The following is a 113739-nucleotide window of genomic DNA, read 5'->3' on the forward strand; positions in this document are numbered from 1 at the left end:
CGGTCGCGGTCGGGCCACAGCGGGGCGGAGGCGTCATACTTCATGGCCATGGTGTACAGCGCCGTGGCGATATCCGCGCCGCCCATGGGGGTGCCGGGATGCCCGTCCTGGGCACGCACGATGGCGTCCATGGACAGGAACCGGATGGCGTTGGCCATGTCTCTCAAGGTGGTCATGGCAGTCACTCCTGATTAGGCACGCCCATCTCGTCCTCGACGAAAGCGCGGACGATGGCGGCGAACGATGCATCGGCTTGGAACCCGAGCGCGGCGGCCCGGTCTGTCTGGAAGCGGGCGGGCCAGCTCGCGACGATGGCGCGGATGCGGGCGTCGTCCTCAAATCGGATGCGGGCGACGGCCTCGGCGCCGGCTTCGGCGCGCAAGGCCTCGATCATCTCCGCAACCGTCACCGACAGCCCGGGCAGCATGACCGTGCGGCCGTGCCCAAAGCGGGCGGCGGGCACGCTCGCGGCATGCAGCAGGTTGGCGACAATGCATCGGGGCGAGGCGACGAACAGGCCGGTGTCCTCGGGCACCGGGCAGATCGCGCTCTCCCCGTTCAGCGGCTCGCGGATGATGGAACTGGCGAAGGTGCTGGCGGCCTTGTTGGGCGGCCCCGGGCGCACGACGATGGTGGGCAGGCGCACCGTTCGGCCGTCCACGAACCCGCGCCGGGCGTAGTCCTGGACCAGCAACTCGCTCATGGCCTTCTGTACGCCGTAGCTGCTCTGCGGCACCGGGGCGGTGTCGTCGCGGACCACATGGGGCAGATCACCGCCGAACACCGCAACGGAACTGGTGAAGACCAAACGCGCGGCCCCATCCGGCGCGGCCGTGCGGGTTGCGTCCAGGAGGGCGCGGGTGGCGTCGAAGTTGACCCGCATGCCCAATCCGAAATCCTCTTCGGCCTGGGCACTGACCACGGCGGCCAGATGAAACACGACGTCGGCGCCCCCCGTCATCAGGCGGTCCAGCGCCGCTGGATCCGAGAGGTCACCGGCGATGGACCGCACGGGAACCGTGCCGTTCGCCAGCGCCGCCGGCACCTCCGGCGCCACCACGTCGAACAGACGGACATCCGACAGGGGCACCGGCGTGCCGTCCGGCCCCGGCAGGGATCCGGCCTGCAACAGGGCGGCGACCAGCTTGCGCCCGATGAACCCGTTGGCTCCGGTCACGATGATACGCATGTGTCACTCTCCTTCGGGCTACCCCGATACCGTTGCCGTCGGGGTTTCAAACATGGGCCGGCTGCGTTTCCCTGCCGCACGACGCACGGTCGTGCCATACTGCGGACTCGCCCGGTTCGGCCGGGCGCTTCCCTGAGGACGTGTTGATGTCGCGAGATCCGACCCTGAACGGCATGCTGTATTTCGAAACCGTGGCCCGGCACGGCGGTGTGTCCAAGGCCGCCGATGAGCTGGGGGTCTCGGGGTCGGCGGTCAGCCAACAGATCAAGCTTCTGGAACAACAGCTCGGTGTCCGGCTGTTTTTCCGGGAAAAGCGCCAGTTTCGTCTCACGGCGGACGGTGAACGGCTGTTTCACTCCACATCCGTGGCATTCCGCATGATTCGGGACGCCCGCCATCTGGTGGCCCGCCAACGCGAGCGGCGCCAATTGATCCTGCGCGTCAGCCCCAGTTTCGGCATGTTCTGGTTGGGGCCGCGTCTGGCGCGGTTCATCCAACAGCACCCATCGTGGGATCTGCATGTGGACGCGACGCCGGACCCGTCCGACTTCGAGCGCGAGGTGGTGGACCTGGACGTCCGCTATGGCACGGGGGACTGGCCCGGCCTGTATGTCGAGGCCATCCTGTCGGACCACGTTCTGCCGCTGTGCAGCCCGGCGTATCGGACGCAGCTTCAGGAGGCCGTGGGCTCGGATGGCGAGGACCCGACCGCGCTGCTGTGTCACGCCCGCCTGATCGACAGCGTGAAAGCCCTGACGCGGTGGGACGGTTGGCTGAAACAGGTCGGCGCGCCGCCCGTCGGGGATAATGCACACTTGCGTTTCGACCGCTCGTGGATGGCGATGCAACTGGCGAAACGGGGTGTCGGCGTGACCCTGGAGTCCGTGACACTCGCCTACGACGATCTGATGAGCGGCGCCTTGGTGCCCCTCTCCACCGCCCTCCCCGTGCTGCGGTATCCCGCGTACTGGATCATGGGCCCCAGCCGGAACCAGAGCCGCCGCGTCGTGCAGGTCTTCTGCACCTGGCTGCGCGAGGAGTGCGCCCACCACGAGGCCGGAACCCGCGCGCTCATGGAGCAATTCGGGTTCCGGATCGTGGAGCGCCCGACGCCCGAGCGTCAGGGGGCGCCCGCTCTTGTGCGCCCTAGTGGATCGTGAACGCGGGCACATAACTGATCAGACCGAGGACGACGAGCGCCACGAGGTAGAACGGCGCCAGCTCCTTGACGACGGACCCAATACTGACGCGGGCGATGGTCGAGGAAATGAACAGCGTCGTGCCGACCGGCGGGGTGTACAGGCCAATGGCCAGATTCACGACCATCATCAGCCCAAGCTGGACGTGATCCAGACCGATGGCCGTAGCGATGCCCACGAACAGCGGCCCCAGCAGCAGAATGGCCGCCGGCAGGTCCAGGAACGTCCCGACCACCAGCATGATGACGTTCATCGCCAGGATGATCATCCACTCCTCGCTGAGGGATCCCATCATCCAGGTGGCGAGAGCCTGCGGCGCCTGCTCCAGCGTCAGCATCCACTGGATCACCGACGAGGCCATGATGATAAGCATCACGGCGCCGGTCATGACACCGGTCTCCATCATCGCGCGGAGCACCGCGGTCAGGGAGAGGTCGCGGTAGACCAGCGTGCCGACGAGCAGCGCGTAGGCCACCGCCAGGACGCTGACCTCGGTCGGGGTGGCGATGCCGAACCGAAGGGTGCCGACCACGAACACCGGCATGAACAGCGCGGGAAGAGCCTGGAACGCCTGCGAGCGGAAGCTACGCCAGCCGCCCTCCACGTGGGTGGCCGGGAACCCGCGCGCCTTGGCGGACAGCCAGCAGGCGGTCAGCATCCCCACGCCGAGCAGGACACCGGGCAGGATGCCGGCGATGAACAGGGCGATAATCGAGGTGCCGGAAACCAGACCGTAAATGATGAGGGGAATGGACGGCGGGATCAGCACCGCGATGGTGGAGGCACTGGAGTTGATCGCGGCCGCGAACGCCGCCGGAAACCCCTCGCGCTTCTGCACCGGGATCAGGGCGTTGCCGAGGGCCGAGGCGTCGGCGACGGCGGATCCGGACACACCGCCGAACATCACCGACCCGACGATGCTCACATGGCCCATGCCGCCCTTGAACCGGCCGACCAGAAGCTTGGCGAAGTTGACGAGGTTCTCGCCGAACCGTCCGGACATCATCAGGCTGCCGGCCAGGATGAAGAACGGAATGGCGAGCATGGGAAAGCTCTGGGTCGGCGTATACAGGCGCTGGGCCACCACCGCCATCGGGCGATGGTCGATGGCCAGAATCAGCGTCGCGGCCGCGATCAGGGCATGGGCCACCGGCACCGACAGGAACAGCAGCAACGGGAAAACCCAAATCAACATCATGACCATGGTGGGGTCTCCTCTCAGCTGAGCGCCGTGTGCCCGGGGTTTTTGTCCTGCGCGTGCTCGCCCAGGATCAGCCGGATGGCATCCAGAACGGAGACGAGCGCGACCAGCGCAAACCCGAAAATAAGGCTGGAGTAACCGTAGATCTGCGGAATGCGGGTCTCGGCCAGCACGCTGAAGCGCGACGCCATCACGATCGGCATCGACGTATCGATGACGGCAACGGCCATGATGACGATCACCACGTGCACGATGATGGCGACGATCCGCCGGCCCAGTTCGGGCAGCAGATTGACGGCCACCTCGACCGCGATGTTACGACCGCGCACCGCGGCCATGACCGCGCCACCGGCCACCAGCCACGGAAACAGGATGGAATGGATCTCGTAGGCCCAGGGAATGCCGGTCGAGAACAGATAGCGCAGGATCACGTTGACCAGCAGCGCCAGGAACATGCCGGTCAGGGTCGTGACCACAAGGGCGGCGGCCAGATAATCCAGAACCGTGGTGACGCCGACGAGCGCGCGTCGGACAGAGCGAAACCGTCCCCCCACCTTTTCCGGGCGGGCGGCGCGCTCCGATACATCGGAGGTTGTCATTGGGGTCGTTCCTCCCCTCATCCGGCCGGCGCCCGAACCGGGCCCCGGCCGTCAGTCCGTCGCGGCGGACGGCCGCGCATGGAGCCGGTGAGGGTCCCCGCCCCGGTCCCGCGAACGAGACCGGGGTCACAGGGCCACCGGCACGAGGATGAGGTTTATTTGGTTTCGAGGGCGTCCACTTCCTGGCGGAGAAGGGCAATGAAGTCGCCGTACTCGCCCTCATACTTCGTGTACACGGACTCGGTCGCCTTCTGGAACGGCTCGCGGTCGATGTCCATGAACTTGGCGCCTTCCTCGGTCATCGTGGCGCGCAGCTGGACGTTGTCCATCAGGCTGCGGCCCCGCTGGAACCAGCCGGCCTGATCCACGGAATCCTGCACGCACGTGCGCTCTTCCTCGGACAGACCGTTCCACCAGCCCAGACTGGCGAGCACCGGGGTGGTCTCGTACAGGTGGCCGGTCATGGTGATGTAGGGCGTGATCTCGTGCAGCCGCGCCGTGTAGATGTTGGTCAGCGGGTTTTCCTGGCCCTCGAACGCGCCGGAGCGCAGAGCGGTCGGCAGTTCGCTCCAGGCCAGCGGCGCGGGATTGGCGCCCATGGCCTCGAACACGGCGATGGTGACCGGACCGGGCGGCGTGCGGATCTTCATGCCCTCAATGTCGGCCGGGGTCGGCACGAACTTGCTGACATGGGTGACGTGACGGATACCGTTGTCCCAGAAGCCGACGATCTTCATGCCGCGTTCCTGGGTGATCCGGTCGAGTTCTTCACCGACCTTGCCGTCGAGCACGCGCCAGACGGTCGGCAGGTCCTTGAACAGGAACGGCAGGCCCAGCATGCCGAACTCCGGCACGACCTGCGACATGGCGCCCTGGGAGTTGGCGGTCATCTGAATGACGCCGGCGGTGACCGAGGTCAGCATCTCCGCGTCGTCGCCCATGGTCGCCGACGGCGCCACGTTGACGGTCATATCCCCGTGCGAGCAACCGGGCACCAGTTCCGCGAAGAGGTTGGCGGCATCGAAGCGCGGATTTCCCGCGTTGGCGCCGTGGGCGAAGATGATTTCCTCGGCCTGCGCACTGGCGGACAGGCCGATCACGGCCACGGCAGCCGTGGCGAGGGTGGTGGACAGAATACGCATGGGGTTCCTCCTGTGAAACTCGATCTTTAACGCGTGGCGGTGGGTAACCTGGACACACGGAACGCGACTCTTTGGTCGCTTGTGGGGACCGTGCGCGGCGGCTGAGGAGCCGCCATGTTGGGCGCACGGTCGAAAACCAGAGACTCGGAGTGTGAGTGGGGATGGTGACCCGGAGGTCAGTGTATGAGGGAGCCTCCGTTCACGTCCACCTCTGTGCCGGTGCAGTAGGCGGAGAGGTCGGACGCCAGGAACAGGCAACAGCCGGCGACATCGCTGGCGGCGCCCGCCCGGCCCATCGGAATCCCGGACAGGACGGTGGCCATCATCGCGTCGGTCAATTGACCGCCCGTGATGTCGGTATCGATGAAGCCCGGACAGACGGCGTTGGAGCGCACGTTGTCCGGCGCCAGTTCGCGCGCCATGGCCTTGGTGAGGCCGAGAACGCCCGCCTTGGCGGCCGAGTAGTGCGGCCCGCCGAAGATGCCGCCGCCGCGCTGGGCCGACACCGACGACAGGTTGATGATCGACCCGGCCTTGTTCTGACGCATGTGGGGAATAACGGCCTGGCTCATGTACAGGGTGCCGCGCAGGCTGACGTCCGTGACCGCCTCATAGTTATGCGGCTCGATGTCCATGATCTTGAGCGGCTGGGTGATGCCCGCATTGTTGACCAAAATGTCGATGCGGCTCCAGCGGGCCAGCACGGCCTCTACGGCCGCGGCGCAGGCCGCCTTGTCGGTCACGTTACAGGCAAGGCCGATGTGGTCCGGCCCCAGGTCGGCCGCAGCCGCCTCGGCGGCCGCCGCGTCCAGATCCAGAATCGCGATCTTGGCACCGTGCTCCGCGAACAGGCGGGCCGTCGCCTTGCCCAAACCGCGCGCCGATGCGGCACCGGTAATGATGGCGGTACGGCCATCCAGAAGACCCATGGAATTGTCCTCCGATAATCAAGTGAAGGGAATACGCCCGCGAGGCGGCGTTACAGCCAGCCTTTGATCTGCGTCACGATCGCCTCGACGGACAGGCCGTAGCGGTCGTGCAGCGTGGGCAGGGCGCCCGCATCCAGGAACGCATCCGGCAAGCCGATGCGACGGAACCCGGCGGGCACGACACCGCGTTCCAGCGCCGCGCCCGCCACGGCCTCGCCCAGTCCGCCGACAATGCTGTGATTCTCGGCCGTGACCACCAGACGCCCGGGACGGGCCAGGGCGGCAGTGATGGTCTCGGTATCGAGTGGCTTGATCGTGGGCACATGCAGAACGCCGGCGTCGGCGATGCCCTCGGCCTTCATCCGCTCGGCGGCGGCCAGCACGCGCATGGTCATCAGCCCGGACGACACGAACAGGATGTCGGCCCCATCGCGCAGCAGCGCAGCCTTGCCCAGTTCGAACCGATAGTCATAGCGGTGCAGCACGCGCGGCACATTCCCGCGCAGCAACCGCATGTAGACCGGCCCCTTGTGATCGGCGATCGCCGGCACGGCCTGCTCGATGTCCACCGCGTCGCACGGGTCCACGATGGTCAGGTTCGGCATGGCCCGGAAGATGGCCAGATCGTCCGTCGCCTGATGGCTCGGCCCGTAGCCGGTCGTCAGGCCCGGCAGGGCGCAGACGATCTTGACGTTCAGGGACTCCTCGGCGATGCCCAGGCAGATGAAGTCATAGGCCCGGCGCGAGGCGAACACGGCATAGGTGGTGGCGAACGGCTGGAAGCCCTCGCGCGCAAGCCCGGCCGCCGCGCCCATGAGCACCTGCTCCGCCATGCCCATCTGATAGAACCGGTCCGGCATGGCCTGCGCCAGGATGTGCAGGTCGGTGTACTTGCTCAGGTCGGCGCTGAGGCCGACGATCTCGGGTCGCTGCTGCGCCAGGGCGACCAGCGCATGGCCGAATGGGGCCGGCGTGGTTTCCTGCCCATCCTCGGCGATCGACGCGATCATGGCCGAGGTGGTCAGGCGTTTCTTTTGCGGCGCGCTCATTGGGGCCTCCCGGCGTCCAGTGCCTCCAAAGCCATATCCCATTCCTCGGGGGCGACGCGGACGAAGTGCGTGACCTCGCGCGTCTCCAGGAACGGGACTCCCTTGCACATCCGCGTATCGCAAATGATGACCCGGGGCTGATCGCCGGTATGGTTCCGGGCGGCATCGAACGCCGCCACCACCGCGGGAATGTCGTTGCCGTCGACGCGCTGCGCGTACCAGCCGAAGGCCGCCCATTTGTCCTGCACCGGTTCGGCGCTGAGCATCCGGGTCGACGGACCGTCGGCCTGCTGGTTGTTGAAGTCGACGATGGCGATGAGATTGTCGAGACGGTGGTGCGCGGCCTCCATCGCCGCTTCCCACGTCGAGCCCTCGCCCAGTTCGCCATCCGACAGCAGGTTGAAGACGCGGGCGTCGGACTGCTTGCGCTTCAGTCCGAGGGCCATGCCGACGCCGATGCCGAGGCCGTGGCCGAGCGAGCCGCCGGTGATTTCCATGCCCGGGGTGTACGCCGCCATACCCGACATAGGAAGTCGGCTACCGTCGCTGCCGTAGGTCTCCAGCTCATCCTCGGGCAGGATCCCGGCTTCGATCAACGCCGCGTACAGGGCAATGGCATAGTGGCCGATGGACAGCAGAAACCGGTCCCGGCCCTCCCATTGGGGATCGACCGGCTGATATCGCAGGGCATGAAAGTAAGACACGGCCAAGACGTCCGCGACGCCTAGGGCCTGGCCGATATACCCCTGACCTTGAACGGCGGCCATTCTGAGGGCATTCCGCCGAATATTGTACGCGCGTTTGGCCAAGGCAACATTGGACAAACGGGCGTCGTCAGTTCCATCCGACACGTTTCCACCCTATGGTTTTGCTTGCCGACTCGCGCACTTTTGCGGCCAGCGTCTTTTGTTCTGTTCGGAGGAAATGAGAAACCCATTGTCGCCGTGTGACAAGCCGAATCTCTTGATGTGTCGTTAAGCTGCGCTAAACGATCGTCGCGACCAAGCCCGACACACGGGGGCCCTTTTTCAGCCCCAAAACCGGTGGCATCATAGGAAACGTGGGGGGCTCGGCCGAGCACGGCGCGGGGACCACCACCGCCCCACCACCTCCGGAGGCGAGGCCATGACGTTCCAAGCCGACGACGACATCTATCCCGGGACCAGCGTCGTATACATTGAGGCCACATGGGGCCGCACAACCTATACCGGCTCCGGCGTTCTGGTTGGGCGCAACGACGTGCTCACCGCGTCGCACGTTTTGTACAGCCTTTCGGACGGAGGGACTCCCGATTCGGTTCGCGTCTATCCGTCCTTTAACCCGAATGACGGCAACAACGTCTATTTCGACAATCTTTCCTTCCAGTACTTTCCGCAGTTCGATCCTGACGGGGACGGTTTACTGCCGCCGGGCGATTTCAACGCCGCGACGTTCGCCGGGTCGGAATACGACATGGCGCTGATCTCGCTGGCCGACCCGATCGGCGATCAATACGGCTGGATGGGCGTGGACACCGATTTCGCGGGCGGAGCGGTCGGCGTTCTGGGGCACCCGGGCGTGTACGGGTCTCGGATGATGTACGACGACGGCACCGTGACGCGCAGTCCCGTGGACGGCGTTTTCTACGTTCAAGAGGACCTGGAGCTGAACCCGGGGAACTCGGGTGGGCCGATCTACTACGACTATGGCGACGGGCCGTACGTCATCGGCGTCGTCTCCACCGGGATCGCCGCCACGTCGGTGGGCGCGCACGCCTACTGGCTGCTCGACGCGATGGCGGCGAACGACCGCGATATCATCGGCGGTGGTGCGAACACGGCGCCCGTGGCCAACGACGACAGCCTCGCCACCGTCTGGCAGTCCGTGGTCGCGGTGGACGTCCTCGCCAACGACCAGGACGCCAATGGCGACACCCTGACCGTCAGCGCCATCAGCCAACCAAGCAGCGGCGGCGCGGTCCGGATCGGCGCCGATGGGGGCGTGTACCTATCCCTGACCGAGGGTTTCAGCGGCGCGCTGTCGTTCGACTACACGGTCTCGGATGGGCGCGGCGGCACGGATCAGGCCACCGTCGCCGTGACGGTCAGTCCCAACGACGCCCCGGCGGGCACGACCGAAATTTTCCGGTTCTTCAACGCGACGTCCGGCGGCCATTTCTTCACCGCGAACGCCGCCGAGCGGGACACCGTCATCGACAATCTGGCCACGTACCACTATGAGCGCGTCGGCTTCAGCGCCCACGACGCCAGCGAGGCCGGCCGCAACGGGCTCGATCCGATCTATCGGTTCTACAACCCCGCCAGCCAGGGCCATTTCTTCACCGCGGATGCCGGGGAACGGGATTATGTCCTCTCGTCCCTGCCATCGTACCGCTACGAAGAGGTCGGCTTCGCGGCCGACGCCGACGGATCGGAGGGCGGCGATCCCATCTACCGCTTCCACAACACCGCCAACGGCGGCCACTTCTTCACCGCCAGCGCGGACGAACGGGATGTGGTGATCGCCACCCTGGATCAGTACGAGTACGAAGGCATCGGGTTCTGGGCGGCATAGCCCGTCCGCGTCCCCGATAAAAAAGTCCCGCGCGGCGATCCGCGCAAAAAAACCTTGGCGCGGCACGCCTACCCTGGCATCGGAACAAACATAGAACGGGGACACCTGTGTCCAGAGCCGATCGGGATCGATTTGAGACACAAGGTGGTTCAAATCGATGCCGTGAATCGGCTCTGAATCAAAGAGTTCGGGCGGATTCACGCCTGGCATTTGGCCCGTCCTAAGCCCCGCCGGCCCACCGCCAGCGGGTTTTTTTCGTGCCTCCGTCCGCCGTTTTCCGTCGGTGCCCATTGCCGCATCCAAGGAAGGAGCCTGCCCATGGGAGGTTTGTTCTCGCCGCCCTCGATCCCGACGCCGCCGCCCCCTCCCCCACCACCGCCTCCGCCGCCACCGCCCCCGCCGGAGCCCGAACCCGAGCCGGTCCCGGACCCGCCGCCCCCTCCACCGCCACCAGAGCCGGACCCCACCGACACGGAGGATCCCCCCACCGCCGCCGGCGAAGCCGACCGCCAGCGCCGCGAGCGGGAGGCCCGATCCGCGCGCGGCTGGCGCTCCACGGTCAACACGTCCTACCGGGGCGTGCTGGCCCCGGCGTCCTTTACCGGCGGCTCCGGTCTGAAGACCCTGTTGGGAGACTGACAGCATGTCCCATCCCGCCCCCGCCGGCCTCCCGGCCGGTCCTCCCTCCGGACCCGACACCGCGCCGGACGACGCCCCGGTAACGGAACTGCTGCGCCGCTACCGCCGCGCCCGGACCCGCCGCCGATCCTGGGAGGGCGCGTGGCACGACTGCTACGATTACGCGCTGCCCAGCCGGGAGTCCGCCCTGGGCGGGTCCACCCCCGGCGCGGCGCGCGGGGACCGGCTGTTCGACGGCACCGCCCCGGACGCCGTGGACCAGCTCGCCGCCAGCATGCTGGCGCAACTCACGCCGCCGTGGTCGCGCTGGTTCGACCTCACGGCGGGCGCCGACCTGACGGAGGACGAGCGCGCCCGCATGGCACCGACGCTGGAGCACGCCGCCGAGGTGCTGCGGGGGCAGTTCGCCGCCTCCAACTTCGCGGTCGAGATCCATCAGGCGTATCTGGACCTCGTGACGCTGGGCACCGCCTGCCTTGCGTTCGAGGAAGCCCCACCCGGCGAGCCCAGCGCCTTCCGGTTCGCGGCCGTGTCCATGGGCGACGTGGCCCTGGACGAGGGGCCGACCGGCCGCCTGGACACCGTATTCCGCCGCATCCGGCTGCCCCTGACGGCGGTGCGGGCGCGGTGGCCGGGTGCCGTTCTGCCCCCGGAGCTGGAAAACCGGGCGGCGCGGGAACCGGACCTCGACGTGGCCGTGCTGGAATGCGTCGTGCCGGACGCGCGCGGCTATGGCTACACCGCGCTGCTGGCCGGCGCCGGGGACGCCTTGGGGACGTTGGCCGATGTGGGGGTCGACATCGGGGACGCGATCGCGGCGCCGCCCGTCGTGTTGGCCACGGGCCATTTCGCCGTCTCCCCGTTCCTGTGTTTCCGCTGGCTGAAGGCCCCGGGGGAAGTCTATGGCCGCTCCCCAGTCATGAAGGCGCTGCCGGACATCAAGACGGCCAACAAGGTGGTGGAACTGGTGTTGAAAAACGCCTCCATCGCCGTCACCGGCATCTGGCAGGCCGACGACGACGGCGTGCTGAACCCGGCGACGGTGCGGCTGGTGCCCGGCACCATCATCCCAAAAGCCGTGGGCTCGGCCGGATTGACGCCGCTGCGGGCGGCCGGGGACTTCGACGTCTCGCAGCTGGTGCTGGACGGCCTGCGCGCCCGCATCCGGCATGCCTTGCTGGCGGACAAGCTCGGCCAGCCCGACAGCCCCGGCATGACCGCGACGGAGGTCGTGCACCGCGCCGCGGACATGGCCCGGGTGCTCGGCGCCTCCTATGGGCGGCTGCAATCGGAGCTGCTGGCCCCCCTGATCCGGCGCGGGCTCGCGATCCTGCGGCGGCGGGGCGAGATCCCGCCGATCCGCCTCGACGGGCGGCTGGTGGACCTGACCCACGCCTCCCCGCTGGCGCAACAGCAGCGCATGGCCGACGCCCAGACCACCCTGACGTGGATCAACGCCGTGCAGGGGCTGGGTGAGGGCGGAGCCGGGGTCGTCGACACCGAGGGCGCCGCGCGCTGGCTGGCGCGGACGCTGGGGGTGCCGGACGCCGCCGTGCGCCCGGCCGCGCCCGACCCGCCGGCCTCAACCCCACCGGCTGCGCCACCGCCGACACCGTCCGCTGCTCCGCCGGATTGGACGGCGTTGGCGCAGCGGCTGGGCGCCGCGCTGGCGTCCCCGACGGGAGGGCCGCCGAATGTCGCCCGCTGACTCGTCCGCCGCTCAGACGTGGCCCTGGACAGAGACCACTCCGACCCCGGCGCCGACCTCGGAGGATCTTGCCGCCGAGGACCGCGCCGCCCTGGCCCGCGCCTGCGCGCGGCTGTTCGCGCACGACGACGGTCGCCGCCTGCGCGCGCATCTGCACGCCCTGACCCTCGCCCGTCACCTGGGACCGGACGCCTCCGACGCCGCCCTACGCCACCTGGAGGGCCAGCGCGCCCTGGTCGCGCACCTCGACCGGCTGATCGACGAAGGGCGCGGCAGCCCGGCCCTGTAACCGACCCCAGATCTTCAAGGAGTCACATCATGACCTTTCCGCTTCCGCCCGGCCCGGCCGGCGCGGCCCGCTCCCGCGCGCCCAATGCCCCGCATATGCCGGCGTCTCTGGCGCCCTTCCTGGATCCGCAGACCGGCCAAATCGACGTGGCCGCGCTGCTCGACGCCTACGAAGCGTTGGCGCGGAACGCCGAGACCCTGGTGCCCGTCCCGGGCCGCGACACCGACGACCAGACGCGCCTGCGCTTCCGCCGCGCCATCGGCGTGCCGGATACGCCGGACGGCTACACGATCACGGTGAACCACCCGCGCCTCGCCGTGTGCCCCGAGGTCAACCGGCGCCTGCACGATGCGGCCTTCACGCCGGCCCAGGCCCAGCTTGTCTACGATCTCGCCGTCGAGCGCGTCATGCCGGTGATCGAGGCCATGGGCCAGGACCAGCGCGCCGAAACTGACCTGGCCACCCTGGTGGAGCACTTCGGCGGCGAGGACCGCTGGGCGGAGATCAGCCGTCAGCTTTCGGCTTGGGGCAAGGCCCACCTGCCGCGCGACGTCTATATGGCCCTGGCCTCGACGCGGGAGGGCGTGCTCGCGCTGTCCCGCATGATGGCGGAGGGCGAACCGGGCCTCGTGCCCAGCGCGGGCGCCGGCGGGGCCGGCGGCGGCGGCACGGACGAAACCGACCTGAAGGCCCTGATGCGCGATCCCCGCTACTGGAAGCACCGCGACCCGACCGTGGTGCGCCGGGTCGCCGAAGGCTTCCGCCGCCTGTACCCGGGCGGCGCCTGAGCCGCCCCCCGCACGCCCGTTTCCTCCCCCTCCGGACAAGGACACCCGCCGATGTCGATCACCATCGACCAGTCGTTCATCAAGCATTTCCAGGCCGACGTGCACCTTGCCTTCCAGCAGATGGGTTCCAAACTGCGCAACACCGTGCGCGTGAAGGACAATGTGCAGGGCGCCACGACCGTGTTTCAGAAGGTCGGCAAGGGCACGGCGTCCACCAAGGCCCGCCACGGCATGGTGCCGGTCATGAACCTGGACCACACCCCGGTGGAATGCGACCTCCAGGACTTCTACGCCGGCGATTGGGTGGATCGCCTGGACGAGTTGAAGACCAACATCGACGAGCGCCAGGTGTTGGTGAACGCCGGTGCCTATGCGCTCGGCCGCAAGACCGACGAACTGATCCTGGCCCAGCTCGACACCTCCACCAATCACGCCCAGGACGGCACCACAGGCCTGACCCTGCGCAAGATCATGGAGGCGTTCGAGATGCTGGGCACCGCCGATGTGCCCGACGACGGTGAACGCTACGCCGTGGTCGGCTGGAAGCAGTGGTCGGAGCTGATGCAGATCGAAGAGTTCTCCAACGCCGACTACGTGGGCGCGGAGGACCTGCCGTGGCGCGGCACCCAGGCCAAGACGTGGCTGGGGACTCTGTGGATGCCCCATTCTGGGCTGTCCCTCGACGGCGGCGTGCGGCGCTGCTTCTGGTACCACAAGACCGCCATCGGCCACGCCATCGGCGCCGAGGTGCAGTCGGACATCACGTGGCACGGCGACCGGGCCGCACACTTCGTGAACAACGAACGGGCACCCCGCAAACGTTCTGGAAAACCGCGACCACGGAAAGGGATGTCAGGCACGTTATGGCCAGCCAAAAACAGTTTTTGGCCCAACCTCATCGAAAAATCCCTATCCAACATCTTGGGTGCTCGAAAAATCCAAGGCACTAGCCGCGCTGTCCAGATAATCCGGAGCGTGCTTGCCGTAGGTACGCTCTACCATGACCTCGGACATGCCGAGCATGCGCGCGACTTCTCGTGTCGGCGTGCCCGCCATGACCATCCACGTCGCCGCCGTGTGGCGGAAAACATGGGGCGTGATGCGAGCGACTCCCGCACGCACGCACGCGGCTTCCAGGCCGCGCCGGACGTCGTGAACCCGCGACCCGCCAAACTCAACCACCCACTGCGTTGTCGCGACGGCACGCGCCGCTTTCAGTTCACGTAGTAGGCTGTCGTGTATGGGAACGACGCCCCGACGCTTCCGCTCATTCCCTGGTCCGAAATCAATCCGTCTGCGCTCGAAATCAACGCCGTCCCACGTCAAGCCAAGGATAGCCTCGCGGCGATGCCCGGTCATGGCGGCGATAACGATAAACAGCCGGATGTGCGGCGCAATGGCGCCATCAACGAGGCGCCGAACCTCGTCCTTGGTGAGCCACCGCTCGCGCGGCGGGGATCGCCGAACAGGCATTTCAAACGTGAGTTTGGCGGACGGGGGCACCATCTTCTGCTTGATGGCCCAGTTCACGGACGCCCGCAGGAACAGCATATCGTTGTAGGCGGTGCTATGGCTCTTCCCAGCGGCCAGCCTCTGTTTTGCGAAGCGCGCGACAGCCTTTTGCGTGATGTGTTCCGGCTTCAGGTTCCCGAACTCACGCGCCAGCATACCGCATGTCGCCTTGATTGACCCATACGACGCCCGTTCCCGCCGGCTGTCGGAGTATGCGGCCAAGATCTGGCCCATCGTGGCAACGTCGGGCTGTGCCTCGGCCCCAGCCTTGAATTGATCTAGGAACCGGTCCGCTTCTGAGCGGTCCTTCGTGCCACTTGAAACCCGTCGCGTGCGACCGTCCTCGGTCCATGTGACGTAGTAGGTGCCGCGCTGATTTCGGATGAGCCTGTATTTTGGCTCCGTGAGGCGGGGGCGGCCCATTGTTCATAAAGCTCCTCAAACGTCGCCCGATCGATCCGATATGCCTTCAGGGGTGTACTTAGCACAGGGATCTCACCTCTGCGGATCATGTCGCGCACGGTCTTCGGATGGACCTTCAGGCGTTCCGCGACCTCTTTGACGTCCATGCACGGGGGCGTCATGACGGCCCACCGCTGTGCTCGAGGTCGTCCAGCAGCCGGCCGGCGGTGTGCTTGCCGACGCGGACCATGGGGCGCCCATTAACGATGTGGTCGGGTTGGAAGCAGTGGACAGACCCGTCGTGCGCCACGATGAAAGCTGGCGTCCGCTGCATGCGCCCCCGGCTGGTGTCGTAAGGCTCCCCATGCAGCGGCGGACGCCACTCCCCCCACTGCTTGAAGAAAAACGGCACACCCGCCGCCGCGCACTGATCGCGCAGCGAGCGCGGCCAATCCGGATGCATCGGCCGGGCATACGGGCCGGATTCCCCGCCGCAGATGACCCAATCAAGGTTCCCGAGCCACGGCGTCAGGCCCACCGGCCCCAACAAGGGCTCGACGGACAGGCCCCGCCGCGCGGCTGGCGTGTCGAGCAGGATCGGGATCCGCAGGTCCGCCATCTCGTGGTTCTCGACGCTGACCAGCAGGGTGACGTTGGGCAGCGGCCAATCCCTGGTGTCCGGCCAGGAGGGATCGTCCTGCGTCATGCCGATGTGCCAGAGAGGGGGCATGTGAACGCCGTTGCCCGCGTCACGACCGCGCGTCAGATAGTCCCGCGCGACCTTGGGCCGCTTGGTGACGACGATCCAATCCAGGTGCGGGGTGAGCGCCATCACGGCGAACACCTCGTCGCGCCATTCTGTCGGCACCTCCGTGTCGAACACGTCGGCCAGCGACGCACAGAACACGCGGTACCGTCGACCGTCCCGCGCAGCCCTGCGATCCCAGGCGAACGGCTGGCGCCATGTGGACTCGGCGGCCCGTCGGCGCGGCTGGCCGTGCCCCCAGGGCACACTCAGGCGGCGCCCGACGCCCTCGGCATAGCAGTGATCACAAGCCGGCGAGACCTTGGTGCAGCCGATCCACGGGTTCCAGGTGTGATCGGTCCACTCGATCTTGCTGTACTCGCCCATCACGCGGCCCTCCGCCGGTCTTGTTCGGCGTCCAACGCCTGCATGAGCGCGTCATAGGCGACCGGATCCGCCTGATCGAGGTCCGCCAAGTTGTCGGCGTTGTCGGACCGGAGCCGATCGAGGGCGTCCGCATTGGGGGCAGCAGCTGCCGCCGCTTTGAACCGGTCTGCCCAGTGCTCCAACCCTTTCGTGACCCCGATGGTCAGCGACGGACGCGCCCAGAAATCGGCCGGGTCGGCGGCGGAGCGGGGCTGCTGGGAGGGCTGGGTCTGCTGAGGGGCGGCCCCACCATTTGCCCAGCCGGCCAGCCGCTGGCCAAGCCCCTCGTCGATCTGCACTCCGGGTTCGATCAGGCGCTTCAGCTGGTCCGGCATCTTCTCCGCTTCGGCGCCAAGATGAGGGACGCCCCGGGCCCCGGGTGGCAGAACCAGCATGGTCGTCATTTCATACTCGAACCCGGTCGGCGCGATGGGCTGCCAGCCAATCGACACCGGCTCGTTCTTGCCCCGGTCATTCTTCTGCATCTTCATTTTCTCCTTCGCCCGGAAGCAGAAAATGACGTGTGCCCGCACTTGAAGCACATTGTTGACGAACCGGCTTTGTTCCTTCTTTGGTTCGATCCAGGCGGAGAACTTGCAGGCTTCCCGCTTCTGGTAGTTTTGCCCAGCCATGCGATCGAGCGCGGCTTCGTGCATCTCCAGGAGCCCACCGACACCCTCATGCAGGTGTGAGCAACTGTCGATGATGACACAGCCGGCGCCGGCCTCGACGGCGGCCTTGATGCCCTCGATGTACCGGGCCGGCGTGAACGGCGGCTCAAGCTGGGCGTATTGGTACCGGAACATGTCAGCGTAGTGCAGGCCGCGACCGTTCTCGGTGTCGAGAAACATGATCGGTTTTTCGCCAGCAATCCCCTGGGCGAGCCGTAGAGCAGAAAAGGTCTTGCCGGAGCCGGACGGCCCGGCGAGGCCGATCAAGAGCGGGGTCTGCTCTCGGACAGCGGGGCGGAAGTGGAATGTCATCGGGCCTCACTCCATGGGGTGGCGGCTTTCGCGTCACCGGCCTGGAAGCGATAGGCGACATCGAACTGGTCGCGAGTGGCCTCTGCGGGGTCGTCGCTCTCGTCGTATTGCTTGGCGACATAGCCGGGTGCCTCGACATGGCAGACGAGGCGCGGATAGCCCGGCCACCAGCCCCGCTTGAGGCACTGTTCCCATGCCTGGATCGCGCGCTCGGCGTCCTGGTCCGCGATGGCCTGCGCCTTCGGGTCCAGGGATACGACGGACACCGCGTGGGGCGGATCGCGCTCGACCACAATCCAGCGGAAGAGCACGGTGTCGGTGCCCAGCAGCGCGCGGGCGCCGCGCCGATACAGTCCCTCCTGGACCTGCATCCTGTCGCGCCACAGTGAGCGCGAGAACTCGGCAGGGGCCGCGGTCGTCTGGGTTTTGATGTCGTAGATGATCGGCATCCGGCCGGGCACGACCAGCCTGTCGGCGCGCATTCGACACCAAATCGGGGCATCGTCGGATCCGTCGCGCCAAAATCCGGACACCTCGCTCTGGCCCGTCACCGGGTCCAAGAAATTCGCGGCCTCGCTCTCGGCGATCTGACGGCGCACCCATTTGGCCATGGCCTGGGCCTGGTCCCACTCGGCGGCCAGTATCGGTGTCTTCCCAGCATCGCGCGCCGCGTCGCGGGCCTCTCTCGCGGCTTTCGTCGTGTAGCCGGACGCGTCGATCACCTCGACGTCGCTGCCCTCGCCCAGAATGAGCGCATGGACGACAGACCCAAGGTCCATGTTCCGGCTAGCGCGCTTCTCATCGGCGCCCCCAAGGCGCGGGTGGCCCCGCCACGCATGCCAGGGGCTTTTCCGCAGCAGCTCCTTCGCGGTGCCGCTGGAAAGAGACGGCGCATCGCACGGGTCGTCGTGGTACCGGTCCTCATCGAACCGATAAAACCCGGGCTCGCGGATCGGGCCGCCAGGGTCGGGACGGATGGTGAAGGTGTCAGCGGTCATCACAAGGGCCTCCGTTCAAACCGATCTGTCCGCCCGACATGCCAGCCGCCGCAGCACCGGCACCGGTAGGCGACCATGGGCAGCCGGGCCTTCTGAGCCGCACGCCATGCCGGCGCACCGCTCTCGTACCGAGGCTTGCCCGCGCACGCGGCCAACCCGTAGACGGGATCCCTGGCCCGGGCCCGCTTCGCCCTCGCGCTCATGCCGCACCGTCCGGGCCGGGAGACCGGCCGTAGCTGGAGAGGACGAGCCCGGCGGCATCCCGCACCCGGGCAAGCAGGCGACCGCGCATCGGGTGCGTCTGCGGCAGCCCGTTCGCGCATTCGCGGGCGGCCTTGGCGACCTCGTGCAGCGTCTCTCTATCGCCGAGGCTCATGGCCGCGTTGAGTTCGCACAGCCGCCGCAGAGGCAGGCGGGTGTGGTGGACGACGTGGGCCTCGATCATGCCGCCGCCTCCCGCCGCGCATCGGCGGCGTCCTCGATGCCGCCCGCATGGTCGCGCAGCAGTTCGGCCTGCAACGCCTCTTCGTCGGCCTCGATGCGGTTGGCGAACCACGCTTCGACGGCGTGCGGCAATCGCTTGCCGTCGCACTCGATCTCGATCCGCGAAACCTCGCAGGAGTCCGGCTCCGGCGGGTCGGTGCAGTCGCCCCGAAACCCGCGGCGGAACGTGTAGTAGACGTTTGCCGCAAGCTCGACACAGGCCGCGCCTTCGATGGTTATGAACTCCTGGTAGACGTGCATATCAGGCACCTCCGTTCGGCCGGCGCAGGTCGAGCGCGCCGGCCTCGATGAGGGTGGCGAGGGAAATCAGGGCATCGGCCGCGCGTTCGCGATCCAGGGCGTCACCATGGACGCGCAGGTTTTCCGCACGCGCGCGGAGGACGCCCGGGCGCAGGCAGTCGGTGCAGGGGCGAGTGGCGCGCTGTTCCAGTTCGGCCCGAACCGCGTCAAAAGCCCCGGCGTCGTGGAGGATGGCGAGGACAGCGGTCATGGCTCATCCCTCCAGCACGGCGTAGCCGAGGATCGCCCAGAGGATCAGGACGACGAACAGACCGGCGAGGACGAGGCCTTCGCGAAGCGCCGTCCAGACGGCCATGGCGTCCTCCCGAACGTACCGGGTGGCGCACGGGCCATCGGCCACGACAAGCTGGCCGGCGCGGTTGCGGCGGATCGTCAGGGCGTTGGGTAACGGAGTTGCCATCGCCGCGCCCTCCCCTACGCCGCCGCCAGCGGTTCGGCCGGCGTGGCCGCCGTGGTGCTCAGGGTGGCGTCGATCACGGCGCGAATGGCGCGCTGCTGGTGCTCCCGCAGCCGCCCCCAATCCGCCAGCAGGGCCATGGCCTCGGTCGAGATCGGCGAGGCGTTGGCCTCGACCGGCTGAGGGAGACCCGCCCGACCGACCTCGGTATCGCGGGCGGACAGGGCGTCCTCGCCCATGGCCTCGAAGAAGAACCCGATCGGGACGTTCAAGACGCGCGCGACGTCAAACAGCCGGCTGGCACTGATGCGGTTGGTCCCGCGCTCGTACTTCTGGACCTGCTGGAAGCTGACGCCGAGGGCGCGGGACATGGTGTCCTGGCTCATGCCCAGCATGGCGCGGCGCAGGCGGACGCGCTCCCCGACGTGCTTGTCAATCGGGTCCGGTCCATCGACGGACGCAATGCGGCGGACTGGGGTGGTGGTGTCGGTGGGGGTCGGGTTCATTGGGGCTCTCCCATCAAGGGCGCCGGGGCCGCAACGTGCCGTGGCGCGGGTGATGGAGTGAGCTTCTGCGCATTTATGCGCACCGTCAAGCGCAAAAATGCGCACGCATGCGCACGGACGAAGCATGCGCACGGACGAAGCATGCGCACGGACGAAGGAGAAACTAGCGCCCCGGGGCAGACCGAGGCCTTCGTTGACGGCGGTAAGGATGATCCTTACCTTTGGGCGGACAGAAGGAGCTTTGCGATGATCACCAGCAAGCTGACCAGCAAGGCGCAGACGACCATTCCCCAGCCCGTGCGGGAGGCGTTGCGCCTGCGCCCGGGTGACGAGGTCGTCTATGAGATTGAAGCGACGGGGCGCGTCGTAATCCAGCGCGCGCAACCACGCGACGACGATCCGTTTGCGACCTTCACCGAATGGAATGGTGATGAAGACCGGAGGGCCTATGCCGGCCTTTGAACCCTGGGACGTTGTGAAGGTGCCCTATCCGTACACCAATCGGCCCGCCACGGAACATCGCCCGGCCCTGGTGGTGGCGCGTATCGCTGAGGGACCGGGGTTGTTGTGGGTTCTGATGATCACCAGCGCCGCAAATCGCGCCTGGCCGTGTGACGTGCCCATCAGCGATCTGGGGGCAGCCGGGTTGCCGGTGCCATCGGTGGTGCGCACCGCCAAAATCGCGACCATCGACACCGCACTGGCGACACGACTTGGCGCGCTGCCCCTCGCGGATCGTCAAACTGTCGGGGATATGCTCACGGGACGGCTGCCCGTCACGGACAGGTGAGAAGACCGCTGCGAATGGCCTCCTCCAACAGATCTTCGCGCGTAAACGAGACAGCACCGGGCATGAATTCGGCCGGCAGCCCTATTGCGGCCTATGCCGCCATCGATACTCGCCCACAACGATCCCGATAACTTCGATATCGCCATTTCCGGCTTGGGGCTGCTCGTGGTCCCAGCCTTCACATCGGATAGGGGCCTGATGGGCGGGGTTTGAGCTCCGGGGGACCAGCCAGAATGCACCGTCAGGTGCCCGCTGCAGCTCCTTCACTGTGTATTCGCACTCTGCGCTATCTCGACTGCGGCGTTGAACAATTACGTGCTCGCCATGGCGGATATCGTCCCAAAACTCCATACGCCCCACACAGATTAGAACCGTGCCGGGCGGATAAACCAAATCCATAGAATCGCCGACAACCCGTAAGCCAAAATATTGAACGTCGGGTCCGCCGGGATGCGATATAGAGACAAACTCACGCTCTTCTAACGGAATTTCAAACTCCATCTTCCAAACCCCCGCCTGTACTTCGCCGATCACAGGTATCTCGAGCGAAGGCATCAGAAGCGGGGTCGCATTTCTTTCGCGGGACATGTCATCAAAATCCGAGTACGACAGCCCCGAAAGTCGCTCCAACGCAGCAATTACAGGCGCGCTTAAGCAGTTGCTGGCGGTGGGTTTGATGAAGCGGTTAAGCGTGGACGGCGCACGCCCGATCCTTCGGGCCATGTTGGTGGTATCCAACCCCGTCGCCTCTTGGGCGGCCTTTACAAAAGCAATCTGTCTTCGACGAATTTTCCCGGTTTCCATGTAGCCATGATGCGCGGTTTTGCGCATTTCGTCCGTAGGCAATAATGCGCTTGACGGTGCGCAAAGATGCGCATACCGTGATCGGGCCATGAGACATTCTGTCGTCGAAACCATCGTCGCCATAGAGCAGCGCCTCCGGGCAGCGGGAGTGCCGGTGGGAGAGTTTTGCCGTCAAGTCGGTGTCGATAGAGCCACTTGGCAGCGATGGAAGGCCGAGCAAACGAGTCCGCGTGTCGCGACCTGGAACGGTGTTCTGGACGCTGCGGACCGGATCGAACGGCCGCAAGAGGGTTGCGACCCCACCCCCAACGACGAGGCCGCGTGATGCCCGACCTTCTCGCCGCCCTCCTCCCCACCGTCGCCTGGATCGCAAAGCTTCTCCTGATCTGGCTCGTGGCCGGGTTGCTGGTCGGCCACGTCATCGGCCGCGTCATCCGGTTCGGGTCGGGCCGGGGCTGACGTCGCCACCGTCGCACGGACGCCACCAGCCAGATACGTCAATTGGAACGCCGAAAATGACCAAACGCAGAGCCCCCCTCAGCATCGAGGCGGCCGTTCAGACGATCTACGAAGCCATCGGCGTGGCCCATGCGGCTGAAGTGCTGGGCATGACGGAGCGGCGCGCTTGGGACTTCACGCTGTCCCAGGACGACGGAGGGCGCCCCATCCATGCCCGGGCCGCCCTGGCTCTGGACGTCGAGTATGTGGCCCTGACCGGAAAACCAGCCCCGATCTTGGCCGCGTGGACCGCACGGGTGGAGCGCGTGAGCCGTGACCGGCCGTGTGCCTGCGATCCGGGCGAGCGCGTCATCGTCCTGACGGCGGTCTTGGGGCAAGCGGCCGCGATGGTCGCGGAGGCTCAGGACCCCAACGGGCCGGGTGGGGCCGCCGTCGTCGCCTCCGAACTGCGGACGCTGAAAGAGGCGTTCGTGCGGATCCGGGCCGAACTGGATCAGGCCATCGACCAGATCGACGTGGCGCTGCTTGGCAACCGGATCGACGACGCCGCGTGGCGGGCGGTCGGCGGCGGGCGGCCGGCGGAACGCCCCGTGAGCCACGCCACCCGAACCACGAACCCGGTCAGCACCGAACGCTGACCGCCGAGACGCGCCTGGGGTTCCCGTCCGCCCCTCTCGCTCCAGGCGCCGCGCAGCCCGGCTGCCCCGTGTCCCGGCCGGGCTGCGCATCCCCCGCACGATAGGAGACCCGCCGTGCCCCAACACCGCATCACCGGAATCAAGCTCAAGGATGGCCTGCCGCGAATTTCGTGGGTCAACGACACCGCTCCGTCCGGCCCGGAGACCGTCACGCTCAAGGGCGAGATGGAATGCCTGCCGAGCCTTCAGGACGCCTGGGATGCCCTGGGCGACGTGATCGGCCGCCTCACCGGGATCGAGGACCCGGTTGTGCCCACGGGCTGCAAGCCTTCGATCGACCCCGACACGGATCTACTGAGCGTGAAGCTCAACGGGGCCATCGGCTGCGACTACGCCAACAGCCCGACCAACATCAGCGTTCCGTCGATCAAGCAGTGCAAGGACGACGCGGCGGGAACGCATATGCCCGACTGGGTGTACGAGCCGGTGTGCACCCTGATGGCCGAGGCCGAGCGCTACATCAACGGCGAGTGCGCCCAGGGCAGTTTGCCCCTCGGCGATGGCGCCCAGGATGGCGAAGCGGTCGGCACGATCGAGAGCGAGCCCGCCCCCTTGTTCGGGGATGGCGACGGCGAGGACCCGGAGGATGGCGACGGGGAGCCGGAACCCCGGACCGCCGAAGGTGAGGATTCCGAGGCTCCGGCCGAAACCGACCCGGTGGAACACCACGAGCACGAAGGCGAATGCCGCGTCGATCCCGAGGATCCGTCGCTCGAGAACGGTGGGCGCGCCTTCAACGCCGGGATGGACGCCGGGCGCAGCGGCGAGGCCGATGAAGTTCCTCCTGAGCAATTCCGCACCGGAGCGGTCTACGACCTGTGGCTCAAGGGCTACGAGGCCGGTCAGGCCGAGCGCGCGGACGTCGAAGGCCCGTCGGACGACGACGCCCCAACCGAGGCCGAGGATACCGACCCCGACGATACCGATGACGACATGGTCGAGGTGCCGGCGGCAGCGGCCTCGCGCGCTCCCAAAGGTCGCGGTCGCGGCGCCCACCTGCACGCGGTGGGGTGAGCACCATGACCGCGCTCGACACCCTCGCCCTTCGCCCGGCCCAGGTGGATTGCCTGCGGGCCTGCTCGCGTGCCGGCAGCCTGCGCCGCCTGTCCACGGGTGATTGGGCCGGCAACCGTCGTGAGCGCGCGTTCTCCGGCCTGACGGTTGGCGACCTGCGCGACCTCGGCCTGCTGGAGCGGCATCCGCCCCAGGACGGCTATCCGGCCACCTATCGCCTGACCCGGAAAGGGCATGAGGCGTTGGCCGCGCTGGCGGCCCAGGCGGAGGGGTGAACTGTGACTCAGAACACATCCCACGCCGTCATGGCGCAGCGCGCCGAGGCGCACGACAGCCTGGATTTCTTCCCGACGCCGCCCTGGGCGACGCGGGCGCTGTGTGAGTTTCTTGGTCCGCGCCCCAATGGCACGGTCTGGGAGCCCGCATGCGGCGCCGGGCATATGGCCCGCCCCCTCGCCGAGTATTGGGGCCGCGTCGTCGCGACCGACGTGGCGGCGGATCAGATCGGATACGGCCAGCGCCTCGACTTCCTCCTGGAGCCCCGCCCGGCCGAGATGCCCACCGGGAAGCTGGACGCCATCATCACGAACCCGCCGTTTCGGTTGGCCGCTGCGTTCGTGCGGCATGCGCTTCCGCAAGCTGCTGTCGTCGCCATGCTGGTTCGCACGGCGTTCCTGGAAGGCGGCGAGCGGTGGCGCGACCTGTTTGACCCGTACCCACCCGCGACGATCGCCCAATTTGCCGAGCGCGTGCCGATGCACAAGGGCCGCTGCCTGCGCGCGGCGTCCACGGCCACGGCCTACTGCTGGATCGTGTGGCGCCATGACCCTCATCGGATCGGTGGCACGGACTTCCGTTGGATCCCGCCCGGCACCCGCAAGCGCCTGGAACGGCCCGGCGACTATGACGACGACGCGCGCGTCGAGGCGGGTGCGGCATGACGGTCCTCCTCGCCCTCGACATCGCCACGCACTGCGGGTTTGCGCGCGGCTCCATTGCCGGGCACCGCGCGACCACGCCCATTGAGGCGGCGTCGGGCGTACGCGCGGCCCAGCCCGAGGGCGGCACGCGGGCGTTTCGGGGGCCGCTGGGCGAGGCGATGGCCCGGTTTGCGGACTGGCTGTGGCGCACCACCGAGGGCGTGGACCTGCTGGCCTATGAGTGCCCGATCCTGCCCCGGACCACGACCATCGACACCATCCGGCGGCTCGACGGCCTGGCCGGGATCGCGGCCATGGTGGCGCACAAGCGCGGGCTCCCGGAGCCCCTGACGCCGCAGCCCGCAGAGATCAAACGGCATTGGGCCGGGTCAGGCCGGGCTGAAAAGACAGACATGGTCAAAGCCTGTCGGGATCGCGGCTGGACCTGCGTGGACGACAACCACGCCGATGCGCTGGCGCTGTGGGATTTCACGGTGGCGCAGATCGCCGCGGGGCTGTGGCGGCCGAAGTCGATTTTTCGGCCGGCGACCGTCGGGGCAAAAATCGACGCGCCGCGCGTGCGGCGGAAGGGGGCGGCGTGACGCACCTGTTCCCACCGCCGCCCCAGCCGACCGAAATCATGGTGGATAGCTTCGCCGGGGGCGGCGGGGCCTCGACCGGCATCGAGATGGCGTTGGGCCGCTCGCCCGACGTGGCGATCAACCACGATCCGGTCGCCATCGCCATGCACACGGCGAATCATCCCGACACCCGGCATTTCTGCCAATCGATTTACACCGTCAGCCCCGCCGAGGCGACGCGGGGCCGGCCGGTCGGCCTGCTGTGGGCCAGCCCCGACTGCCGCCACTTCTCGAAAGCCAAGGGCGGCAAGCCGGTGTCGTCCGGCGTGCGGGACCTTGCGTGGGTGGTGGTGGAATGGGCGCGACGGGCGCGCCCGCGCGTCATCATCCTGGAGAACGTAGAAGAGTTCCAGACCTGGGGGCCCATCGACCGCGCCGGCAAGCCGTGTCCCGAGCGAAAAGGCCAGACCTTCACCCTCTGGGTGGCGCAGTTGCGGCGCCTGGGCTATCGGGTCGAATGGCGCGAGTTGCGGGCCTGCGATTACGGCGCGCCGACCAGCCGCAAGCGGCTGTTCGTCATCGCCCGCCGGGACGGCCAGCCCATCGTCTGGCCGGAGCCGACGCATGGCGCCCCGGACAGCCCGGAGGTGCGGGCTGGTGCCCGCAAGCCCTGGCGCACGGCGGCGGAGATCATTGATTGGTCGCTGCCGGTGCACTCCATCTTCCTGTCCCCGGAGGAGGCCCGCGCCGTCGGCGTGAAGCGCCCCCTGGCCGAGGCCACCTTGCGCCGCGTCGCGCGGGGGATCGTGCGCTACGTGCTCGATCATCCCCGGCCCTTCGTCATCCCGGTCACGCATGGCGGGGACGCCCGGTGTTGGGATTCGCGGGAACCGTTGCGCACCATCACGACCGCCAAGCGCGGCGAGATGATGGTGGTGGCGCCGTCGCTGGTCCGGACCGACATGCAATCCGGCGCCAAACGAAACGGGGTCCACGATCCGGGCTCCCCGCTCCGCACCATCACAACGGGCGGGGGGATGGCGATGGTCGCGCCGACCCTCGTGCAAACCGGCTATGGGGAGCGACCCGGGCAGGCGCCGCGCGTGCCTGGGCTCGACAAGCCGCTGGGAACGGCGGTGGCGAGTGGTGCCAAGCACGCCCTCGTGTCCGCCTTCCTGGCGCGGCACTACGGCGACCAGGGGCAGCGCCCGGGCACCCCGCTCGACGAGCCCACCAGCACCGTGACGGCGGTCGATCACAATTCGCTGGTGACGGCGCATATCCAACGGCAGTTCGGCCAGTCGGTGGGCAGCGCAACCGACGCGCCCTTGGGCACCGTCACCGGCGGAGGCGGCGGCAAGGCGGCGGTGTGCGCCGCCCACCTGACCCAGTTCCGGGGCAGCAACCAAGGCAACGGCGGCGACATCACCGCGCCGGCCCCGACCGTCACCGGCCAGGGCACCCATGTCGGCCTGATCGCGCCGTTCCTGACCCGCTACTACGGCGAGGGCGGGCAATGGGCCGCCGTGGACGATCCGCTGTGCACGGTCACGACCAAGGACCGCATGTCACTGGTCACGGTGCACCTGGACGGCGTGCCCTACGTCGTCACGGACATTGCGCTGCGGATGCTGAGCCCGCGCGAACTGTTCCGCGCCCAGGGGTTTCCGGACGACTACCGGATCGACATCGAGATCGACGGCCGGCCGGTCAGCAAGGCACAGCAGGTGCGCTGCGCGGGTAACAGCGTGTGCCCGCCGCTCGCCGCCGCGCTGGTGACCGCCAACGTGCCCGAGATGGCCGCCGCCCCGCTGCCGGATGCGTGTTCGACTGAGGAGGTGGCCGCGTCATGACCACCCTCCGCCCCTACCAAAACACAAGCGTCGCGGCGATTCTGGCCTATCTCCAGCGCGGGGAATCGCCCCTCTACGCCCTGCCCACGGGCGGCGGCAAGACGGTGGTCGCCGGGTCGGTGCTCCAGACCGTCGCGGCGCCGGACCATGGCTGGCGCGTTCTCTGGCTGGCGCATCGGCGGGAACTGATCCGGCAGGCGAGCAAGGCCCTGCGCGTCGCCGGCATCGACCACGGCATCATCGCGCCCGACCACCGGTTTGACGGCACCGACCGCGTGGCTATCGCCAGCGTGGACACCCTGCCCCGCCGGGTTGACGCCTTGGCGCCCTGGCTTGACGGTGTCCGGCTGGTGGTGGCGGACGAGTGCCATCACGCCGTCAGCCCGAAGTGGCAGCGGGCCATGGCCGCCTGCCCGTCCGCTCAGCGCCTCGGCCTGACCGCGACACCGTACCGCCTCGATGGCCAGGGGCTCGGACACATCTTCTCCGCCGCCGTGCGCGGCCCGAGCATTCGCGCTCTGATCGACGACGGTTATCTGGTCGAGCCCAACGTCTACATGCCCCGGACGGACCTGGATCTGGGCGGGCTCAAGCGGCGGTTTGGCGATTGGAAGACCGGTGATCTGGTGAACCGGGTCGACCGGCCGGACATCACCCGGGTGGCGTTGCGCTGGTATTCGGCGCGATTGGCTGGAACGCCAACCGTCGTTTTCTGTGCCAGCATTGAGCACGCGACGCACGTTGCCGAGGCATTCGGGGCCGCCGGGTGGCGCGCGGCTGTCGTACATGGTGGCACGCCGGAGGCGGAGCGAGACGCGATCTTCGCCAACTTGGCAACCGGCCGGCTCCAAATCGTCTGCAACGTCGAGATCATCACCGAGGGTGTGGACGTGCCGCGCATCGGCGGGGTGATCCTGCTGCGGCCCACTCAATCGACGGCCCTGTATCTCCAGATGATCGGCCGGGCCCTGCGCCTGTTGGAGGGCAAGGCATTTACCCCGATCATCGACATCGCCCGGTGCAGCGCCATCCACGGCCTACCGGATGAGGACCGCCCGTGGCGCCTCGACACGGGGCTTGCCAACGGACGGCTCCAGCAGCTCGTCGAGGCCACGCGGGTGTGTCCGAAGTGCGCCCGCGTCCACCGGCGGGTTGATCCGGCCTGTCCGGGCTGTGGATACCGCGTGCCCCAGGTGCCCAAGCCGGTCGCGACCGCGACCCGTGACGGCGACCGCCCGAGCGGCTTCCCTGGGCTGACCGTGCAGCAGGTCCGCGACATGCCGTATGGCCGTCTCCTGACCCTGGGCACGGACAAGGCGGCCCTCATCCGCATCGCCAGCATCCGAGGCTACAAGCTCGGCTGGGTGAGCCGCATCCTCGATGAGCGGCGACGCACCTCCGCCCCCGTTCAACGCGCGACGGGCGCCCGCAGATGGCGGAGGGCAACGGGATGAGCGACCGGCCGCGCGACTACCTGATCCGCCCCCGCGACGCCCGCGCCGCGACCTCACGCTGCGCCGACATTCTGCACGCAGTGGCACACGAACGCGGCTGTTCCGTTGCAGCTATAAAGGGGCTGAGACGGACGTCGGCGCTGATCGCCGCGCGCCGGGAGGTGGTTCGACGCTCGACCCTGGCGGACGTCTCGGCCGCCCGCATTGGCCGGGTGCTCGACCGCGACCACACCACCATCCTGTATCACCAGAGCGTGTTGGGGCTGCGATGAGCGCGGGCCGCCCTTGGTACAAACGATACCCGGCCGATTTCATTGCGGCGACGATGCACCTGAAGCTGGAGGAGAAAGGCGCCTACAGCATCGTGCTCGATCTGCTGTACGACCGAGGGCAGCCGATCCCCGACGACTCCCCGTACATCGCCCGCGTGTGCGGATGCTCCACGCGCCGATGGAACCAGATCCGCCAGACGCTCCTCGGCGACGGCAAACTCTACGTGACAGACGATGGTGGCCACCTGAGCAACACCCGCTTTGACCGTGAGGGGCCGGAGAACCTGGAGGACGGTGAACGCCGCCGGGCGAACGGATCGAAAGGAGGGAAAAAGCGGGCGAAAAATCGGGCTAAGTCGAGCGATATCAACGATATAGCTCCGGATGGGCTTGAAACACCCGACAAGGCCCCGGAATCGCCTGCCGAAACGCGTTCTCCGTTTTTTCCGGAGAAAAATCCGAGAGAAGTTCAAGATAAACCGGCTGAAAAATCGGAGAAATCCAGCGATATCAATGCTCTGGGTTCGGATCAGCTTCAACCAAGCCAGAGTCCAGAGGCTAGAGTAAGGGAATCAATCAACATCACCCGGAGTTCTCCCTCCCGCGCGTGCGCACAACGCGAGGGGCCGGGTGACGATGACGATCCTAAGCCCAGCGATGACCCCATCGAGCGACCGAAGGGACGGCCCGTCGCTCAGACCGACTGGCCCCCACAGCCCAGCCCGGAGACCCGTGCGGCCCTGGCACTGATCGAAGCGGCCAAGGCCGGGCTGCGCGCTGGCGGCGTCGGTGTGAACCCTGCGCCTGCCATGGGCGACCTGGAGACCGCCAAGCGCTGGCAAGCATCCGGAGCGGACGCAGAAACCGTGCGATGCGTCGCCGAGGCGGTCAGCGCGTGGCTGCACGGCAAGGGTCGCGGACCACCCGCGTCCCTGGCGTACCTCGACAACCGCCTGTCCGAGGCGTTGGCGAGCCCCGAGCCGCTGTTGATTCCCGCCGAGCCAAGAGGACCCCGCCATGACGCCCGCCATTGCACACCCCGCCCCGCCAGCGCCCACAATGCCTTCGTTGCCGGCTTTGCCCGCTTCGCTGTCGGCGATCCTGACGGCTGAGACCGAATGGCGCTTCCCACCCGGGGGAGACCCCTACGAGGTCCAACGACGCCCGTGGTCGCCTCCCGCCAGCGTCACCGCGGAGCAACTGAACGCGGCACGGGCGGCGCTGTGCGAGATCGAACCCATGCTGAGGCCGGCCCGCCGCCAGGACGTCAGCGCCCGTGTCATGACCGCCCTGGCGCATTTCTACGTCGCGGCCATGCCGGAGGGGATTCACCAGCAGATCGCCGCCGATTGGGCCGATGCCCTCGGCGAGTTTCCCATGTGGGCAATCGCTGAGGCGTTCCGGAAGCACCTGCGCACCGAGGATCGGAAGCCGACCATCGCAGCCATTCGCTCGCGCTGCCAGGACCTGACGGCCAACATGCGGCGGCGGCGAGATCGCCTCCAGCGGCTTTCGGAGGCCGCATGACGACCGAACCCGAGCCTCCCCTCGCAGATCGTCCGACCGACCGGCCGACCGATCCGGTCTACCTGCTGGTCGTCGCCCTGGTTCTGGCCCATGCGCCGTGGCCGTCCGCCCGGGTCGTCGCCGGCATGCTGGGTCTGTCCGAGCAGACCGTGCGTCGGCGGGTGGCGGCCCTGACCGAGGCCGGACACCTGCGCAGCCGTCCCGGCCGGAGTTGGCGGGTCCGGCGCATCATCGAGGCCCCGGGCATCGGCTGCACGGCGGCGGACCAAAGCCAGCACATCGAGGTCCTCCGTGTCCTGGCCGCGCACCCCGAGGGCCTGTCCGTCCCGGCCCTGGCCCATGCGATGCTCGTGCCCCGCTCCCGGGCCCGCCACCTGATCCGGAAAGCCTGGACCTTGGGCCGGGTCGAGCGGGCCACGGGCTCGTCCGACGGCGGCCTGACGCGCTACTGCCTTTCGGCGGATATGGCCCCGCCCGACCGTGTGCCTGGACAGGCACCGGAAGCGCGGACGCGCGTGGTGAGCCTGTTGGCGGCCCTGAGCGCCGAGGAGCCGGACGCGGACCCGGACCCGGAGGACGTCGAGGCCGGCGCCTGGATGCAGGCGGAGATCGAACGGCGCGCGGGGTGATCGCCGCCAGAAGCGAAGAGCAGGTCACTCCGATGTGACCCACAAGTGACCCGTGGTGTCCTGACCGGCGCAGCACCCAACGCTCTGAGCGTGACGGGACATCGCGCACCGTAGGCCCATCAACCAGCCCAGGAGGTGTGTGGTGGCGTCCGCCGATCTGAATGACCGTCAGCGCGCGTTTTGCGAGGAATACCTCGTCGATCTGAACGCGACGCAGGCCGCCATTCGGGCGGGATACGCTGAGGATTCCGCGGCCCAGCAGGGATGGGCGCTCCTCAGAAACCCGAAGGTTTTCAAGGAAATCAACAGGTTGAAAGCCGAACGGCGCCAGCGGCTTGAGGCCGATCAGGACGCCATCATCCAGGAGTTGACCTGTCTGGCGATGTACGACGCGGGCGAGATCGCCGGAGCCGAGGTCAGCAAGCCCGGTGATATCGGCAAACTGCCCGAGCACATTCGCCGCGCCATCGTCGGCTGGAAATGGGATCGGCACGGCAACCTCGTGCTCGATCTGGCCAGCAAGACGGCCGCGCTCGACCTGCTGGGCAAGCACCTGGCGATGTGGATCGAGCGGGTCGAGCACGGCGGAACGGTGGAGATCACCGACACCGAGCGGGCCAAGCGCATTGCCCAGATGCTGGTCGCGGCCCAGAACCGCAAGGACGGGGGCGGCCATGCCGGGTGATGCCGCCGTTCCCGACATGGCGCCCCCCGATATGGCAAACGTGGAGCGGTTGCTCCCGTACCTGACCGACGCCGAGCGCGCCGAACTGGACACGCTCCTGACGGCGGGCGTGCCGATCTGGATGCCCCTGCCCGGCCCGCAGACGGACGCCTACCACAGCGAGGCCGACGTCCTGGGCTACGGGGGTGCTGCCGGTGGCGGCAAGTCGGACCTCGCCATCGGGCTGGCACTCACCCAGCACCACCGCGCCGCCATCTTCCGCCGTGAGTCCACGCAGTTGACCGGCGTGGTGGATCGCCTGACCGAAATCCTGGGAGCGCGGACCGGCTACAACGGCTCGGAGAAGATCTGGCGCCTGCCCGACCGCCGTCAGATCGAATTCGGCTCCTGCCCCAACCTGGGGGACGAGGAACGCTACCAGGGCCGGCCGAAGGACCTGCTGGTGATCGACGAGGCCACGCACTTCCTGTTGCTCCAGGTGCGGTACCTGATGGGCTGGGTGCGAACCACGCGCAAGGGCCAGCGGTGCCGCACCGTGTTGACGTTCAACCCGCCGACCTCGGCCGAGGGACAGTGGGTGATCGAGTTCTTCGCCCCCTGGCTGGACGACACCCACCCCAATCCGGCCAAGCCGGGCGAACTGCGCTGGTTCGCCACCCTCGACGGTAAGGACGAGGAGGTCCAGAGCGGCGAGCCGTTCGAGCACAACGGGGAGACGATCGTGCCGCAGTCGCGGACGTTCATCCCCTCCCGCATCGGCGACAACCCGTTCCTGGTCAAGACCGGCTACATGGCGACGCTTCAGGCCATGCCCGAGCCCCTGCGCAGCCAGATGCTGCACGGCGACTTCAAGGCCGGCATGGAGGACGACCCCTGGCAGGTGATTCCCACCGCCTGGGTGATCGCCGCCCAGGACCGCTGGCAGGCCCGCCCGGTGGCCAAGGGCGACATGACCGCCATGGGCGTCGACCCCGCGCGCGGCGGCCGCGACGAGTTCGTGGCCGCCTGCCGCCATGGCGCCTGGATCGACGAGTTGAAGACCTGCCCCGGCACCGAGACCCCGGACGGCGCCTATGGCAGCGCCTTCGTGGTGCAGCACCGCCGCGACGATGCGCCGGTTCACATCGACGTGATCGGTTGGGGCAGCAGCACCACGGATTTCCTGGCCACCAACGGCGTTCATGTGGTGCCCGTGAACGGCGCCGCCGGCAGCACCGGCTTGACCCGCCAAGGCGACCTCCCGTTCGTCAACCTGCGGGCGGAGGTGTGGTGGCGCGCCCGCGAGGCCCTGGACCCGGCTGGCGCGGACCCGATCGCCCTGCCGCCGGATGCGCGCCTGCGGGCCGACCTGTGCGCCCCGAAGTGGACCCTGCGCAACGGCGGCATCCTGGTCGAGGCCAAGGAGGAGATTCAGGCCCGCATCGGTCGCTCGCCCGACCGCGGCGATGCCGTGGTCTACAGCCTGATCGACACGCCCAAGCGCGCTATCGCCAACATGCTGGCGCGCCGGGCCGCCCGCGCTGGCCGTGACTGGAGGACGTTGTGATGCCCCGCGCTTCTTCGTCACAAGCCCCTCGGCCAGACGGCGGGTTCATCTCGCCGCAGGCCCCGCGCCGAGCGCCGACCCAGGACCCGGCGGTGGTCGCCGCCAACCTGGAGCGATTCCGTCTCGCCCACGCCGGGCACCAGAAATGGGCGGAGAAGGCGGCCGAGTGCGTGCGGTTCTACGAGGACGAGCAGTGGACGCCGGAGCAGCGCGCCGAGTTGGAGGCCCAGGGACGCAGCGTCCTGGTGCTCAACCGGATCAAGCCGGTGATCCGGACCGTGCAGGGCTTCATGCGGCGGAACCGGTACGAGACCGTGTTCAAGCCGGGCAACGACGGCAGCGGCACCAAGGAGGCCGCCGAAGCGCTGTCCATGGTCTCCAAGCAGATCGACGAGCGCAATGGCTCGAAATGGGTCGATGCCCAGGTGTTCCAAGACGGGGTGCAGACCGGGCGCGGGTTCTGGGACGTGCGGCTGGATTTCGAGAGGAACGCCCTGGGCGAGGTGCGGATCCGGGAACTGGACCCCTTCTCCACCTACATCGACCCGGAGGCCAGCACTTATGAGCCCGATGGCTGGAACTTTGCGACCGTCACCCGCTGGATGAGCCTGCGCGAGATCGAAGTGCTGTTCGGACGCGCGCTGGCTGACGACCTGCAAGCCGACGAGCAGAGCGGCATGCCCAGCCGGGGCGACTACGGCGTGGAGCCGGCCGACGAGATCACACCGGATCGCTCGTTCGGCCTCGATGAGTTCCTGGCCGATCCCTACGACACCACCCAGCCGATCCTGGGCACCACCAGTGATTTGGGGGGGGGCCGCCTCGGCGGCGCCTTCAACCCGGTGGAGCACGTCAACCGCGCCCGCCGCCTGCTGCGCGTGCTGGAAACGCAGCATTGGGAGCTGCGCGAGGTCTGGCGGGCCACCGACTACACCACCGGCCAGCGCATGACGCTGCCGCCGTCCTGGGATGATGCCAAGATCTCCCGCCTGATCGCCTGGAACGAGGTGCGGGGCAATCAGGTGGGCATCGAGCGCGCCGTGATCCGGGCCGTGCGGTGGACCGTCACCTGCTGCGACCGGGTGCTGTTCGACGACTGGTCGCCCTACCAGACCATGACCATCGTGCCGTTCTTCCCGTACTTCCGCCGCGGCAAAACGCAGGGCCTGATCGAGAGCCTGATCGACCCGCAGGTCGAGTTCAACAAGTCCCGCATGAACCGCCTCGACATCATGACCCGCACGGCCAACGGCGGTTGGGACATCGAGAAGGGGCAACTCGACGACGAGGCCATGCGCACCCTGGAAGAGCAGGGCTCATCGCCGGGTGTCATCATCGAGCGCAAGGCCGGCACGCCGCCCCTCGCCCGCATTCGTCCGGACATGCCCTCGCCCGCCTGGAAGGTCTTCGAGCAGGACGCCGCCACCGACATCAAGGAAATCAGCGGCATCAATGACTCGGCCATGGGGCACATCGACCGCGTCCAGTCGGGCCGGGCAATCGAGGCCCGCCAGCGCCAGGCGTTGAACGCGGTCGAGCCGGATTTCGACAACCTCGCCCGCTCCCGCGAGATCAAGGCCCGCGTCATCCTGGGCATGGTGCAGCGGTACTACACCGAGGAGCGCATCATCCGGGTGCGGGGCGAGATGGACCGCGAGCAGACGGTGACGATCAACCAGCGGGATCCGGCCGGCAATATCATCAACAACATCGCCGTCGGCGCCTACGACGTGGTGATCGACGAGACGCCCGTGTCGTCCAGCTACATGCAAGCGCAGTTCGAAGAGGCCATGGAACTGCGCGAGAAGGGCGTGCCGATCCCCGACGACATCCTTATCAAGTCCAGCAGCATCGCCGGCAAGGACGCCGTCATCGAGCGGATCGAGGAGGCCCAGGCCGCGCAGCAGGCCGCCGCCCAGGCCCAGCATTTCGCCGCCACCGCGCAGATGGGGCTGCCGCCCGGCACCCCCCTGCCGCCGATCACCGCCGGCGCACCGTTCGCCGTCACCGCGCCCAGCCCCCCGATGGGCAACGGTCAACCGGGCGCGCCCCGTCCGGGGCAGGCCGCAGCCCCCCAGGGCGCACCGCCCATGCCCGGCCCCTCCCCTGCACCCGGCGCGCCCATGGCACCGCCGTTCCCCCAGAGAGCGCACACCCAGAGACCCGGGCCCCGGAGACCCATGCCATGACCACGACCCCGATGCTGACCGCCGCCACCGCGCCGGGAACCCATGACTGGATCCGGTTCGACCGCCCCATGCAGGAGGGCATTGTCACCATCGCCATCACCGGGACCGCCACGGTGCAGATTGAGGGGTCGGATGACGACGGTGCGACGGCGTTCGCCATGGGCGACGCCATCAGCGCCGAGGCCGGGCTCCACACCACCCGGCTGGTGCGCCTGCTGGACGCGGTGCGGGCCCGCGTGGTCGACATCGCGCCCGGCGGCTCGGTCACCACGCGCCTGACCCTGGGGGCCTGACGGATGACGTCGGCAGGATGGTGGCGCGGCACCCATAACGTGATGCGCGGTCCAGTGATGGGCACCGGGCAGAACCCGGTGGACAACAGTCCGGGCGACGGAATCGCACCGTTGCCCATCATCCCTCTGGTCACGGCCGGGGTGGTCCAGCCGGCCGCGACGTTCTCGCGCGCCTCCGCCGCGACCTGGTGGGATGGATCGGCGTTCCGGGCGGTCGATCCCAACGTCCCGCGCGTCGAAGGTGGCGCGCTGGTCATCGAACGCGCCGCGACCAACACCGCGTACCAGTCCACGGACATAGGGGCGCTTTCGTCAAGCTCCGGCACCATCACCCGACGGGAGCCCTTCGGCGTCGGATCCTGGGCCACGCTGACCGCCAACGCGGACGGGTCGGCCCTGCTGATCGGCGCCGCCGACGGCATGACGGTCGGGGAGACCTACACAATCTCGTGTTATGCCCGCGCGAGGACACGCGACCAGATCTTTTTGCAGGGCCGGGAACATCGGTATCCGAAAACGATATTCGACCTCGCAGCGGGCGCAATCCTCTCTGAAGCGTCCGAGTACACCAGCACCATCACTCTCCTTGGCACCGCCGTCTTTCGCTGTTCCATCCGGTTTGTTGCGGACACTGCGGGATCCTACATCGTCGCGCTCGGGTTCACGGCGCAGACCGGGGACTCGGTCGATTTTTACGGGCGGCAGCTTGAGCGCGGGCCCGGTCCCACGTCCCTGATCGCCACCGGCAACGGCGCCGCAACGCGCGCCGCCGACGTCCTAAGCCACGCGCCCGCCACGGCCGGCACCGTGCGCCTGATCGGCACCGACGCCGAAGGCACCGCGCACCCAGCCCAAGAACCGCTGATGGAGCCTGTCACCGCCGCGGTCCCCTGGGCCGCGCCGGCCGGCCGATGGTCGGACATCTGGGTGGAGGTGGCCTGATGGAGATCCTGTATCTGTGGGCGCCGGATGAGGCCGCGTTGATCGCCGCCGCGCGGGATGCCGTGCCCGACCTGCTGGACGGCGACACCTGGGTGGTGCGTCGCCCCGACACGCAGTCCGGATATCCGCGCACAGCCGATGGTGCGGTGATGCTGGATGTGGCCGGCATCCAGCCGTGGGAGACGGAGCCAGAGTACGAAGCGAACGGCGGTGTCGTTGCGGAGGGCGTTCCGGTGGGTGGGTACCACGCCAATCTCACCTATCACGCGGTCGGCGCGGCCCGCGCCCAGGCGCTTCGCACGGCCCTGGAGGCACGCGGCGGAGAGGCGCGCCACCCGGACACACCCGTGCGGGTGTTTGCCTAGCCCCCTTTGAGCGCCCCCCTTTGAGCGTAACGGGACATCCCTGACGGTCCAGGCAGTTGCCACCGCGCCTGGACCCCGCCCATGCCCGCCCTCCACGCCCGCCAGAGCCGCCGCACCGGCCCGCCCACAAAGCTGCCGCCGCTGTACCGCGCCGGGGAGCCGCATTGGGTGGTGGCCCCCTGCGAGGGGGGCGTCGTTCGCGTCGTGGCGCAGGCGGGGGACATGCGGATCACCGACCGCCACGCCTTCATCGCGTTCGACCTGTGCCGCGCGCTCAACCGGCATGTCGACCTGGACGGCACCTGGGTGGTGCGCTGGATCGAGCCCACGGATCCCGGTTTGAACCCGGACGGAACATTCCGGTTCGCGGAGCCGACCATCCTGGAAGCCTGCTACCTCGACCGGGATGACGACTGCCAATTCATCCAGACAAATGATGACGCCCTCAACGTCCTGATGATCGCGACAACGGAGTTCTTCCTCCATCAGGCCGAGGACGCGATGGCCCAGTGGCGGGACATCGAAAAGGCCGCCGAGATCGCGCCGCACCAGAAAAAGCGCAGTGAGCGCGACGGGACATCGGAAACCCTCTTCTTCTGACGGACGCGCCGCCGAGACAGGCGCCCGGGCCGCCGCCGGAACCACGGGCGCCGCCGCAGGCCACCGCGATAGTTGGGCAGGAACCAGCCATGACGACCCAGACCGCATCCGCCCCCACCCCCAACACCGGGGACGACCGTTCCGAAGTCGAACTTGCCGACGCGGACGACCTCGACGCTCTGCTTGCCGCCGCCGACGCCATCGAGGATGGCGACGACGATGGTGAGGACGGCGTCCAGGACGTCACCGTATCGGACCAAGATGGCCCGGGCGCCAAGGAGCCGGGTGCGGATCCGAAGCCAACCCCCGGAGCGCCGCCGCACGACAGCGCGCAGGCGGATGGCAATGGACAGGAACAGGGGCAGGACCGGGCCGATTTCGTGCCGCGCGCGCGCCTCAACGAAGAGGCACGCAAGCGGCGCGAGTTGGAAGCGCGCATCCAGGAGCTGGAGCAGGGCAAACAGGGAGGGAACCAGCAGAACGCGCCCGAAGCCCCGCCGTTCGACCCCGACACGGCCCACAAGGCGCTGCACCAAGACGTTCGGAAGGTCAAGCAGCAGGTCGCGGAACTGTTCGACAAGGGCGACATCGGCCTGGCCGAGCTTCGCCGCCGCGAAGCTGCGATTGACGACCGGGCCGAGGAACTGGCGGCCGAGATCGACGCCAAGGCGCGCGACCGCGTCCGGGCGGAACCGGCGGAGGCCGGGGACGAGGATTTGTCCCTGTCGCTGGCCACCCGACGCCTGGAGCAGGCGCACCCGTGGGCGCGCCAACTGAGCCAGGCGGACGCCGAGTTCCTGACCCAGGCCGCTGTGTACGACCTCCGTCAGGCGGGGCGCGCGATCCCGACCCGGCGCGACGGCACCCTGACCTCCGAGGGAACGCTGATGTTGCGCGCGGCCGTGGTGCAGGCGGGCTACCGGTACGGGGTGGCCCAGCGGATGGGGTATCAGCCCCAGCCGCGTCCGACCCAGCCGGGCTCCCAGCAGCCATCTCAGCCGCAGCCGCGCCCCGGCCCATCGCCAAACCAGCGCCGGACCAAGGCGGACCTCGCGGCCGCCATGCCCCCTGACCTGTCCCAGGCCGGCACCACCGGCCCCGTCTCCGATCTGGATCGTCTTACGGCAAGCGCACACGAAATGTCCGAGGCCGACCTCGCCAGCGAGGACCCCGGACTCCTGGACCGGATGATCGCCTCGTTCGAGTGACGGGGTGATCGGGTTCAGGGCAATCAGGAGCCCAAGGCCATGGCCTTCACCGACTTCGGGTCCTTCAACGCCCTTCAGAAGAAGATTTTCTCGGCCAAGGTTCTCCAGATGGGCCGGGACGGCACCATCCTGTTCAACCCCAAGCAGGGACTGGCGAGCAAGTCGACGAATTCCTGCATCCAGCTCATCACCGAACTGACCAAGACGGAGCGCGGCGACAAGGTCATCATGCCATTGGTCAACGATCTGGTGTCGGACGGTGTTGCCGGCGACAACGATCAGGATGGGCATGAGGAAAGCCTGATCGCTCAGGACCTCGAAATCACCATCGACATGCTGAGCCACGCCGTCCGCAACAAGGGTGTGATGAGTGAGCAGCGTACCGTGATCCGGTTCCGCTCGACCGCCCGGGAAAAGTTGGGCAACTGGCGTGCCCAGAAGCGCGAGGAGATCGGCTTCCTCGTCCTGGCCGGTCGCTCCTTCACCTACAAGCTGGACATGACCGCGCGCCCCTCGTCCAGTCAGCTTCCCGCCCTGGCGTTCGCAAACGACGTCACGGCGCCCAGCGCGAACCGCGTGGTGTTCCCCGGATCGGTTACCACCACGGCCGGCCTGAGTGCTGCGAACAAGATGTCCTGGAACGTTTTGCTCCAGGCGAAGACCAAGGCCAAGCGCGCCAACATCAAGCCGATCTACCACGAGGGCCGCGAAACCTACGTGACGATGATCTCGCCGGAGCAGGGGCGCGACCTGAAGCAGGACCCCGATTACATCGCCATCACCAAGGACGCCGGCTCGCGCGGGGCCAAGAACCCGCTGTTCTCCGGTGCCATCGCGATGGTCGATGGCTTGGTGATCTACGAGCACAACAAGGTCCCCACCAACCGCGCCGACACCACGGGATGGGGCGCCGGCAACGACGTCATGGGCGCGCAGGCCCTCCTGCTGGGCGCGCAGGCGATGGGCGTGGCCGAAGTCGGAAGCTCCGAGTGGGCCGAGGACAAGCAGAAGGACTACGGGCGCAAGCCGGGCATCGCCTACTCGTCGATCATGGGCTTCAAGAAGCCGGTGTTCGAAGACCCGCAGACCCTGACTGAGGAGGATTTCTCGGTGCTCTCCATCTTCACGGCGGCGGCGTAAGGCCCCGCGCTCGGGCCGGCCGGGGCGGACCACCCCCGGCCGGCTTCCTGCATTCCATCCGAAGGAGACCCGGCCATGGCTGCCGTGACGACCTACCGCGAGTACAAGACCGACCTGCCCCATGTCGTGGGTGGGGTGTCCACCGTCTTCTGGGAAAAGCTCCTGGCCGCCAACGCGGCCGATTCCGGGGACACCATCGAGTGTTTCGACCTGCCGGGCGGCGCCCGCATCACCGATTGCTCCATGAGCGTCGGGGGCACCCTGGGCGCCGGCTGCACCGCGGCCCTCAAGGTGGGGGCGACCGCCCTGACCAGCGCGACCACGGCGGGCGGAGCCGATACCGAGCGCATGAGCGTGCACCCGCCGGCCGCATCCACGTCGTCCCAGACCGTGCAGATCGCCATCGGCGGCGCCGATATCGCGGCCAGTGCCGCCGCGAAGGTGATGGTGCAGTACGTGATGGATCGGTAAGGAGGGCCGCCCAGATGTTGCCCCCCTCCACCACTCTGTGGCTGGTCTTCGACAAGCACGCCGACCGCCCGCGCCCGCACACCGCCGTGGTCGGGGACGCCCGCGAGACCATCACGTTCCAGGATCCGGCGACCCCGGTTCCGCTGGAGGAGGCGTGGGCGCGCGTCTTCCTCGGCAACCCGTCGTTTCAGGTCATCTCGCCCGAGGGCATCGAATACGATGGCTCTACGGCCGGTGTCCCCCTGCCCCAGGAGACCGTACAGCGCCTGTTCGCGGCGTTCACCGCGCCGACGCCCCTCGACGGTGTGGTCGCCCTGCCCCCGCCGCTCACCCTGCCCCCGGGCTATCTGATCGCCCGGGTGACCGACCTGGATCGCTGGGGCTTGATCCGGCACGCCAATATCCTGGCCGGAGAGGATCGGTTCGGGCGCGACGCCGTCAAGGCGGACCTCGAAGCCTACGTCACCCAGGCCCTTCAGGACGATCCCGTCGTGGTCGGGGACGTCCTCGCCGGTCTGGACGCCGAACGCGAGCCGGACCATGGCCGCGATTCTTGACGCCGGCGCGATCGCCACCCAGGCGCTGCGCGCCATCGGGCATCTCGCCCCCATCGACAGCGCGGCCGATGCGGCGGAGCACCAGATTGCCCTGACCTGGCTCGATATCGTGCTGGCGGAGCTGGCCGAGACCGAGCGCCTGTGGCCGTTGGTTCCGACCGCGCAGGCCGTGCCCCTGGTGGCCGGGCAGGACTCCTACCGGCTGGCCATGCATGTTGTGCCCCAGTTCGCCGTGGTCACGCGGCTGGGCCTGCGGGACGCTGCCGGGCGCGAAACCCCCGTCGCCCTGGTCCGCCGGGCCGATTGGGACGCCATCGACGACAAAACGGCCGTCGGCATGCCCGAAGCCGCCCACTTGCTCGACGACGAAGCGCAGACCCTCCGCCTCTGGCCCACCCCGGCCGACGCCAACCGGACACTGGTGGTCACCGGCCAGCGGCATAGCGCGGACATCACGACACGCCGTGGCGGGTCGGTGCCGCACGGGCTGTCGCCCGGCTGGAACCGCTTTCTCATCAAGGCGGTCGCCGCCGAGATCGCGGGCGGTCCCGTGCTGACCCTCCCGGTCGGTGAGCGCGACCGCCTGCGCGCGGAAGCGATGGACGCAAAGGCGCGCCTATTGGCCCACCGAGGGCGCGAGCAGGTGGACCGGCCGCGCCGGGTCCGCCCCTGGGGCCAGTAACGGGGAGTCGGATCCATGGCCACGAACCGCATCACCATCCCGGATTTCCAATTGGCCAACCCCGCCCACGCCAATGCGGTCGTGACCTTCTATGCCGTGGATGGCGCCGGCGCCCGCGCGGACACCCTGGTGACACTGTACGACGGATCGACCGGCACCGGCACCCTCGCCAATCCGCACACCCTGGACAGCAGCGGAAAGTTCCGGGTGCCGGTCTACATCGAGGCGCCGACCATCGCCCGTATCGGGTCCACATCCCTTGGCAGCTACGAAACGGGAATCATCGGCACGACCGGCGTTCAGAGCGCCAACGCAGCGGCGGTCAGCGCGGCGGCCGCGAGCGCGAGCGCCAATGCCGCCGCGAACAGTGAAAGAGGGGCTGTAAACAGTGCCGCCACGGCATCCGGGCATGCGACCGCCGCCGGCCGAAGCGCCAGCGCGGCCTCGACGTATGCCGCGGCCGCGTCCAACAGCGCCCGCGCGGCGGCCGCGAGTGCAGCCAGTATTACCCTGCCCGATGCGCCGGTGGATGGGCAGGTGCCGCAATGGGACGATGCAACCGGGGCCTATGTCGGCCTCCCGGTTGGAAACGGGCCCCACGCCCTTGGACAGCGCGACGCAACCGGCGTGCTGCCGCGGGCAACCCTGGCCGTCCTTGCCCTTGATGCCGACGCCGAGGCCGCCGCCGGCATGCGCTACATCTGCGACACGCGCGGTGGGACGTTCACACTGACCCTGCCCGCCGCCCCAGCGGATGGCGACGTCCTTGAAGTGCTGGACGCCCATGACAGCTTCGCCACCCACCCCCTGATCCTTGCCCGCAACGGCCACACGATCGTCGGCACGGCGGAGGATTTGGTCTGCGATCTGGCCCGTGCCGCCTTCGCCCTGGTCCACGCCGGGGGCGACTGGAGACTTGTCTGATGTCGAACCTCTCCCTCATCACCCGTCCGAAAACCCTGCGGTCAGCGTGGTTCACCAAGCCCGGAACCCATACCTTCACCCTGCCCATGATTGCCGATGACTGGATCGAGGTGTTCGTGTTCGGCGCCGGCGGTGGCGGCGGCAAAGGTGCCAGCAGTTGTGTTGGCACCGGGGGCGGCGGCGGCGAATGCGCGTCCGCCCTGATCAACCTCGGCGCCGGCAACACGACCCCCACACTCACGATCGGCACCCGGGGGAGTGGGTCGATGAGCACAGACACACCCGGGACGGCGGGCGGGACGTCCAGCTATGGCACCCTCGTGACCGCCATCGGTGGCGCCGGCGGAAAAGCCGGAACAGCCGGCAACACCATGGGCGGCGCGGGCGGCACCGGCGGGGCGACGGCGACCGACGCCACCGTCAAAGCCCTGGGACGGTGGCGTGGTGGCGCCGGCGGGTCCGTTCCGACGTCTCGCCACCAAAACAACGGATGCGGGGGCGGGGGCGGATCCGGCTCTCCGTTCGGCGACGGGGGCAATGGCGGGGCCGGTGGCGCGCGCCATTCGTCCTACTCTGCTGGCGGTGGCGGCGGAGGTGGTTGGGGCGGCGATGGTGGCAACGGCGGCGATGGCGGCAGTTCGTCGAGCCAATACGGAAGCGGCGGCGGAGGCGGCGGCATCCGTCATAAGGGGGGCAACGGCACGATGGGCCAGTATGCGTCCGGCGGCTCCGGAGGAGGAACGCTGGGGCAGGGTCCCGATGGAGACACCTACATGAATATCTCCTTCGGCGGCGCGGGCTTAACCATCGCCATGGCGGTCGCCGGACCGACAAACCTACCGCCCCCCGCCCAGATCCTGCCCACCGCAAAGGAATGGCACCACATCCGGGATGTCATCGGGGGCGGTGGGGCTGGGGCCATAACGCGGTCTTCACGGCATAGCTTCGATGGCCAGCCCGGTGCGGCCGGCGGCGGCGGCGGCGGCGCGGGCGGCGGCGGCGCCTATGATGCGGGGGGTGGTGGCTTCGGCGGCGGCGGCGGCGGTTTGTCCGGGGGGTCCAGCGGCCGCATAGCCGGCGCCGGTGGGTTCGGGGGCGGCGGCGGGGGCGGCGCGGGCTACAACAACAGTGGCGGGCATGGCGGCAGCAGCGGCGGCGGCGGCGGTGCGGGCTACAACAGCTCGTACGCATCCGGTGACGGCGGCGATGGTGCCATCCTCATCTACTACTACGCCTAGGAGGCCGGCGTGCCCAAGGCCTGGATCGAAGACGGCCGCGTGCGCGATGTCGCGCCCGGCGATCCCAATACTTTCTATCACCCCAGCGTGGCGGTGCATTACGACACCGAGGTACCGGAAGGCACCCGGAGCGGCGCCACCTACGTCGACGGCATGTGGGCGAACCCGGCCCCACCCGAACAGATGCCGCAGCCCCTACCCTCCCTTGCCGACCGCAAGGCGGCCCTGCGCGAGGCCGTACGAACGGAGCGCACACGCCGCCTCGACAAAGGGATCCTGATCGAGGGCGTAGGCCCCCTGCGGACGGGCGACGGCGATCGGGCGATGCTCCAGGGGGCGGTTTCCCTCCTTGCGGCCGATGAGACCCTCCAAAGCCTGGACTGGGAGGTTCAGCCGCACACCTGGGCAACGATCGACCGGCATACGCTAGCCGCGATGGGCCGAACGGTCGCGCTGCATGTGGAGTCCTGCTTCTCCCGATCGCGCGCACTCGTCGAGTCCATCGAGGCGGCGGTCGATCACACGGCACTTGATGCGATCAACATCGGCGACGACGCGAACTGGCCTTCCTGAGGGAGCAACACAGCATGCCCGCCCAACGCATTTTCCAGTTCGACACATGGCAGCCCGGGTACGCGGGTTCGACGGTCTATGTGCGCGACGGCAGCGGCGCGCTGGCCGCCGTGTTCACCGACGAGGCCCTGACGCAGCCGGCCCCGAACCCGCAAATTCTGATCCAGACCACGGACACGGCCGGCGTCTCCTATGGCAAGTTCGCCGAGCCGATCTACACGGCGGCCGACTACGCCCTCGATATCGACACCACGCAGCAGACCGGGGTGCAGCGCCTGCCGCTGACCACATTGGCCGGTCAGGACGCATCCCAGGCCGAGGTGACGGCGACCAACGGCACGGTGGCGCGTCCCCTGGCCGCGCGTGCGGCGGACGTCATCCGCGCCCTGGACCATGGTGCCCTGGACGACACCAGCACCGCAGCGAACACGGCCACCCTTCAGGCTGCCATCGGCATCGCCGCCGCCGCTGGGGCGGGCGCCGTTCTCGTGCCCGCCGGCACTTACCAGATCAACGCGATCACCATTCCGCAGGGCGTCATCCTGACCGGCGCCGGCCGGGGCGCCACCATCCTGGTCAGCCAGATCGCGGACGATGTGGTCACGATCGCCGGGGACGATGCCGGGCTGGCCGACCTGACCCTGGACGGCGTCAACGTGGTGGCCGGCGGAATCGGTATCGCCTCCCAGGCTGTCACCGGCCTGATCCTCCGCCACGTCCAGATCGCGCGCTTCGCCACCGCCATGCGGCACCAGGGCGGGTTCGATCACCGCTACACCGACGTAAGCGTCTACGCCTGCGCCGAGGGGCCCCGGTTTCTGGGCGACGCCGCCGAGGACGTCGGCAACACCTTCACGGGCTTGCACTGGGTGGGCGGAAAGGTCAGCGCGACCACGACCGGCGCGGCCGTCGCCTTCGAGGCCGATGACCGGCCGGTGGACCACAACGCCCTCGTCCACGTCGAGATCCTGGACAACATCGGCACAGCGGGCATCACGCTGGTGGGGGCGCAGTTCACCACGCTGGAACGCTGCGCCTGGGAGGGCAACGTCAACATCCTCTCGGTGGAGGATTGCACCAACGTGGACCTGCCGGACCGGGAGGTGATCTCGCTGCGGGTCCTGGGCGGGAGTATGGCCGACGGCACCATCGCGCTCGACGGGCTGTGCCAGGACATCGTGTTCGAAAGCGTCGAGATCGTCGGCGCCGATTTCGTCATGACCACGCCGGTCCACAACATCCTGCTGAAGAACTGCACCGAGTACGGCGCCAGGGCCAGCGGCTCCGAGCCGCGCAAGCTGACCCGGTTCCGCGACATCCACCGGGGGGGCGTCATCGGGTTGACCACGGACGGCGACCCCGTCGTGGCCTGGGCGCTCACCCTGAACCCAGGTGAGGTGGCCATGATCGAGGTGCGGGCGACGGGCCGCGCGCTCAACAACGCGACGGAATACGCGGTCTACCACACGGAGCAGGCGGCCCGCCGGCCGGGGGCCACCCTGCCCTACGACAACCGAACCACGGCCTTCTCGATCGGCAGCACGGTCCAGGGCGCCGACAGCGGCGCCACGGCCCTGATCGTGGCGGACGACAGCGACGACACCACGGGCACCCTGACGCTGTATGACATCATCGGGACCTTTGAGGACAACGAGATCATCACCGAGACCGGCGAGACCACCGGCTCGGCGCAGGTCAACGGCGCCCTCGGTTTCAATGCCGTGGCCCTGGCCGGCTCCACGGTGTCGCACGTCTCCGAAACCGGCGGCACGGCTTCGACATGGGGCGGCCTGTCCTTCGCCGCCTCCGGCCCCGAGATCCAGGTGAAGGTCGACGGCGACGCGAACGACGCGGTCGAGTGGCGCGTGGACTGCCGGGTCACGATCTGACGCAGGAGACGACGGCCCATGGCCTGGGAAACCATCCCCCTCGACGCCCCGGTGCTCCAGAACGTCGCCGAAACCGCCCTGACGCACGGCCGGGCCAACGCGGCCCTGGAAAACGCCTTCGTCAACGAGATCGGGGCCGTGTGCCGGATGCCGGGCCTCGTCCCGTTCGCGCAATTGGGCGGCGGCGGCCGGGTCACCCTCACCGACTGGCGCGGCGACCTGATCGCCATCACCTCGGCGGGTCAGATGTGGCGGGTTTCCGCAACCGGCGCCAGCACGGACCTGACTGGCGTGCCGGTCTCGGGCGGCGGGCGGCCGATCGTGGCAAAGACCGAGGACGAGCTGGTGGTCGCAGCCGGCGGCCCCATCGTGCGGCTGGCTGGCACCCGGACGGAACGGCTGGCGCGGAGCGCGCCGGATTCCACGCACGTCTGTTTCGTGGCCGGCTATCTGGTGGCCATCGAACCCCGCTCCGGCCGGTTCTACCACTCCGCCGTCGGCGACTACGATTCCTGGGACCCGCTCGACGTCTTCAGCGCTGAGGGGAAGCCCGACGACCTCAACGCCGCGATCGTGACCCCCTACTCCGAGCTGCTGTTGTGCGGCCCGCAGTCGGTGGAGCAGTTCGACCCGGTCACGTCCGGCACCCAGCCGTTCTATCGCCGCTGGCAGATCGGCGACGGCGTGCTGGCGCCCTACACCCTGGTCGCGGCCAACAACGGCGTCTATGGCGTCAACCAACGCTACGAGTTTGCCCGGTTCGCCGGCCAGTACAGCGAAGACGCCGGCCCAGCGGTGGGCCGCACCCTGGAGCGCGTGGACGACTGGACCGGCGCCTGGTCCGCTGAACTGCTCATCGAAGGTCAGAAGTTCATCCTGCTGCAAGCCCCGCAGGCCACCACCTCGCACGACACGACGGGCGTAACCCTGCTGTTCGATGTGCGCCAGCAACGCTGGTCGGCGCTCTACGGCTGGGACGCGGCGGTCGGTGCACCGGGCCGCTGGCCGGGCTGGTCGCTTCTGCGCCTGTGGGGCCGCTGGTTCGTGGGGGGTGACGGGGGCCGCATCTACGAGATGACCCCGACGGCGTACGATCACGCCGGGCAGGTGCAGCCGGTGCTGCTGCGCACCGGGCACTGGTCGATGAAGGGCCACCGGACCCGCGTCAACCGGAGCCGGATGCGTCTGCGGCGGGGCGTCGTCGGCTCCACTGCCGCCGAGCCCGTGCTCTCCATCCGCTGCAACCGCGATAACCGGGGCTGGTCCTCCTGGCGCCGCGTCGGGTTGGGCGTGGCCGGGGACCGCACGCTGGTGGTCAACACGGGAGCCTGGGGCGCGGCGGATTCCTGGCAATGGGAGATCGCGGCCACGGATACAGCACCCCTGGAGCTGCACGAGTTCCAGGTGGACCAAGACAAGGTGTGAGCCGATGGCCGTCCAGCCCCCCACCGTTCCGCAGCCACCCCGCCTGACCGGCAACGCGCAGGCCGACAACAGCGCCCTCGCGGATTACATGTGGTCGCTCTACAAGGCGCTCGTGCTGCACCAGGGCGGCCCGATCCAGCGCATTTCCGCGCTGTCATCCGTGGAGACGCCCGACGTCGCGACCGGTATCGCGGTGTCCGCACCCCCGACGCAGAGCGACGTCGAGGCCCTGGTCGAGGCCGTGCAGGCGCTGAACGCCACCGTCACGGCGCTGGTGCGGGCCGCGCGGGGGGAGTGAGGGGCGGCGCCCCTGTCTGAACCTGCTCTTAAGGATCAAGGCAACCGCCGCGCCGAGAGCACTCCATCTCATAGGAAGGACCGCCAATAGGGTCCGGCCCTACCCACATCAAAACATAGGCAAAAGCTAGTGCTGCAAATAATCCATAATAATACAAACGCGCGACCATCAGACTAATATGAGCAAACAATAGCGCTGTGCCTGACGCTCCCGAAGATTCACAATCTTCATAGCATTCTTTTAGAGCGAAAAATGCCAAACCTCCGACATACAAAGTGTATGCTATGGAAGCGAAGATGGACCAAGGCACTGACATTGTGTAAAAGAAAACTATGGGCGGGCCTATGAATGCCAATATAAAGCGCGCTGTACTTTTATTCAGCACCTTCGACGCCCCCGTCATGGACGCGACCCCCCTCACGGATTGATGAACGGGAAGTCCTCGCGCGCAATGCGCCGCGCCAGGGCGAGGGTGGTAGCATCATCCTCCCGATACTGCGTGCGGCACACCATCACATGGGACGTCGTATTCCGGGCGGTATCGGCATCCGCCAGAGCGCACCCGTACATGTGACCGTCATCGCCAACATACCGGACGGCGCGGGCCTCGACGGGACCGGTCATCACCATCCCAGGAACCGCGCCGGACACCACCCGCGTTTCATCGGCATCGGACCCAAGGATGGCCCGATTCGTTGAGATGCGAGCATCCATCCGGGTCACGGACACGAACACACGAGCGGCCCCTGTCTGCCCGGTTGGTCCGGCACTAAGTTTTTGCTGAATGCGTTCAAGCGATGGTGCCAGCTTTGCGATCACGTAGAACTGCGATCCTGAAACGCCATCATCGTTCACAACACGTCGGCACTTCGGATTGACGCCCCGCCAAGCCGTAATCTCATTCCACAGTGCCGATCCCCTGACGACAACACCTTCGCAATTGGCCCCCGCCGGCTGATCGACCACGGAAACGTCGCGCACCGTCGCGTCACGGCCGCCTCCCGTCGTCGTCTGACACGCCGCCAGCATCAGCCCCACACCCACCATCAACCACCGCATCGCACCCCTCCTTCAATCCGCGCCTATGTTGCCTCCCGACACGCAAGAAGGGCAAGGGTGCGAGTCGTGGCGCCAGAGCCCTGCATGAGCGCGACGGGACATCGGCCAGGATGACCGCCAACCACGATGGAGGCGGTGCGCATGCCGGGGCTGAGTTCAATCCGCAGCGTTGCGAATGCGATGGACCGCGCCGGCCCGCCCGGTACGGATCTGGTCCACCTGAACACCGAAGAGATGGCGGCGCTGGTGCGCGCCGGCTTTCCCGCCCGCCGCGCGGCCGATGGCACCCTGGCGTTCCCGGATGCGCCGGCCGACGCCGTGGCCCGCGCGGGCGTGCGCGGTGACACCGAGGTGGCCCACGCCGGCAAACAGGCACGGCGCGCCCTGAAAGCCGCCGGTGGCGAGGGCAGTCGCAACCCGACCACGGGCAAGCGGCAGTACGCCAAAGGCGGCAACAGCGGGAGCGATTCATCAGGCAGCGACAGCGACAGGGGTGGGAACGACGGCCAATCCGGCAAGGATCGAGGCTCCGGCCGCACGGGGTCCAGCGACAACAGCCGGGATAGCATTGGCTCCGATGCAGCGACCGGAGGCAAGGGTGGACGGGGCGAGCGAGGCACCGGAGGCGGTTCGTCCAACGGCCGAACCCTGACCAGCCGCATGGCGGACGTCGGTGTCGACGCCACGGCAGGCGGGCGCTACGGCATCGACGACATCAGCCGCGACATCATGTCCCAGGCCATGGACTATGACGACATCGGCAATACGGTCATGGAGGACGTCGGGAACGCCGCTCTAAGCCTGACGACAGGCGTTCGCGAAATGGCCCCCTCGCTCGAGCGCGCGCAAGCGAACCTTGAGACCGGACAGACCGGCGCTCACTGGGGGGTCGACCCTGTCGCAGCGGCAGTTGGTATCGGTTCCTTCGCATTGGGAGGTCCTCCGGGGCTCGGTGCGCTGACCGAGTTGGCGTTCGGGGACATGGTGCCGGACGTTGACCTTGGCCCGGATGTGTTCGGCGGCCAGGGCACACCAAACGCGACGACCGACGCAACCGCACCGATGGCATCGACCGGAACCCCATCCTACGCCGACAGCCGGGATGGCCAGGACGCCCCGGTCGCACCGGACGAGGGTGGTGCCGAGGACGAGGACCCAGCCGAAAAGACGGTCGAGGAGCGCGCCTACTTCCTCCCCTCCTACGTCCGCCCAGACAGCATGCAGGAGAGCGACGCCATGGCCTGGAACACGGGTGGTCCGCCCGGACGCGGCCTGTCCAGCATTGTGTCCGCGCAGGGGCGGTACGGCGACACCGAGACCGCCCACCTGAGCCCCGCCGCCCAGGACGCCCTGCGCTGGCTGGGTGGATCGGGCTCGCGCAATCCCACCACGGGGAAGCGCGAGTTTTTCGACGCCGACTACTACCTATCGCAGAACCCGGACGTGGCCGAATCTGGAATGAACCCGCTCACCCATTACCAGACATACGGATACGCCGAAGGCCGCGCCGGGCAGGCCACGCCCTCGGGCTTCAACGCCAAGCGCTACCTGGAGGGCAACCCGGACGTGGCGGAGGCCGGCGTGGACGCCTATTCGCACTGGGTTGATCACGGCCGAGGCGAAGGGCGCCCGATCCACGCCCCGACCGGCGATGGCCCCGGAACGATGACCGGGCCGCAGTTCGAAAAGGACTATCTGGCCGCCAACCCGGACGTCGCCGAGGCGGTCAAGGCTGGTCAGTTCAAGTCCGGCGCCGAACATCACCTATTGCACGGCCTGGACGAAAACCGCCCTACGTCGGTGCCCACCAAACCCGAGGATCCCGCCCCCGAGGATCCCGCACCGGATTTCGAGACCATCCTGAACAATGCCATCTCTGGCATCCAGGACTACTACACCTCCTATATCGACGATCTCCTCGGCTCTGGCGCTAACGGTGGCGGGAACGGCAACAGCAGCGGTAGCGGCAACGGCAGTGGCGATGATGGCGGCGGGTCGTCCGGGACCGGGGGTGACCTGTCGAGCGGGCCGCTATTCCAGACGCCACGATACCGGACCGGCCGCTATCGCGGCACGTCCGCGCTGGGCTTCTAGGGGGGAGTCCGATGGGCCTTTTCACCGACTTGGCCACGGCCGTGATCCCCAGCCTCATCAGCGGCGGCGTGGCGCTGTATGGCTCGTCGAAGGCGCGCGACGCGAACCGTCAGGCCGCCAACGACTACGCCGTGGGCGCCCAGGAAGGCGCCGATATCCTGTCCGCCGGGCAGGTGGAGGCCCTGGACTACCTCCTTGGGGCCAACGATCAGGTCCGGGGGATCTTTGAGCAGGCGCTGGCGGCGGGGCAAACCCAACTGGAAGCCGCTGCCACGGCCTATGGCGCGGCCACCCAGGGCGGATTGGCATCCTACAGCGACCTGCTTCAGGCGGGCCTGACGGACTATGGCGCGCTCACCGGCCAGACCCTGGGTGCGACGGTGGACACCCTCGGCCAGGGGTCCCGTGCGGCCATGGGAACCGTGGACGCCGGTCGAGATGCGGTGGCCGCCGAATATGCGCCCTACCAGGAGGCCGGGCGCGACGCCTTGGCCCAGCTTCGCGCCGTCGCGCTGTCCGACCCGGGCGCTTTGACCCCGTCCCAGCAACGCCTTGTCGAGGACACCCGGGCCGACATGCGGGCGCGCCTCGCGGCCTCCGGCCTACGCGGGGCCGGCCGGGCCGGGGTCGCCACCTTCAACGATGGCGACGCCGCCCTCGCCGCGCGCCTCCACGACCAGAACCAGGATCGCATCGACCGCGCCACCGAAACGCTCGGCCGCTACGGCTATGGGGCGACGGGATCGGTCGCGGACGCCACGCAGACCGCCGCCCTGACCAACGCCAACACGCTGCTGCGCACGGCCGGCCAACAGGCGGACGCCATCACCGCGGCGGGCCAGCGGATGGCGAACGCACGGCTGGACACATCGCGCGACGTCGCAGGCGCCACCCTGGATACCGCGCGCGACGTCGCCAGCAACACCCAGCGCCTCAGCCTCGCCGGCAGCCAGATGGGGCAAGACTACTTCCGCCAGCTTGCCGATCTGGCGACCTCCGACGCCAGCCTGCGGGCCGACGCGACCACCAGCATCGCCGAGGCGCAGGCCGGGGCGAAGTCGAACGCCAGCTACATGGGCGCCCAGGCGAACATCGCCAACTCGGATTCGAGCAACCGGCTGTACGGGACGCTCGCGGCCATCAGCAGCGACGCGATCAAGAAAGCGTTGGAAGCCTACGGGAAGGATTGACCATGGCTCTCCCCCCTCCGACCCGCATTCCCCGCCCGGGCCCTTCATCTGCCGCCATCCTGCCGCGCCCCGGCGGCCTCCGGTTCATCCGGGGCAATCCGATGATGGAGGGTTTCCAGGCGCAAGAGCAGCGCAACGCCCAGGCCGACGAACGCGCCCGGATCGACGACCAGCGGCGCCGGCAAACCCAGTTGGCGGGCCTTCAGGCCGATGCCGCCAGCGCCCGCGCGGCCGGCCAGGATCCCTTCTGGCGCGAGAACCATCAGGCCAAACTGGCGGCCGCCGGCTTCGGTGGCGAAGCCCTGGCCAGCATGGACCAACACCAGGACCGCGAGGAACAGGCTTACAAGCAGGTCTTCGAGTTGGCGGCGCAGGGCAATGCGGCGGGCGCGAAAGCCCTCGCTCAGCGGGCTGGACTGGAATGGTCCCCTGACCTGGACAAGGCCGTTTCCGACCGCCGCGCCGCGACGATCTTCAAGGAGATCGCCGACTTCGGGGCATCGCACGCGACCCAATGGGCGCAGGCCTATGGAGCCGCCCGCGTCGGCGGCGCCTCCCCCTGGGACGCGGCCGCTCAGGCCGGGCCGGTTCCCCCGAAACCAACCACCCGCGCTCCATCCGCCCTGCGCAATGTCGAGATGCTGGACGCCGAGGGCCAGCCGGTCCTGGGCACGTTTGATCCCAACACCGGCCAGTACACGCCGTCTGACCAGCGCGCCCCGACCCGGCCGTCCGCCGCACGCGACCCCTCGTTGGTGCTGTCTGACGCCCAGCGGGCTGCCCGAGCGCGCGCCGAATCGATGGCGACCGAAGCTGATCCCAATCGGATGACGGGCGCGCGCGAAGAGGTGTTTAACGCACAGGAGTACCAGCGGATCTACCCGCAAATCCTGGCCGAAGAAATGCGCCTCCGAGGCCTTGATCCGAGCATGACCCAACACGCCCCGGCTGCGCCGCCGCCCCACACGCCATCCGCGACCCGCCCCCCTGCGGGTCAGACACCCCAGAATCGCGAGCAGGCCGCCTTGGCTATCCGGGCACGCCTGCAGGCCGGTGAGATCACCCGAGAGCAGGCCATGCAGCAGCTTCGGGAGATGGGCTACTGATGGCCAGCGACACCGACCTGAGCGCGTTCTTGGACGGCCAGACCGACCACCTTCCGCCTCCCGAAGGGGCCCCGTCCCTTGACGCCTTCCTGGACGGCGAAACCGCCCACCTGCCGCCGCCAGGTGGAGCGGCCTCGCTCGATGCGTTCCTGGACGCCGGCGCGCCCGACACCCCATTGCCTCCCGCGCCGCCGGAAACGTGGCTCGGCTGGGGGCGGGAGGGGCTGGAGACCGGTTTCAGCCAGGCGGTCCGCTCGTTCGGCATTGCGGCCGGCCGCGAGAGCACTCCGGATACCATCGCCGAGGCCTACCGCAACCGTGGCCCGGTCCCGGAGGGGCTCGCCGATATCGAGGCGCGAATCGCGCCGGCGGGCGACCGCTTGTCCGAAGCGGCCCAGAGGTATCGCGAGGGGTGGCGTGAGCCGTTCTCGGCCGTCCGGCCTGGGGAACGAGAAGACCCGCCGGACGCCGATCCTCCCGGCACGTGGGTTTCCCGCCAACTGGACCTGTTGCGCGCGGCCGGCGGCTTTGTCGGGGCCATCGGCGAGGCCGCCGTGGAAGACCCGAAGGCCACATCCTACGTCATCGGGCAAGGCTTAGGTACGTCGGCGCCTGGGGTCGGAGCCGGATTGGCAGGGGCCTTCGCGGGCTCGTTGGCTGGCCCGGCCGGGTCCGCCATCGGTGGCCTCGGCGCCATGGGGGCCACCAACACCGCCATGGAAATGGGCCTATGGGTGGAAGGGGCCGTGCTGGAGCGGGCCCAGGACCTCGGCCTTGACCCGGAGGATCCCGCGTCCATTCGGCAGGCGATGCAGGACGAAACCTTCGTCCAGAACGCCCGCGCCGAGGGCCTGCGCAAGGGCTTCACCACGGCCGCGGTCGACACCGCGATTTCCGTTGTGACAGGCGGCGTGTCCCGACTCGTCCAGCCGGCGTCTCACCTGGGGCGGGCCGTCAAGGGTGGCGGCATGTTCGCCATCGAAACCGTCGGCGAGGGCGTATCCGAGGAAGCGGGCGGGTACGCCGCAACGGGCGAGGTGGACCTGACCAACGCCGGCATGGAGATGCTCGGCGGTGCGGGCGCCGGAGCGATCCATGCCGGCGGGATCGGCTTGGTCGAGCGTATGACACGGCCGCCCCCACCTCCCCCCGGGGGGGACGAAGAGGGTTCGGACACCGATACACGGGCGGGCGCGGGCGAACCCCCAGCACCGCCGCCTCCTCTTCCGCCCGGCCCGAAACCGGAACCGGGCGCCCGTGTGACCGCGACGATTGCCGGCGAAGAGTCCCCGATCCTGGGCACCGTGGAATCCGTCGACGATCAGGGCGGCGCCATGGTCCGCATGGCCGACACCGGGGACCTGGAACCCTTCGACGTCCGCGATCTGCGCCCGCTGTCCGAGGCCGATGAAATCCGCACGGTCCTGGGCGAGAACACCCTTCCGCCCGGCTCGGAAACGTCGACCCCGCCCTCGCCGGCCCCGGACGAGCTTGACCGCGTGCTCAACAGCGATCAGCCGGTCGACACGATCATCGCCGACGCCGACGGCCTCCCAACTGGCCGCCAGCGGGTGACCCTGCCCTCCGGCGAGACCTTCGAGGCGGACGTGCAGCCCCTGCCCGACGGGCAGATTCGCGCGGAAACTTCGGATGGCGACGTGCTGGTGTTCGGTGCGGAGGATGGCGCGCGGTTCGAGCCGGTCGACGCCAGCCCGGAGACGCCGTCCCGTCCCGAACATCCGGACACCACGGTCCCCGCCGCGCTTCAGCCGGACGTCGATGCGCTGATAAACCAAGGGTGGGATCCGTTGGACGCCCGGGACGAGGTCATGGAGCGCGCGGCCCTGCGCGATGACACCCCCCTGCCACTGGACGACATCGGCGCGATCGAAGCCGATGACCGCGCGCCCTCCATGCCGACCCCACCCGCCGCCCCGGCATTTGAGGGCATGCAGCAGGGCCGGCGGCTGACCGATGCGGAGATTGGGCTTGAATCCGCTGCCGCCGCAGAGCCGGAAACAGCGCGCGATCGCCTCGACGCCGCCATAGAGGACGAACGGGCGGCGGAGGCCGATCTCTTCGCCAGTATGAACGACCAGACGATTGCGGCATGGACGGCCGCCAGCGAGCGCCGCGCCGCTGCGCAAGCGGCTCTTGACCCAACACCGAATCCCGTCGCGCCGGACGCTGGCATGTCTTCGCGCATTCCGGCCATGCCGGGCGGGGGGCTTCGGCGCGAAGCTGTGGGCATGGGGGAGATGCTGAATTGGGACCGGCCGCTTGATGGAGCGACCGTCTCAGAACGACCGGGGGCGTTTGAACCGCAAGGGTCATCTGTGTCGCAGGCGCCCCCAAGTGCGGACCATGCCGCATGGTGGGACAGCCTTTCGCCTGATGACCGGCGCCGTGTCGTGGGTGGATCAGGTTGGAAAACTCGCGCCGGACATCTTTCGCAACTGGGGCGCAAAATTGCCAGCCGGTTGTGGGACGAACATCCCGACACCGTAAAGGCCACCCTCGCGCGGGCGATGCCGCCCAGCGGGCGCGGGATCACACTGTTTGGTCGGAATACGGCGTCACCCGACACGCCTCCGTCGCCCCCTGTTCAACCGCCGGCCCAGCGGTCACCCCGCCCCTCCCGTCGACGCGCCCCCAAGGCCCCCCCGCTCATAGACCGCTTGGAAAACTACTTCCGGCCGGGGCGGATCGTTCGCGGCTATGCCGGCCAGGATCGCGTGGAGCGCTTCGATCGCCAGCCCGATGGCAGGTGGAGCGTCACGGTTCATCACGTGGACAACGATGGCAACCGAGCCGGCCGCAGTCGCACGCACATGACGCCACCGGATGATCGTGCGCTTCAGGCTTGGGAGCGGGACAACCCATTGGTGGCGGCAACCGACGAGCCACCCACGGGTGGCGGCGCGATCGAGACCCCGCCCGAATGGGATGCGCCGGATAAGGCGCCCCGGCCCTCGCAGACTGAACAGCCGGCCCCGGACAAAGCGAGCGCCCCAGTCCCATCACGCATTGAGGACTTCGGCGAGAAACTGGAGGGAGCACGGAAAGATTACGCGACCAAGCTGCGCGACGCCCAGGCCGTGGACTTGATCGCAGAGCCGCTCTCCAAAGCCTGGCCCGAGCCCGACTACCAGAAGCTTCTGGATGCCGGCACGGATCGAACCATCGTTGCTTTCCTGCGCGCAGCCAGGGATGCCGTCCCTCCAAAGCCGCGCAAGTCGTGGAAGTTGAAGGAGTGGGTTCGTCAGGTCGAAACGCTTCGCAATGCGGCCAATACGATGATGGACGGCGACGGTCAGAAGATCGACCAGCTCATGACTGAACTGCGCCGTCGCAGGCCGTTGCAAAGCATTTTCAACGCCGTCGAACTGTACGAGGCTGTCGGACACCAGAAGTCCCTCAAGGGCGTGCGCATTTCTCGCGGCCAGTACAGCCTGTATGGCGGCAAGGAGTACAACCCGCCCATGGTCATGTGGACCATTGAGCGGGAGGCGAAGGCGACCGCGTTCGGAAACTGGCCGCACAAACTGGCATCTGGTGAAACCCGCGAAGATGCCATCGACAACTTCAAGGCCAACTACGCCACCGTCGAAACGCAGCCAGAAGCCAAGAAACAGATCACGTTCGACATCTACACCCGCGATGTGGCTGGGCGGGCCGCGGCAAAGAACGCCCGTTGGACGATCGGCAAGAAGATCGGTCGTGACCGCATAGACCTGAAGACCTTCGACACCATCCAGGAAGCGCGCGCCTATCTGACCGAGAATCAAACGGAACTGGAGCGGTTGCTTGCCGAGGCTCGTGATATTCCGAACGAGCGGCGCTCCACCAACAGCCCCCGCGTGGGTGTGGATCACCGCGACGGCGCGGATGTTACGCCGGAGCAGTTCACCGAGGCGTTTGGGTTTCGTGGCGTCCAGTTCGGCAATTGGGTGGAAGGGGACCGCCGCCAGCAAGATCTGAACGAAGCCTATGACGCCCTGATGGACCTCGCCGGTGTTCTGAACGTGCCGCCGCGCGCACTGTCCCTGAACGGGGAACTGGGGCTGGCTTTCGGAGCACGGGGGCGGGGCGGCAAGCAGCCTGCCAAGGCCCACTACGAGCCCGACACGATCGTCATCAACCTGACGAAAAAGGCAGGCGCCGGCTCGCTGGCCCATGAGTGGTGGCATGCGCTGGACAACTACTTCTCCCGTCGTCGCGGGCAGTCCGGATACCTGACCAACGCCCCCTACGAGCGGCCGTCATACGATGCCGAGCGGAATAAGGTTCCGGACCCGACGCGGCCTGAGATGATCGACGCGTTTGCGAGCGTGATGCGCGCGATCAAGCAAACCTCTCTGTCCCAACGGTCCAGACACCTGGATAAGCGCCGGACCAAGGCCTATTGGGCGACCGACATCGAAATGTCGGCTCGGGCCTTCGAGAGCTACGTCATCAACAAGCTGGGCGACCAGGGGGCCGCCAACGACTATCTCGCCAACGTCGTCAGTGAGGATGCCTGGACGCTTGAGGGTGGCTATCCCTACCCGACGGCCGGGGAAATCCCGGCAATCCGTGCAGCGTTCGACCACCTGTTCGACGTCATCGAGACCCGCGAGACGGCCGATGGCAATGTCGCTCTATTCAGCACGCGACACCCCACGTCGCCCCGCGCCGCGTCCCTGGCCTACACCGAGGCCGTTACGGCGGATGCGGTTCGCCTGCGCCGGCGCCTGAAAGCCAAGCTGCGTGAGATGGGGCTGGGCGACGTGGATGTGGTCATCGCCAACGATATCGGCGGCGGCACACGCAACGGCTTCTACTGGCGCGGCTTGATCGCGGTCGCCCTGGACCAGGGGCCCGACGCGGCCGAGGCCACGCTGGACCACGAAGCCATCCACGCCCTGCGCCGGCTCGGTCTCCTCAAGGGCGCCGACTGGCGGGCCTTGGAGCAGGCCGCCCGCGCGGAAGGCTGGATTACCAAGCACCGCGTGGCGAAACGCTACCCGGACCTCTCGGCCGAGCAGCAGCTTGAAGAGGCCATCGCCGACGAGTTCCGGACGCGCCGCGCCGGCAAACCCCACCGTCACGCCCTGGTCCGCCGAGCGTTGAACGTCATCGCCCGCATCCTCGACCGGATCCGCGAGGTGTTCACAGAGCGCGGCATGACGGCCGAAGACGTGTTCCGGCGCATTGAGACCGGGCGGGTGCGACAGGATAGGCGTGAGCGTCAAACCGGACCACGAGCGCGGCCGGATGAAAGCCGGACTGGCCCCTTCGGACCGGTATTCACCGGCTACCACCATGACGCACAGGGCGCCATTAAGCGGCTTCTGGAGGAAAAGACGGGCGAAGCCGTGGCGGCCCTGTATCACCCCGAAATAGGCGACATCGATCTCGTCTGGGGACTAGAGGGCACCGGAGCCAGCAATGGATATGGCCTCGCCAAGCTGGCGCGCTGGCATCCCGAGGTCTTGGACGACCTACAAAGCATTCTGAGCGATATGCGGGTTGAGCAACGCGGCGGAAACAGGGTCCGATTGGCGTCCGAACGATACCGTGCCGTGGTTCGCCTGCAATGGGATAACCAAGCGAAAAATTGGCTGCTCACGGCCTTCGAAAAGAGAAGAAGCGGCATCGGCACGACGACAGGCACTGCCGAACTTTCTGGTGGGGATGACACAGCTCGCTCCACCGCCGCTTCATCTCATAATGTAGACCAAAGCACGCCGGGGTTCCAGAGCCCTGACGAATCCCGCCGCCTCCCCGCCGACACGCCGACCCCGGATCAAGCCATCCGACAGGGCGAAGCCGGCCTTCGCGACCAGCGCACCACCCAGGGCCAGGGCGAGACCTTGGCCCACCAGCTCGGGCGTATCCGGTCCTACATCCTGCATCCGCGCATGATCGCCAGCCGGCACGCGGGCTTCGTGCCCGTCTACAACGCCGTCATCGACCGGCGCCGGCTGCGCGACAACATCACCATCACCCTGACCGAGAAGCGCCGCCCCTATGTGAACTTGAACGAGGCCAGCAAGCGCAAGGTCAACGCGGTGCTCGAGATCGGCCGCCTCCACCAGTCCAACTACACGGACACCCAGCTGAGAGAGGGCGTCACGACGGCTCTCGAAGGCACATCCGCCGCCACGAAGGGCACCGTCTACCGCCTGACCGATAAGGAGATCGCGGGCTACCGCGCCTACCGCGAGACCATGGATACGGCGCTGGACCTGTTCCGCGACCAGATGATCGAGGAATGGGCCGACCGTCTGGGTGTGCCGAAGGCCGAGGTGGCGACCCTCAAGCAGATCGCCGAAAAGATCGCCGTCATGGAGGACGGGCCACAGCGGGACCAGTGGCGGCAGTTCTACGACACCATCTTCCAGATCGAGAACCAGAAGCGAATCGGGTACGTGCCGTTCAGTCGCTGGGGCACCATCGCCGTCAAGGTCACGTCCGAGACCGAGACGGAGCCTGTTCCCGGTGCCGAACCGGACCCGCAGACCGGAGAGGTCCCGACCCGGCCGAAACTGGTGCGCTGGGAGAAGATCGAGATCGACGGCATGGGCCAAGCCGCGCAGCGGGCTATCGAGGCCGCCTTGCAGCGCGGTGACGGCGGCCGGATCGCGCAGATCCCGGCCGTGCGCAAACGGCTCGCAGCGCTGCGCCGGCAGTACCCGGAGGGCGCGTTCAAGATCAACCCGCCGCGCGAATTGGCCGGCCCCCTCAACACCGAGGACGTCACCATCGCCGGCATCGACGCCCTCGCCAACAACGCCGGCATCGCCCAGAACAAGGCCTACGGGGAAGTCCGGGACGCACTTGAGGATGCGATCCAGGCCCGCGGCTTCCGACGGCACTTCTTCCAGGCCCGCAACGTGCCCGGATACAGCGGCGACCTGGACCGGGCTGGCGCGGACTATGTCGTCGGGATCGCGCGCTACCTGTCCGACCGGCACTACCGCCAGCCGATCGAGACGGCGCTCGGCAAGATCGACCCGCGCCAGAAGCGCCTGAAGGACTATGCCGACCGCTACGTGGACTACGTCGATCAGCCGCAGGAGGAGTGGCAGACGCTCCGCGCCTTCGCGTTCTACTACCTGCTGACCGGCTTCGGATCGGCCTTCGTCAACCTTACCCAGGTGCCAATCATCACCGCACCGTATGCCGCCATGTTCGAAAGCAACCCCGGCCGCCTCGCCTGGCAGTTCGCGCGGGCCGCCGGCGAGGCCATGGCGATGGTCACGGTCAAGAACGGCTGGGAGGCCTTCGATCCAAGCAAGGCGCCAAAGGACGTGCGCGACGACCTCACTGCCGCGTGGCACGACGGCCAGATGTGGCCGCAGACGTCATTCGAGGAAATGGCCCTCGCCCATCGCCGTACCCTGTTCCAGAACCTCGGGCACACGGCCGCATCCGATGCCGGCCGGATCGGCGGCAAGGCCCTGGGCGGCGCCTTGGAAACGCTGACCCTGATGTTCTCGTTCGCGGAGCGGTTCAACCGGATCGTGACGTTCATCGTTGGCCACCGGCTGGGGCAGAAGCCGGGGACGAAACGGCGGCTGGCCGAGATTTACGCCAAGAACCCGCTCGCCCGCTCCAACGTGGTGCTGGATCCAAGCCCGCGCGCGGTCGGGACGTGGCTCATCGAAGAGACCCACTACCGCATGGGCAAGGAGAACCGCGCGGCCATCGGACGCGGACCGGGAGCCCCGATCACACAGTTCAAGGGCTTCATGATGCAGACCCTGGAACTGTACGCCCGCATGGCGACCCGTCATGGCCCGGCCGGCCGGCGGGCGTTCGCTGGCATGATGGTCATGCTGCTGATGTCGGGGGGCGCGTTCGGCCTGCCTGGCGCGGACGACCTGAAGGATATGATCGAGGCCCTATGGCGTCAGTATTTCGGGGTCGACCGCGACTTCGAGACCGAGTTCCGCGAAGCGCTGATCGAACTGACCGACAGCCGCACCGTCGCCGAGGTGCTGGCGCGCGGCGCATCGCGGGCCACCCCGGTTGACCTGGGCCGTCGCATCGGCTTGGGCGACCTGATCCCGACCGCTCAGCGCGACATGGATTGGTCTGATCTGGCCGGGCCGGCCGTCTCGACGGTCACGCAACGGGCCCGCCAGTTGGCCGTCGCCTCTAGCCGCGATGACTGGTCCGAGGCGATGGCGCTGGCCCTGCCCGCCCTCGTTCCGGCCTTCCTGCAATATCCCCTCCAGGGCCTCGTGACCTATCCGACCGTCGGCGTCGTCTCGTCCTACGACGGCATGACGCTGATCCGGCCGGAGGACATCCAGACCGACGATCAGATGTGGAAGGCCCTCGGCTTCACCTCGACCCGCCTCTCGCGCGAATGGGAGGCCCGGGAGGCCATCCGCCGGCGCGGCTCCGCCGTCGATGTGCTGCGCTCACGCACATACATGAAACTCGCCCTGGCTCTGGCGGAGCAGATGCAGGCCGAGGAAGCCGGCGACACGGCTCGCGCGGATGCCGCTGACCGACGCTACCGGGACGTGCTGGCCGCCAACGCCCTGCACAACGAGGCCGTCCGCGCCGCTGGACGCGAGTGGGAAGAGGTGCATGTGCGAAAAGCCACCCTCATTCGCAAGGTCCACGAGCTGATCGAGGGCAAACGCCCCCAACTGCCCCAACGCCTCCAGGGCACCCAGGAGCGGACCGAAGCGGTGTTCGGCCACTGAGCGCGGCGGGACAAGCCGTAGGGTGACCGAAGACCACCCCACGGAACCCGGCGCGCCCATGACCACTCCGATCACCTTCGAAGTCCTGGGGACCATCCTGACCATCATCGCGACCACGGTAGGGGTGGCGATCTGGATCGTGACCGAGATCGCGAAGAGCCGGCGAGACTCCCAGGACGGGCGGCGGGAGCTGTATGCCCGGATCGACCAAAACATGCATGAGATCGCGGAAACCTATATGCGCCGCGACCTGCATGACGCCGAGATGCGAGCCGTCCAGCACTCCTTGCAGGAAACGAACACCATCCTGTCGAACATCACCAACCGCGTTTGCCCATTCGAGGCGCGCCCGGACCCAGGGGACCGTCCTTCGCAGGAGACACGATGATGGTCGAGACCCCGAGCCTTTATTCCCACTACCGCGATGTGCCGGCCGGCTCCTGGCGCTGGCCGCATTTCAGCCCGGCCGAAATCGCCTGTCGGGGAACCGGGGAAATCCTGGTCCATCCGCAGGCGCTCGACGCGCTGGAAGCCCTGCGCGCTGCCCTGGGCGGCAAGCCTCTGATCGTCAACAGCGCGTACCGGTCCGCGACGCACAACAAGGCGGTTGGTGGCGCCACGCACTCCAAACACCGCGAGGGCACCGCCTTCGACATCGCGTGCGGCAACGTCCACCCGACCGTGCTGCGCGATGCCGCCATGGCCTGCGGCTTTCAGGCCGCCGCCTACTACCCCAAGCAGGGATTCGTGCATGTGGACCTGGGACCGCCCCGCTCCTGGGGCCCGGCGTTCCCGGCCCGACCGCTTGTGGATGGCGAGGACGACGAACGGTTCGCGGTCGAGAAGACCAAGCCCGCGCCCGGCAAAGTCTCGACCGCCGTTGGTCTGGGCACGTCCGTTGCCGGCGGAGGGGCCGCCATCCTGGAGCAGTTCGATGGCGACCTCGCCAAGCTCGCCGTCGTGGCCTTGGTCCTGCTGGTCGGCGGCGCTCTCCTTGCGGCGTGGCGTCTGGGTTGGTTGACGGAGCGTGCGCGGTGATCGGCGCTATCGGGCTCGTCGCCCGTTTCGGCCCGGCCTTTGCCGTCGTCGGCGTGCTTCTGGCGGCGGCCGCAGGGGGATCGTGGATCACGTCGACCGTAGACGAACGCGACCAACTGGAACTGGAGACAGCGGAGCAGCGCGAAACCATAGCGGCCTACGACGCCGCGCTGAAAAAGGCCGAGGCGGATCGGCGGGCCGTCGAAGCGGCGCTAGGCCGCGCTGCTGAGCAAACCGCGCGTCTCGTCTCCGACCGCGCCACCATCCTGGAGGACCTAAGCCATGCGACCGCTCCGGACTGTCCTGTGCCTGATGCTGTGCGCCGCGCCGTTGATCGCCTGTACTCCGGCGAGGGAAGTGGCTGGGCCGCCGACCGAGGCCCGCAAGCCGATCCCTGACGCGCTGATGGACTGCCCGGAGGGATCCGAGAGGCCGGATCGGATCGACATAGTGTCCCTGTCGATCACCCTGGCCGAGGAACGAACCGCCGGGGAAATCTGTCGCGCCAGGATGCGGGAAATCAGGGATCTGGTGACCCCAGCACCTCGGCGCGGCGGGCCCGCCCTGCCTCTGTCAGGCTCCACCGACCCTCGATAGGGGGAGCCACCAGCCCAGCCCGCAAGGCCCTGACAGACAGCCATATCGGCACATCAAAGTCCAGGTGCCCGTCTTGATCGGCCCCCATAAGCCACAGGGTCACGGCGTGGTCTTCGGTCAAGCGTGTCATGATAGGCGGCCCGATGCTCTTCCCAGCGAATTCACTTTGTCACGCCCCCGCCCGCATTTCAACTCCCGCCGCGCGGGGCTCTCTCTTAGGTCGAGACCGGAAAAGGTCCGGCCGACGCGCACACTGACGCGCACCGTGACCGTAGATGGCGTCGCCGTCAGCCTCGATCATACGGTGGATGGCGCGGCGGTCGGGGTCTACATCACGCCACCGGATCAGACCGAGCCGGAGGTCCGCATCCTGTGTCACCGGCTTTCGGTGGCGCTGTGCCGGCTGATCCAGGACCGGCCAGCGGACCTTTGACCTGCGCCCCGTCTAGGTACGCGGCGGGCCGCGATCAAGCGCGCCACGACGTCTTCTCTATAAGCGATCCAAGCCGCCAGCAACCGCTTCCGTTTCGCCCCGCCAACGTCGCCGATAGCCCGAAACAGCGATTAAACTGATAGCCATAGGTCGCAAATCGCACCTACCCACCCTTCTCCACATATGGTATAATTGTTCGCGATATCGTGGCGACGGCTAATATTCTCAATCCCCATATCCGCGCGACGAGAGCAATCGAACCCAAATCGGTTGATCTAAAGTCAACCGATCCAAAATAAAAAAATCACGTCAGCAAAAAAGTGGGAAGTTTAATATGTCGATACCAAGCTGGACCCCTTTTGGTACAATGATGTATTTTCCTCGTCTGGATGCAAGCGGACACACGCTTCCTGTTTACACCATAGGGTGGCGCTTCACTGATGATGCCGATGAGTGGTCAAGGCGTTTCATTGGCTTTAAAAATGGCGAACGCGAACATTTGCGCGGCGCCGCCCGGGCCTTAAGGTACTGCATGCAGGACTTTGTGTATAAGAAAAAATTAAAAAAAGAAAGCACTGGATTATTAACCGCCATATATTCTTCAAAGACAAGGTCAGAAGAAAATTCTTCCTTATATATACTTGGAAAGTGGCTGTCGGCTCAGTTGGATGTAAAATTTCTTTCACATCACCTTACAAAAGAGGTGCACAGATCCCTTCATAGCTTGGGGTCAAGGTACGATCGAGATTCGGAGGTTTTTCAAAAATATAGATGCACGAAAATTACTGGAGTAACTGATGTTATTATTTTAGATGATCTTGTTACTAGGGGCGCTACATTTAAAGATATAAGTCGATCGATCGAAAAAAGTACGCCCGGAGTCTCAGTATACGGAATTGCTCTTGCCAAAAATGAGAGGGTTTCGTATGCTAAACAATGCGGAGCCTCCATAAGTAATGGTCATATACCGGAAAATATGAATAGGTTATGGATTGGAAGTAAATAAATGAGCTCCATTGTATCAAATGAAACCTACCGCATACTGAAACTTTCAGTGACACCGGGAGTTGGCGCAGCTTGTTTGCGTAAGATATCCTTATTTGCTCAGAAAAATGGAATCGAATCACTTTACAATGATAGAGATGTATACAAGTTTCTGCCCTCAAGAATAGAAGCGTATAACGCAGAGAGCTCAAGTACATCTGCGGACAAAATTCTTGTGTCCTGTGATGAAAACAATGTTCGTTTGATATCGTTTCTAGACCCCCTATACCCTGCCGCATTAAAAAGTGTCCCCGACTTTCCAGTTCTCCTTTATATAAAGGGCGACGCAGCAGCCCTCTCGAAGGTTGGCTGCGCTGTCGTCGGAACGAGGCACGCAAGTAAGCTTGGGCTTAGCTGGGCTCGGCAAATTGCCTCACTACTTGTTAAGAACGGATTTTGCGTCGTTAGTGGTCTCGCGCTCGGAATTGATACGGCAGCTCACGAAGGCGCTTTACAGGCTGGCGGGGCTACGGTGGCGGTCATGGCCCATGGTCTTGATAAGGTGACGCCAGCAAGAAATAAGAACCTATCGACCCAAATAATTGAAAATGGTGGAGCCCTGGTTTCTGAACATGCTCCTGGAGTTCCGCCCCGAAAACAAGAGTATGTTCGTAGAAACAGGATACAAAGCGGCCTTTCTATATGCTCTTTAGTGGTAGAGAGCAGCGAAAGCGGCGGATCAATATATCAGGGCAAGTTTACATTGCAACAGAATAGGAAGTTATTTTGTATTATGCCCCCTGAAAATACACGCGGGGTATCCGACTTTCAGGCAGCGGGCGCGAGGAGGTTGATTAGAGAAGCGGGAGCCAAGCCGATTGGCTCGAGCGAGGAGTTGCTTTCGGCAATTAATTCCGCAGAGATAACCAACTCAATGAACTAAAGCTCTTAGCGTCGTGGATGGCGTCCCAGAGCTCAGTGACGGTGCGGACGCCGCAGATGGAACCGCGTAAGCATTTGCCTACTTCGCAGCCACTCCCAATAGGAAATCGAGAAACCCCCGCCGCGCATCAGGCCGCAAGGCCCTGTACGCCTCCAGGACTTCGCGCTCCTCGGGATCATCCGACGCCGCGGAGTTGCCACCTGCTAGCGGATCATGCTGTCCGAAGAAGGTAGAGACGGGAACGCCGAGAACACGGGCCGCTGAAGCCATGGCGCTGACGGTGATGATCACGCTGCCATTCTCCAGCCGGTGGACCTGAGCCGGCTGCATCCCCATGCGCTCCGCCATGTCAGCCACCGACAGGCCCGCGCGTTCCCGCGCCTCTCGGATGGACTGGCCTATGTCGCGCTCCAAGGCAACGTTCCGCTGCCCACGGCGCCGCACGCTTTCATTCATTGAAAGCCCCCCCTACTGTCACCCATTGATAGCATAGGGGCTGGTGGCGCTATAGCCTTTCTTTAGTTGTGTATCTCCCCTAACGAAAGTTAGGGGATCTCGCGGGACTCAAAACTTCAGCGATGGCTCGCCGCGACGGGCGGCTCGCGCCAAAACCACGACGGTCCGAAAAACGGGATTCTTAGCACTCGTCGGATCCTCGAACTGACTCACCTTGAAACGCAGTACCCTGGCAGAGGCATTCGCTGCGCCTCGGGCTGCTCATCTTCAGCGTATCGGCCGCCGCTGAAACGCGGGCAATCGCGCCCGAGGCCGGCGCGGACAAGGGCCGCCGCAATATCATGGTGATCGATCGAGCACACCCCGATCATTCGGTCGTATGACCTTTCGCCCGTCAGCGTGCAGGTGACGATCCGGCCGCCAACCAAGGTGCGCATGAACCGCGCTGCCTCAGGGCCGCCAGGGTCGGCCAGCTCCGGAGCATGCAAGCCCTGGAGTCGGATCGGCTGACCGGAAACCACAATCGTGTCGCCGTCGCGGACGTGCGTGACCTGACCGGTCAGTGTGTCGGTGGCGTAGGCGGAGGTCATCATGATGATGGTCATAATGGTGGCTAGCTGGGCGGAGATACAATGCATCGGCGGGACCTCATACTCGAAACAAATTGTGGTGGCCTCAATCCGGCCACCACCTTCTTTCGGCATACTTCTTCGCTAATCGCAGCGAAAAACGGCACAATAACCGATTGATTTTAGGAACGAACCCACTTCGTGAACAACATGATGAGCCAGGGCGCGGTGCTGATCGACGGGGCCGGCGTGGCCTCCCTGCCCTGCCACGAAGACTGATCCCCCTCTCGCCGATCCCCCAGTCGTGCGCCCGCGTGTCGTCCGGTCCCGAACCGCGCGGGCGTTTTTGCCTCCGAAGGAGACCCCGCCATGGCCTTTGCCCCTCAGGATCTGTCGGTGCTCTGTTACGCCAACGGCTTCACGCTCTGGCACTACACCACCGACGACACCGCCGCCGCCGTCACCGGCGCCCGGTATTTCGATCCGGCCGCGCCCTATGTACGCGTCGGCGATGTGATGATCTGCAACACCGATACGGATGGGACGCCCGGCGCGGCGCTCTACCGCGTGGCGGGCAACGCCGACGGCGCGGTCAGCGTGGCGGCGGTGTAGGCCCCCCGACCCATTCCGCGCCGCACCACACCCCGCCCCTCACCGGGCGGGGTTTCTGTGTGCGCGTCTCAATCCACGCGCCCGCGCCAGAGGAGGACCCCCGCCATGCCCCTGTCCGCCGTCGCCCTGTGTTCCCGCGCGCTCATCGCGATCGGCGCCGGCCCGCTCACCAGCCTGGACGACGGCACCGCCGAGGCCCAGGTGGCCGGCGCCCTGTACCCTGGTGTGCGCGACGCCCTGCTGTCGGCGCACCCCTGGACCTTCGCCACCGCGCAGACCGCCCTGGCGCGGCTGTCGGAGGTGCCGGCGGCCGACTTCGCCCATGCCTACCGGCTGCCCGGGAACCACCTGCGCACCCTGTCGGCCGGCGCGGGTGGAAGCGGGAGGGGGCTGGTCTACCGTCAGGCCGAGGCGCGGCTGTGGACCGACGCCCCCGCCGTGACCCTGACCTACATCTTCCGCCCGGACGAAAGCGCCTTTCCCGCGCCCTTCGTCGAGGCCCTGGCGGCGCGGCTGGCCGCCGCGTTCTGCCTGCCGCTGACCGAAAGCACCAGCCGGGCGCAGCTTCTCCATCAGCTGGCGGAGGATGCGGTGCGCGCCGCCCGCCTGATCGACAGCCAGCAGGACACCCCGCCCGCGCTCGCCCACTTCCCGCTGGTGGAGGTGCGCGGATGACCCGGGTCAACGTCACCCAGACCAACTTCACCGCCGGCGAGCTGTCGCCCGATCTGTATGGCCGCTCGGACCTGCGCGCCTACGTCAACGGCGCGGCCCGGCTGCGCAACGTGTTCCTGCGCCCGACCGGCGGCGTGGCGCGCCGCGACGGGCTGCGCCACCTCGCCACCCTGCCGGGGCGCGCCCGGCTGATCGCGTTCACGTTCAACAGCGAGCAAACCTACCTGCTGGTGTTCACCGACGGCCGCATGGATGTCTACCTCGACGGCGTGAAGGCCTTCCACACCGCGACCCCCTGGGACGCCTGGCACCTGCCCGGGCTGTCGTGGACCCAGATGGCCGATACGCTTCTGGTCGTCCATCCGGAGACCGCGCCCCGGCGCATCACCCGGGCCTCGCACACAAGCTGGACCATCCGCACCTGGACCTATCCCAACGAGGGCCAACGCTATTTCGAGCCCTATTACCGCTTCGCCAACCCGCTCATCAGCCTGACCCCCTCGGACGTCGTGGGCGCCATCACGTTGACCGCGTCCTCGCCCGTGTTCGCCCCGGCCCATGTGGGCACCCGCCTGCTCCTGCGGGGCAAGCCGGTCTCCATCACCGGCTATACGGCGGCCGACGCGGTCACGGCGACCCTGCACGAGGAGATCGAGAACGCCTATGCCACCCGCGACTGGGTAGAACAGGCGCTGTCGCCCGTGCACGGCTATGCCCGCAGCGTCACGTTCCACCAGAACCGGCTGGTGATCGGCGGCTCGCGCGACGTGCCGCATCATCTGTGGATGTCGAAGGTGGGCGACCTGTTCAACTTCGACACCGGCGAGGGGCTGGACGACGAGGCCATCTCCTTCGATCTGCTGTCGGACCAGCTCAACGCCATCCGCGCCGTGTTCTCGGCCGGGGACCTGGAGGTGTTCACGTCCGGCGCGGAATGGACCATCAGCGGCAGCCCCCTGACCCCGGGCGCGCTGACCGCCCGCCGCCAAACCCGGATCGGTACCCTGGGGCCGCACACCGTGCCGCCGCGCCGCGTGGACGGAGCCACCCTGTTCGTGGGCGCGACCGGGCGCGACCTGCGGGAGTACCTATTCACCGACCTGGAGAACGCCTATCAGGCCGCCGACCTCGCCCTGCTGGCCCGGCACCTGATCCACGATCCGGTGGACATGGACTACGACCCGGTGCGGCGGCTGCTGCATCTGGTGCGGTCCGATGGCCGGCTGGCCACGATGACGAACTACCGCGCGGAAAAGGTCACCGCCTGGACCCTGCAGGAGACGGACGGCGCCATTCAGGCCGTCGCGGAGGTGGGCGGCGCGGTCTATGTCGCCGTGGAGCGCGCCAACGGGGTGAGCCTGGAGCGGTTCGACCCGGCCCTGGCCCTGGACGCCGCCCTGCCCGGACAGGCGACGACACCGCGCACCACCTGGAGCGGCCTCGGTAATCTGGAGGGCCGCACCGTGCGCGTGCTGGCCGATGGCAACGATGTCGGTTCGGCCGTGGTCGCGGGCGGGGCGATCACCCTGGAGGGCCCCGCCCGCGATGTCGTCGTCGGCCTGCCCTTCACGCACGAGATCGCCCCGCTTCCCCCGTCAGTGTCCGGCGGGCGCGGCGGCGGCCCGGGCACGTTGGTCCGCCTGATCCGGGCCACGCTGCGGCTTCAGGACACCGCCGCGCTGTGGCTGGACACCGGCGCCGGCCCCTCGATCCAGCCGTTCCGCGCCTTCGGCGGCGGGCCCGTCCTCGACCAGCCACCCCGGCCCCTGTCCGGGGACCTGTCCGTCCGCGCGCTCGGCTGGCAACGCGACCCGATGGTGCCCCTGTGGCGGGTGATCCAGGACGCCCCCCTGCCCTGCACCGTTCTCAGCGCCACCCTTGAAGTAAAGGTCACCGACTGATGGCTCAGTTCGCCACCGCCTTTGTGCCCTTCGCGCTTCAGGCCGCCACCAGCGCCTGGCAGCAGTACGAATACTACGACCGGTATCAGCGCCAGCAGCAGGCGCAGGCGGCCGCCGATCAGGCCGGCGCCCAGGCTGCGCGGCAGCAGGCCGAGGCGCAGGCCACCCGAACCGCCGACAGCGCCACCCAAGCCAACCGCGCCGCCTGGCAGGAGCACGACGCCTGGGCCGCCCAGCGCGACCGCGACAGCGCCGCCGCCGTCACCGCGCTGAACCGGGATTTTGCCCGCACGGAGTTGGAGCGCGCCGATGCCCTGCGCCGGCAGGCGGCGACCGAACGCGCCCGTTTCGCCGGCATGGGGTTGGATGCGGCGGCCGGCTCCGCCCGCGCGGTGCTGTCCGGCCTAACGCAGGAGGCCGCGACCCAGACCCGGCGCGACGCCGACACGCTCACCCAGCGGACGGGCGACCTGAACCGGGACGCCCGCGCCGACATCGCCGCCGGCTGGGACGCGACGGCGCGGGAGACCGCCGACCGCGCACACGCGGCCAACCTCGACATCTGGCAGCGTCAGGTAGACCTCGACAGCGCCCTGTATGCGCGCGGGGTGCGTCAGGACGCGTTCGCCCAGCGCGATCTGCTCGACCTGTCGGTCAGCCACCAGCGCGCCGCACTCGGCCTTGTCGACGCCGGCATCGGTGCAGTCGGGGCCTACGCGCGGCGCCGCTAAGCCGCCGTCACCACCCCCCCCCAGAGGTTCCCCGGAGGAGTCCCAACCATGACCGCGCCGATCCAGATCGGGGACACGCGCCCCCGCGTCCAGTACGTGGGGGACGGCGCCCAGACCGCGTTTGCCTATCCATTTGCGGTGGACGACGCCGACGCCCTCCACGTCTATGTGAACGAGATCCGCATCACCACCGGCTTTGCCGTGGACGGGATCGGCGCGGTGGAAGGCGGCACCGTCACCTTTGCCGTCCCGCCCGCCGCCGGGAGTCGCGTCACGCTGCTGCGCCAGCTCGGGCTCGGCCGGGTCACCGTGTTCCAGCCCGGCGGGCCGTTGCGGGCCGAGGCCTTGAACGACGCGCTGGACCACCTGACGGCGGTGGACCAGCAGCTTGATGACGCCATCCGCCGCACGGTCCGGTTGGCGCCGGGCGCCGCCGAGACCGCCGACCTGACCCTGCCGGAGCCGCAGGCCGGGGCCGTGTTGGGCTGGGACGCCACCGCCACCGGGCTGGTGAACGCGGTGCCCGGTGGGGTCTCGGCCTTGCCAGCCGACCTGGAGGGGCTGCTGCGCCGACACACCGCGCGCGCCGAGGCCTGGGCGGAAGACGCCGCCGTGTCGGCGTGGCGGGCCGGCCTGCGCGACGCTGGCAGCGCGGGTGGGATCCAACCGGACGCACCGCTGGTCGCGGCCAGCCTGACCACGACGGGAAACATCACGGTCGGGGGCGCGCTGACGGTGGAGGGGGCCACGCTGTCGGCCTGGGGCCGCACGCTGCTGACCGCCGAGAATGCGGCGGCGGGGCGCACGGCGCTCGGGCTCGGCCCGGTCGCGACCGCCGACCGCACCGCCTTCGCCACCGCCCTGCAGGGTACAACCGCCGACACCGCCCTTCAGCCAGGGGATGACGCGACCCTGGGCCTGCTGGACTACACCGCCGGCCGGCCCCGGGCGCACACCGCGACGGTCCGCGCCGCGCACACCGTGACCCTGACCGAGGGCGAGATTCAGACCCTCACCCTGACCACCGACACCGTCCTGACGCTGCCGGACCCGCCGGCCGGACGCGGGGCGTCGATGCTCCTCGTCCTGATCCAGGACGGCACGGGGGGACGCACGCCCGCGCTCCGGACGGCGGACGGCGCTCCGCTGCGCTGGCTCGGCAGGAGCGCCCCGTCCTGGCAGACCGCCGCCGGCGCGTTCGACGTCGTGGCCGTCACGCACGCGGGCGCCGTGTCGTTCGCGGCCCATATCGGGGCCCATATCGGGGAAAACGCCTGATGCCCGGCAACGCCATCCCGCGCACCATCCCCGTGTTCATCCGACCCGCCAGCGGGGATCGGCTCGATCTGGTCACGGCCGGGGTGATCCAGCCGGCCGCCACGTTCTCGCGGGCCTCCGCGGCGATCCTGTGGGACGGCACCGCGTTCCGGGCGGTCGATCCCGACGTCCCGCGCGTCGAAGGTGGCGCGCTGGTCATCGAGCGCGCCGCAACCAACAGCGCGTACCACGCGACGGACATAGGGGCGCTCTCGTCCAGCTCCGCGATCATCACCCCACGCGACGCCTTCGGGGTCGGGGCCTGGGCCACGCTGACCGCCAACGCCGACGGGTCGGCCCTGCTGATCGGCAGCGCCGACGGCATGACGGTCGGGGAGACCTACACGTTCTCCTGCTACGTCCGCGCGGGGACACGCGACCACATCTTTTTGCAGGGTCGGCAAAGCGGGTATCCGAAAACGATCTTCGACCTCGCGGCGGGCGCAATCAGCGCCGAAGCGTCCGAGTACACCAGTGCCATCACACCGCTTGGCAACGCCGTCTTTCGCTGTTCCATCCGGTTTGTTTCGGACACCGCGGGATCCTACATCGTCGCGCTTGGCTTCACGGCACAGACCGGGGACTCGGTCGACGTTTACGGCCGGCAGCTTGAGCGCGGGCCCGGCCCCACGTCCCTGATCGCGACCAGCCGCGGGTCCGCGACGCGCGCCGCCGACGTCCTGAGCCACAGGCCCACAACGGCCGGCACCGTGCACCTGATCGGCACCGCCGCCGACGGCACCGCGTACCCGGCGGACACCCCCGGCACCGCCCCGGTCACCGCCGGCATCCCCTGGACCGCCCCACCCGGCCGCTGGTCCGACGTGTGGGTCACGCCCGCCGCCTGACCCGCCTCCCCCCTCCATCCATTCCGTCCTGCTAGTTGCCATGGAGACCGGCATGACCGCCCTCTATCCTACGGTCCATCTGCTCGCCCGCCCCGACGTCACGCCGTCCGGCCTGACGATCGCCCGAACGTCCCCGGCGACGCGGATGACCGCGTTCGGCCGGGTGGAGCGCGTTCCGGCGGACACCCTGCGCCACGATTATGATCCGCACACCGGCGCCTATCGGGGTTGGCTGATCGAGGCGGCGCGCCGCAACGCGCTCCTGTATTCCGAAAGCCTTACCCACGGTCTGTGGATCGCCCGCGCCGCCAGCGTCCGTGTCGCGGATGTCCCGGCCCCGGACGGCCTCAGCGCGGCCTTTACGCTGACCGAGACGGCCGGCACCGCCATCCACACTCTGTACCAGGAGGACCGGTCGTTCACCGCCGGGCAGACCTATGCGCTGTCGGTGTTCGCGCGCGCCAACGGACGGGAACGGCTTCAACTCGTGCTGCCCTCGACCGCGTTCGGCGCGGTCCAATCCGCCGTGTTCGACCTAACGACCGGCACCATCGGCTTTGTCGAGGGCGCCGCGATCCCCACGCTGGAGGCCCTGGCCGACGGCTGGTACCGCTGCGCCATCACCGCAACCGCCGCCACCACGGTGACTATCGCGCCGGTGCATCTGCGACTGCGCGATCCCGGCGGCAGTTCCACCTACGCCGGGGACGGCACCCGCGGCGTCCTGCTGTGGGGCGTCCAGCTTGAGGCCGGGTCGGGCGCCACCAGCTACATTGCCACCACATCGGCCCCCGCCGCCCGCGATGCGGATCGGATGAGCCTGCCCCTCGCCGGCCGGGCCATGAACCCGAACGAGGGAACCATGCTGGTGCTCGGGACCGTGCCGGCGGGCCAGGGCGCGACCCTGGCGACGCTCCACGACGGCACCAGCGACACGCACCTCGCCCTAACGCGCGCCGCCGACGGGACCGCCGGAGGCACGCTCGTGACCGGCGGGGCGACCCGCGCCGCCCTCACCCAGGGCGGTGTGGACGGCGGCGCCGAAATCCGAATCACCGCGGCCTATGCCCCGGGAGACCTCACCCTGGCGGCGAACGGCAGCGTTCCGGTCACCGATCCCGGCGGCGCGCCCCCGAGCGGCCTGACGACCCTCGGCCTCGGCGGCACGGCGACCGGTCCGACCGGCGGGCGTGTCTGGGTGCGTCAGGTGGGACTGTTTCCGCGCCGCCTGACCGACATCGACCTTCAGGTCATCACCGCCTGACGCCGGAGCCCTTCCCCGCGTTCGTTCCGAGAGGATCATCATGACCGCCGCACCCGCGCCCGACACCGTCCCCGATCTGTCCGCCGCGCGCGACCGCCTGCGCGCGTCCCTGCCCGAGACCCTGCACCGTGCCCTGGATGCCTACGACGCCTTCGCCGCCCGCCCCGTGCCGGAGGACGCCAAAGCGTTCAGCGCCTGGCAGACCGGCTGCAAGGCCGTGCTGGCCCATATCGAGCTGCTGCTGAAGCTGGCGGGGCGGGTCGGGCTGGACCTGTCCGACGCCGGGGACGACGACCCGCTGGCCGCGCTCCTGGCCCGCGCCCGGGCCGCCATGGCGGAGGGCGACGGGACGGATGAGGAGAGCGAGGGCGACGAGGACGCCCCGGATGACTGATCCGCGCCTGTCGTTCCCGGAGGTCCTGTGGATCTGGAACCACGTCCAGGGACGCGGCACCCCGGCCCATCACCAGCGCATGGCGCGCTGGCTGGAAGAGCGCTGGGCGGCGCGCGACCGGGGGTGCCTGCTGATGGCGTTCCGGGGTTCCGGCAAGTCCACCGTGGTCGGGCTGTTCTGCGCCTGGCTGCTGGCGGGGTGGCCGGACACCCGCATCCTGGTGCTGGCGGCGGAGCAGGGCTTGGCCGCGCGGATGGTGCGCAACGTCAAGCGCATCCTGGAGCGTCATCCCGCCACCCCGGGCCGCAAGCCCCCGCACCCGGACCAGTGGGCGTCGGATCAGTTCACCATCGTCCGCCCGACCGAAAGCCGCGACCCGTCCATGGTCGCGCGCGGCATCACCGGCAACATAACCGGCACCCGCGCCGACCTCATCATCTGCGACGACGTGGAGGTGCCGAACACCAGCGACACCGTGACCAAGCGCGCCCATCTGCGGGCGCGCCTGAGCGAGTTGGATTACGTGCTGACCCCCGGCGGCGTGCAGGTCTACATCGGCACGCCGCACGCCTATCAGTCAATCTATGCCGCCGAGCCCCGGGTGGAGGCGGGCGAGACCACACCGTTTCTGGACGGCTTCCCGCGCCTGGAGATCCCGCTTCTAAACGCGGCCGGCGCCAGCGCGTGGCCCGGGCGCTTTTCACCCGCCACCGTCGAGACCATCCGGCGGCGCCAGGGGCCGAACAAGTTCGCCAGCCAAATGCAGTTGCGGCCGGTCAACCTCGCCGACAGCCGCCTCGATCCCGACCGGCTGCGCGTCTACGACGACGCCCTGAGCTACAGCGAGGCACGTGGGCGGCCGGTGCTGCGCCTGGGGGAGCGGCGACTGGTCTCCGCGTCGTGCTGGTGGGACCCGGCCCTGGGCGATCCCACGCGCGGCGGCGATGGGTCCGTCTTAGCCGCGCTGTTCACCGCCGAGGACGGAAGCTACTGGCTGCACCGCGTCGCCTATCTGACCGCCTCGGCCGAGGGCGACGCGCCGGACGACGCCGCCTCCGCCCTGTGCCGTCAGGTGGCCGGAATTCTGGACGCCCTGCACCTGCCCGCCGTGACGGTGGAGACCAACGGCATCGGCCGCTTCCTGCCGGGCCTGCTGCGCAAGGCCCTGCGCGAGGCCGGCGTGGCGGCGGCGGTGGTCGAGCATGCCTCCTCCCGCGCCAAGGCCCAGCGCATCGTCGATGCCTTCGACCCCGTGCTGGCGGAGCGCGCGCTGTGGGCGCACCGCTCGGTGTGGGAGAGCCCGTTCATCGCCGAGATGCGCGAATGGCGCCCCAACGGCGGCGGGCACGACGACGGCCTGGACGCGGTCGCCGGCTGCCTCGCCAGCCAGCCGGTACGGCTGGGGCACGGCGCGGCGGCCAGAGCGTCCCGGGCGGGCGACTGGCGCCCCGGAGCCGCGTCCGTCACCGCCGCCGAAACGGACTGGCGGCCGTGAGTTCGGGATGCGCTCAAGGGGTTATTTTTGCGTGTCGGCGACGCGCTGTTATACTGAAACGTCGTCGGATTGACGCGGTCCTGGTTCGGTCCATCGAAACCGACGATCCTAAGGGAGTGCCAGCGGATGACACAGGACCTCTCCGAGAAAGCTTTAGCGGCACGACGCCTCCGGCGCCGTTTATCGCCGGAAGAAGACGCGAATCCGGACTGGATCAAGCGCTGCAACCCGAAGACGTGGTCGCAGTCGGAGAGGGACTCATTGGCCGCTCTTTGGAAGCGGTTCCGAGTAGCGCGCTCCCGCGGGGAACTCGAGGTGTATACCACGCGCGTTCGGGAGTAGAGGACCCCAAAAGGCCCCCGAAAAAGGTATCGTATCTTCGCTCGCAGGCTTGAGGGAGTGCACCAGGATACCGTCATCGCACACGAGAGCGGGCCCGTCGCCATCAGGCCGGTCGCCGCTGAACCGCCCCCCGTCTTCAAGACCCCCACACCGGATCAGATCGAGGCGATCCTGCGGGATCCTCTGGGCGGCGGCGCCGTGGCTCTGTTGGAGGACGCGAATGGCGACGGGTTCGCCTGGCGGCGCGAGACCGCACCGCCACACCTCATCATATCGCACGACCTGGAGGAAGCGGTCGGAGCCGTGTTCTCTCCGGGGCAGCCGCTCAACCGCCACGTTGCCCGAAGCCTGGACGAAGCCATGACCATCATGCGCGATCGCGGTGTTTATAGGCAACACCGCTCGCCAAGGCCGCACGCCCGCGTCGGTCGCGAAAGACGATCAGCGCGGCGTCGCTTCCGGGGGGCCCCATGTACGCCATGAGGATATCCGCTGGGCCCGGCGGGTCTGCTGTCCCGTTCGCCCAGGCCTCAACCTCCCCAACGGGCGAACGGATGATCCCGGCCAACTCTTCCACGGTTATCGCGAGGTCCTGGAGCAGACCGGCCACCGGCGGCCTCTCCGGCGGCGGCTGGAGGGGCGGCGGAACCGGCGAAACCCGGCCCTCGGGTGACACCGTATACGGTCCTGGGCTCGCCCAATCGTCGCCCTTGATGGGTTGGTCGAGAGTCGTGGGCCATGCGTAGGGAAGAACGTAGACCATGTATTGACCCGGCGGGACCTGCGCGCCGGCCTCGTCAACGGAGCCCGCGTCCAAAATGGCAACAATGGTCGCGTCGCGAACAAAACAGAACCGAAACACACCGCGGCCGTTGTCAGTCTCCCACAAACCATGGGGCTTATTTGGACTGGGCATTCCGGTGCCTCCGTCGTTTCGCGGCATCACCTTTGCGCGATCTCCGCGCTCTGTTATACTGAAACGGCGTCGGATTGACGAGGTACCGGTTCGGTCCATCGCCCCCGACGATCCCCAGGGAGTCCGACGGATGACACAAGACGCCTCACGCATGACATTGGAGGGCGCGCCGTGTCTGCACCGTTTGTCGCCGGAAGACCGAGCGCGACCGGCCTGGAGTCTGCGGTGCGACCCGAGGACGTGGTCGCAGTCGGAAAGGGACTCATTCGCCGCAGAGTTAAGGATGTTACGAGCGGCACGCGCGCGCGGTGAACTGGAGATAATTGTCTAGAGCGAATCCCGAGCGACCTGGAACAGATCGCCGGCCACGAAAACGGGGACGATCTGCGCCAGTTGCCACTTAAGGATGACAGCCCGCGGCAGGGCCGTCCAAACACGCGCGGGCAACGATCCGAAGGGAGTCCGACCGATGACACAGGACCTCTCCGAGAAAGCTTTAGCGGCACGACGCCTCCGGCGCTGTTTATCGCCGGAAGAAGACGCGCAGCCGGACTATATCAAGCGCTGCAACCCGAAGACGTGGTCGCAGTCGCAGAGGGACTCACAGGCCGCCCTCTTGAGGCGGTCCCGAGCCGCGCGCGCTCGCGGAGAGCTCGAGGTGTATATCTAACGCAAGAAGGACCGGGCGGCCCCGAAAATACAGTCGGTATAGTCGAACACGACGATCCGACCGGAGCCGCCGGATGACGTCGTGGGGACGATTCACACCGAAGGATCCGAAAAAACCCGGACGATCTGGGCGATGACCGAGTCCGATGCAATGGACAATGCCATCCGGTTTCTGCGCACCGTGGCCGACGACGGCCAACGGATCGGTCTGGACGCATAGACGCTCCGCGCCGCCTCCCCTCCTCCTGTCCATTCCCCAACGGAGACACCCATGCTTGACGCCGAGTCCCACCTGCTGTGGGTCACGGCGGTCGAGGTGCCCGTGCTGGGCGCCTTGTTCTGGCTGGTCTGGCGCAACCGCCGGGACACCGACGACCGCCTGACCGAGACCCAGCGCCGCGCCGACATCGCCATCGCCCAGACCAAGGACGCCCTGACCGCCTTCAAGCTGGAGGTGGCGCGCTCCTATGCCTCGATCAGCACCTTGAAGGACGTCGAGGCCCGCCTGACCGCCCACCTGCTGCGCATCGAGACCAAGCTGGACGAGACCCGCGCCCGCGCGCTGGAAACGCATGGGCCGTAGCCATCCTGAGACCGCCCAGACTTAAAACACGACTCAAAAGGGGCCGCGATGAAGAAACTCGCCCTTGTGGTCGGACACACCCGGGCGCGGCCCGGCGCGTTCGCCGTCGCTCCCATCGGGCAGAGCGAGAACACCTGGAACACCGATCTGGCGACCACGATGAAGGCCATCGCGGACACCGACGCCGACGCTGGCCACCCCGGCGCCGTGTCGGTGTCCATCTTCACCCGCGATGACGGCGGCGTGGTCGGGGCCTATCGCCGCGCCCGCCAGTGGGGCGCCGATGCCGCGCTGGAGCTGCATTTCAACGCCGCCATGCCAGCCGCCACGGGCACGGAAACGCTCTACCTCACGCCCGCGTCCCAGGGGTTCGCCGCGGTCATCCAGGCCGCGACGGTGGCGGCGCTGGGCCTCCGCGACCGAGGCATCAAGACCCCGCACGCGGCCAGCGGGGGGCGCGGCGCGGCCAACCTGTCGCAGATGGGCGCGCGACCCTCCATCCTGACGGAACCGTTCTTCGGCTCGAACCCCGGCGACTGCGCGGCCGCGCACACCCGAAAGCGGCGGTTGGCGGCGGCTCAGATCCGCGCGGCGGGGCACTATCTGAACGCCCTGTACGACGGCGATCCGGACGATGTCGCAACCCTCCCCGTCGCCCTCAACGGGCGCGGCGCCCCCGCCCGATGGACGATCCACCCTCCTGACGCGCCCCGCCGGGTCCGTGCCTTCGGTGCGCGCAAGCCTTGATTCGCTGTGTCGGAGGGGTAGAAGAAACGGGCCGTAAGGCCAACACCCATCCGGAGGGACCCCGACCCCATGTCCGACCGCACGACGTCCGAGAGTACGAAATACCTGCTTCCCGAGGAACACCTGCCCAAGGCTTGGTATAACCTCGCCGCCGACCTGCCCGGCCCGATGCCCCCGCCCCGGCATCCGTTGACCGGTCAGCCGATGGGTCCCGACGATCTGGCGCCGATGTTTCCCAAAGGCGTTCTGGAGCAGGAAGCGAGCACCGAGCGCTATATCGACATTCCGGCCCCCGTCCGGGAGGTCTACCGCCTGTGGCGGCCGTCGCCGCTGATCCGCGCGCGGCGCCTGGAGAAGGCCCTGGACACCCCGGCCCGCATCTTCTTCAAGTACGAAGGCGTCAGCCCCGCCGGCAGCCACAAGCCGAACTCCGCCGTCGCCCAGGCGTTCTACAACCAGCAGGACGGCATCAAGCGGCTGACCACGGAGACCGGCGCGGGCCAATGGGGCTGCTCGCTGGCGTTCGCGGGCAACCTGTTCGGCCTGTCGGTCGAAGTCTACATGGTGCGGATCTCGTACAATCAGAAGCCGTACCGCCGCGCGCTGATGGAAACCTACGGCGCCACCTGCATCCCCAGCCCGTCGCCGAACACCGCCGCCGGTCGCGCCATCCTGGAAGCCACCCCCGAGTCGAACGGTTCGCTGGGGATCGCGATCTCCGAGGCGGTCGAACTCGCCCTCAGCCGCGACGACACCAAATACGCCCTCGGCAGCGTCCTGAATCACGTCTGCCTGCACCAGACGGTGATCGGCGAGGAAGCCATGCTTCAGATGGAGATGGCGGACGCCGACCCGGATATCGTCATCGGCTGCGTGGGCGGCGGCTCCAACTTTGCCGGACTGTCCTTCCCCTATATGCGCGAGAAGCTGAAGGGCAAAAAGGTCCGGTGCATCGGCGTTGAGCCGACCTCCTGCCCCACCCTGACCAAGGGGTCGATGGCCTATGACTTCGGCGACACCGGCAAGCTGACGCCGCTGATGAAGATGCACACCCTGGGCTCGAATTTCATGCCCCCGGGCACCCACTCGGGCGGGCTGCGCTACCACGGCATGGCGCCGATGGTCAGCCAGGCCATGGAGCACGGTCTGATGGAGGCGCGCTCCTACCAGCAGACGGAATGCTTCGCCGCCGCCGTGGAGTTCGCCCGCCTCGAGGGCATCGTCCCGGCGCCCGAATCCTCGCATGCCATCAAGGCCGTGCGGGACGAGGCCCTGCGCTGCAAGGCCGAGGGCAAGGCGGAAACCATCCTGTTCAACCTGTCCGGCCACGGTCACTTCGACATGCAGGCCTACATGGACTACTTCGCGGGCAAGATGACCGACACGCCGTTCGATGACGCGGCGTTGCAGGCATCGCTGGACACGCTGCCCAAGGTGGCGGTGTAGTCGGGGCGCGGGGCGCCGCCCGGGCCAACTCGGCCCCGGTATGGCGGCGCCCCTCCCCTTGGAGACGTGCCCTCATGCGCCGACGCCCCGCCCTGGCCGTGCTCTGTACCTTCACCACCCTCGCGCTGTTGGCCACGGCCTGGGGTATCAGCGATGTCCTGCACTGGCGCGCCGCCGTCCTGCGCTGCGAGCCTTGGGTGCCCATCGACACCGCCGCGGTCTGGTTCACCGGCTTTCCGGCGGTGGCCGCCCTGCCGCTGCTCCGCCTGACCCGCTCGGCGCGCGCCCACCGCTGGATGCTGGCCGGCGCGCTCGTCCTGTTCATCGCGGTCCCCCAGGTCACCGTCGGGGTGGTGTCTCAGCCCGCGGAGGCGGCCGGCTATCGTGGGCTCGAGACGCTGACGCTGGTGCCGCCCGGCGCCGTCACCTTGCATACGCCGGCGTGCCCCGACAGGCGCCCATGACGGGGTGGCAAAACGGGGGTCCGGGACGACGACCGGCCGGCCCTCCCCGCAGCCAAACGCCATCCGGTGGCAGCAAACGCCCCGTCCCCGCGTGAGTTGCGGCGGCCCGGTCCTATGAAAAAACCGTGTCTTTTAGGAGTTTTGTTGTGATCGATATTGACGACGGATGGACCGGGCCGCGCTGTTGACCGCCGTCAGCGGATCGTTGACAATTCATCGCCTGCTCCTTCCGGAAGGCACGTCTTTGTCGGTGCCGACACGGCGTCATGCCGTGCGGATGCCGCGCGAAACCGTTCTTTTTTCTCCGCTCAGACATGACACGGGACCATGAGCCGGCAAGAGGCGATCAACAAGAAGGTCCTGGAACTCCTCGGCCGCTTCGACTCGGTAGACGTGTCGGCGCTGATGGCCGAGATTTCTCAGGTGGATGCCAAGGCCATCCTGCAATCCGGCGTGCTGGTCGACAGCAAGGGCGTGGTGCGGCTCGGTCAGGTGGGCGTGATGGAAGCCCTGCTGACCCTGGCGCTGGGCGGCAAGCCCACGATCGCGCTGCCCAAATCGATGGCGCCGGTCCGCAACGCCCTGATTCTGTTCCTGAAGCTGAACAACACCGACACCTTCGGCTATGGAGCCGAGGATACGCCGGGCAAGTGGGCGTTCCGCATCCTGGACATGCTGTTCCTGCGTTTCGCGGAAACGAACACGCTGACAATACGCGACCGTCTGGTGCTGCTGCGGGTGTCGGAAAACCCGGTCTGGCAGGCGGCGTTCACCACCGCCCTCCAGCTTTACCTGCAACTGGAGAAGGGCGGGACCGACTTCATCCGCAAGGTGGATAACCCCGCCGTCGGCGCCGCCGGCAAGGCGTTCAAAAGCGCGGTGGAGATCCGGCGCGCCCGTATTCCCAAAGTGAAGTACGGCAACCCGCTGGCCGGGTTCAAGGAAATCACGGAATACTCCATCGGCCAGTATTTCGAGGGCGCCGACCTCAACGACGCCATGAGCCAGGCCCTGGTGCAGGCGCAGCTTGGCACCGCCGGCGACGAGGGCAAGGTGCGCTTCGCGCGCTTCCTGGCCGAGAACCGCATCACCCCGGACATGTTCCCGACCACGGTCTCGCAGCTCTATTCGGTGGTGGGGCAGGCCATCCAGTTCCAGCCGACGGAAGAGGAAACCTCGCTCACCCTGTATGCCTTCGCCAAGACGCAGGGCCAGCAAAAGCAGATCGAGCGGGTGTTCGCCAACTTCGCCGAGCCCGCGTTCTCGGTGGCCGCGAAGCTGGCCCGCCTGATGTCGTTCGAGGGGCTGGACGCGGGCGATGCCGCGGGGCTCATCACCCGGTGGATGCGCGAAACGCGGGCCCTGCGCGACATCCGCCACACGGATCTCAAGCTGCATGTGCAGGCCGTCGTCGAGGGCATGCCCGCCGACGAGATGAGCCACTTCAGCGCCTTCCGCCAGGGCCGCACCCTGTCCGGCAACATCGCCGACAAGGAGCTTCAGTCCTATGTGGAAACCCGCTGCCGGCTGCTTACCCTCAACGCCGTGAACCGCAAGATGCGGCGGGTCGAGGAAACCGTGGGCGAGCAGATGAAGGCGGCGGAAATGTTCGTCAACCGCCCCGGCAAGCAGGTTCTGAAGGACATGACCTTCGGCATGGAGGATTTCTTCCGTACCCTTCAGGGCGTGTTCCGGGACATTTTCGAGGCTAGCGACAAAACCCGGCAGATGCAGGTCCAGCAGCTGGACGCCTTCACGAAGAAATACGGCCCGCTGTCCACCGTCTCCCTGCTGACCCCACGCGAGCCGGACATGCCGACCGGCAAATGGATCGAGCAGTCCCGCAAGAAGCTGAACACGGTGCCAGCGCACTTCTTCGGCACCCTCACCGCCGGGACCTGACCCGAAGAACAGGCGCCCGGCGGTGGGCGTGTGTCGTGCGCTGCTGGCGGACTTACTCGGCGGCGGCCGCGTGCTCGGGGAACAGGCCGGCGAGACCGGCCGCGCTGGCGTCGCACACGCCGCGTTCCGTCACCAGACCGGTCACGAGGCGGGCCGGCGTGACGTCGAACGCCGGGTTGGCGGCCGGGCTGCCCTCCGGTGTCACGGTGATCCACGCGGTCTCGCCCGAGTCCAGGCGCCCCCACAGGCGCTGCACCTCGCCCGGGCCCCGGTCCTCGATGGGGATCTCGGCGACACCGTCGCGCACGGTCCAGTCGATGGTCGGACTGGGCAGCGCCACATAGAACGGCACGCCGTTGTCCTTCGCGGCCAGCGCCTTCAGATAGGTGCCGATCTTGTTGCAGACGTCGCCGGTCGCGGTGGTGCGGTCGGTGCCGACGATGCAGACATCGACCATCCCATGCTGCATGAAGTGGCCACCGGCGTTGTCCACGATCACCGTGTGCGGCACGCCGTGCTGGTTCAGCTCCCACGCCGTCAGGCTGGCGCCCTGATTGCGCGGCCTGGTCTCGTCCACCCACACATGGACCGGGATGCCGGCATCGTGCGCCTTGTAGATCGGTGCCAGCGCCGTGCCCCAGTCCACCGTCGCCAGCCAACCCGCATTGCAGTGGGTCAGGACGTTGAAGCGGTCGGGCGTGCCCTTGTGCTCCCACAGCGCGCGGAAGACAGCCAGGCCGTGCTCCCCGATCGCCGCGTTGAGGGCCACGTCCTCGTCGCAAATCGCCTCAGCCCGGGCGAGCGCGGCGGCCGCGCGCTGGTCGGCGGGCAGCGGCGCGAGACGGGTCCGCAGGTCATCCAGCGCCCAGCGCAGGTTGATCGCCGTGGGGCGGGTGGCGAACAGACGCTCGTACGCGGTGGCCAAGCCCGCGTCGGAGGCATCCTCGCGCATCGCCAGCGCCAGCCCGTGCGCCGCCGTGGCGCCGATCAGGGGCGCGCCCCGCACCAGCATGTCCTTGATCGCCCGGCAGGCATCGTCCAGCGAGGCAAGCCGCGTGGTCTCGTAGCGATGCGGCAGGCGCGTCTGGTCGATGATCTCCACCGTGCGGCCGTCCTCGGCCAGCCAGATGGTGCGGGTGGGCGTGCCGTTGACTTTCATGATGAGGTCCCCTGCCGTCGATCATGGAACGGGCGGGCGCGATCCCGGATCCGCCCACCGCTCCGTTGTGGCGCGATCTGTTTTATCCCAGCATCCGGCCGGCGACGGCGTCCAGCTTGGCCATCAGGGCCGGATCGCGCGCGTCCGGATGGGTGATGAGCGCGGCATCCAGCGCGTGCTGGCAGCCCTTGGCGCAGGCCGTGGTTTGGCCGGACAGATGCGGCGCCACCGCCTTGACCAGCGCGCGGCCCTTGTCGGCGTTGTCCAGCAGCACCTTCACGATGGCCTCGACCGTCACGGCGTCGTGGTCCGGATGCCAGCAGTCGTAATCCGTGACCATCGCCACCGTGCAGTAGCAGATCTCGGCCTCGCGCGCCAACTTGGCCTCCGGCATGTTGGTCATGCCGATGACGTCGCAACCCCAGGCGCGGTACAGCTCGCTTTCGGCGCGGGTGGAGAACTGCGGTCCCTCCATCACGAGATAGGTGCCGCCGCGCTGGTGCGGAATGCCGAGATCGCGGCACGACTCCTCGACCGCGTCACCCAGGCGCCCGCATGTGGGGTGCGCCATGGAGACGTGGGCCACAAGTCCCTCGCCGAAGAAGCTCTTTTCGCGGGCAAAGGTACGGTCGATGAACTGGTCCACGATCACGAAGGTGCCGGGCGGCAGGTCGGCCTTCAGCGAGCCCACAGCGGAGACGGACAGGATTTCGGTCACCCCGGCGCGCTTCATGACGTCAATGTTGGCGCGGTAGTTCAGGCCCGACGGCGGAATGCGGTGGCCGCGCCCGTGCCGGGGCAGGAACACCATCGGCTGGCCGTCCAACTCGCCGAACAGAAGCTGGTCGGAGGGCGTGCCCCATGGGGAGTTCACCGTCTGCCAGCGCGTGTTGGTCAGCCCATCGATATCGTACAGGCCCGATCCGCCGATAACGCCGATGACCGGTTGTCCGCCCTGGTCCGCCATGTGCTCTCTCTCCCCTGGGATGCGGTGATGATGGCGCATCCTAAGGCACGAACGGGACGCGGCAAGGGCTTTTCGCCCGCCGGCCCGGCCGAAAGACAGGGCGCCGGCGCGGGTCAGCCGGCGACCGCGTCCATCGTTGCCCGATCCAGATGAACCGTGAAGGTGGAGCCCTCGCCCACGACGCTCTGGACGTCGAGGGTTCCGCCCATCCGCTGCACCAGTTGGCGGGTGATACGCAGGCCGAGGCCGCTGCCTTCGATTCCGTCCCGGTTTTCCGCCACGCGGTGATAGGCCCGGAACAGGTTCGGGATGTCGCCGGGCGCAATGCCGGTCCCGGTGTCGGCGCAGGCGACGGTGACCCGATCCCCCTGGACGCGCGCCGCGAGGGTCACAGAGCCGCCTTTCCGGTTGTACTTGACCGCGTTGGAGGCGAGGTTGATGAACACTTGGCGCAGCCGCAACGGATCGCCCCACACGGCCAGGGACTCAGGCGCCGTCACGGTCAGGGTGACGCCCAGCTTGTCCGCGAGGGGCCGGAGCAGACGAACCGTGCTGGCGAGGATCGCGTCCAGGGGCACCGGTTCGGAGCGCAGCGCGCTCTTGCCGGATTCGATGGCTTCCGCCTCCAGGGTCTCGGAGATCAGCACGGTCAGATACTCACCCGAATCGATGATCAGATTCAGGTATTCGCGCTGCTTCGCCGTCAGCGTGGTGTCCGCCCCACTCATCTTGAGAAGGTGGCCGAAGCCGGTCACCGCGTTCAACGGCGTGCGCAATTCATGCGCCATGGTCGCCAGAAAAGCGTCCTTCATCTCCATCAGGCGCTGGGTGCGCTGGCGCTCGCTCTCCGCGGTCAGCGCGACCATGCGGAGTTCGATCAGGTCGACCACGGATGCCGCCAGTTCGGTCAGCGTCGTGCGATCCGGCGGTGTAAGCGGCGCGCGCGGCACCGTGTCGATCACGCACAGCGTACCCAGCCGATAGCCCTCCCGGTCCACCAGCGGCTTGCCCGCGTAGTAGCGGATGTACGGCGGACCGGCCACCAATGGGTTGCCGACGAAACGGGGATCGCCCGTCGCATCGGGAACCTCGAAAATATCGTCGTCCAGAATAGCGTGGGCACAGAACGCCACGTCGCGCGACGTCTCCCGCACGTCCAGCCCTTGGCGCGCCATCAGATACTGCCGCTTGGCGTCGATCAGGGACACCAGCGCGATCGGTGTCTTCAGCAGGCGCCTGGCCAGACTCGCCAGCCGGTCGAACTGGGGCTCCGGATCGCTGTCGAGCAGCCCGGATCGCTGCACGGACCGCAGGCGTTCCGCCTCATCCCAGGGAAGAACGGCACATTGGTAGCCGGTCGGACCCTCGCTCATGGCATTCGGCTTCCTTGGCGTCTTCTCCGGCGATGCGGCCGCCGACCCGCCCTCTCTGGGTGGAGAATGCGGGAAAGGCGCCAAGGCTTCAAGGCGAGACCTGGGACCGGCCACGCCCGCCCCCCGCGTCATAAGCCCGACGCCCCCCCGCGTCATAAGAATGCGTAGGGGTCGACATCCACCTTGACCCGGACGCCCGGGGGGAGAACGGCCGCCGCCAGCCAGTCCCGCACCAGGGGTTGGACCCGCACCGTGCGGGCGGCCTTCAGCAGCAGGCGGTGGCGGTGCTGGCGCCGCAGCACGGCCAGCGGCGCGGGCGCGGGGCCAAGCACCTCCATGTCCTCGGCGGAGGGGGCGCAGCGCGCCAGCGCCTTGCCGGCCGCACTTACGGCCGACTCATCCAGCCCGGAGACGATCAGCGCCACCAGCCGGCCGAACGGCGGCATCATCAGCGCGCGTCGGGTCTCGGCCTCCACGGACAGGAACCGCTCCGGATCGTTGGCGGCCAGAGCCTGCATGACCGGATGCTCCGGATCCGTCGTCTGCATCAGCACACGCCCCGGACGCTGCGCCCGGCCGGCGCGGCCCGCGACCTGGTGGAGCAGTTGGAACGTCCGCTCCGCCGCCCGCAGGTCGCCCCCCGCCAGCCCGAGGTCGGCATCGACCACACCCACCAGGGTGAGCAGCGGGAAATGGTGGCCCTTGGCCATCACCTGGGTGCCGACGATGATATCGACCGCGCCCTGCTCGATGCGCTCCACCAGTTCAGCCGCCGCCGTCGGGCCGATCAGCGTATCGGACGCCGCCACCACCAGCCGCGCCTGGGGAAAGCGCGCCGCGACCTCCTCCGCCAACCGCTCCACCCCGGGGCCGCAGGGGGCCAGGGAGTCCGGCGTGTCGCAGGACGGGCAGCGCTCCGGCATCGGGGTGCGGTAGTCACAATGGTGGCATTGCAGCACCCGGCGGTGCCGGTGCTCCACCAGCCACGTGGAGCAGTTCGGGCACTGGAGGCGATGGCCGCAGGCCCGGCACAGGGTCAGCGGCGCATAGCCCCGACGGTTCAGGAACAGCAGGGTCTGTTCGCGGTTGCGCAGCGTCTCCGCCATTGCATCCAGCAGCGGCGGCGCCAGGAACGACGGCGCGGGCACGCCCTGACGGTCCCACTTCTCCGGCGGGTGCGCGCGCAAATCCACCAGCCCCGGCGCCGGCAGCGTGGCGCCGCCGTGCCGCTCCGGCAGCGGCAGGTGCTCATAGCGCCCGGCGCGCGCGTTCAGCACCGTCTCCAGCGACGGCGTGGCGGAGGCCAGCACGACCGCCAGGTCGCCGGCCCGGGCGCGCACAACGGCCATGTCGCGGGCGTTGTAGGGCACGCCCTCGTCCTGCTTGAACGCGCTGTCGTGCTCCTCGTCGACCACGATCAGGCCCAGGTCGGGGAACGGCAGGAACAGGGCCGAGCGCGCGCCCACCACCACCGGCACGCGCCCGAACGCCACCGCCCGCCAGATGTCGCGGCGCTGGGCGCGCGGCAGGTCGGAATGCCAGGGCGCGGGCGGGGCGCCGAAGCGCTGCTGGAAGCGGTCCGGCCAGCGCGCCGTCAACGCGATCTCGGGCAGCAGCACCAGCGCCTGACGACCCTGGGCCAGGGCCTCGGCGATGGCCTCGAAATAGACCTCGGTCTTGCCGGAGCCGGTCACCCCCTCCAGCAGCGTCACCGAGAAGCCCGCGCGCGCCGAGGCCCGCAGCGCGTCCGCCGCATACGCCTGATCGGGGGACAGCGTCGGGCCGGCCCGGTGCGGGTCCGGGGCCGCGATCACCGGGTCCTCCACCACGGGCACGGCGGCGAGCGCGCCCCCCTGCGCCAGCCCTTTGATGACCGCCGCGCCGACCCCGGCCCGCCGGGCGAGATCGGCGGCAGTGGGCGGCGGCTCGGATGGCGGCCAGCGGCGGGCGGCCTCCAGCACCTTCTGGCGGGCCTCGGTCACACGCAGCGTGGTCTCCGCCAGATCGGCGACCTGGGGCGTATACCCCGTGCGGGGCCGAGGCGGGTCCAGCGCCTCCGGCACCGACAGCGCCATGCGAAGCACCTGCCCGGCCGGCGCCAGGGTGTAGGCCGCGCACCAATCCACCAGATCCCGCAAGGGCTGGGTCATCGGCGGCGCATCGACACGCTCCTGAATGGGGCGCAGCTTGGTCTCCGGCACATCGGCCGCCCCCTCGCCCCAGACCACGCCCAGTTCGACCCGCTTGCCCAGCGGCACCCGCACCAGATCGCCCGCCGCCAGCGGTTCAAGCTCCGGCGGCACAGCGTAATCATAGAGGGAATCGACCGGCACCGGCACCCGCACGGCCACCCTGCGCGATGCGCCGAACAGGGATGCGTTCGCCGCCGGTCCGGACGGTTTGGCGCCCGGCGCGCTCATCGGATACACTCGCCCGCGTGTCCGAGCCCCCGGCTCCGGTCGCGGCGGCTCGTCCAACCTGTTGGAACCAAGGGAAAACCCCACACCATGAAGTTCTTCGTCGATACGGCCGACGTGGCCGAAATCCAGGATCTGGCCGCCACCGGCCTCGTGGATGGCGTCACCACCAACCCCAGCCTCGCCGCCAAGACGGGTCGGAACTTCGTGGATGTCGTGGCCGAGATCTGCGCCATCGTGCCCGGCCCCGTGAGCGCCGAGGTGGTGGCCACCGAGTACGAGGCCATGCTGCGTCAGGGCCGCGCCCTGCGCAAGATCGCCGACAACGTCACGATCAAGCTGCCCCTGACCCCGGACGGCCTGCGCGCCTGCAAGACGCTGTCGGACGAAGGCACGATGGTCAATGTGACCCTGTGTTTCTCCGCCGCCCAGGCGATCCTGGCCGCGAAGGCCGGGGCCAGCTTCATCTCGCCGTTCGTCGGGCGCCTGGACGACATCGGCCAGGACGGCATGGACCTGATCGGCGACATCGTGGCGATCTACAGCAACTACCCGGCGTTCACGACCGAAGTGCTGGTGGCCTCCATCCGCCACCCCATCCATGTGGTCGAGGCCGGCCGCCTGGGCGCCGACGTGGTGACTCTGCCGCCGAAGGTGCTGCGCCAGCTGTACGGCCACCCGCTGACCGACAAGGGCCTCGCCGCGTTCCTGGCGGACTGGGAGAAGACCGGCCAGACCATTCCGGAAGAGTGAGGCGGCCGCACGGCCGTCCTTGCGCTCTGAGCCGATCGGTCTAGATCCTTAGGCATCGTCGCGCGGCGCTGCGCCGCGCCGTTGCCCGAGGGAGCCCCACCGTGTCTCGCACCGTGACCTACTACGTGTTCCTGAACTCACCGTGGTGTTTCATGGGGGCGGGCCGACTGGCCGAAATCGCGCGGACCGCCGGGGCCACGGTCGACGTGCGACCGATCAATCTGGGCCGGGTTTTCCAGGAGACGGGCGGCAAGCCACTGGCCCAGCGACCGCAGGCGCGTCAGGACTACCGCCTGTATGAACTGGCCCGCTGGCGACGGTGGTATGGGCTCGACATGGTCGAGCATCCCGACGTGTTTCCCTGCGACGAGGGGCTGGCCGCCACCTGTGTGTTGGCTGTGAAGGCCGCGGGCGGCGACGCCCTTGCCCTGGCCACCGGGTTCGGCGCCGCCCTGTGGCTCGACAACCGCGACATCGGCCGCCGGCCGATCATCGAGGGCGTGCTGAAGGCGCAGGGTCTGGATGCCGCCGCCGTCTTGGCCGAGGCCGAGGGTCAGGCGGACCGGTGGGCGACCGAACTCCAGGCCAACACGGACGCGGCGCGCGCGGCCGGCTGTTTCGGCGTGCCCTGGTACGTCGTGGACGGCGAACCGTTCTGGGGCCAGGACCGACTCGACTTCGTAGCTGAGGCCCTGACGCGCCCCACCGCCTGACCCTAACCGGCCCCGAGACCGAGTTTGTCTTGACCCGCCCCGCGTGGGCGTGATCCCTGGACTGCGTTCCCCGACGGACCGACCGGACCCATTCCCGCATGACTGTGACACCGCTCGCCACCTCGCCCTTTCACGTCCCCCGGGTCATCGCGCACCGGGGCGCCTGTGCCTCGGCCCCCGAAAACACCCTGGCCGCGTTTCGCCGCGCCCATGAGCTTGGCGCGCGCTGGGTCGAGTTCGACGTCAAGCTGACGGCCGACGGCCGGCCGGTCGTGTTCCATGACAACACCCTGGACCGCACCACCGACGGCTCCGGGCCGATGGCCGATACCCCCTTGGCCGCATTGGGAGATCTGGATGCGGGCAAATGGTTCGACCCGGATTTTGCCGGTGAACTGGTGCCCACGCTGGAGGAGGTTCTGGACCTCCTTGTGGAGATGGACCTGGGTGCCAACATGGAACTGAAGCCGTGCCCGGGACGCGAGGCGGAGACCGCCGCGGTCGCGCTGGACGTCGCCCGTGGGCTGTGGCCGACGGAGGCGCCGCCCCTTCTGATGTCAAGTTTCAGCCGGGTGGCGCTGGACACGGCCCGGCAGATCGCGCCGCAATGGCCGCGCGGACTGCTGGTGGAAGCGCTGACGGACGACTGGAGGGCGGCGGCCCAGGAGGTCGAGGCCTGGTCCATCCATTGCGCGCAGGATCCCCTGGGTCCCGCCGCGGTGGCAGAGATGCTGGACGCGGGCTATCGGGTCATGGTTTATACCGTGAATGATCCGGGGCGGGCCCTGAACATGTGGGATTGGGGCGTGCACGCGATCTTCACCGACCGGCCGGAGGTTCTGCTGCCCCTGGCCGGGACCTGACGGCCCTGCACTGAGGGGGGCGCGGCTGTTGGGTATCCTCGACCCACGGCCCGCCGTGTCGGACCGGCCTCGCACGCGCGAGGGGGCTCTGTCCCCTATCTGAGCTGGCGAAAGGATCCAATGTGAAGCCTCTGAATTCCCTGTTCATCTCGGGTCGGGACGTGCTGCCCGTCGTGGAAGGCGGCAAGGGCGTTGCGGTGTCCACCGGCCTTAGCGCGGGCGCCTGGGCGGCGGCCGGCGGTGTCGGTACGTTTTCGGCGGTCAACGCCGACAGTTACGACGAGACCGGCAACATCATCCGCCAGATCTACAAGGGCAAGACCCGCCGCGAGCGCCACGAGGAACTGGTCGCCTACGGCATCCGGGGTGGGATCGCGCAGGCGCGCATCGCCCATGACGTGGCCGGGGGCAATGGCCGCGTGCACATGAACGTGCTGTGGGAGATGGGCGGCGCCGAACGGGTGTTGCAGGGCGTGATGGAAGGGGCCAAGGGCCTGATCCACGGCATCACCTGCGGGGCCGGCATGCCCTACCGGCTGGCCGAGATCGCGGACCGGTTCCGGGTGCATTACTACCCGATCGTGTCGTCGGCCCGTGCGTTCAGCGCGCTGTGGCGGCGGTCCTATCGCAAGTATTCGCAGTGGCTGGGCGGCGTGGTCTACGAGGACCCGTGGCTGGCCGGCGGCCACAACGGCCTGTCGAACAGCGAGGACCCGCGCAAGCCCGAGGACCCGTACCCGCGTGTCGCCGCGCTGCGCAAGAGCATGCGCGAGGCCGGCTCGCCCGAGGTGCCGATCTTCATGGCCGGCGGTGTGTGGTACCTGCGCGAATGGGCGGAGTGGATCGACAACCCGGAACTCGGCCCGATCGCGTTCCAGTTCGGCACCCGACCCCTGCTGACCAAGGAAAGCCCGATCCCCGAGACCTGGAAGCAGCGCCTGCTGCGACTGGCCAAGGGCGATGTGCTTCTGCACCGCTTCAGCCCGACCGGCTTCTATTCGTCGGCGATCCGCAACGATTTCCTGTGCGAGTTGGAAGCCCGTAGCGAGCGGCAGGTGCCCTACGCCAGCGAGCCGGACGAGACGCATGACGCCGCACTGGCGGTGGGCGCGCGCGGCCGGCAGGTCTACGTGCCCCAGGACGCGCTGGAGAAGGTGCGCGGCTGGATGGCCGAGGGCTACACCGAAGCCCTGCGCACGCCGGACAACACGCTGATCTATGTCACCCCGGACGAGTCCCGCGTCATCCTGCGCGATCAGGTGGATTGCATGGGCTGCCTGTCGGCCTGCGCGTTTTCGAACTGGTCCCAGAACGAGGGCGGATCCACCGGCCGCCGCGCCGATCCGCGCTCCTTCTGCATCCAGAAAACCTTGCAGTCTGTTGCACATGATGGTGATATCGAGAATAATTTGATGTTTGCGGGGCACAATGCCTACCGCTTCGCCAGCGACCCGTTTTTCGCCAATGGCCGCGTGCCGAGCGTGCGGGAACTGGTCCAGCGGATCGTTACCGGCGACTGATCGACGGTCGGCACACGAGCCGCACTGCACGAGATCCGGCCCGCGAAGCGAGGGCGCGGCCGGATGGGAGCGAAGAGGGGAGTTTTCACCCATGAGACACCACCCGTCCGCCATGGAGCGCCTTCGGGCCGCCGGCTTGCGGCCCACCCGTCAGCGGTTGGCCCTGGCGCGGCTGCTGTTCGACAGCGGCGACCGCCATGTGACCGCTGAGATGCTGCATTCGGAGGTGATCGGCGCGGGCGTTCGGGTGTCCCTGGCGACGGTGTACAACACCCTGCACCAGTTCACGGACGTGGGCCTGCTGCGGGAGATCGTGGTCGAGGCCGGCCGCTCCTACTTCGACACCAACACCAGCGCGCACCATCATTTCTTCCACGATGCCAGCGGGCAGCTGATGGACATTCCGGGCGACGATATTGCCGTGTCGGCCGTGCCGCGCGCGCCCAACGGCATGAGCATCAAGAGCGTGGACGTGATCGTGCGGCTGGAAGACGCGCCGGCCGTCGCCTCGGTCGCCTAATCCCCGGAGGGGATCGCGGTCGCCAGACTCCGGGGGTCGCAGCCCCCAGACGCGGTCCCCAATACGGCCTTTAAGACACGGCCCACGCCATCATGGATGCACACGAGACCGCTGGCCCCCCCGACGATGAAACGGGGGGCCGGGACGACACGGGGGTCCGGACGGAGGACGTCCGGTTCTACGGCCGGCGCAAGGGCAAGCCCCTGCGTGCCGGCCGTCAGGCCGTGATGGACCGTCGCCTGCCCGATCTGGCGTTCGCGGCACCCGCACCCGAAACCGTGCTGGACCCCCGCACGCTGTTCCCGGACCCGGTGCAAGCAGTGTGGCTGGAAATCGGGTTCGGCGGCGGCGAGCATCTGGCGGCGCAGGCCGCCGCGCATCCCGACGTGGGCCTGATCGGCGCCGAGGTGTTCGAATACGGCATCGCCAAGCTGGTCGCGGCCGTGGACGAGGCCGGGCTGACCAACGTGCGGGTCTATCCGGACGACATACGGCCGGTTCTGGAGCACCTGCCCGACGCCGGCCTGGACCGCATCTTCGTGCTGTTCCCAGACCCCTGGCCGAAAAGCCGCCACGCCAAGCGCCGCATGATCGCACCGCACCGGCTCGACCTGTTCGGCCGCCTGCTTGTGGACGGTGGCCGGCTGCGGGTGGCCAGCGACGACATGGGCTATATCCGCTGGACGCTGCGCCACGCGGTCGACCACCCGGCCTTCACCTGGGCGGCCCAGCGGGCCGACGACTGGCGCCAGCCCCCCGCCGACCACGCCCCGACCCGTTACGAGGCGAAGGCGTTGGAGCAGGGCCGCAGGCCGGTCTACCTCGACTTCATCCGGCGGCCGCGCACCGGAACCTGAGCACCGGAACCTGAGCACCGGAACCTGATCGGCCCCGACACGCGGCCAATGGTCCCTACTCCGTCAGGTCCTCGAAGAACTCCTTCACCTTCTTGAAGAAGCCATGGCTTTCCGGGCTGGTGGCGTCGTCGCCGTTTTCCTTGGCGAACTCCTCCAGCAGCTCCTTCTGCCGCTTGGTCAGGTTCATCGGGGTCTCGACCACGGCCTGAATGAACATGTCGCCGCGCGCGGTGGAGCGCAGCACGCTCATGCCCTTGCCGCGCAGGCGGAACTGGTTGCCGGTCTGCGTACCGGCGGGGATGGTCACCTTGGCCCGCCCGCCGTCGATGGACGGCACCTCGATGGATCCGCCGAGCGCCGCCGTGGTCATCGGAATGGGCACGCGGCACTGGATGTTGGCCCCGTCGCGCTGGAACAGACGGTGCGACGCCACCGACAGGAAGATGTACAGGTCGCCCGCCGGACCGCCGCGCAGACCGGCCTCGCCCTCGCCGGCCAGCCGGATGCGGGTCCCGTCCTCGACGCCGGCCGGGATGGTGACCTCCAGGGTCTTGTCGCGCCGCACCCGGCCCGCGCCGCCGCAATCGGGGCAGGGATCACTGATCACCTTGCCCTGACCGTTACAGGCCGGGCAGGTGCGTTCGATGGTGAAAAAGCCCTGCTGGGCCCGCACGCGGCCCATGCCGCCGCAGGTGGTGCAGGTCTTGGGCTGGGTGCCGGCCTTGGCGCCGCTGCCGGAGCAGGTGTCGCAGGTGACCGAGGTCGGGACATGGACCGTCGTTTTCTTGCCGGCGAAGGCCTCTTCCAGCGAGATCTCCATGTTGTAGCGGAGATCGGCGCCGCGCGTGTTGGAGCGTCCGCCGCCGCCGCGCCGGCCGCCGCCCATGAACTCCCCGAACATTTCGTCGAAGATGTCGGCGAAACCGCCGGCGCCGCCGCCGCCGAACCCATGGAAGCCGCCGCCCCCGGGACCGCCGCCCTCGAACGCCGCATGCCCGAACCGGTCATAGGCCGCGCGTTTTTGATCGTCCTTGAGGACTTCGTACGCCTCGTTCAGTTCCTTGAACTTCTGCTCGGCGTCTTTGTCATCCGGATTGCGGTCGGGATGATATTTCATCGCGAGTTTGCGATAGGCTCTCTTCATCTCGTCGGCACTGGCCGACTTCTCGACGCCGAGCACGTCGTAATAGTCCCGCTTGCTCATTCCTGCTGGCCCCTTCGGCGGCGTACCTCTCGTCCCTCGGGCGGCCCCGCGCGGCGGCACGCCGCCCGGAGCACGGGTCCCGTGTCAAGCGAACGGGCCGCCACCCGGTTACGCACGCCTGCGCAATCCAGATGACGGCCCTATCGCGAAAAGCAGGCCGGGCCTACTTCTTCTTGTCGTCCACCTCTTCAAAGTCGGCATCGACGACGCCGTCATCGGCCTTGCCGGAAGACGCGGAACCGGCGTCCGCCTCCCCGCCGTCCGCACCTGTCGCGCCGGCGGCGGCTTCCTGCTGGGCCTTGTACATGGCCTCGCCGAGCTTCATCGAGGACTGCGTCAGGGCCTCGGTCTTGGCCTTGATGTCCGCCACGTCCTCGCCCTCCATGGCCGCGCGCAGGGCGGCGATGTCGGACTCGATCTTGGCCTTGTCCTCGGCCGGCAGGCTGTCGCCGTGCTCGGCCAGGGTCTTCTCAGTGGTGTGGACCAGACCGTCCGCCTGGTTGTGGGCCTCGACCAGCTCGCGGCGCTGCTTGTCGGCCTCCGCGTTCTGTTCGGCCTCTTTGACCATGCGTTCGATGTCATCGTCGGACAGACCGCCGGACGCCTGGATGCGGATCGTCTGCTCCTTACCGGTGGCCTTGTCCTTGGCGCCCACGTTGACGATGCCGTTCGGGTCGATGTCGAACGTGACCTCGATCTGCGGCACGCCGCGCGGGGCCGGCGGGATACCGACCAGATCGAACTGGCCGAGCAGCTTGTTGTCGGCGGCCATCTCGCGCTCGCCCTGGAACACGCGAATGGTCACGGCGCCCTGGTTGTCCTCGGCGGTCGAGAACACCTGGCTCTTGCGGGTCGGGATCGTGGTGTTGCGGTCGATCAGGCGGGTGAACACACCGCCCAGGGTCTCGATGCCCAGCGACAGCGGGGTCACGTCGAGCAGCAGCACGTCCTTGACGTCGCCCTTCAGAACGCCGCCCTGAATGGCGGCGCCGATGGCGACCACCTCATCCGGATTCACGCCCTTGTGCGGGTCGCGTCCAAAGAAGTCCTTCACGACCTGCTGCACCTTCGGCATGCGGGTCATGCCGCCGACCAGGATCACCTCGTCGATCTCGCTAGCCTTCAGGCCGGCGTCGGCCAGGGCCTTCTTGCACGGCTCGACCGTGCGCTGCACCAGGTCGTCCACCAGGGCTTCCAGCTTGGCGCGGGTCAGCTTGATGTTCAGGTGCTTCGGGCCGCTCTGATCGGCGGTGATGAACGGCAGGTTGACCTCGGTCTGCATCGACGAGGACAGCTCGATCTTGGCCTTCTCAGCGGCTTCCTTCAGGCGCTGCAGGGCGAGGCGATCCTGGCGCAGGTCGATGCCCTGCTCCTTCTTGAACTCGGCCGCGAGGTACTCGATGACGCGGGCGTCGAAGTCCTCACCACCCAGGAAGGTGTCGCCGTTGGTGGACTTCACCTCGAACACGCCGTCGCCGATCTCCAGCACCGACACGTCGAAGGTGCCGCCGCCGAGGTCGTAGACCGCGATCGTACCGGTGTGCTTCTTGTCCAGGCCATAGGCGAGCGCGGCCGCCGTCGGCTCGTTGATGATGCGCAGCACCTCAAGGCCGGCGATCTTGCCGGCGTCCTTGGTCGCCTGACGCTGGCTGTCGTTGAAGTAGGCCGGAACGGTGATGACCGCCTGCGTGACCGGCTCGCCGAGGTGGGACTCGGCCGTTTCCTTCATCTTGCCGAGGATGAAGGCGGACACCTGGCTGGGGGCGTACTTCTCACCGTGGGCTTCGACCCAGGCATCGCCGTTGTCGCCCTTCACGATCTTGTACGGGACCAGGTCCTTGTCCTTGTCGACCGTCGGATCGGTGTAGCGACGCCCGATCAGGCGCTTGATGGCGAACAGGGTGTTCTCGGGGTTGGTCACGGCCTGACGCTTGGCGGGCTGCCCGACGAGGCGCTCATCGCCTTCCGAAAACGCGACCATCGAGGGGGTCGTCCGCGCACCCTCGGCGTTCTCGATCACACGGGCGTCCTTGCCGTCCATGACCGCGACGCACGAATTCGTCGTGCCGAGGTCGATACCAATCACCTTGCTCATGCTCTGTCTCCATTCTGGCGAAGCGCGGCGGCCCCATCAGGCACCGCGGCGTTTCCCGGAGGGGGTGTTCCGTTGGGTTCTGGCTCGTGGCGGAGGCATCGGGGTGGCCCGAGCCCCGCAGGTTGGCCGCTATATAAGAACCGGGCCGGGAGCCCGCAACAGAAACTGCACGTGGGCGAACCAATCCGCGACCCTTGATCCGCAGGAGCGCCCGGCCAATGTTTCTGTGATGCCCGCGGGCCGGCACGATCACGGGCCGCGGCGCCCTTCGGCCCCGCACCGTCGGTTCCGCCGGATGCGCCCCGACAGCCCCCCGCGAAAACACGCCGATCAAAGAGCCCCCCGTCAGAAAGGAATCGAAGACCATGGTGCGTAGTGCGTCCCCCCTCCCGCGGCTGACGATTCCCGTCCTCCTCGGCGCAACCCTGGTCGTGGCCGGGCTTGGTGTCGGCCCCACGCCGGCCCAGGCCGACGAGATCGAGGACTCCCTGGTCGCGGCCCTGGACGCCTACCGCGCCGGCGACACGTCGGTGGCCAAGGAGGAACTGGACTTCGCCGCCCAGCTCCTGTCGCAGATGAAGGCGGAGGGGCTGAGTTCCTTCCTGCCGGCCGCCCAGCCCGGCTGGACCCGCGAGGACGGCGAAACCCAGGCCCTCGGCACCGGCCTCATGGGCAGCGGCCTGTCGGCCAACGCGACCTATCGACGCGACGGCGACACCGTGGACATCCAGTTTCTGGCCGACAATCCGATGGTGACGGCGATGGCCGGCATGTTCACAAACCCGTCCGCGATGGGCGCCATGGGCACCGTCAAGCGGATCGGCCGCCAAAAGGTCGTCGTATCCCAAGACGGCGAGCTTCAGGCGCTGGTCAACAACCGGATCATGGTGCAGATTAGTGGGTCGGCCCCGGTGGAGGATAAGGAAGCCTATTTCGAGGCCATCGACATCCGGGGCCTTCAGGACTTCTGAGTCTCCGCCCACCCCCGCCCTGTCTTGCACCGCATGCTGATCGAAATCACACCGGACGCCTACGACGTCGACCTGGACCTTCGCTATGCCACGGCCGACAACATCGCGGGCCGTCCCATTTACGCGCGCGCCGCCTGCTACCTGCACATGGACGCTGCGGCGCTGCTGGGGCGGGCGGTCGCGTTGGCGCGCCCTCTGGGGCTGCGCCTGCGCGTGTTCGACGCCTTCCGGCCCGCCGAAGCACAATGGGTTCTGTGGGACTCCTGTCCCGATCCGGAGTTCCTTGCCGACCCCCGGCGCGGCTCGCCGCATTCGATGGGCGCGGCCATCGACCTGACGCTGGTCGACGGCCTGTCGGGCGAGCCGCTCGACATGGGCACGGGATTCGACGCCACGGTCCCGGAGTCGCATCACGGCTGCATCGATCTATCCGTGGACGCCCAACGCAATCGGGCGCTGCTGCTTGGCCTGATGACGGCGGCGGACTGGGATTTCTACCGCAATGAGTGGTGGCACTATCAGCTCTTCAAACCAAGGGGCCGCTATCCGGTGCTGACCGATGCCGCCGCCGGAACCCGCATGATGCCGGGCACCGGCTCGTGACTTCGACGGCTCCGGCGCGGCCGCTGCACGGCCCGATCCTCGCCCTGGACACCTCGGCGGGTGCTTGCTCTGTCGCCCTGTGGCAGAACGGGGCGACGCTGGCCCAGGAGTCCACGCCGCTGGTCCACGGCCACGCCGAGGCCCTGGCGCCCATGGTCGAGCGCGTGATGCGGGCCGCCGGGGTGCCGTTCGAGACGATCGCGGCGGTCGCCGTCACGGTCGGCCCCGGCAGCTTCACCGGCCTGCGGGTCGGGCTAGCGTTCGCGCGGGGCCTCGGCCTCGCCGTCGGATGCCCCGTGTTGGGGGCGACCACCACGGCCGTGCTGGCGCGCATGGCCGAGAGCACGCCGGCGCGCCCCGGGAGGTCCCCCGAGACGCCAACCGCCGTGGTGCTGGACGCCCGGCGCGCGGAGGTGTTCCTGCACATTCTCTCGGTGCACGACAACCAGGGCCAGGACGGTCCGGTGTCGGGTCCGGTATCGCTGCCCCCCGAGGCCGTCGCGGCCCATCTTCCCCCGGGGCCGGGCCGCCTGACCGGCGACGGCGTGGCGCTGCTCCCCCAACCGCTCCCCGCCGGGTGGATCGTGGCCGAGAACGCGGGCCGCACCCCCGATCCGGCCGTGCTGGCCGCGCAGGTCGCCGCCGCGCCGAAGCAGGCCCTGCCGCCGCGCCCCCTGTATGTCCGGGCACCGGACGCGACACTGCCGCCACCGAACGCACGGGCGCAGGCCTGACATGCCCCCGCACCCCGAGGCCCCACCCTCCGTCCGCCCCCCCTTGACGATCGTTCCGGCGACCCCCGCGCATGCGGCGGCACTGGCGGTCCTGCATGAGGCCTGTTTCGCGGGGCAACCGTGGCACCGGCCGTGGCGCACGACCGAAATGGGGCAGGTCCTGGCCCTGCCGGGCGCGATGGGATGGATCGCGCTGGCGCCCCCCGATCCCGGCGCGACCGTCTCAGACGGCATCGCGACCGATCATCCCGTCGGCATGCTTCTCGTGCAGACCAGCGGCCTGGACGCCGACATCCTGACCCTGGGCGTGCGCCCCGATCGATGGCGGCGGCGCGGCATTGCGCGAACCGTGCTGGCGCACGGCGAGGACGTTTTACGGCGGCACGGGGTCGAGCGCATCTTTCTGGAGGTCGCCCTCGACAACCGGGCCGCCGTCGCGTTTTACACAAACGCGGGGTACAATGTCTTGGGGCGCCGAAGCGGCTATTACTCGACCATTTCCGGTGAGACATTCGACGCGGCAACCATGGGGCGTACGCTTGTATGACAGGTCCGGCGCGCCATTACCTCGGCCGCACGCCAGCCTGCGCGCTTGCTGCATGGGAGGTCAGTGAACCCGTCATATCATTGGTGGGCATCCGCTTTCTTGCGCAAGACGAGACGATGAACACCGTCGGGTCCTTGCCCGCGCTCCGCTTCCATTGAAATGATCTCGTGCCCGTGTTCTCTTAGGGAGCGAGGAACGTTTCTGAGTGGCTCCAGGCCTCGAAGACGAACCTGAGCTGTCTCCCCAGGCCGCATACGCTCGACAAGCAGCTTCGTTTTGACAAAGGTAAACGGGCAGATATCCTCGGTGATATCGATTTCATGATGGCTCATGGTGACCCCAGTCTTCGTTGATCGCTGCAAAACGTGACCCTTGCACGGTATGAACTCTTGCCGACTATGCTTTTGCGCCTTATAATTGGTTTTATGGCTTTGCGCCACGCTCCATCGAATGCCGTGAAGGAACAATGTGCGGCTGCATGGTTCTCCCAAAATACGAAGTGTGAGACCTGAGGTGGCCCAACACACTTGAGGAAAGGCTCTTTTTATGTCCTCGTCAGATACAGACCATGAAGTCCTTCGGCTGACCGCCCAAATTGTGTCAGCACATGTCGGAAACAATTCGGTGGCGGTTACGGATCTCACGGCCCTGATCCAGGACGTACACCGCAGCCTCTCCACCATCGGCCAGGCCACACCGGAAGCGGAACGGCCGCAACCGGCCGTGCCCATCAAGAAATCCGTGCAACCGGACTTCATCGTCTGTCTGGAGGACGGCAAAAAACTGAAGATGCTGAAGCGTCATCTCAAGACCGCCTACGATATGACGCCGGAGGAATACCGCGACCGGTGGGGCCTGCCGACGGACTATCCGATGGTGGCCCCGAACTACGCCCAGCATCGCAGTGCCCTCGCCAAGAAGATCGGGCTCGGGACCCGGGCACGGCGAAACGACGACCTCTGACCCCGCGCCCCCCTTCCCAGCCTCCCGCACCGATCCAAACGCCCTGTTCGGCCCGGGCCGGCCTCCGCCCCGTCCCGGGCCCTCTGGTTGCTTGGTCGCGGGCTGAGGCTCCGCATGGCACACCACTCCCGCGCCCGGCGGCGGGGCGAGCCCCCCTGCCGGCGCGACCGCCTCGACGGCGGCACGCCCGGCCGGACCTCCGGCGGGGCTCCAATTTTGGCCATGCCTTTTCTTTTTCGCCGTCACTCCTTAATATAGGGCAGCCGTGTGACACTGACATTGAGCCGCGCCCGCACATGATATCCCGTATCGAGCAACGATGCGTCGACAAGGGCATGAAAATGACCGGACAGCGACGGGTAATCGCCCGAGTCCTGTCCGAAGCCCAGGACCACCCCGACGTCGAGGAAGTCTATCGCCGCGCCACCGCGATTGATCCACGCATCAGCATTGCGACGGTCTATCGCACCGTGCGGCTGTTCGAGGAAAACAGCATTCTCGAACGCCACGATTTCCGCGACGGTCGCGCACGGTACGAGGAGGTGTCGGATGACCACCACGACCACCTAATCGATATGGAAACCGGTCGTGTGATCGAATTTCGCAACACCGATATCGAGCGCCTTCAGGAGGAGATCGCCCGCACGCTCGGATATGAGCTGAAAGGCCATCGTCTCGAACTCTACGGTCTTGCGCTCAAGGACAGAAACCGCGATGATACCGGCTGAGGCGCCGACACGCCCGGACGGGCATCGCGCGGCGGCGCCCCGCGGGACGGCGGTCAAGGCCAGGACCGCGTCGACGGCGTCGCCGGTGCCATCCGGCGCGGCACGGAGCATGGAATCGGGCAAGGAGTGAAATGGGCTCTCTCGGAGATTTGCGCGCGGGCGATCTGGACGTCGTTCTGGCGGACACGGAAGACGAAGTCCACGCGGCGCAGGCCTTGCGGTTCCGCATTTTCTACAACGAGCGGGGCGCGCACCCGTCGCTGGAAACGGCGGCCTGCGAACGCGATTTCGACGCCTTCGACGAGATCGCCGATCACCTTCTGGTGATCGACCACTCGTTGGGCAACGGACCAGAGCGCGTGGTCGGAACCTATCGCCTGATGCGCCGCGAGCATGCCGCGCGCGCCGGCCGGTTCTACACGTCGGCGGAGTACGACATCTCCGCCATCGTGAACCAGCCGTGCGAGGTGATGGAACTGGGGCGGTCGTGCGTCGATGTGCGCTATCGCAACCGCCACACCATGCAGCAGCTCTGGCGGGGGATCGCCGCCTACGTCTTCCGGCACGACGTCGGCCTGATGTTCGGCTGCGCCAGCCTGCACGGCAACGACGTGGAGGAGCACGCAGCCGCGCTGAGCTACTTGCACCACTGCCATCTGGCCCCCGAGGCCCTGCGCCCGGTGGTGCTGCCCCAGTTCTACCAGACCATGAACCTGATGCCGCCCGAGGCCTATGACGCCCGGCGGGTCTTGGCGGGCCTGCCGCCGCTGGTGAAGGGGTATTTGCGGCTGAACGGCTATGTGGGCGACGGTGCCTACATCGATCAGCAGTTCAACACCACCGACGTCTGCGTGATCGTCAAGACGGACTTCATCGCGGAGAAGTACTTCCGGCACTACGACCGAACGGCCCGGTCCGTTCCCACGCTTGCCCCGCTCTAGGCGCGTCCCTTTGAACGCACGCATGCCCGGCATTTCCTCCCCCGTCCGCGCTGTCTGGCGCCTGCTGCTGTTCGTTCTGTGGACACTGGTGGTCGTGCCGCCGTATTCGACGCTGCTGGGGCTGCGGTTGCCCAGCCGCTGGCTGGCGCGGGTGTATTGGCGGGGCACGGCCGCCGCTATCGGCCTGCGCATCCGGGTCGCCCGGGGGCGGCCGACCAAGGCGCGCCCGCTGCTCATTGTGTCGAATCACACGTCCTATCTGGACATCGTCGTTCTCGGCGCGCGGCTGGACGCCGGCTTCGTCGCCAAGTCGGAGGTCGGCACCTGGCCCGGCTTCGGGCTGATCGCGCGGCTGGGCCGCACCGTGTTCGTGGAGCGAAAGCGGGCCAGCACCGGCAAGGGCCGCGACGACATCGCGCGCCGCCTCGCCGAGGGCGAACCCCTGATCCTGTTTCCGGAGGGCACCAGCAACGACGGCAACCGCGTCCTGCCGTTCAAGAGTGCCCTGCTGGCGGTCGCTGAGCCCCCACGCCCCCGGCAGCGCCGGGGTGATACGCCCACGTCCACGCCGAAACCCACGCCGCCCGCAGCCCCCGCCCAAGCGGAGGGGGAGAGCGGCCGGCCACCGCTGCTGGTGCAGCCGGTCTCGCTCGCCTACACCCAGGTGGACGGGCTGCCCATCGGCTATGGCCTCCGGGCGCACTATGCGTGGTATGGCGACATGAGTCTCGCCGGCCACCTGTTCGCGGTTCTGGGGTTGGGTAACGCGACCGCGGAGGTCATCTTTCACGATCCGGTCGATGTCGCAGCGGCGGGTTCCCGCAAGGCGCTGGCGCGGCACTGTCAGGCCCTGATTTCGGGCGGCGTGGGCGAGTTGCTGTCCGGTCACCCGGCGTTGCCCGTCCCCGCCCCCGGCACGGCCTCCGGAACCGCTTCCGGCGCGTCACGGGCCACGGCCCAACCGGACGCCGCGCCAAACGCCACCGACCCCGCACCCGATACCGCACCCGATACCGCTCCTGGGGCCCGAACGGACGCTCCAGCGGCCCCCTAACCCGGACGGTTTTTCTCCCGGGGCCGCCAGTCCGGTGCGCCAGTCCAACGCGCCCGTCCGGGCTGTCAGTCCGGCGCGAGCACGACCCGGTTGCGGCCAGCCCGCTTGGCTTGGTACATCGCGGCGTCGGCGCGGTTCACCCACTCCTCCAGGCTTTCCCCGGGACGCCATGTGGCCACGCCGAGGCTGATGGTCACCCGGTCGCCCCCCGCCACAGCGACCCGTTCCACCGCCGCCCGCAGCGCCTCCGCCAGTTGCCCGCCGCCGGTCGCGTCCGTGTCGGGCAGGATGACCAGAAACTCCTCGCCCCCCCAGCGCACCAGACTGTCCGTCTGGCGGACGCGCTCCGAGAGACGGGCGACCACCTCCACCAGGATCCGGTCGCCCGTGACATGACCGAGCTGGTCGTTGATGGCCTTGAAGTTGTCGATGTCCAACAGAACGATGGTCGTGGGATGCTTCTGACGCTGGGCGCGCTGCGTCTCTTTTTCCAGGTCCGCCGTCCCCTTCTGGCGTGTCAGGGCGCCCGTCAGGCCATCGTGATTGGCCCGGTATTCCAGTTGCGCCATCAACTCCTGCTGTTGGGTCACATCGGTGAGCATGGTGAGCAGGTAGTCGGTGCCGCCGCTTGAGATCGTGGCGGTGCTCCACTGCACGACGGCATGACCGCCGTCCGGCAACCGGACCCCCACTTCCGTCGGGGAGCTATGCCGCCCCGTGATCGCATCACCCAGTATTTGCAAACGGGCTTCGTCCGAGGCGAAGAGTCCCAGGTCCACCGACGTGCGCCCAAGAACATCCTCGCGGTCGAGATTCAGGGCGCGCAGAAACGATCCGTTCACATCCAGGATGCGGCCGGACCGCGGCTCCGAAATCACCATCATGGTGGCGTTGTCGAGGAACACCCGTTCGAACTTCTCGCGCATGAGGGCGAGCTCCGACAGATCCCGACTGGAGGTGAACAGCGCCGGAGCCCCGTTCCAGCTGCCCTCAACCATCCGGCTCTCGACCAGCACGGTCTCCCCGTCGCGGGTGACGAGCATGAACTGCTCACCGTGGCCCGCGCCGGAGAGAATGGCGCGCATCCGCCGCCGCGGCACCACCCGAGGCCAGCGCGACAACAAGCGAAACACGGACCGCCCCACCAGGTCCGCCCGCGACCACCCGAGCCGGCTGGTCACTGCGGTGTTCGTCTCCAGAATGCGGCCACGCGGGTTCAGGACCACCAAAAGGTCCTGGGACAGATTGAAAAACGCGCGCAGGTTCGCAAGATTGCGTTGCTGCTCCTCTCGGGCCACGCGGCGCTCGGTGATGTCGTGTCCGACGCCGATGACCGACAGGACATGGCCGGTGTCGTCCACCACCGCCGTATTCTGCCACGACAGCCAACGCCACCCGCGCACGGTCCAGGCGCGCTGTTCGAGATAAGCGATGTGCGGCGGCCGATTCAGGCTTTCCAAGGCAGCCAAGGTCGAGTCGCGGTCGTCCTCGTGCACCATGGGCATAAAGGTCCGGCCGATCAGCTCGTCCCGGGTCCGACCGAACAGGCGGCAATAGGCTGGGTTGACGTAATGGAAGCGGTGATCTGCGCCGACCTTCACGACGAGGGCCGATTGGTTCTCGGCAATCAAACGATAGTCCGTGTCCGGCTTGTCTCCTGACGGACCGGTGTCGGATTCAACCGCCGTCTCGAACAGAAGAATTAAAACGCCGGGCCCCTGCGGGGCCGCCTCGGACGGCGTGGGGCCGATGTCCCACGGCTCCAGGGCGACGTCCAAGCGACGGCCCCGGGCGCCATGGGTTGGGCACAGCGGGCTCACCGTCGCCTCCAGATGCGCGCTGGTCCGGCTTTCGAGCACACGGCGCGCCGCCGCCACCACATCCTCGGGAAGGGGAAGGTCCGACAGAGGGAGGCCGACGAGGGCGTCGGCCGTGTTGTTCCAGACCGCCGCGAACGCCGGCGTGCACTGGTGCACGGTCAGATCGGACCCCACCTGGGCCAGCCCCGCGCCGGTGCCGTTCAGCCGCGACGGGCCGCCCCGCGCGTCGGCGCCGGCGCCGACATCGGGGCCAACGGCAGCGAACGAGGGATCCGCATCGGCAGTCTGCGGCTGATCTTGAACGCCACCTGGGTCGACCACGCCACCACTCCGTCCTGTCAAGGAAACCGCGCTCTCGGCCAGATCCATATCCGTCCCAACGCCCCACTCCCGGACTCGAAACCGTGCGCGGCACGCGCGCTTTATGGTGGACTAATTATCGCCGCAATGCACCTGTGCGGTTCTTTTTTCTCAGAGAGATGGGACAACACACAAGGAGACGCCCTTTGGACGTCGCCGCGCTGGCGTTCCGGATAGGTGCAATTTGGAACAATGTTAGTATAAGAGCAAAATATCCGCAGGGAAGCCCCCACGCCGCGCGACACCCAAACCGCGCCGCCCCCAAACGCAAAAACCCCCGCCGGACGGTATGTCCGACGGGGGCCATGCTGGTGCCGCTGCGGCGTAGACCGCCCGCGACCGACGCGGTTACACGGACTCCAGGCTGTCGGACGCGGCGACCGCGCCGGCCCGCAGGGCCTCGATCTCCGCACGGTGGCTTGCCTGCAACCGGGCGAGGTCCTGACCGGAGAGGGAGCGCAGCAGACGCCAGTGCCGACGACGCTCCTCGACCAGCGCCACGATCGGCGCCGACACCGGCAGCCTCACCAGCGTGCCGGCCCGCACCGCCCATGAGAACGGCGTCACGGCCGCGCGCGCCTCGGGCGACAGGTCGATGTACTCGTGGACCGGCATGCCCGCCGCATCCTCGGCCAGCGGGCGCGGCGACACCTGACGGCGGAACCGGCCCTCCTCGCGAGCGAAGTCGGCCGGCGTCAGCGGCACCTCCAGGGTGTGCGTCTGGCCGTCGGCATCGGTGTAATGCAGCTTGTGCGTGGTCCAGTCGTCCTCGACGCTGGGGTTGCCGTCCAGGTTCAGCCGCTCGGCCAGGGTCGCCCCAGCCTCGGGATCGTGGACGAACACCGGGCAGACACGGCTGCGCACGGCGAGCCGGGCGTGCTCCGTGGCCACCGCGTCGCCGATCCCCTGCTCGCCCTGGCACGGCGTGTAGATGTCCAGCAGCGCCGGCGAGGACGTGTGCGTCAGGGCCGCCAGCACGTTCTTCAGGAAGTGCGCCTGAAGACCGATGGCGGTCTGCACGACCATCACCCGGGGGTGGAACAAGGCCAGCAGCGCCAGCTCCTTGCGGCCGTCTTCCTTGCCGGCGTGCGCCGCGCCGACACGGGCCAGATCGGAGTCCTGCGCCGTCAGGCTGGCCGTGGAGGCCTGCCCGCCGGTGTTGGAGTACGCCCCGGTGTTGAGCACCACCATCTTGATCGGCGTCCGCGTCGCCAGGATGCGCGACAGCGCACCGAACCCGATGTCGTAGGTGGCGCCGTCCCCGCCCACGCTGAACACGGTGGGCAGGCGCTTACGCTCGGTCGGGGTGAACGACTCCCACCCGAAATGCCGCAGCGCGGCGTCGTGCACCGCCGGGTCGTAGGCGTCCGCCAGTTCCAGCACGGCGATGCGCTGGGCCTTGTTGGCGGCGGTCGCGTCGGCGGCCGCGCCCTCGAACAGACCCTTGGCGACCGCCGGGGTGTCCTGGAACAGGCTGTTGACCCAGGGATCCCGGTACTGGGTGAACGGGAACGTCGAGGAATACACACTCGAACAGCCGGTGGCGTTGGCGATCATGTTGCTGGCCGGGCCGTTGCCGGTGGGGCCACCCTCCAACTGGAACAGGGTCGCCTCCAGCGTTTCCAGGGTCGCCTGGATGCGCGCCCGACGGACGTCGTCGGTGACGGTCTCCAGCTTCGCCGTCAGGCCGTCCACGAGGCCCTCAAGCTCCTCCCGGTGGACGTCCCGCTCCTTGCGGTGCAGGGAGTGGCTGGCGGCGATCACCTGACGGATGGCCGTGGCCTCACCGCAGCCCCGGCAGGCGCCGTGACCGCCCGTGGTTGAGTAATAGGTCTCGCGATCCAGGATCATGCGCTTGGCCTGCGGGCCGCTGGCGGCCTCGGTGAAGCGCTCCGGCGTGTTGGGCAGGGCGCTCCAGGCCTCGAACCGGTCCCGCAGCATCTCCAGCGTGGCCTCGTCCTGCTCCCGCTGCTCCAGCGCGTTGGCGGCGCAGACGGTCACGCACTCCAGGCAGCCGCTGCACTTCCAGGGATCGAGCGCGACAGAGAACAGGCCGCCCGTGCCGGGCGCCTTGCGCTCGATCTGGGAATAGAACATCGCCGTCTTGGCGACCGGGTAGGTGGCCAGCGCCGCCGTCACCTGGGCGACCGTGTCCGACAGCCCGGCGTCGGCCGGGATGACGGTCTCGGCCGCCTCGGCGAACGCGTCCGGTAGGGCCTTGTGCTTGTTGCCGGCGGCCTTGAACACGGTGCGGATGCCCTCGTACAGCGCGTCCATGTGGCCGGCGAGGGCCACGGTGCCGGGCGCCGCCGGGTCCAGGGTTTCCAGCGCCCGCTCCATCAGCGGCTCGATGTCGTGGACGGCGGAGGGCAGCGCCGCGTCCGGGCACACCAGGGTGCATTCGAGGCAACCGGTGCACTTGTCGGCGTCGAAGATCGGCACCTGACGGCGGAATAGGCCCTTGTCCTTCATGGCGCCGCTGCCGGGCGGCATGAACAGGCCGGCGCCGGGCATGACCGGGGCCTCGGCGATGGTGCCGTCGCGGAACGCCGCGCCGATCATGTCGTCGAAGTAGCCGGGATCGAACAGCGCGCTGGGCGCCCGGCCGGTGTCGAGGCCGCAGGGCAGCGCCGACAGGGCCACGGTGCGCAGGTCGCCGGGCTCGTTGGCGTTCTCGGCGTCCAGGAACTCGGCCGAATCATAGGGCAGCGGCACGGTCGCGGTAGCGCCATCGCGGATCACGGCCATGTTGCCTTCGACGATGGCCTCACCCTTGGAGCCGAACTTCTTGACGATCTGCTGGCGCACGCGCTCCAGCAGCGTCGCCTCGTCCGCGCCATGGCGGACGCGGGCCTCATGCCCACACAGGGCGCCGATGAAGGCGATGCCCATCATGCGGGTTTCCAGCTCGGCCGAGGGCGCGTGCTTGCGGGCCACGGCGAAGGCGTCGACCACATGGACCTTCAGGCGCTTTTCGCGAATGTCGCGGCGCGCCACGGCGGGCAGGCTGCGCCAGACCTCCAGCGGCGACAGGTTGGACTGAAGGATGAAGGTGCCGCCCTCGACCAGCCCCTTCAGCGGGTTGGTGTGCGAGAACACCTTGTGGTCCGGCGACAGGACGATCTCGACGTCCTCCAGCTCCGCGTTGGTGATCTTCACCGGATCCGGGCTGAGGGTGATGTAGAAGTTGGTCGGCGCGCCGCTCTTCTCCGAGCCGTACTTGGGCGCGGACTTGGAGTACAGGTTCAGCACGCCCGACAGGATGTCGGTCAGCAGCTTGCCCGTGGCCACCGTGCCGTAACCACCCACGGAGTGGAACCGGATGCGGAAGGCGTCGTCCGGCAGAAGCTGCGGGTTGGGGCCGGTCTTCAGGGCCATCAGCTCGGTGTCGGGATAGGCCGCCTTCAGGCGCGCCTGGGCCTCCGCCAGACGCGGCGGCGGGTTGGTGTAGAAGAACTGGCTGCCGAGGTAGACCAGCGACGACCGCGTCGGGGTGTCCATGGCGTCGAACGCGGCCACCAAATGGCGCGGCTGCAGGTCGTGGCCGCCCAGGCCGAAGATGGCCGTGGTCAGGCGCGGCGGCGCGGCCACCGGCGGAATGTCCGTGTGACGGGCACCGTTGGCGTTCTCCCGCGCCTTGGACAGGGCGCGTGTGACCAGCCCGGTCAAGGCGGTGACGTCGGAGCGCTCCAGCACCGTGACGGCGCGCTTGCCGGCCAGGGCGGCGGCGATGTCGCCCTCCGGGAACGGCTGCAGCAGCTTGACGGAGATGGAGCCCACCTTGCGGCCCTGGGCGCGCAGGCCGTCCACGACCGCCTCGACGTCCTCGGTCACGGAGCCCAGACCGATCATGACGGTCTCGGCGTCCTCGCAGCGGTAGGGCTTGATCGGCGTGTAGTCCCGGCCGGTCAGGGCGCTGTACTCGGCCATGGCGGCGCGGGCCAGACGCGGCACGTCGGCGGCGAAGTGGGTGAAGTGGTCCACCGCGCCGGCCTGGAAATCCGGCTGGTTCTGCACCGGGCCGGTGAGGCCGGGGTTGTTCACGTCCACCAGGGCGGGCACGCGCTGGCGGGTCCCCTTCTCCCAGGCGTTCCGCCACAGGCGACTCCAGCGGCCGTGCAACGCCTCGGGCAGGTGCTCCAGCGTCGCGGGCAGCAGCGCGCCCTCGCGGTCGGTCTCGATGGCCTCCGCGTTGTCGGCCAGCATGCGCTCCACGGTCGCGCGCGCCTCGGCGGGCAGGGCCTCGGCGTGCCGCTCCAACCACGCCATGAGCTGGTAGACGCGGCCCTTGGCGCCGAACAGGATCTCCTGCGAGACGGTCGGGCACGGCATACGGCCGGCCGGATCACCCAGATAATCGCGCAGCAACGCCGGCTCGGGCAGCGCCGCCTCGCTCATCATGTGGCTGGTGGCGAACCCGTCCATCGCGTTGGCGACCGGAATCAGCGAGTCGGCGGCGATCTTGTAGGCGATGGCGGCCAGATCCGCGGCCTCCTGCGGGTTCGACCCGAACAGGATCGTGTAGCCCGACGGCAGCAGCGCATAGACGTCGTCATGGCCCGCCATCACGTTCAACGAGTGTCGCGAGACCACGCGCGCCGCGATCTGGAGCACGAAACCGCCGACCTTCTTGCCGACCGTCACGTAGTGGGATTCCAGGCCGTACAGGATGCCCTGGCTGGACGAGGCGTTGGAGATGTACTTGCCGCCCGTCAAAGCCGCGCCGAGCGCGCCCGACTGCGCCGAGTGCTCACCCTCCGGCTCGAAGAAGAACGGATGGTGCCCCCAGACGTTGCAGCCGCCCTTCGCCCGGAATTCCTCATACAGTTCGGAAATTTCCGTCGAGGGCGTGATGGGATACCCGATGACGCCGCCACACACGTGCGACATTACATGGGCCACGGCGCCATTGCCGTTGATGACGGTGGCAATCCCGCTATACGTGGTGCTCATTGTGGCTCATCCCACTTGGCATTCGGGTTCGGTCGGTCCGCAGTCCGGGTCCGACCCCCGGAAGTGTGAACTCACGCGACGATCCCGCGGTGCAATGGGGGGGCGCGGACCAAACCCCACGCGGCATTGTCGCGAGGGTTCCACCCGACCGACGCCACCCCTGAATCCGAGGGGATGCTGCGATGCGATATTATGAAGTTACGTGTACCCTATAAACCACGAAAGAAACAGGGCCTATTTCGTAGCTCAACGGACACGATGTCTCCCCAGGGTCATTCGTGACCCCACAGCCACAACCATAACGATGGCCTTTGGCTCAAGGCCGAACCGGACCGATGGTGTGGTGCGCCTCCCTCCAGTCTATCAACCAGTCGTAACGCCATCGCGGGTCCCAGCCCGTTCCGCCATAGAAAACATTTTGTTATAGTTTCGTGTCACAAAATAATAATTTGTTATGAACCAGGAGCCTCGGCTACATGGCCGCGCCCGCAAAATCCCTGGTAGTGAAAGCGTAACGCTGAAGCGGCGCACCAGCAAGGAAACTCGTGGACCGTGGTTGCGACATTCGGACAGCTCAAGGCCTTCAACGCCGTCGCCCGCGCCGGCAGCATCACCCGCGCCGCCCACCGCCTCGCCGTCAGCCAACCCGCGATCACCGCGCAGATCCGGCGCCTGGAAGCCGATCACGACACCATTCTGTTCGAGCGCACCGCCACCGGCATCCAGTTGACCCCCATGGGCCGGCGCCTGTTCCGGATCACGCGCAATCTGGATGACCTGGAGGAGGCGGCGGGCATTCTGCTGGGCGGCGGGGACGATCCGATCCCGCAGGTGCTGCGAGTCGCGACCGCCTCGCCGCGCGTGTTCATGCCGGTGATCGCCGCCTACGCCCGCCAGTTTCCGGACGTTGAACTGGACGTCACGGTCGGCACCGCGGGAGACGCCGTCCGGCGGGTGCTCGACCGCGACGCCGACATCGCCCTGGCCCCGATGCTGCGCGAGGACGACCGCCTGGAACACGCGGTCTTCCGCCGCCACCGCCTGACCGTGCTGCTACCCCGCGACCATGCCATGGCCGCTCAGGAATCGCTGTCCCTGCGTGACGTGGTCGAGGAGCCCATGATCATGCGGCGGGGCGGCCCGTCCACGACCCAGATCGCGGCGGAGCAGGCCCTGGCCATGCATGGTCTGCGCGTGCGGCCGGTGCTGAAGCTGGAAACGCGCGAGGGGGTGCTGGAGGCGGTGGCGAACGGCTTCGGCCTCGCCCTGGTGCTGGAGCACGACATCCCGCCGGACCCGCGCCTGCGGGTCGTGCCCCTGAACGACTACGACGGCACGACCGAGGAATGCCTGCTGTGGCTGCGCAGCCGCCGCTCCATGCCGCTGATCCGCGACTTCGCCACGGTGGCCGAAACGCTCAGCGACACCCCGCGCCCCCGGCTGGCGCGCGAGGCGTGACACCCCGCCCCATCAGCCCGGGCGGGGCGACAGCCCGCACCACGCCCCCATGAACAGCGCCAGCACGGTCGCGACCTGCATCAGGCTGTCGATGGACACCGACTCGTCGATGCCGTGAATATGCGTGGCCTCCGGCCCATAGCAGGTGGCCGGGATATCCTCGTAAAGCTGGAAGAACCGGGCGTCGGTGGTGCAGGTAACGGCCAACGGCGGCGCCGGCGCCCCCGCCACGCGGGCATGCAGGTCCCCCAGCAGGGTCATCATGGGGTGGTCCGCGTCCATGACGCAGCCCTCGGCCTGGAACCCCTGATACGACACGTCGGCCATGATGCCCGCCAGCGCCGGATCGTCGACCAGGGCGGCGGCCACCGTGTCCTCCAGCGCGCGCCGCACCTCCTCCAGCGGAACCCCGGGGTAGAAGCCCAGGCGGACGTCGATCGTCGCCTCGGCCGCCACGCTGGATGGCCAATCGCCGCCATCGACCCGCCCGAGGTTGAAGTTCACCGGGTGTGTGTGGTCCGCGTACAGCGGATGCCGGTGCATGGGCTCGTTCCACGCCGCCTCCAGCGGGCGCAGCGCGTCGAACAGGCGGTACGCGGCCT

Annotated in this window: 110 protein-coding genes and 1 pseudogene (2 of these 111 running past the window's edge); 79 read left to right on the forward strand and 32 right to left on the reverse strand. The window is 68.1% G+C overall.

The window, feature by feature from the left end; all coding sequences use genetic code 11:
- Positions 1 to 176 carry the 5' portion of a transketolase gene (gene tkt, locus GGD82_RS11945; RefSeq protein ID WP_150062523.1) on the reverse strand. Its footprint begins 1810 nt before the window's first position, so 176 of the gene's 1986 nt are visible here — the first part of the coding sequence; its start codon is at positions 174 to 176; the stop codon falls past the left edge of the window.
- A gap of 5 nt (positions 177 to 181) precedes the next feature.
- Entirely contained in the window at positions 182 to 1189 is a 1008-nt protein-coding gene (gene denD, locus GGD82_RS11950) for a D-erythronate dehydrogenase (protein ID WP_150062522.1), read from the reverse strand.
- A gap of 146 nt (positions 1190 to 1335) precedes the next feature.
- On the opposite strand from denD, the gene GGD82_RS11955 reads away from it, so the two are divergent.
- Positions 1336 to 2349: a LysR substrate-binding domain-containing protein gene (locus GGD82_RS11955; RefSeq protein ID WP_150062521.1), complete on the forward strand. Its 1014-nt coding sequence runs from the start codon at positions 1336 to 1338 to the stop codon at positions 2347 to 2349.
- On the opposite strand, the gene GGD82_RS11960 is transcribed toward GGD82_RS11955, so the two are convergent.
- From GGD82_RS11960 to GGD82_RS11985, 6 genes are all read right to left on the reverse strand, one after another.
- The gene (locus tag GGD82_RS11960) at positions 2336 to 3592 is read right to left on the reverse strand and encodes a TRAP transporter large permease (RefSeq protein ID WP_150062520.1); all 1257 of its coding nucleotides are present in this window, start codon (positions 3590 to 3592) and stop codon (positions 2336 to 2338) included. The two genes, GGD82_RS11955 and GGD82_RS11960, sit on opposite strands and share 14 nt — an antisense overlap.
- 14 nt (positions 3593 to 3606) lie before the next feature.
- The gene (locus tag GGD82_RS11965; RefSeq protein WP_170284292.1) at positions 3607 to 4188 is read right to left on the reverse strand and encodes a TRAP transporter small permease; all 582 of its coding nucleotides are present in this window, start codon (positions 4186 to 4188) and stop codon (positions 3607 to 3609) included.
- Between the two features lie 155 nt (positions 4189 to 4343).
- On the reverse strand, positions 4344 to 5330 hold the full coding sequence (locus GGD82_RS11970; RefSeq protein WP_150062518.1) for a TRAP transporter substrate-binding protein: 987 nt from the start codon (positions 5328 to 5330) through the stop codon (positions 4344 to 4346).
- Positions 5331 to 5506: 176 nt separating this feature from the next.
- Positions 5507 to 6259: an SDR family NAD(P)-dependent oxidoreductase gene (locus GGD82_RS11975; RefSeq protein WP_150062517.1), complete on the reverse strand. Its 753-nt coding sequence runs from the start codon at positions 6257 to 6259 to the stop codon at positions 5507 to 5509.
- 50 nt (positions 6260 to 6309) lie between these two features.
- Positions 6310 to 7308 carry a transketolase family protein gene (locus tag GGD82_RS11980; protein ID WP_150062516.1) on the reverse strand — a complete coding sequence of 333 codons (999 nt, stop codon included), beginning with the start codon at positions 7306 to 7308 and terminating at the stop codon, positions 6310 to 6312.
- Positions 7305 to 8075: a transketolase gene (locus GGD82_RS11985; protein WP_150062515.1), complete on the reverse strand. Its 771-nt coding sequence runs from the start codon at positions 8073 to 8075 to the stop codon at positions 7305 to 7307. Before GGD82_RS11985 ends, GGD82_RS11980 begins: the two co-directional genes overlap by 4 nt.
- A gap of 358 nt (positions 8076 to 8433) precedes the next feature.
- Here GGD82_RS11985 and GGD82_RS11990 point away from each other — a divergent pair, with 358 nt between their 5' ends.
- From GGD82_RS11990 to GGD82_RS12015, 6 genes and pseudogenes are all read left to right on the forward strand, one after another.
- Positions 8434 to 9861 (forward strand): Ig-like domain-containing protein, encoded by a 1428-nt coding sequence (locus GGD82_RS11990; protein ID WP_150062514.1) that lies wholly within the window; start codon positions 8434 to 8436, stop codon positions 9859 to 9861.
- A 318-nt stretch (positions 9862 to 10179) separates the two neighbouring features.
- A complete protein-coding gene (locus GGD82_RS11995; protein WP_150062513.1) occupies positions 10180 to 10500 on the forward strand; it encodes a hypothetical protein in 321 nt (106 codons plus the stop codon).
- 4 nt (positions 10501 to 10504) lie between these two features.
- Positions 10505 to 12208: a portal protein gene (locus tag GGD82_RS12000; protein WP_150062512.1), complete on the forward strand. Its 1704-nt coding sequence runs from the start codon at positions 10505 to 10507 to the stop codon at positions 12206 to 12208.
- On the forward strand, positions 12195 to 12497 hold the full coding sequence (locus GGD82_RS12005) for a Bbp19 family protein (RefSeq protein WP_211364772.1): 303 nt from the start codon (positions 12195 to 12197) through the stop codon (positions 12495 to 12497). Before GGD82_RS12000 ends, GGD82_RS12005 begins: the two co-directional genes overlap by 14 nt.
- A gap of 29 nt (positions 12498 to 12526) precedes the next feature.
- Entirely contained in the window at positions 12527 to 13285 is a 759-nt protein-coding gene (locus tag GGD82_RS12010; protein WP_246163893.1) for a capsid assembly protein, read from the forward strand.
- Positions 13286 to 13336: 51 nt separating this feature from the next.
- Positions 13337 to 14086, forward strand: a pseudogene (locus tag GGD82_RS12015) (phage capsid protein); the annotation flags it as partial.
- 108 nt (positions 14087 to 14194) lie between these two features.
- Here GGD82_RS12015 and GGD82_RS21585 read toward each other — a convergent pair.
- The 10 genes from GGD82_RS21585 to GGD82_RS12065 form a co-directional block, all read right to left on the reverse strand.
- Positions 14195 to 15031: a tyrosine-type recombinase/integrase gene (locus tag GGD82_RS21585; protein ID WP_184013278.1), complete on the reverse strand. Its 837-nt coding sequence runs from the start codon at positions 15029 to 15031 to the stop codon at positions 14195 to 14197.
- A gap of 44 nt (positions 15032 to 15075) precedes the next feature.
- The gene (locus GGD82_RS21590) at positions 15076 to 15381 is read right to left on the reverse strand and encodes a helix-turn-helix domain-containing protein (protein ID WP_150062510.1); all 306 of its coding nucleotides are present in this window, start codon (positions 15379 to 15381) and stop codon (positions 15076 to 15078) included.
- The gene (locus tag GGD82_RS12030; protein ID WP_150062509.1) at positions 15378 to 16331 is read right to left on the reverse strand and encodes a phage Gp37/Gp68 family protein; all 954 of its coding nucleotides are present in this window, start codon (positions 16329 to 16331) and stop codon (positions 15378 to 15380) included. Before GGD82_RS12030 ends, GGD82_RS21590 begins: the two co-directional genes overlap by 4 nt.
- On the reverse strand, positions 16331 to 17353 hold the full coding sequence (locus tag GGD82_RS12035; RefSeq protein ID WP_150062508.1) for an AAA family ATPase: 1023 nt from the start codon (positions 17351 to 17353) through the stop codon (positions 16331 to 16333). The genes GGD82_RS12030 and GGD82_RS12035 overlap by 1 nt, the downstream gene beginning before the upstream one ends.
- Positions 17350 to 18351, reverse strand: a complete 1002-nt coding sequence (locus GGD82_RS12040) for a PD-(D/E)XK nuclease-like domain-containing protein (protein WP_150062507.1) — start codon at positions 18349 to 18351, stop codon at positions 17350 to 17352. Before GGD82_RS12040 ends, GGD82_RS12035 begins: the two co-directional genes overlap by 4 nt.
- A 199-nt stretch (positions 18352 to 18550) precedes the next feature.
- A complete protein-coding gene (locus tag GGD82_RS12045; protein ID WP_150062506.1) occupies positions 18551 to 18796 on the reverse strand; it encodes a hypothetical protein in 246 nt (81 codons plus the stop codon).
- Positions 18793 to 19095 (reverse strand): hypothetical protein, encoded by a 303-nt coding sequence (locus tag GGD82_RS12050; protein WP_150062505.1) that lies wholly within the window; start codon positions 19093 to 19095, stop codon positions 18793 to 18795. The genes GGD82_RS12045 and GGD82_RS12050 overlap by 4 nt, the downstream gene beginning before the upstream one ends.
- A 1-nt stretch (position 19096) precedes the next feature.
- Entirely contained in the window at positions 19097 to 19345 is a 249-nt protein-coding gene (locus GGD82_RS12055) for a hypothetical protein (protein ID WP_150062504.1), read from the reverse strand.
- 3 nt (positions 19346 to 19348) lie between these two features.
- Complete coding sequence (locus GGD82_RS12060; RefSeq protein ID WP_150062503.1) at positions 19349 to 19555, reverse strand: hypothetical protein; 207 nt, start codon at positions 19553 to 19555, stop codon at positions 19349 to 19351.
- Positions 19556 to 19569: 14 nt separating this feature from the next.
- Positions 19570 to 20058 (reverse strand): helix-turn-helix domain-containing protein, encoded by a 489-nt coding sequence (locus tag GGD82_RS12065; protein WP_150062502.1) that lies wholly within the window; start codon positions 20056 to 20058, stop codon positions 19570 to 19572.
- A gap of 246 nt (positions 20059 to 20304) precedes the next feature.
- Here GGD82_RS12065 and GGD82_RS12070 point away from each other — a divergent pair, with 246 nt between their 5' ends.
- Together GGD82_RS12070 and GGD82_RS12075 are read left to right on the forward strand one after the other, a co-directional pair.
- Positions 20305 to 20520, forward strand: coding sequence for a type II toxin-antitoxin system PrlF family antitoxin (locus tag GGD82_RS12070; protein WP_150062501.1), 216 nt, complete (start codon positions 20305 to 20307; stop codon positions 20518 to 20520).
- Positions 20507 to 20848: a type II toxin-antitoxin system PemK/MazF family toxin gene (locus GGD82_RS12075; protein WP_150062500.1), complete on the forward strand. Its 342-nt coding sequence runs from the start codon at positions 20507 to 20509 to the stop codon at positions 20846 to 20848. The genes GGD82_RS12070 and GGD82_RS12075 overlap by 14 nt, the downstream gene beginning before the upstream one ends.
- A gap of 81 nt (positions 20849 to 20929) precedes the next feature.
- Here GGD82_RS12075 and GGD82_RS12080 read toward each other — a convergent pair whose 3' ends face one another.
- A complete protein-coding gene (locus GGD82_RS12080) occupies positions 20930 to 21775 on the reverse strand; it encodes a LexA family protein (protein WP_150062499.1) in 846 nt (281 codons plus the stop codon).
- Positions 21776 to 21976: 201 nt separating this feature from the next.
- Between GGD82_RS12080 and GGD82_RS21125 the strand changes: the two genes are divergently transcribed.
- The 30 genes from GGD82_RS21125 (at position 21977) to GGD82_RS12225 (ending at position 48084) form a co-directional block, all read left to right on the forward strand.
- Positions 21977 to 22111, forward strand: coding sequence for a hypothetical protein (locus GGD82_RS21125; RefSeq protein ID WP_260178401.1), 135 nt, complete (start codon positions 21977 to 21979; stop codon positions 22109 to 22111).
- A 56-nt stretch (positions 22112 to 22167) separates the two neighbouring features.
- On the forward strand, positions 22168 to 22749 hold the full coding sequence (locus GGD82_RS12085; protein ID WP_150062498.1) for a hypothetical protein: 582 nt from the start codon (positions 22168 to 22170) through the stop codon (positions 22747 to 22749).
- Between the two features lie 114 nt (positions 22750 to 22863).
- Positions 22864 to 23823: a hypothetical protein gene (locus GGD82_RS12090; RefSeq protein ID WP_150062497.1), complete on the forward strand. Its 960-nt coding sequence runs from the start codon at positions 22864 to 22866 to the stop codon at positions 23821 to 23823.
- 5 nt (positions 23824 to 23828) lie between these two features.
- Positions 23829 to 24098: a hypothetical protein gene (locus GGD82_RS12095; protein ID WP_150062496.1), complete on the forward strand. Its 270-nt coding sequence runs from the start codon at positions 23829 to 23831 to the stop codon at positions 24096 to 24098.
- Between the two features lie 3 nt (positions 24099 to 24101).
- Positions 24102 to 24764 carry an SAM-dependent methyltransferase gene (locus tag GGD82_RS12100; protein ID WP_246163888.1) on the forward strand — a complete coding sequence of 221 codons (663 nt, stop codon included), beginning with the start codon at positions 24102 to 24104 and terminating at the stop codon, positions 24762 to 24764.
- The gene (locus GGD82_RS12105) at positions 24761 to 25345 is read left to right on the forward strand and encodes a hypothetical protein (protein ID WP_150062495.1); all 585 of its coding nucleotides are present in this window, start codon (positions 24761 to 24763) and stop codon (positions 25343 to 25345) included. The genes GGD82_RS12100 and GGD82_RS12105 overlap by 4 nt, the downstream gene beginning before the upstream one ends.
- Positions 25342 to 27177: a DNA cytosine methyltransferase gene (locus tag GGD82_RS12110; RefSeq protein ID WP_211364771.1), complete on the forward strand. Its 1836-nt coding sequence runs from the start codon at positions 25342 to 25344 to the stop codon at positions 27175 to 27177. Before GGD82_RS12105 ends, GGD82_RS12110 begins: the two co-directional genes overlap by 4 nt.
- The gene (locus GGD82_RS12115; RefSeq protein ID WP_150062494.1) at positions 27174 to 28631 is read left to right on the forward strand and encodes a DEAD/DEAH box helicase; all 1458 of its coding nucleotides are present in this window, start codon (positions 27174 to 27176) and stop codon (positions 28629 to 28631) included. The genes GGD82_RS12110 and GGD82_RS12115 overlap by 4 nt, the downstream gene beginning before the upstream one ends.
- A complete protein-coding gene (locus GGD82_RS12120; RefSeq protein ID WP_170284288.1) occupies positions 28628 to 28903 on the forward strand; it encodes a hypothetical protein in 276 nt (91 codons plus the stop codon). Before GGD82_RS12115 ends, GGD82_RS12120 begins: the two co-directional genes overlap by 4 nt.
- Positions 28900 to 30015: a YdaU family protein gene (locus GGD82_RS12125; protein ID WP_150062492.1), complete on the forward strand. Its 1116-nt coding sequence runs from the start codon at positions 28900 to 28902 to the stop codon at positions 30013 to 30015. Before GGD82_RS12120 ends, GGD82_RS12125 begins: the two co-directional genes overlap by 4 nt.
- A gap of 127 nt (positions 30016 to 30142) precedes the next feature.
- The gene (locus GGD82_RS12130) at positions 30143 to 30430 is read left to right on the forward strand and encodes a hypothetical protein (RefSeq protein ID WP_150062491.1); all 288 of its coding nucleotides are present in this window, start codon (positions 30143 to 30145) and stop codon (positions 30428 to 30430) included.
- A complete protein-coding gene (locus GGD82_RS12135) occupies positions 30427 to 31059 on the forward strand; it encodes a MerR family transcriptional regulator (protein WP_150062490.1) in 633 nt (210 codons plus the stop codon). The genes GGD82_RS12130 and GGD82_RS12135 overlap by 4 nt, the downstream gene beginning before the upstream one ends.
- A gap of 142 nt (positions 31060 to 31201) precedes the next feature.
- Positions 31202 to 31744: a terminase small subunit gene (locus GGD82_RS12140; RefSeq protein WP_170284287.1), complete on the forward strand. Its 543-nt coding sequence runs from the start codon at positions 31202 to 31204 to the stop codon at positions 31742 to 31744.
- Positions 31734 to 33290, forward strand: coding sequence for a terminase family protein (locus GGD82_RS12145; protein ID WP_170284286.1), 1557 nt, complete (start codon positions 31734 to 31736; stop codon positions 33288 to 33290). The genes GGD82_RS12140 and GGD82_RS12145 overlap by 11 nt, the downstream gene beginning before the upstream one ends.
- Positions 33290 to 35479 (forward strand): portal protein, encoded by a 2190-nt coding sequence (locus GGD82_RS12150; protein ID WP_150062488.1) that lies wholly within the window; start codon positions 33290 to 33292, stop codon positions 35477 to 35479. The genes GGD82_RS12145 and GGD82_RS12150 overlap by 1 nt, the downstream gene beginning before the upstream one ends.
- Complete coding sequence (locus GGD82_RS12155) at positions 35476 to 35772, forward strand: hypothetical protein (RefSeq protein ID WP_150062487.1); 297 nt, start codon at positions 35476 to 35478, stop codon at positions 35770 to 35772. Before GGD82_RS12150 ends, GGD82_RS12155 begins: the two co-directional genes overlap by 4 nt.
- 3 nt (positions 35773 to 35775) lie before the next feature.
- On the forward strand, positions 35776 to 36714 hold the full coding sequence (locus GGD82_RS12160; protein WP_150062486.1) for a phage head spike fiber domain-containing protein: 939 nt from the start codon (positions 35776 to 35778) through the stop codon (positions 36712 to 36714).
- Positions 36714 to 37079, forward strand: coding sequence for a hypothetical protein (locus tag GGD82_RS12165; protein ID WP_150062485.1), 366 nt, complete (start codon positions 36714 to 36716; stop codon positions 37077 to 37079). The genes GGD82_RS12160 and GGD82_RS12165 overlap by 1 nt, the downstream gene beginning before the upstream one ends.
- Positions 37080 to 37160: 81 nt before the next feature.
- Positions 37161 to 37679 (forward strand): hypothetical protein, encoded by a 519-nt coding sequence (locus tag GGD82_RS12170; protein WP_150062484.1) that lies wholly within the window; start codon positions 37161 to 37163, stop codon positions 37677 to 37679.
- An 89-nt stretch (positions 37680 to 37768) separates the two neighbouring features.
- A complete protein-coding gene (locus GGD82_RS12175; protein WP_150062483.1) occupies positions 37769 to 38887 on the forward strand; it encodes a hypothetical protein in 1119 nt (372 codons plus the stop codon).
- A gap of 39 nt (positions 38888 to 38926) precedes the next feature.
- Positions 38927 to 40027 (forward strand): N4-gp56 family major capsid protein, encoded by a 1101-nt coding sequence (locus GGD82_RS12180; RefSeq protein ID WP_150062482.1) that lies wholly within the window; start codon positions 38927 to 38929, stop codon positions 40025 to 40027.
- Between the two features lie 75 nt (positions 40028 to 40102).
- Positions 40103 to 40498 (forward strand): hypothetical protein, encoded by a 396-nt coding sequence (locus GGD82_RS12185; protein WP_150062481.1) that lies wholly within the window; start codon positions 40103 to 40105, stop codon positions 40496 to 40498.
- Between the two features lie 14 nt (positions 40499 to 40512).
- Complete coding sequence (locus GGD82_RS12190; RefSeq protein WP_150062480.1) at positions 40513 to 41055, forward strand: hypothetical protein; 543 nt, start codon at positions 40513 to 40515, stop codon at positions 41053 to 41055.
- Positions 41039 to 41737: a phage adaptor protein gene (locus GGD82_RS12195; RefSeq protein ID WP_150062479.1), complete on the forward strand. Its 699-nt coding sequence runs from the start codon at positions 41039 to 41041 to the stop codon at positions 41735 to 41737. Before GGD82_RS12190 ends, GGD82_RS12195 begins: the two co-directional genes overlap by 17 nt.
- 15 nt (positions 41738 to 41752) lie before the next feature.
- The gene (locus GGD82_RS12200; protein WP_150062478.1) at positions 41753 to 42661 is read left to right on the forward strand and encodes a hypothetical protein; all 909 of its coding nucleotides are present in this window, start codon (positions 41753 to 41755) and stop codon (positions 42659 to 42661) included.
- Positions 42661 to 43899, forward strand: coding sequence for a glycine-rich domain-containing protein (locus GGD82_RS12205; protein WP_170284280.1), 1239 nt, complete (start codon positions 42661 to 42663; stop codon positions 43897 to 43899). Before GGD82_RS12200 ends, GGD82_RS12205 begins: the two co-directional genes overlap by 1 nt.
- Positions 43900 to 43908: 9 nt before the next feature.
- Entirely contained in the window at positions 43909 to 44472 is a 564-nt protein-coding gene (locus tag GGD82_RS12210) for a DUF4376 domain-containing protein (RefSeq protein ID WP_150062477.1), read from the forward strand.
- 14 nt (positions 44473 to 44486) lie between these two features.
- Positions 44487 to 46361 (forward strand): right-handed parallel beta-helix repeat-containing protein, encoded by a 1875-nt coding sequence (locus GGD82_RS12215; protein WP_150062476.1) that lies wholly within the window; start codon positions 44487 to 44489, stop codon positions 46359 to 46361.
- 18 nt (positions 46362 to 46379) lie between these two features.
- A complete protein-coding gene (locus tag GGD82_RS12220) occupies positions 46380 to 47786 on the forward strand; it encodes a packaged DNA stabilization protein (RefSeq protein WP_150062475.1) in 1407 nt (468 codons plus the stop codon).
- A 4-nt stretch (positions 47787 to 47790) separates the two neighbouring features.
- Entirely contained in the window at positions 47791 to 48084 is a 294-nt protein-coding gene (locus GGD82_RS12225) for a hypothetical protein (RefSeq protein ID WP_150062474.1), read from the forward strand.
- Positions 48085 to 48501: 417 nt separating this feature from the next.
- Here GGD82_RS12225 and GGD82_RS12230 read toward each other — a convergent pair whose 3' ends face one another.
- Positions 48502 to 49122 carry a hypothetical protein gene (locus tag GGD82_RS12230; protein ID WP_150062473.1) on the reverse strand — a complete coding sequence of 207 codons (621 nt, stop codon included), beginning with the start codon at positions 49120 to 49122 and terminating at the stop codon, positions 48502 to 48504.
- A gap of 162 nt (positions 49123 to 49284) precedes the next feature.
- Here GGD82_RS12230 and GGD82_RS12235 point away from each other — a divergent pair, with 162 nt between their 5' ends.
- The 10 genes from GGD82_RS12235 to dprA all read left to right on the forward strand — a co-directional run bounded on the left by GGD82_RS12235 (position 49285) and on the right by dprA (position 66233).
- Positions 49285 to 51237 carry a hypothetical protein gene (locus GGD82_RS12235; RefSeq protein WP_150062472.1) on the forward strand — a complete coding sequence of 651 codons (1953 nt, stop codon included), beginning with the start codon at positions 49285 to 49287 and terminating at the stop codon, positions 51235 to 51237.
- An 11-nt stretch (positions 51238 to 51248) separates the two neighbouring features.
- Complete coding sequence (locus GGD82_RS12240) at positions 51249 to 52427, forward strand: hypothetical protein (RefSeq protein ID WP_150062471.1); 1179 nt, start codon at positions 51249 to 51251, stop codon at positions 52425 to 52427.
- Positions 52428 to 52429: 2 nt separating this feature from the next.
- Positions 52430 to 53533 carry a hypothetical protein gene (locus tag GGD82_RS12245; protein ID WP_150062470.1) on the forward strand — a complete coding sequence of 368 codons (1104 nt, stop codon included), beginning with the start codon at positions 52430 to 52432 and terminating at the stop codon, positions 53531 to 53533.
- A complete protein-coding gene (locus GGD82_RS12250) occupies positions 53533 to 62238 on the forward strand; it encodes a PLxRFG domain-containing protein (RefSeq protein WP_150062469.1) in 8706 nt (2901 codons plus the stop codon). Before GGD82_RS12245 ends, GGD82_RS12250 begins: the two co-directional genes overlap by 1 nt.
- A 58-nt stretch (positions 62239 to 62296) precedes the next feature.
- A complete protein-coding gene (locus GGD82_RS12255; RefSeq protein ID WP_150062468.1) occupies positions 62297 to 62626 on the forward strand; it encodes a hypothetical protein in 330 nt (109 codons plus the stop codon).
- A complete protein-coding gene (locus tag GGD82_RS20825) occupies positions 62623 to 63276 on the forward strand; it encodes a YcbK family protein (protein WP_211364770.1) in 654 nt (217 codons plus the stop codon). The genes GGD82_RS12255 and GGD82_RS20825 overlap by 4 nt, the downstream gene beginning before the upstream one ends.
- Positions 63273 to 63674 carry a hypothetical protein gene (locus tag GGD82_RS12265; RefSeq protein ID WP_150062467.1) on the forward strand — a complete coding sequence of 134 codons (402 nt, stop codon included), beginning with the start codon at positions 63273 to 63275 and terminating at the stop codon, positions 63672 to 63674. The genes GGD82_RS20825 and GGD82_RS12265 overlap by 4 nt, the downstream gene beginning before the upstream one ends.
- Positions 63675 to 64138: 464 nt before the next feature.
- Positions 64139 to 64306 (forward strand): hypothetical protein, encoded by a 168-nt coding sequence (locus GGD82_RS12270; protein ID WP_170284285.1) that lies wholly within the window; start codon positions 64139 to 64141, stop codon positions 64304 to 64306.
- Positions 64307 to 64640: 334 nt separating this feature from the next.
- Positions 64641 to 65312 carry a hypothetical protein gene (locus GGD82_RS12275; protein ID WP_150062466.1) on the forward strand — a complete coding sequence of 224 codons (672 nt, stop codon included), beginning with the start codon at positions 64641 to 64643 and terminating at the stop codon, positions 65310 to 65312.
- A complete protein-coding gene (gene dprA, locus GGD82_RS12280) occupies positions 65313 to 66233 on the forward strand; it encodes a DNA-processing protein DprA (protein ID WP_150062465.1) in 921 nt (306 codons plus the stop codon).
- 78 nt (positions 66234 to 66311) lie between these two features.
- Here dprA and GGD82_RS12285 read toward each other — a convergent pair whose 3' ends face one another.
- Both GGD82_RS12285 and GGD82_RS12290 read right to left on the reverse strand, forming a co-directional pair.
- A complete protein-coding gene (locus tag GGD82_RS12285) occupies positions 66312 to 66689 on the reverse strand; it encodes a helix-turn-helix domain-containing protein (protein ID WP_150062464.1) in 378 nt (125 codons plus the stop codon).
- Between the two features lie 209 nt (positions 66690 to 66898).
- A complete protein-coding gene (locus tag GGD82_RS12290) occupies positions 66899 to 67393 on the reverse strand; it encodes a thermonuclease family protein (protein ID WP_211364769.1) in 495 nt (164 codons plus the stop codon).
- Between the two features lie 234 nt (positions 67394 to 67627).
- Between GGD82_RS12290 and GGD82_RS12295 the strand changes: the two genes are divergently transcribed.
- The 15 genes from GGD82_RS12295 (at position 67628) to GGD82_RS12365 (ending at position 83564) form a co-directional block, all read left to right on the forward strand.
- Entirely contained in the window at positions 67628 to 67870 is a 243-nt protein-coding gene (locus GGD82_RS12295; protein WP_150062463.1) for a hypothetical protein, read from the forward strand.
- A gap of 105 nt (positions 67871 to 67975) precedes the next feature.
- Positions 67976 to 68545, forward strand: a complete 570-nt coding sequence (locus GGD82_RS12300) for a phage connector family protein (RefSeq protein WP_150062462.1) — start codon at positions 67976 to 67978, stop codon at positions 68543 to 68545.
- Positions 68542 to 70446, forward strand: a complete 1905-nt coding sequence (locus GGD82_RS12305) for a phage tail protein (protein ID WP_150062461.1) — start codon at positions 68542 to 68544, stop codon at positions 70444 to 70446. The genes GGD82_RS12300 and GGD82_RS12305 overlap by 4 nt, the downstream gene beginning before the upstream one ends.
- Positions 70446 to 71177 carry a hypothetical protein gene (locus GGD82_RS12310; RefSeq protein ID WP_150062460.1) on the forward strand — a complete coding sequence of 244 codons (732 nt, stop codon included), beginning with the start codon at positions 70446 to 70448 and terminating at the stop codon, positions 71175 to 71177. The genes GGD82_RS12305 and GGD82_RS12310 overlap by 1 nt, the downstream gene beginning before the upstream one ends.
- A gap of 48 nt (positions 71178 to 71225) precedes the next feature.
- Positions 71226 to 72455, forward strand: a complete 1230-nt coding sequence (locus GGD82_RS12315) for a hypothetical protein (protein ID WP_150062459.1) — start codon at positions 71226 to 71228, stop codon at positions 72453 to 72455.
- Positions 72455 to 73342 (forward strand): phage head spike fiber domain-containing protein, encoded by an 888-nt coding sequence (locus GGD82_RS12320; RefSeq protein ID WP_150062458.1) that lies wholly within the window; start codon positions 72455 to 72457, stop codon positions 73340 to 73342. Before GGD82_RS12315 ends, GGD82_RS12320 begins: the two co-directional genes overlap by 1 nt.
- A 52-nt stretch (positions 73343 to 73394) precedes the next feature.
- On the forward strand, positions 73395 to 74606 hold the full coding sequence (locus GGD82_RS12325) for a phage head spike fiber domain-containing protein (protein ID WP_150062457.1): 1212 nt from the start codon (positions 73395 to 73397) through the stop codon (positions 74604 to 74606).
- A gap of 40 nt (positions 74607 to 74646) precedes the next feature.
- Positions 74647 to 75000 carry a hypothetical protein gene (locus GGD82_RS12330; RefSeq protein ID WP_150062456.1) on the forward strand — a complete coding sequence of 118 codons (354 nt, stop codon included), beginning with the start codon at positions 74647 to 74649 and terminating at the stop codon, positions 74998 to 75000.
- On the forward strand, positions 74993 to 76495 hold the full coding sequence (gene terL, locus GGD82_RS12335; RefSeq protein ID WP_150062455.1) for a phage terminase large subunit: 1503 nt from the start codon (positions 74993 to 74995) through the stop codon (positions 76493 to 76495). Before GGD82_RS12330 ends, terL begins: the two co-directional genes overlap by 8 nt.
- A gap of 2009 nt (positions 76496 to 78504) precedes the next feature.
- The gene (locus GGD82_RS12340; protein ID WP_170284284.1) at positions 78505 to 78642 is read left to right on the forward strand and encodes a hypothetical protein; all 138 of its coding nucleotides are present in this window, start codon (positions 78505 to 78507) and stop codon (positions 78640 to 78642) included.
- A gap of 51 nt (positions 78643 to 78693) precedes the next feature.
- Complete coding sequence (locus tag GGD82_RS12345) at positions 78694 to 79005, forward strand: hypothetical protein (RefSeq protein ID WP_150062454.1); 312 nt, start codon at positions 78694 to 78696, stop codon at positions 79003 to 79005.
- A gap of 48 nt (positions 79006 to 79053) precedes the next feature.
- Positions 79054 to 79752, forward strand: coding sequence for an N-acetylmuramoyl-L-alanine amidase (locus GGD82_RS12350; protein WP_150062453.1), 699 nt, complete (start codon positions 79054 to 79056; stop codon positions 79750 to 79752).
- A 69-nt stretch (positions 79753 to 79821) separates the two neighbouring features.
- The gene (locus GGD82_RS12355; protein WP_150062452.1) at positions 79822 to 81198 is read left to right on the forward strand and encodes a TrpB-like pyridoxal phosphate-dependent enzyme; all 1377 of its coding nucleotides are present in this window, start codon (positions 79822 to 79824) and stop codon (positions 81196 to 81198) included.
- Positions 81199 to 81272: 74 nt separating this feature from the next.
- Positions 81273 to 81662: a hypothetical protein gene (locus tag GGD82_RS12360; RefSeq protein WP_150062451.1), complete on the forward strand. Its 390-nt coding sequence runs from the start codon at positions 81273 to 81275 to the stop codon at positions 81660 to 81662.
- A gap of 327 nt (positions 81663 to 81989) precedes the next feature.
- Positions 81990 to 83564: a hypothetical protein gene (locus GGD82_RS12365; protein ID WP_150062450.1), complete on the forward strand. Its 1575-nt coding sequence runs from the start codon at positions 81990 to 81992 to the stop codon at positions 83562 to 83564.
- 52 nt (positions 83565 to 83616) lie between these two features.
- On the opposite strand, the gene mtnA is transcribed toward GGD82_RS12365, so the two are convergent.
- The 4 genes from mtnA to GGD82_RS12385 all read right to left on the reverse strand — a co-directional run bounded on the left by mtnA (position 83617) and on the right by GGD82_RS12385 (position 89483).
- Positions 83617 to 84723, reverse strand: coding sequence for an S-methyl-5-thioribose-1-phosphate isomerase (mtnA, locus tag GGD82_RS12370; RefSeq protein ID WP_150062449.1), 1107 nt, complete (start codon positions 84721 to 84723; stop codon positions 83617 to 83619).
- 82 nt (positions 84724 to 84805) lie between these two features.
- Complete coding sequence (locus GGD82_RS12375; protein WP_150062448.1) at positions 84806 to 85690, reverse strand: S-methyl-5'-thioadenosine phosphorylase; 885 nt, start codon at positions 85688 to 85690, stop codon at positions 84806 to 84808.
- A 113-nt stretch (positions 85691 to 85803) separates the two neighbouring features.
- Positions 85804 to 87063, reverse strand: a complete 1260-nt coding sequence (locus GGD82_RS12380; RefSeq protein WP_170284283.1) for a sensor histidine kinase — start codon at positions 87061 to 87063, stop codon at positions 85804 to 85806.
- Positions 87064 to 87215: 152 nt separating this feature from the next.
- The gene (locus GGD82_RS12385; protein ID WP_150062446.1) at positions 87216 to 89483 is read right to left on the reverse strand and encodes a primosomal protein N'; all 2268 of its coding nucleotides are present in this window, start codon (positions 89481 to 89483) and stop codon (positions 87216 to 87218) included.
- 87 nt (positions 89484 to 89570) lie between these two features.
- On the opposite strand from GGD82_RS12385, the gene fsa reads away from it, so the two are divergent.
- The 6 genes from fsa to trmB all read left to right on the forward strand — a co-directional run bounded on the left by fsa (position 89571) and on the right by trmB (position 94706).
- Entirely contained in the window at positions 89571 to 90233 is a 663-nt protein-coding gene (gene fsa / locus GGD82_RS12390; protein WP_150062445.1) for a fructose-6-phosphate aldolase, read from the forward strand.
- Positions 90234 to 90334: 101 nt separating this feature from the next.
- Positions 90335 to 90946 carry a 2-hydroxychromene-2-carboxylate isomerase gene (locus tag GGD82_RS12395; protein WP_150062444.1) on the forward strand — a complete coding sequence of 204 codons (612 nt, stop codon included), beginning with the start codon at positions 90335 to 90337 and terminating at the stop codon, positions 90944 to 90946.
- A gap of 98 nt (positions 90947 to 91044) precedes the next feature.
- Positions 91045 to 91809 carry a glycerophosphodiester phosphodiesterase gene (gene ugpQ, locus GGD82_RS12400; protein WP_150062443.1) on the forward strand — a complete coding sequence of 255 codons (765 nt, stop codon included), beginning with the start codon at positions 91045 to 91047 and terminating at the stop codon, positions 91807 to 91809.
- A 122-nt stretch (positions 91810 to 91931) separates the two neighbouring features.
- The gene (locus tag GGD82_RS12405) at positions 91932 to 93329 is read left to right on the forward strand and encodes an NAD(P)H-dependent flavin oxidoreductase (RefSeq protein WP_150062442.1); all 1398 of its coding nucleotides are present in this window, start codon (positions 91932 to 91934) and stop codon (positions 93327 to 93329) included.
- Positions 93330 to 93420: 91 nt separating this feature from the next.
- Positions 93421 to 93849 (forward strand): iron response transcriptional regulator IrrA, encoded by a 429-nt coding sequence (gene irrA, locus GGD82_RS12410; RefSeq protein ID WP_150062441.1) that lies wholly within the window; start codon positions 93421 to 93423, stop codon positions 93847 to 93849.
- A gap of 92 nt (positions 93850 to 93941) precedes the next feature.
- On the forward strand, positions 93942 to 94706 hold the full coding sequence (gene trmB, locus GGD82_RS12415; protein WP_150062440.1) for a tRNA (guanosine(46)-N7)-methyltransferase TrmB: 765 nt from the start codon (positions 93942 to 93944) through the stop codon (positions 94704 to 94706).
- 55 nt (positions 94707 to 94761) lie between these two features.
- Here trmB and dnaJ read toward each other — a convergent pair whose 3' ends face one another.
- Both dnaJ and dnaK read right to left on the reverse strand, forming a co-directional pair.
- Positions 94762 to 95910 carry a molecular chaperone DnaJ gene (dnaJ, locus tag GGD82_RS12420; protein ID WP_150062439.1) on the reverse strand — a complete coding sequence of 383 codons (1149 nt, stop codon included), beginning with the start codon at positions 95908 to 95910 and terminating at the stop codon, positions 94762 to 94764.
- A gap of 163 nt (positions 95911 to 96073) precedes the next feature.
- On the reverse strand, positions 96074 to 98005 hold the full coding sequence (gene dnaK, locus GGD82_RS12425) for a molecular chaperone DnaK (RefSeq protein ID WP_150062438.1): 1932 nt from the start codon (positions 98003 to 98005) through the stop codon (positions 96074 to 96076).
- A gap of 365 nt (positions 98006 to 98370) precedes the next feature.
- Between dnaK and GGD82_RS12430 the strand changes: the two genes are divergently transcribed.
- From GGD82_RS12430 to GGD82_RS12445, 4 genes are read left to right on the forward strand one after another with little or no spacing between them, the layout of a single operon-like run.
- A complete protein-coding gene (locus GGD82_RS12430) occupies positions 98371 to 98976 on the forward strand; it encodes a hypothetical protein (RefSeq protein ID WP_150062437.1) in 606 nt (201 codons plus the stop codon).
- 33 nt (positions 98977 to 99009) lie between these two features.
- On the forward strand, positions 99010 to 99579 hold the full coding sequence (ddpX, locus tag GGD82_RS12435; protein WP_150062436.1) for a D-alanyl-D-alanine dipeptidase: 570 nt from the start codon (positions 99010 to 99012) through the stop codon (positions 99577 to 99579).
- Positions 99576 to 100313 (forward strand): tRNA (adenosine(37)-N6)-threonylcarbamoyltransferase complex dimerization subunit type 1 TsaB, encoded by a 738-nt coding sequence (gene tsaB / locus GGD82_RS12440; protein ID WP_211364768.1) that lies wholly within the window; start codon positions 99576 to 99578, stop codon positions 100311 to 100313. Before ddpX ends, tsaB begins: the two co-directional genes overlap by 4 nt.
- Position 100314: 1 nt before the next feature.
- Positions 100315 to 100860: a GNAT family N-acetyltransferase gene (locus GGD82_RS12445; protein WP_170284282.1), complete on the forward strand. Its 546-nt coding sequence runs from the start codon at positions 100315 to 100317 to the stop codon at positions 100858 to 100860.
- A gap of 77 nt (positions 100861 to 100937) precedes the next feature.
- Here GGD82_RS12445 and GGD82_RS12450 read toward each other — a convergent pair whose 3' ends face one another.
- A complete protein-coding gene (locus tag GGD82_RS12450; RefSeq protein ID WP_150062434.1) occupies positions 100938 to 101192 on the reverse strand; it encodes a sulfurtransferase TusA family protein in 255 nt (84 codons plus the stop codon).
- A 214-nt stretch (positions 101193 to 101406) separates the two neighbouring features.
- Here GGD82_RS12450 and GGD82_RS12455 point away from each other — a divergent pair, with 214 nt between their 5' ends.
- From GGD82_RS12455 to GGD82_RS12470, 4 genes are all read left to right on the forward strand, one after another.
- Positions 101407 to 101823 (forward strand): Ros/MucR family transcriptional regulator, encoded by a 417-nt coding sequence (locus tag GGD82_RS12455; RefSeq protein ID WP_150062433.1) that lies wholly within the window; start codon positions 101407 to 101409, stop codon positions 101821 to 101823.
- A gap of 296 nt (positions 101824 to 102119) precedes the next feature.
- The gene (locus GGD82_RS12460; RefSeq protein ID WP_150062432.1) at positions 102120 to 102551 is read left to right on the forward strand and encodes a Fur family transcriptional regulator; all 432 of its coding nucleotides are present in this window, start codon (positions 102120 to 102122) and stop codon (positions 102549 to 102551) included.
- 131 nt (positions 102552 to 102682) lie between these two features.
- On the forward strand, positions 102683 to 103492 hold the full coding sequence (locus tag GGD82_RS12465) for a GNAT family N-acetyltransferase (RefSeq protein WP_150062431.1): 810 nt from the start codon (positions 102683 to 102685) through the stop codon (positions 103490 to 103492).
- Between the two features lie 22 nt (positions 103493 to 103514).
- Entirely contained in the window at positions 103515 to 104546 is a 1032-nt protein-coding gene (locus GGD82_RS12470) for a lysophospholipid acyltransferase family protein (RefSeq protein ID WP_150062430.1), read from the forward strand.
- Between the two features lie 65 nt (positions 104547 to 104611).
- On the opposite strand, the gene GGD82_RS12475 is transcribed toward GGD82_RS12470, so the two are convergent.
- Together GGD82_RS12475 and GGD82_RS12480 are read right to left on the reverse strand one after the other, a co-directional pair.
- A complete protein-coding gene (locus GGD82_RS12475) occupies positions 104612 to 106687 on the reverse strand; it encodes a sensor domain-containing diguanylate cyclase (RefSeq protein ID WP_170284281.1) in 2076 nt (691 codons plus the stop codon).
- Positions 106688 to 107074: 387 nt separating this feature from the next.
- Positions 107075 to 111679 carry a 2-oxoacid:acceptor oxidoreductase family protein gene (locus GGD82_RS12480; RefSeq protein ID WP_150062428.1) on the reverse strand — a complete coding sequence of 1535 codons (4605 nt, stop codon included), beginning with the start codon at positions 111677 to 111679 and terminating at the stop codon, positions 107075 to 107077.
- 552 nt (positions 111680 to 112231) lie between these two features.
- Here GGD82_RS12480 and GGD82_RS12485 point away from each other — a divergent pair.
- Positions 112232 to 113137: a LysR substrate-binding domain-containing protein gene (locus tag GGD82_RS12485; protein WP_150062427.1), complete on the forward strand. Its 906-nt coding sequence runs from the start codon at positions 112232 to 112234 to the stop codon at positions 113135 to 113137.
- A 12-nt stretch (positions 113138 to 113149) separates the two neighbouring features.
- On the opposite strand, the gene GGD82_RS12490 is transcribed toward GGD82_RS12485, so the two are convergent.
- A protein-coding gene (locus GGD82_RS12490) for a M20 family metallopeptidase (protein ID WP_150062426.1) crosses the window boundary here: on the reverse strand, positions 113150 to 113739 show its end. The gene runs 718 nt beyond the window's last position; 590 of the gene's 1308 nt are visible here — the last part of the coding sequence; its start codon lies beyond the right edge, outside the window; it ends in the stop codon at positions 113150 to 113152.

Origin of the sequence: Roseospira marina, assembly GCF_014197855.1 — a bacterium.
GTDB lineage: Bacteria > Pseudomonadota > Alphaproteobacteria > Rhodospirillales > Rhodospirillaceae > Rhodospira > Rhodospira marina.

Coding starts and splice junctions, on each gene's coding strand:
- dnaJ (WP_150062439.1), bottom strand. CDS start 95,910: ATGAGCAAGCGGGACTATTACGACGTGCTCGGCGTCGAGAAGTCGGCC.
- GGD82_RS12115 (WP_150062494.1), top strand. CDS start 27,174: ATGACCACCCTCCGCCCCTACCAAAACACAAGCGTCGCGGCGATTCTG.
- GGD82_RS12235 (WP_150062472.1), top strand. CDS start 49,285: ATGCCGGGGCTGAGTTCAATCCGCAGCGTTGCGAATGCGATGGACCGC.
- GGD82_RS12005 (WP_211364772.1), top strand. CDS start 12,195: ATGTCGCCCGCTGACTCGTCCGCCGCTCAGACGTGGCCCTGGACAGAG.
- GGD82_RS12030 (WP_150062509.1), bottom strand. CDS start 16,331: ATGGGCGAGTACAGCAAGATCGAGTGGACCGATCACACCTGGAACCCG.
- GGD82_RS12295 (WP_150062463.1), top strand. CDS start 67,628: ATGGCCTTTGCCCCTCAGGATCTGTCGGTGCTCTGTTACGCCAACGGC.
- GGD82_RS12225 (WP_150062474.1), top strand. CDS start 47,791: ATGGCCGTCCAGCCCCCCACCGTTCCGCAGCCACCCCGCCTGACCGGC.
- irrA (WP_150062441.1), top strand. CDS start 93,421: ATGAGACACCACCCGTCCGCCATGGAGCGCCTTCGGGCCGCCGGCTTG.
- GGD82_RS12250 (WP_150062469.1), top strand. CDS start 53,533: ATGGCCAGCGACACCGACCTGAGCGCGTTCTTGGACGGCCAGACCGAC.
- GGD82_RS12010 (WP_246163893.1), top strand. CDS start 12,527: ATGACCTTTCCGCTTCCGCCCGGCCCGGCCGGCGCGGCCCGCTCCCGC.
- GGD82_RS12155 (WP_150062487.1), top strand. CDS start 35,476: ATGACCACGACCCCGATGCTGACCGCCGCCACCGCGCCGGGAACCCAT.
- GGD82_RS12275 (WP_150062466.1), top strand. CDS start 64,641: ATGTCGATACCAAGCTGGACCCCTTTTGGTACAATGATGTATTTTCCT.
- GGD82_RS12085 (WP_150062498.1), top strand. CDS start 22,168: ATGACCAAACGCAGAGCCCCCCTCAGCATCGAGGCGGCCGTTCAGACG.
- GGD82_RS12095 (WP_150062496.1), top strand. CDS start 23,829: ATGACCGCGCTCGACACCCTCGCCCTTCGCCCGGCCCAGGTGGATTGC.
- GGD82_RS12290 (WP_211364769.1), bottom strand. CDS start 67,393: ATGCCGAAAGAAGGTGGTGGCCGGATTGAGGCCACCACAATTTGTTTC.
- GGD82_RS12215 (WP_150062476.1), top strand. CDS start 44,487: ATGCCCGCCCAACGCATTTTCCAGTTCGACACATGGCAGCCCGGGTAC.
- GGD82_RS12460 (WP_150062432.1), top strand. CDS start 102,120: ATGATATCCCGTATCGAGCAACGATGCGTCGACAAGGGCATGAAAATG.
- GGD82_RS21585 (WP_184013278.1), bottom strand. CDS start 15,031: ATGGGCCAGATCTTGGCCGCATACTCCGACAGCCGGCGGGAACGGGCG.
- GGD82_RS12375 (WP_150062448.1), bottom strand. CDS start 85,690: ATGGCGGACCAGGGCGGACAACCGGTCATCGGCGTTATCGGCGGATCG.
- GGD82_RS12080 (WP_150062499.1), bottom strand. CDS start 21,775: ATGGCGACGATGGTTTCGACGACAGAATGTCTCATGGCCCGATCACGG.
- GGD82_RS12175 (WP_150062483.1), top strand. CDS start 37,769: ATGACGACCCAGACCGCATCCGCCCCCACCCCCAACACCGGGGACGAC.
- GGD82_RS12345 (WP_150062454.1), top strand. CDS start 78,694: ATGCTTGACGCCGAGTCCCACCTGCTGTGGGTCACGGCGGTCGAGGTG.
- GGD82_RS12315 (WP_150062459.1), top strand. CDS start 71,226: ATGACCGCGCCGATCCAGATCGGGGACACGCGCCCCCGCGTCCAGTAC.
- GGD82_RS12325 (WP_150062457.1), top strand. CDS start 73,395: ATGACCGCCCTCTATCCTACGGTCCATCTGCTCGCCCGCCCCGACGTC.
- denD (WP_150062522.1), bottom strand. CDS start 1,189: ATGCGTATCATCGTGACCGGAGCCAACGGGTTCATCGGGCGCAAGCTG.
- GGD82_RS12205 (WP_170284280.1), top strand. CDS start 42,661: ATGTCGAACCTCTCCCTCATCACCCGTCCGAAAACCCTGCGGTCAGCG.
- GGD82_RS12285 (WP_150062464.1), bottom strand. CDS start 66,689: ATGAATGAAAGCGTGCGGCGCCGTGGGCAGCGGAACGTTGCCTTGGAG.
- GGD82_RS12450 (WP_150062434.1), bottom strand. CDS start 101,192: ATGAGCCATCATGAAATCGATATCACCGAGGATATCTGCCCGTTTACC.
- dprA (WP_150062465.1), top strand. CDS start 65,313: ATGAGCTCCATTGTATCAAATGAAACCTACCGCATACTGAAACTTTCA.
- GGD82_RS12330 (WP_150062456.1), top strand. CDS start 74,647: ATGACCGCCGCACCCGCGCCCGACACCGTCCCCGATCTGTCCGCCGCG.
- GGD82_RS11960 (WP_150062520.1), bottom strand. CDS start 3,592: ATGGTCATGATGTTGATTTGGGTTTTCCCGTTGCTGCTGTTCCTGTCG.
- GGD82_RS11955 (WP_150062521.1), top strand. CDS start 1,336: ATGTCGCGAGATCCGACCCTGAACGGCATGCTGTATTTCGAAACCGTG.
- ugpQ (WP_150062443.1), top strand. CDS start 91,045: ATGACTGTGACACCGCTCGCCACCTCGCCCTTTCACGTCCCCCGGGTC.
- GGD82_RS12060 (WP_150062503.1), bottom strand. CDS start 19,555: ATGGCAACTCCGTTACCCAACGCCCTGACGATCCGCCGCAACCGCGCC.
- GGD82_RS12255 (WP_150062468.1), top strand. CDS start 62,297: ATGACCACTCCGATCACCTTCGAAGTCCTGGGGACCATCCTGACCATC.
- GGD82_RS12145 (WP_170284286.1), top strand. CDS start 31,734: ATGCCGGGTGATGCCGCCGTTCCCGACATGGCGCCCCCCGATATGGCA.
- GGD82_RS12355 (WP_150062452.1), top strand. CDS start 79,822: ATGTCCGACCGCACGACGTCCGAGAGTACGAAATACCTGCTTCCCGAG.
- GGD82_RS12120 (WP_170284288.1), top strand. CDS start 28,628: ATGAGCGACCGGCCGCGCGACTACCTGATCCGCCCCCGCGACGCCCGC.
- GGD82_RS11995 (WP_150062513.1), top strand. CDS start 10,180: ATGGGAGGTTTGTTCTCGCCGCCCTCGATCCCGACGCCGCCGCCCCCT.
- GGD82_RS12165 (WP_150062485.1), top strand. CDS start 36,714: ATGGAGATCCTGTATCTGTGGGCGCCGGATGAGGCCGCGTTGATCGCC.
- GGD82_RS11985 (WP_150062515.1), bottom strand. CDS start 8,075: ATGGCCGCCGTTCAAGGTCAGGGGTATATCGGCCAGGCCCTAGGCGTC.
- GGD82_RS12310 (WP_150062460.1), top strand. CDS start 70,446: ATGGCTCAGTTCGCCACCGCCTTTGTGCCCTTCGCGCTTCAGGCCGCC.
- GGD82_RS12380 (WP_170284283.1), bottom strand. CDS start 87,063: ATGAGCGAGGGTCCGACCGGCTACCAATGTGCCGTTCTTCCCTGGGAT.
- GGD82_RS12445 (WP_170284282.1), top strand. CDS start 100,315: ATGCCCCCGCACCCCGAGGCCCCACCCTCCGTCCGCCCCCCCTTGACG.
- GGD82_RS12070 (WP_150062501.1), top strand. CDS start 20,305: ATGATCACCAGCAAGCTGACCAGCAAGGCGCAGACGACCATTCCCCAG.
- GGD82_RS12455 (WP_150062433.1), top strand. CDS start 101,407: ATGTCCTCGTCAGATACAGACCATGAAGTCCTTCGGCTGACCGCCCAA.
- GGD82_RS12125 (WP_150062492.1), top strand. CDS start 28,900: ATGAGCGCGGGCCGCCCTTGGTACAAACGATACCCGGCCGATTTCATT.
- GGD82_RS12360 (WP_150062451.1), top strand. CDS start 81,273: ATGCGCCGACGCCCCGCCCTGGCCGTGCTCTGTACCTTCACCACCCTC.
- GGD82_RS12200 (WP_150062478.1), top strand. CDS start 41,753: ATGGCCACGAACCGCATCACCATCCCGGATTTCCAATTGGCCAACCCC.
- GGD82_RS12365 (WP_150062450.1), top strand. CDS start 81,990: ATGAGCCGGCAAGAGGCGATCAACAAGAAGGTCCTGGAACTCCTCGGC.
- GGD82_RS12130 (WP_150062491.1), top strand. CDS start 30,143: ATGCTGAGGCCGGCCCGCCGCCAGGACGTCAGCGCCCGTGTCATGACC.
- GGD82_RS12240 (WP_150062471.1), top strand. CDS start 51,249: ATGGGCCTTTTCACCGACTTGGCCACGGCCGTGATCCCCAGCCTCATC.
- GGD82_RS12220 (WP_150062475.1), top strand. CDS start 46,380: ATGGCCTGGGAAACCATCCCCCTCGACGCCCCGGTGCTCCAGAACGTC.
- trmB (WP_150062440.1), top strand. CDS start 93,942: ATGGATGCACACGAGACCGCTGGCCCCCCCGACGATGAAACGGGGGGC.
- GGD82_RS12305 (WP_150062461.1), top strand. CDS start 68,542: ATGACCCGGGTCAACGTCACCCAGACCAACTTCACCGCCGGCGAGCTG.
- GGD82_RS12150 (WP_150062488.1), top strand. CDS start 33,290: ATGCCCCGCGCTTCTTCGTCACAAGCCCCTCGGCCAGACGGCGGGTTC.
- mtnA (WP_150062449.1), bottom strand. CDS start 84,723: ATGAAAGTCAACGGCACGCCCACCCGCACCATCTGGCTGGCCGAGGAC.
- GGD82_RS12045 (WP_150062506.1), bottom strand. CDS start 18,796: ATGATCGAGGCCCACGTCGTCCACCACACCCGCCTGCCTCTGCGGCGG.
- GGD82_RS12040 (WP_150062507.1), bottom strand. CDS start 18,351: ATGACCGCTGACACCTTCACCATCCGTCCCGACCCTGGCGGCCCGATC.
- GGD82_RS11990 (WP_150062514.1), top strand. CDS start 8,434: ATGACGTTCCAAGCCGACGACGACATCTATCCCGGGACCAGCGTCGTA.
- fsa (WP_150062445.1), top strand. CDS start 89,571: ATGAAGTTCTTCGTCGATACGGCCGACGTGGCCGAAATCCAGGATCTG.
- GGD82_RS12000 (WP_150062512.1), top strand. CDS start 10,505: ATGTCCCATCCCGCCCCCGCCGGCCTCCCGGCCGGTCCTCCCTCCGGA.
- dnaK (WP_150062438.1), bottom strand. CDS start 98,005: ATGAGCAAGGTGATTGGTATCGACCTCGGCACGACGAATTCGTGCGTC.
- GGD82_RS12135 (WP_150062490.1), top strand. CDS start 30,427: ATGACGACCGAACCCGAGCCTCCCCTCGCAGATCGTCCGACCGACCGG.
- GGD82_RS12035 (WP_150062508.1), bottom strand. CDS start 17,353: ATGACATTCCACTTCCGCCCCGCTGTCCGAGAGCAGACCCCGCTCTTG.
- GGD82_RS12170 (WP_150062484.1), top strand. CDS start 37,161: ATGCCCGCCCTCCACGCCCGCCAGAGCCGCCGCACCGGCCCGCCCACA.
- GGD82_RS11970 (WP_150062518.1), bottom strand. CDS start 5,330: ATGCGTATTCTGTCCACCACCCTCGCCACGGCTGCCGTGGCCGTGATC.
- GGD82_RS12480 (WP_150062428.1), bottom strand. CDS start 111,679: ATGAGCACCACGTATAGCGGGATTGCCACCGTCATCAACGGCAATGGC.
- terL (WP_150062455.1), top strand. CDS start 74,993: ATGACTGATCCGCGCCTGTCGTTCCCGGAGGTCCTGTGGATCTGGAAC.
- GGD82_RS12320 (WP_150062458.1), top strand. CDS start 72,455: ATGCCCGGCAACGCCATCCCGCGCACCATCCCCGTGTTCATCCGACCC.
- GGD82_RS12245 (WP_150062470.1), top strand. CDS start 52,430: ATGGCTCTCCCCCCTCCGACCCGCATTCCCCGCCCGGGCCCTTCATCT.
- GGD82_RS12185 (WP_150062481.1), top strand. CDS start 40,103: ATGGCTGCCGTGACGACCTACCGCGAGTACAAGACCGACCTGCCCCAT.
- GGD82_RS12430 (WP_150062437.1), top strand. CDS start 98,371: ATGGTGCGTAGTGCGTCCCCCCTCCCGCGGCTGACGATTCCCGTCCTC.
- GGD82_RS11980 (WP_150062516.1), bottom strand. CDS start 7,308: ATGAGCGCGCCGCAAAAGAAACGCCTGACCACCTCGGCCATGATCGCG.
- GGD82_RS11975 (WP_150062517.1), bottom strand. CDS start 6,259: ATGGGTCTTCTGGATGGCCGTACCGCCATCATTACCGGTGCCGCATCG.
- GGD82_RS11965 (WP_170284292.1), bottom strand. CDS start 4,188: ATGACAACCTCCGATGTATCGGAGCGCGCCGCCCGCCCGGAAAAGGTG.
- GGD82_RS12050 (WP_150062505.1), bottom strand. CDS start 19,095: ATGCACGTCTACCAGGAGTTCATAACCATCGAAGGCGCGGCCTGTGTC.
- GGD82_RS12160 (WP_150062486.1), top strand. CDS start 35,776: ATGACGTCGGCAGGATGGTGGCGCGGCACCCATAACGTGATGCGCGGT.
- GGD82_RS12350 (WP_150062453.1), top strand. CDS start 79,054: ATGAAGAAACTCGCCCTTGTGGTCGGACACACCCGGGCGCGGCCCGGC.
- GGD82_RS12465 (WP_150062431.1), top strand. CDS start 102,683: ATGGGCTCTCTCGGAGATTTGCGCGCGGGCGATCTGGACGTCGTTCTG.
- GGD82_RS12470 (WP_150062430.1), top strand. CDS start 103,515: ATGCCCGGCATTTCCTCCCCCGTCCGCGCTGTCTGGCGCCTGCTGCTG.
- ddpX (WP_150062436.1), top strand. CDS start 99,010: ATGCTGATCGAAATCACACCGGACGCCTACGACGTCGACCTGGACCTT.
- GGD82_RS21125 (WP_260178401.1), top strand. CDS start 21,977: ATGCCCGACCTTCTCGCCGCCCTCCTCCCCACCGTCGCCTGGATCGCA.
- GGD82_RS12055 (WP_150062504.1), bottom strand. CDS start 19,345: ATGACCGCTGTCCTCGCCATCCTCCACGACGCCGGGGCTTTTGACGCG.
- GGD82_RS12190 (WP_150062480.1), top strand. CDS start 40,513: ATGTTGCCCCCCTCCACCACTCTGTGGCTGGTCTTCGACAAGCACGCC.
- GGD82_RS12065 (WP_150062502.1), bottom strand. CDS start 20,058: ATGAACCCGACCCCCACCGACACCACCACCCCAGTCCGCCGCATTGCG.
- GGD82_RS12075 (WP_150062500.1), top strand. CDS start 20,507: ATGCCGGCCTTTGAACCCTGGGACGTTGTGAAGGTGCCCTATCCGTAC.
- GGD82_RS21590 (WP_150062510.1), bottom strand. CDS start 15,381: ATGACGCCCCCGTGCATGGACGTCAAAGAGGTCGCGGAACGCCTGAAG.
- GGD82_RS12385 (WP_150062446.1), bottom strand. CDS start 89,483: ATGAGCGCGCCGGGCGCCAAACCGTCCGGACCGGCGGCGAACGCATCC.
- GGD82_RS20825 (WP_211364770.1), top strand. CDS start 62,623: ATGATGGTCGAGACCCCGAGCCTTTATTCCCACTACCGCGATGTGCCG.
- GGD82_RS12300 (WP_150062462.1), top strand. CDS start 67,976: ATGCCCCTGTCCGCCGTCGCCCTGTGTTCCCGCGCGCTCATCGCGATC.
- GGD82_RS12195 (WP_150062479.1), top strand. CDS start 41,039: ATGGCCGCGATTCTTGACGCCGGCGCGATCGCCACCCAGGCGCTGCGC.
- GGD82_RS12105 (WP_150062495.1), top strand. CDS start 24,761: ATGACGGTCCTCCTCGCCCTCGACATCGCCACGCACTGCGGGTTTGCG.
- GGD82_RS12180 (WP_150062482.1), top strand. CDS start 38,927: ATGGCCTTCACCGACTTCGGGTCCTTCAACGCCCTTCAGAAGAAGATT.